This window comes from Micromonospora sp. HUAS YX12 (assembly GCF_040215685.1).
Taxonomy (GTDB): domain Bacteria; phylum Actinomycetota; class Actinomycetes; order Mycobacteriales; family Micromonosporaceae; genus Micromonospora; species Micromonospora tulbaghiae.
Genome location: NZ_CP157974.1, coordinates 3,436,937 through 3,550,718, shown reverse-complemented (window position 1 = coordinate 3,550,718; position 113,782 = coordinate 3,436,937). Strand labels below are relative to the sequence as shown.

Genomic DNA, 113,782 nt, shown 5'->3' with positions numbered 1-113,782 from the left:
CGTCCACGTCGGGCACCTTCGCCACGGTGAGCAGCGCCAGCCGCTTCGCGACCGGTTCGCCGGAGTCCGGGGCGTACCGGATGAGGCCGCTGACCCCCGGGTAGCCGCCGGCGGCGTTCTGCCGCAGCACCTCGGCGTGCACCCCGACCGGATTGACCGAACGGGGCTCCCAGCGGCGGCCGGTGTCGGCGTGGCGCAGCCGGGCGGCGAGGCTCTCCAGCGCGCGTACCGTCATCATGGTGGCGTCGTAGGCCAGGCTGACCCGCTCGCCGACCGGCGGGCCGGCCCCGGCACGGCAGCGGGGCGGGTCGAGCAGGCCGTCCGCGCCGATCCAGGTGAGGAAACTGCCGCGGGCGTCGTCGCGCCCGGCCTGCGCGGCCCGCAGCGACGCGCAGGTGGCCAGCGCGGCCTTCGACACGTACGTGACCGGCAGGTTGCCCGGCGCGCTGGCGCGCAACCCCGGGTTGGCCATGTAGCGGTTCACCGAGTCGTCGGCGACCAGGTGCCGGGGCGGGTTCGCGCCGCACTCCTTGAGCGCGCGCATGAACCCGTCGAACTCGGACCAGCGGCCGGCGAAGAAGAGCATCCCCGGGTAGCCGCACTCCTGAGTGAGCCGCCGCCCGCTGCGCCACTCGTCGAGCCGGGTGATCCGGTCCCCGAAGCGCTCCCGCAGGCCGTCGACGAGGGTGGCGACGTACAGGTCGTCGGCGAGCGAGCTGCCCTCGCCGGTGGTCCAGTAGACGTGCGCCTCCCCCACCCGCAGCACCTGCCGGGCGTACGCCTCGACCATCCGGGCCTGATCCCGGTTCGGCGCCGACATGGCCAGGTAGAGGCTGGAGTTGTCGTCCATCCGGTCGGCCGACAGCGTGGGGGCGAGTACCGGCAGGCCGACCCGGTTGAGTTCGCGCAGTGCGGCCGCCGTGCTGGTGCGGCTGTCCACCAGCCCGACCACGCCGAGCAGGGTCGGGTCGTCGCGGGCCAGCCCCTCCAGCATCCGCACCGCGTCGTCGGCGTGCCGCATCTGCCGCCCGGCGTTCGCCACCACGATGTGCAGCAGCGCCGCGTCGTCCGCCGCCGCCGACTCCTGCAGCAGGGCGTACTGGGCGGTGGCCATGCCCTCCAGCTCCTCCCGCTCGGAGACGTAGGACTCCTCGTCCGCCCGGGTCCGGTTGCCGGTGAGGCTGCCCAGGTAGACCAGCGTCAGGTAGGGGCGGCGGTGCTCGCTGCGCCGCCACACCTCCTCGGCGGCCCGGTTCTGGGCGAAGATGCGCCGCTGCACGGCGCGCAGCCGGTCCTGCCCGGGTTCGCTGTTGAAGACCTGCCCGGCGGTGTCGCTGTAGCCGACGCACTCCCCGCCGACGAGCCGGACGGCGACCCGGTCGGTGGGCCAGGGGCGGCAGTCCGGCGCCCACCGCCCGTGCGCCCACAGGCCCAGCCCGGCGACGAGCGCCAGGGCCACCGCGGCGGGCAGGAACCGCCGTGCCCACCAGGGCGGGTCGGGCGCGGCAAGGGCCGGCGGCACGCCTCCCACCGGGACGTCGACGTCCCGGTCGTCCGCCTCCAGCAGCATCAACCAGGCGCCGGGGCGGCGCAGCCGGCGGTTCTCCGGCAGCGCCTCGGCCCACTCCTCGTACGCCTCCTCGGCCTGGGCCAGCGGCCGGGAAGCGGCCGGTTCCGGCGGCGGGTCGGCGGCGACCGCGACGACGAGCAGCGGGTCGTTGCGGCCGGTCTCGTTGCGCACCTCGTCGACGAGCCGGACCAGCGTGTGCCCGACGTTGTCCGGCCGCGCGCCGTCGAGCACCAGCACCGGATAGGCGGTGCGGCGCCAGTCCCCGGGCCGCCAGAACCGCCGCCGGTACGCCAGGCGCAGGTCCTCCAGGAACGCGTGCAGCAGCAGCTTCTCCACCTGGGCCGGGTGTTCGCCGTCGCGCCAGCCGGCGGTGAGCCGCTCGGCGAAGCCGAGGAACGTCACCGACTGCCGGGGCGCCAGGTACTGCTGGCGCATGAACCAGCTGTACTGCCGTCCCACGAGCGGCACCCGGCCGGAGACGGCGATCCGGAACACGACGCTGGGCACGGCCCGCCACAGCAGCCAGAGCAGCAGGTGCAGCGCGGTGCCGAGGCCGGAGTCCCCGCCGACCTGGGGGTCGTCACCGGCCCGCCGTCCCCGCCAGTCCCGCAGCCGGCGCACCAGCGCGGCCCGGCCGCTGTCGGCGGCGTCCAGGTCCACGGCGAGCGTCTGGTGCATCAGCCAGTCCGCCAGCGGGTAGTGCCGGAACCGCAGCCGGGGCGCGCCGAACGCCTCCACGGAGAGCTGCCGGTGCAGCTCGCGCAGCACGGCCGCGACGTCGTCGCCGGCGGGCCGGCCGGTCAGGTCCAGCACCACGTGCGGCACCCGGCGCCCGGCCCGGCGCGCCGCGAAACGCCGCAGCAGGGCCGCGACCGCGCCGTCCCCGGCCGGCCGGACCAGCCAGAGCAGCGGGAGCCGGCGGTCGCCGCGCCGGGGGCGCCGCAGCAGCCGGGCCAGCAGGGTGAGCAGTTCCGGGCCGCCGGCCGGGAGCTGCTCCCGGAGCGGCCGTGACCGGATCACCGGTTCGCGCATGGTCACCTCCGGGTCACGCGGGGCGTCGCACCATTGTCGACGTTCGATGCAACCCGGCAGGGCGGGGCCCCGCTCGACGGACGGATGCCGGGCGGGGCCCCTCCTCGCGTGCGGATCAGCCGATGGCTGCGGTCAGCGCGGCCAGGTAGCCGTAGCGGTAGCCGCTGGCGTTCGGGTGGTACGCCTCGATGACGCCGCTGACGTCACGGATCCACGGTTCGGCGGCGCACACCCCGTGCCCGGCGAAGTACGGCCGCGCGTCGACGAAGGTGCCACCGGCCGCGGCGGCCCGGCCGGCGATGACGCCGTTGAGCGTGTCGGCGGCCTGGTTGAGGATGGTGCGCTTGTAGCTGCTCATGGCGAGCAGTCCGCAGTAACCGGTCTCGAACAGCCGCGGGTAGCCGAGCACCACCAGCCGGGCGTTCGGGGCCCGGTTGCGGATCGCGGTGTACGTGGCGTCGAGCCGGCCCGGCAGCGTCGCGGTGGCGAACGCCTTCGCCTCGTTGACCGCGCTCTCGCAGGTGGACGTGCTGCCGAAACGGCAACTGGTCATCACGTCGGCGAAACCGGCGTCGTTGCCGCCGATGGTGATGGTGACGAGCGTGGTGCTGCTGCCCAGCTGGCCGACCTGGTTGTTCAGCACGTCGGCGGTGACCGCGCCGCCGCAGGCCGGGAACTTGAAGCTGGTGACCGAATGGGCCGCGGCCCAGAGCGGGGCGTACGACTTCTGGCTGCGCAGGCAGGTGGACAGGTCGTACGGGCCGGCGCCGACCCCGGAGGAGTAGGAGTCGCCGAGGGCGACGTAGTTGACGGTGGCCGCCCGGGCGGCGCCGGGCAGGAGCACGGCGCCGAGGACGGCCGCCAGTACGGCGGCGAGCGCGGTACGGACGCGACGGGACATGACAGAGCCTCCACGGGACAGGGTGGTGGAGCCCGTTGACCGCGCGCGTGGCCGAGGGATCGGTGCTGTTACTGGTCGGTAATGCTATCGAAACATTTGCCGAAATAGAACAGCCGAGCTCGGCGAGCAGGGGAAGATTCGTTCACATGCGTCGATCCGGTTGCCGGTGACGCCGCAGCGCGACCCGCCGCGCGACGCGCCCGCCGCGCGGCGGGCGCGGCGCGACCGCCGCGCGGACGGCGATGTTAAGAAGGGCCCCCTCCTCTACCCGAGGCGTTAAGAGGGGGCCCTTCCTTTCAGCGGGCGGCGAGCGGCTGGCGGGCCGGGTCGACCGGGGCGGGCAGCTCGCCCACCCCGCCCAGGTACGCGTGGATCGCCGCCGCGGCGGCGCGTCCCTCGGCGATCGCCCAGACGATGAGCGACGCGCCCCGGTGCATGTCACCGGCGACGAAGACGCCGTCGGCGGCCTGCCAGTCCGGGCGGGCGTCGACCGCGCCGCGGGCGTTGCGGGTCACCCCGAACTGGGCCAGCAAGGGCTGCTGCTCGGTGCCCTCGAAGCCGATGGCGAGCAGCACCAGATCGGCCGGGATCTCCCGCTCGGAGCCGGGCAGCGGGGTGACGATGCGGCGGCCGTCCACCTTCTCCACTGTCACCTCGGCGATCCGGACGGCGCGGACCTGGCCGGTGCCGTCGTCCACGAACTCCTGCACCGCGACGGCGAACACGCGCTCGCCGCCCTCCTCGTGCGCCGGGTAGTTGCGCAGCAGCCACGGCCAGGTCGGCCACGGGTCGCGGGCGGCGTCGCGCTCGGTGGGCGGCTGCGGGTAGAGGTCGAGCTGGTGTACGCCGGCCGCGCCCTGCCGGTGCGCCACACCGAGGCAGTCCGCCGCGGTGTCGCCACCACCGATGATCACCACGTGCTTGCCGGCGGCGTCGATCGGTGTGCCGTCGGGCAGCGTCGCCAGCGCGGGCCGCCCGTCCCCGGCGGCGGCCACGACCCGGTTCGCGGCCACCAGGTGCGCCATCGCCTGGTGCACGCCACGCAGCGCCCGGCCCGGTGTCTCGGGGGTGTCCCGGCCCTGCAACGCGCCGCAGGCCAGCAGCACCGCGTCGTGCTCGGCGCGCAACTGCTCGGCGGTCACGTCGACGCCGACGTCGACGCCGGTCCGGAACCGCACACCCTCGGCGGTGAGCTGGGCCAGCCGCTTGTCGATGTGCTGCTTCTCCAGCTTGAAGTCGGGGATGCCGTAGCGGAGCAGACCGCCGATCGCGTCGTCGCGCTCGTACACGGTGACCGTGTGACCGGCGCGGGCGAGCTGCTGCGCGGCGGCCAGCCCGGCCGGGCCGGAGCCGACCACGGCGACCGACCGGCCGGTCGGGGCGGAGGCGGGCCGGGGCCGCAGGCCGTCGCGGGCCACCGCCGCGTCGGCGATCTCCACCTCGACCTGCTTGATGGTGACCGGCTGCTGGCCGCCGAGGCCGAGCACACAGGCCGCCTCGCACGGCGCCGGGCAGAGCCGGCCGGTGAACTCGGGGAAGTTGTTCGTGGCGTGCAGCGACTCCACCGCGGCGTCCCAGTTGCCGGTGCGGACCAGGTCGTTCCAGTCCGGGATGCGGTTGCCCAGCGGGCAGCCGTCGTGGCAGAACGGGATGCCGCAGTCCATGCACCGGGTGGCCTGCTCGCGGATCAGCTCCTCGCCGGCCGGCGGGTACACCTCGCGCCAGTCGGAGATGCGCACCGGCACCGGACGGCGGGCCGGCAGCCGCCGGTCGTAGCGCAGGAAACCGTTCGGGTCAGGCACGAGCCACCTCCTGGGCGACCGCCCGGGGCGCGGGCGGTACCGGCGCGGCCGACGGCACGCTGAGCGCGCTCATCACCGCGTCGTCGACGTCTCGGCCGGCGGCTTCGGCGGCCCGCATGATCTCCATGACCCGGCGGTAGTCCCGGGGCACCACGGCGGTGAACTCCTCCACCGCCTGCGGCCAGCGCTTGAGCAGATCCTCGGCGACCGCCGAGTCCGTCTCGGCGAAGTGCCGCTGGACCAGCTCGTGCAGCCGGTCGCGCTCCTCGTCGCGCAGCGGCGACAGGTCGACCAGCTCGGCGTTGACCAGCCGCTGGTCGAGCCGGTGCACGAACGCGGTGCCGCCGGACATGCCGGCGGCGAAGTTGCGCCCGGTCGGCCCGAGCACCACGACGGTGCCGCCGGTCATGTACTCGCAACCGTGGTCGCCGAGGCCCTCGACCACCGCCACCGCGCCGGAGTTGCGGACGGCGAACCGCTCCCCCACCCGGCCGCGCAGGAACACCTCGCCGCCGGTGGCGCCGTACAGGATGGTGTTGCCGGCGATGATCTGGTCCTCGGCGCGGCGGCCCGGCGCGGCGTCCACGCCGACGAACGGCGCGTCGGCGTCCGGCCGGACCACGATCCGCCCGCCGGACAGTCCCTTGCCGACGTAGTCGTTGGCGTCGCCGTACAGGCGCAGCGTGACCCCGCGTGGCAGGAACGCGCCGAACGACTGACCGGCGGTGCCGCGCAGCCGGAACTCGATCGTGTCGTCGGGCAGGCCGGTGCCGCCGAAGCGGCGGGTCACCTCGCCGCCGAGCATCGCGCCGACGCTGCGGTGCTCGTTGCGGACCTCGACCTCGACCCGGACCGGGGTACGGTCGCGCAACGCCGGCCCGGCCAGCTCGATGAGCCGGTTGTCCAGCGCCGCGTCGAGGCCGTGGTCCTGGGCGCGTACGCCCCGGCGGGCCGCGCCCTCGGGCAGCTCGGGCAGGTGCAGCACGCGGCTCAGGTCGAGCCCGTGGCCCTTCCAGTGGTCGATCGCGCCGGCCACGTCGAGCAGCTCGGTGTGGCCGATCGCCTCGTCGATGCTGCGGAAGCCCAGCTCGGCCAGGTAGCCCCGGACCTCCTCGGCGAGGAAGAGGAAGAAGTTCTCCACGAACTCGGGACGGCCGGTGAAGCGCTCACGCAGCACCGGGTTCTGGGTGGCGATGCCGACCGGACAGGTGTCCAGGTGGCACACCCGCATCATCACGCAGCCCTCGACGATCAGCGGCGCGGTGGCGAACCCGAACTCCTCGGCGCCGAGCAGCGCCGCGATCAGCACGTCCCGGCCGGTCTTGAGCTGGCCGTCGACCTGCACGGTGACCCGGTCGCGCAGCTTGTTGAGCAGCAGCGTCTGCTGCGCCTCGGCCAGGCCCAGCTCCCACGGGGTGCCGGCGTGCTTGAGCGAGTTGAGCGGGGACGCGCCGGTGCCGCCGTCGTGCCCGGAGATCAGGATGACGTCGGCCTTGAGCTTGGCCACGCCCGCCGCGACGGTGCCCACGCCCACCTCGCTGACCAGCTTGACGTGCACCCGGGCGGCCGGGTTGACGCACTTGAGGTCGTGGACGAGCTGGGCCAGGTCCTCGATGGAGTAGATGTCGTGGTGCGGCGGCGGGGAGATCAGGCCGACGCCCGGGGTGGCGTGCCGCGTCCGGGCGATCCACGGCCAGACCTTGTTGCCGGGCAGCTGCCCGCCCTCGCCGGGCTTCGCGCCCTGCGCCATCTTGATCTGGAGGTCGTCGGCGTTGACGAGGTATTCGCTGGTCACGCCGAACCGGCCGCTGGCGATCTGCTTGACCGCGGAGCGGCGCGCCGGGTCGTGCAGCCGCTCGACGTCTTCGCCGCCCTCGCCGGTGTTGGACTTGCCGCCGAGCCGGTTCATCGCGATGGCGAGCGTCTCGTGCGCCTCCGCCGAGATGGACCCGTACGACATGGCGCCGGTGGCGAAGCGCTTGACGATCTCGCCGGCCGGCTCGACCTCGTCCAGCGGCACCGCCGGGCGTACGCCGGTGCGCAGCGTGAACAGCCCGCGCAGCGAACCCGCCTGCGCGGCCAGCTCGTCGACCTTGGCGGTGTACTGCCGGAACACGTCGTACTGGCGGCTGCGGGTGGCGTGCTGGAGCAGGAAGACGGTCTCCGGGTTGAACAGGTGCAACTCACCCTCGCGGCGCCACTGGTACTCGCCGCCGACCTCCAGCCGGTCGTCGCCCTGCGCGCCCGGCGCCGGCCAGGCCCGCCCGTGCCGGGCCGCCACCTCGGCGTGGATCTCGGCCAGCCCGATGCCGCCGATGGTGCTCGGGGTGCCGCGGAAGTACCTGTCGACCAGGCGGGTGTCCAGGCCGACCGCCTCGAAGACCTGTGCCCCGCAGTACGAGGACACGGTCGAGATGCCCATCTTGGACATGATCTTCAGAACGCCCTTGCCGAGCGCCTTGACGTAGTTGCGGACGGCCTTCACCCGATCCATTCCGGCCAGCGCGCCGGTGGAGATCATGTCCTCCACCGACTCGAAGGCCAGGTACGGGTTGACCGCCGCCGCGCCGTACCCGATCAGCACCGCCGCGTGGTGCACCTCGCGGCAGTCGCCGGACTCGACGACCAGCGCCACCTGGGTGCGGGTCTGCTCGCGGACCAGGTGCTGGTGCACCGCGGCGGTGAGCAGCAGCGACGGGATCGGGGCCAGGTCGGCGTTGGAGTCCCGGTCGGAGAGCACCAGGATGCGCACGCCGTCCTCGATCGCCTCGGAGACGTGCCGGCAGATCTCGGTCAGCCGGGCCTTGATGCCCGCGCCGCCGTCGCGCAGGCGGTAGAGCCCGGAGACCCGGACCGCCTTGAAGCCGGGCAGGTCGCCGTCCTCGTCGATGGACAGGATCTTGGCCAGCTCGTCGTTGTCGATCACCGGGTACGGCAGCACGATCTGCCGGCAGCTCGCCGGGCCCGGGTCGAGCAGGTTGCCCTCCGGCCCGATGGTGGACGCCAGGCTGGTCACCAGCTCCTCCCGGATGGCGTCCAGCGGCGGGTTGGTGACCTGGGCGAAGAGCTGATGGAAGTAGTCGTAGAGCAGCCGCGGCCGGGTGGACAGCGGGGCGATCGGGGTGTCGGTGCCCATCGAGCCGATCGGCTCGGCGCCGCTGCTGGCCATCGGGCCGAGCAGGATCTTCAGCTCCTCCTCGGTGTAGCCGAACGTCTGCTGGCGGCGGCGTACCGAGTCGTGCGTGTAGACGGTGTGCTCGCGCGGCGGCAGGTCGTCCAGCTCGATCAGGCCGGCGTGCAGCCACTCCTGGTACGGCTGCTCGGCGGCCAGCTCGGTCTTGATCTCGTCGTCGGAGACGATCCGGCCGTTGACGGTGTCGACCAGGAACATCTTGCCCGGCTGGAGCCGGCCCTTGGCGACCACCGTGGCCGGGTCCAGGTCGAGCACGCCCGCCTCGCTGCCGAGCACCACCAGGCCGTCGGCGGTGTGCCACCAGCGGCCCGGGCGCAGGCCGTTGCGGTCCAGCACCGCGCCGACGATCTCGCCGTCGGTGAACGCGACCGACGCCGGGCCGTCCCACGGCTCCATCAGGCTGGCGTGGAAGCGGTAGAACGCGCGCTTGTCGGCGCGCATGTCCGGGTCGTTCTCCCACGCCTCGGGGATCATCATGAGCACCGCGTGCGGCAGGCTCCGCCCGGCCAGGTGCAGCAGTTCGAGCACCTCGTCGAAGTTGGCCGAGTCGGACGCCGCCGGGGTGCAGACCGGGAAGACCCGGCGGATGTTGCCGGGGATGCTCGGGCTCCGGAGCAGCGCCTCCCGGGCCTGCATCCAGTTGCGGTTGCCCCGGATCGTGTTGATCTCACCGTTGTGCGCGATGAACCGGTACGGGTGCGCCAGCGGCCAGGACGGGAACGTGTTCGTGGAGAAGCGCGAGTGCACCAGCGCGATGGCGCTCACCACCCGCTCGTCGGTCAGCTCCGGGTAGAACGCGGGGAGCTGGTCCGGGGTGAGCATGCCCTTCCACACCATGGTGCGGCCGGACAGCGACGGGAAGTACGCCGGCACGCCCCGCTCGGCGGTCTCCCGCTCGACCTGCTTGCGCAGGCAGAACGCCACCCGGTCCAGGTCGATCCCGGTCAGCGGGGAGCCGGCCGGGCCGTCCGGCGAGCCGGTCAGCCGGTGCGCGGCCACGAACAGCTGCCGGACCCGGGGCATCGCCGCGAGCGCGGTCTCACCCAGGCCGGACGGGTCGGTCGGCACCTCCCGCCAGCCGAGCACGTCGGCGCCCTCGACCAGCGCGTACTTGTCGACCACCTGGCGGGCGCGGGCCTCGGCCGCGTCGTCGTCGGGCAGGAACACCAGGCCGGTGGCGTACTGGCCGGCCGGGGGCAGCGGGAAGTCGGCGGTGGCGCGCAGGAACGCGTCCGGCACCTGGATCATGATGCCGGCGCCGTCCCCGGTGTTGTGCTCCGCGCCCCGGGCGCCCCGGTGGTCCAGCCGGCACAGCGCCCCGAGACCGTTCGCGACGACCTGGTGCGAGCGCCGCCCGTGCAGGTCGGCCACGAAGGCCACGCCGCAGGCGTCGTGCTCGTACGCGGGGTCGTAGAGCCCGGTCGTGGGTGGGGCCGACTGCGGGCTGTGAGGGTACGGAAAGGCCACCGGGCCTCCTGTCGTCACTCAGGATGGATCATGATGGGGACGACGTCGGCCCTCTGCGGTTTATTGAGTCTACGTTAGGGCTTCCGGCGCAAGGCCAGTTCAGATTGATCACACTTCCAGATGCTGGGACGTGTAGTCTCGCGCGGTGGATGTCGCACGCGCTGACGTACTCGACCGGTTGGAGCGGTTCTACGACGCGGTGCCCCGCGACGGGGCCCGGACCGAGGAGTACGGCGCCCTGGTGCTGTTCGTCCGGGACGGCGCCGGATGGCCGTTCTACGCCCGGCCCCGGCTCGACGCCGACGAGCCGCCCACGCTCGCCGACGTCACCGCCGTCCGCGCCCGGCAGCGGGAACTGGGCCTGCCGGAGGCGTTCGAGTGGGTGCACGAGCACCAGCCGGACCTGCTCGCGGTGGCCCGCTCGGCCGGGCTCAGCGTGCTGGAGGCGCCGCTGATGCTGCTGGAACCGGAGCGGCTGCCCGACCCGGCGACGTTCAGCGACGTACCGGTGCGGGTGCTGGACCCCGCCGACCCCGGCTTCGCGGCGGACATCGCGCTGCGACGGGCCGTCGCGGCGGTCGGCTTCGCCAACGGCGGCACCGCGCGCGGCGACGCCGGGCCGGCCGAGCGGGACGCCGCCCTCGCCCGGCTGGACGTGGCCGCGCTGGAGGAGGAGGCGACCCGGGTCGCCGACGGGCGGCGCGTCTCGGTGCTCGCCGGGACGCCCGACGAGGGCGCGCTCGCCAGCGGGATGGCGATGCGGGTGGACGACGTGGCGGAGATCGCCGGCGTGGCCACGCTGCCGTCCGCCCGGCAGCGCGGGCTGGGCGCGGCGGTGACCGCCACCCTCGCGCGGGAGCTGCTCGCCGCCGGCACAGACCTGATCTTCCTGAGCGCCGGCAGCGAGGACATCGCCCGCGTCTACCTTCGGGTCGGGTTCCGCCGGGTGGGTACCGCCTGCATCGCCGAGCCCGCCGCCGTCATCTGAGGCCGCACGCCCCGGCGCAGGTCAGGACGGCGGCTGCCAGGCGGCGGCCGCCGCGGCGGCGGTGTTGCGCAGTCGCGGGCTGATCGTGCCCAGGGCCGCGTCCCGGGCGCGCAGCGCCAGCCGGCCCCGGGCCTGAAGGACCGCCGACATCCGCCGGGTCTGCCGGACCATCGTGGCCGCGCGGGGGCGGCGCAACCTGTCGTACGCGGTCACCGCGTCCGGCAGCCGCGACTCCCGCAGCAGCCCGGCCAGCGTCGCCGCGTCCTCGAACGCCAGGCAGGCGCCCTGCCCGAGGTGCGGCGGCATGGCGTGCGCGGCGTCGCCGAGCAGCACCACGCCGCCCGGGCCGGCCGGGAAGCCGTACGCCTTGGGCAGCGGGCGCAGCTCGCGGATCTCCTGCTGGACGACGTCCTCCGGGTCGGTCGCCTCCAGCAGCGTCCCGATCGGCGCGGGCCAGCCCGCGAACCAGCGTTTGAGCAGCGCGAGCTGGATCTCCGGCGGCTCCGGCCGGGGCGCGCCCGCGGCGGTGGCGACCCAGTAGACGCCGCCCCGGCGGGACGCGCCCGCGGTGCCCCGATCGCCGAGCGAGGCGGCCAGGAAGCGGTACCCGGCGCCGAGCGTCTCGCCGTGCACCGGCTGGTCGTCCGGCAACTGCGGGGCCCGGTACCAGGGGATGACCGCCCGCCAGGCCGCGCACCCGGAACTGACCACCGCGGTCTCCGGTGCGAGGTGCCGGCGGATCTCGCTGTCGGTGCCGTCGGCGGCCACCACCAGGTCCGCCTCGTAGGTGTGCCGGCCGTCGCCCACCGCCGGACGCTCGCCCGGCGCCGCGCGCACGGTCCGCACGGTCACGCCGGTACGCAGCTCGACCCGGTCGCCCAGGCCGGCGATCAGCGCGTCGTGCAGGTCCTCCCGGTGCACCACCACCGGCATCCGCTCGGCCGGCGTGGACCGGGCCTGCACCAGCCAGTGGCCGTCCGGCCGGCGCACGCCGCCGTCGGGCAGCGGGGTGGCGATCGCGTCCAGCCCGTCGCCCAGCCCGAGGGCGCGCAGCGCGCGTACCCCGTTGGGCCAGAGCACCACGGCGGTCGCCTCCGGGCGGACCCGGTCGGCGCGTTCCAGCAGCGTGACCTGCCAGCCCGACCGGGCCAGCACACCGGCCGCCGCCATCCCGCCGAGGCCGGCGCCGACCACCACCGCGCTGCGCATGACTCCCCCGCTCAGCTGTCCCGGTCCGCCGGGCGCCCGCCGCTGTCGGCCCGGCCGGCGTTCGTGCGCTCGGCGTCCGCCCGCTCCGGTTCCGTGTCGTCGCCGTCCGCGCCCTCGGCGGCGGAGTCGGTGCTCGCGCGTCCGGCCTCGTCCGCGTCGTCCGCGTCGTCCGTGGCGGCGTCGGCCCCGACGGCGGCTTCCGGCCGTTCGTCGTCGGCCGGGGGCAGCACACCGGTCTTCCGGTACGCGTCGAACTGCTCCTCGGTCACCACCCGGTAGCCCTCGGGCGCGACCGGCCGTGCGGCGGCCTCCCGGGCGGACAGGTCGACCTGGGACACGTCGCCGGCCGGGCCGGCCGCGGGGGCCGGCTCGCCCACCGGTACCAGGTATTCGCGGGGACCGCGGACCCGGATGAAGTAGGCCAGCGCGCCGAGGAAGACCAGCGCGGCGGTCCAGACGTTGAGGCGTACGCCGAGGATGAGGTTCGCCTCGTCGGTGCGCATCAGCTCGATCCAGAACCGGCCCGCCGTGTAGCCCATCACGTAGAGCGCGAACGCCCGGCCGCGACCGAGCCGCAGCTTGCGGTCGAGGAACAGCACCAGCGCGGCGACGCCGACGTTCCAGAGCGCCTCGTAGAGGAACGCCGGGTGGTAGAGCCCCGGCTGGAGCACCGGGTTGCCGGCGTCGTCGCGCAGCGCGTGACCCGGGTTGTCCGGGTCCATCACGTGCACTTCGAGGCCCCAGGGCAGCGTGGTCCGCCCGCCGTACAGCTCGTTGTTGAACCAGTTGCCCAGGCGGCCGACGGCCTGCGCCAGGGGCAGCCCGGGCGCCAGCGCGTCGGCGATGACGGTGAACGGGATGCCGAGCTGCCGGGCGGCCAGCCACGCGCCGACCGCGCCGCCGGCCACCGCGCCCCAGATGCCGAGACCGCCCTCCCAGATGTAGAGCGCCTTGATCGGCTCACCACCGGCGCCGAAGTATTTCTCCGGGGAGGTGATCACGTGGTAGATCCGCGCGCCGATGATGCCCGCGGGCACGGCCCACACGGCGATGTCGAGCACCGCGCCCGGCGCCACACCGCGGCGGCGTAGCCGGTACTCGGTGACCACGCAGGCCACCACGATGCCGAGGATGATGCAGAGCGCGTACGCCCGGATCGGAACCGGACCGAGCTGCCAGACGGCGGTGCTGGGGCTGGGCATGGCCGCCAGTGGGGTCATCGGGGCGAGGGTCACGGGTGCACACGGTACCGGTGCGGACCGTGTATGCGGCACCCCGGGCCGCCTGCCGCGCGGGTCGGATGACTTCTCGTTTGCACGGTCGTAGGCTCTTTGTCCATGAGCCCGCTCACCTGGGCGGTCGCCGCGGTCGTCACCGACGGGTCCGGCCGGCTGCTGCTCTGCCGCCGGTCCGAGGGGGCCCGCCGCTGGGGGTTGCCGGGCGGGCGGCTGCGTCACGACGAGAGCCCGGCGGACGCCGCCGTCCGGGCGGTCCGCGCGGAGACCGGCTGGGCGGTGGAGCTGACCGACCTGGTCGGCCTCTACCGGGTCACCGGCCCCGACGCCTCCCCGCCGGCGGCCGGGCGGTGCGGCGGGCGGCCGGACGTGCTGGTGCACGTGTTCCGCGCCGGGCCGGCCGGCGTCGAGCCGCCGGGCGAGCCGGCGGCCGGGTGCCTGGTGGAGTGGTGTCCCTCGGCGGCGCTGCCCGGCGCGCTGACCCCCACCACCCGCGCGGCGATCGCGGACGCGCTCGCCGGCCGCTCCGGCGTGCTCCGCCGCACCGCTGTCGCCGACGATTCGGCGGCGGAACCCGCCGACGGCCCGCTCACGCCACCCGGCCAGCGCGCGTCCGGGGCGGTCGACAGCGGCAGGCGCGGATCCCCTCCGGGCCTCACTCAGCGCCCAGGTTGAGCGGGCACAAGCCTCAACGGTCGCTCGAGATCTTGGTACGAAGTGGCCCTTATAGGGGCCGTTTCGTACCAAGATCTCGGGAGGACGGGAGCCTGGCGGGCGGAGGGTCCCGTCAGCGGGCGGGGTTGCGGACTCCGTCGGCGAGTTCGGCGCTGAGCTTGCGCAGCGCGGTCAGGCCGGCGGCCTGGTCCGGGGCGTCCAGCACGCAGCGGACCAGCGCGCTGCCCACGATCACCGCGTCGGCGTACCCGGCGACGGTGGCGGCCTGCGCGCCGGTGCCCACGCCCAGCCCGACCCCGACCGGCAGGTCGGTGACCTCGCGCAGCCGGGAGACCAGGACCGGGGCCGCCTCGGAGGTCTGCGCGCGGGCGCCGGTGACACCCATGATCGCGGTGGCGTAGACGAACCCGCGGCAGTGCTCGGCGGTCATCCGCAGCCGGGCGTCGGTCGAGGACGGGGACACCAGGAACGTGCGGTCCAGGCCGTGCGCGTCGGAGGCGGCCAGCCACTCGGCGGCCTCGTCCGGGATCAGGTCCGGCGTGATCAGGCCGGTGCCACCGGCGGCGGCCATGTCGCGGGCGAACGCGTCCACGCCGTACTGCTCGATGGGGTTCCAGTAGGTCATGGTGACCACGCTGGCCCCGGTCGCGGCGACCGCCTCGACGACGCGCAGCGCGTCCGCGACACGGACCCCGCCGGCCAGTGCGATGTCGCTCGCCTTCTGGATGACCGGGCCGTCCATCACCGGGTCGGAGTACGGGATCTCCACCTCGATGACGTCCACGCCCGCCTCGACCATGGCCTTCATGGCGGCAATGCTGCCCTCGACGGTCGGGAAGCCCGCCGGCATGCAGCCGACCAGCACCGCCCGCCCGTCCGCCCGCGCCTTGTCGAAGGCGACCCCGATGCGGCTCACGCTGTCACTCCTTGTCGAGGATGCCGAAGTACGCGCCGGCGGTGTGCACGTCCTTGTCGCCCCGGCCGGACAGGTTGACCACGATCACCGGCTCCCGGCCCAGCTCCTCGGCGAGCCGGGGGGCGATCGCGCGGGCACCGGCGAGCGCGTGCGCGCTCTCGATCGCCGGGATCACGCCCTCGGTGCGGCAGAGCAGCTCGAACGCGGCCATCGCGTCGGCGTCGTCGACCGGCAGGTAGGTGGCCCGGCCGGTGTCGTGCAGCCAGGCGTGCTCCGGCCCGACGCCCGGATAGTCCAAGCCGGCCGAGATCGAGTGCGACTCGACGGTCTGCCCGTCGGCGTCCTGGAGGACGTACGTGCGGGTGCCGTGCAGCACGCCGGACGAGCCGCCGGTGATGCTGGCGGCGTGCCGGCCGGTCCCGACGCCCTCGCCGCCGGCCTCGAAGCCGTAGAGCCGGACGCCGGTGTCGGGCACGAACGCGTGGAAGATGCCGAGCGCGTTGGAGCCGCCGCCGACGCAGGCCGCGACCGCGTCCGGCAGCGCGCCGGTCAGGTCCAGGCACTGCCGGCGGGCCTCCTCGCCGATGCCGCGCACGAAGTCCCGGACCATCTCCGGGAACGGGTGCGGGCCGGCGGCGGTGCCGATCAGGTAGTGGGTGTCCTCGACGTTGGCGACCCAGTCCCGCATCGCCTCGTTCATCGCGTCCTTGAGCGTGCGCGAGCCGGTGGTCACTGGCACGACCGTGGCGCCGAGCATCCGCATCCGCGCCACGTTCAGCGCCTGCCGCTCGGTGTCCACCTGGCCCATGTAGACGACGCATTCCAGGTCGAACAGCGCGGCGGCGGTGGCGGTGGCGACGCCGTGCTGGCCGGCGCCGGTCTCCGCGATGACCCGCCGCTTGCCCATCCGCTTGGTGAGCAGCGCCTGGCCCAGCACGTTGCGGACCTTGTGGGCGCCGGTGTGGTTGAGGTCCTCGCGCTTGAGCAGGACCCGCGCGCCGACCTGCGCGGAGAACCGCCGGGCCTCGTAGAGCAGCGAGGGCGTGCCGGCGTAGTCGCGCAGCAGCGCGTCGAACTCGGCGAGGAAGTCCTCGTCGCCCATCGCCTTCCGGTACGCCGCGTCCAGCTCGTCCAGCGCGGCGACCAGCGCCTCGGGGACGAACCGGCCGCCGAACCGGCCGAAGTGACCGGCGGCGTCGGGAACCTGGCCGGCTGCGGGTGCGGCGCTCATCGCGGGCGTCCTCTCGGATCGGGTGCCCGGCGGCTCAGCGCACCGGGCGGGGCGTCGCCGGGTGGTTACCGGCGTTGACCAGCTCGGCGACCGCTTCGCGCGGGCTCTTCTGGGTGACCAGGCCCTCGCCCACCAGCACGGCGTCGGCGCCGGCGGAGGCGTACCGGATCAGGTCGTGCGGACCGCGCACTCCGGATTCGGCGATCTTGACGACGCTGCTCGGCAGGCCGGGCGCGATCCGCTCGAACACCGAGCGGTCGACCTCCAGGGTACGCAGGTCGCGGGCGTTCACGCCGATCACCTGCGCGCCGGCCTCCAGCGCCCGGTCCGCCTCCTCCTCGGTGTGCACCTCGACCAACGCGGTCATGCCGAGCGACTCGATCCGCTCCAGCAGCCCGACCAGCGCGTTCTGCTCCAGCGCGGCGACGATCAGCAGCACCAGGTCGGCGCCGTGCGCGCGGGCCTCGTGCACCTGGTAGCTGGAGACGACGAAGTCCTTGCGCAGCACCGGCACGTTCACCGCGGCCCGCACCGCCGCCAGGTCGTCGAGCGACCCGCCGAACCAGCGGCCCTCGGTCAGCACGCTGATCGCCCGCGCGCCACCGGCCGCGTAGTCCCCGGCCAGGTCGGCCGGGTCGGCGATCTCGGCCAGCCGCCCCTTGGACGGCGACGAGCGCTTCACCTCGGCGATCACGGCCACGCCGGGGCGGCGCAGGGCCGCGTACGCGTCGAGCGGCGGCGGCGCGGCGGCGGCCAGTTCCCGGATCCGCTCCAGCGGAACCTGCTCCTGGCGCCGGGCCACGTCCTCGCGTACGCCGGCCAGGATCTCGTCGAGCACCCCTGCGGACGGCGCCGCTGCGGCGTCGTCCCCCTCCGCGTGTGCATGCTCAGCAGTCACCAACGGACTCCCCTCTCCGGGCGTCATGGGCCGATGCTAGGGGGCGCCACCTGGCGACGAGTGCCGGGGGGTATGGCGCACCTCACGACATGGGCTGTGGCATGATGGCCGACTTCCGGTGAACGCCATGTCACACAGCGCCACCGCTGACATCGACCGTCACCCATCCCCTATCTCACCACGATCGTTCCGGTCCCGCAGGACGGGTTACGGCGACCGCTGTGACCAAGCTCAAGGACCTCCGGCCCTGCCCAGGTCGCCCCCGGTGCGGCAGCGTTGACCTGTGCTTCACGGCGGCGAAACGTCCGCCCGGAAGCATCGTCGTCGGGCACACTCGACGCCGGCGGCTGCCGACCGTCGCCAACGATCTCGTGTGGGGTGACCATGAGCGCCAACGGGCCGACCCAGACCATCGGCTTGACCACCATCTCCCGTACCGTCGCCTCGCTCGCCGTCGGCGTGGTGCACACGCTCGAGCGCGCGGTGGCCGGTGACGGCCGGATGCGTACCGCCCGGGGCAACGCCTGGGAGGCGGTCTGCGCCGACCGGGCCCGCGCCGCCCAGCGCCGCGAGCTGGAGCGGCTGGTGGCCGAGCTGGCCGCCGCGCGGGCCGCGGCCCGGCAGCGGCGCGACGCCCGCGAGGCGCAGCCGGTCAGCTGACCGTCGGGTCCTCGCCCCGGTCCAGCGCGTCCCACGCGTCCCGGGTGCCACGCTCGACCGCCGGCCGGCCGGGCTCGTCCGCCGGGGCGGACCGCCGCTCGTAGCGGGCGCCCATCGCCGGCCAGCCGTCGCCGCGCAGCGCGGTGAGCGCGCCGCCGGCCGCCAGGGCCAGGCCGCCCGCCAGCACCAGCGCCGGCCACTGCCGGCTCACCCCGGACTCGGCCAGGCCGACCCCGCCGCCGACCGCCACGGCCACCCCGACAGCGGCCAGCAGCACACCCAGCAGCCGGCGCAGCCGACCCCGGGTGGCGAGCACCGCGCCACCGCCGGCGAGTCCCACGTACGTCAGCGCCAGCACCCAGGGCAGCAGCTCCGTACCGGTGCGTTCGGCCCGCCCGGACGGCAGCGACCCCCGGGCGGTCACCTCGACCGACCAGGTCCGGGTCACCGCCCAGCAGGCCAGGCCCGCGCCGGCCAGGCAGAGCAGCACCGCGTACGCGAGTTCGCGCCGGCCACGGGCCGCCGGCGCGGTGGTGCCGGGCGCGCTCACCGGGCGGCCCGCAGCGTCTCGGCGGCCGCGATGGCGGCGAGGACGGCGGCGGCCTTGCTCCGCGTCTCCTGGTCCTCGGCGGCGGGGTCGGAATCGGCCACGATCCCGGCGCCGGCCTGCACGTAGGCGCGGCCGTCGCGGATCAGCGCGGTACGGATCGCGATGGCCATGTCCAGGTCGCCGCCGAAGGCGAAGTAGCCGACGGTGCCGCCGTAGACGCCGCGCCGCACCGGCTCCAGCTCCTCGATGATCTCCATGGCGCGCACCTTGGGCGCGCCGCTGAGCGTCCCGGCCGGGAACGTCGCGGCCAGCGCGTCGAACGCGGTGCGGTCGTCGCGCAGCTCCCCGACGACCGTGGAGACGATGTGCATGACGTGGCTGTAGCGCTCGATGGTGGCGAACTCGGGCACCTCGACGGTGCCCGGCCGGCACACCCGCCCCAGGTCGTTGCGGCCCAGGTCGACGAGCATCACGTGCTCGGCGCGTTCCTTGGGGTCGGCGAGCAGCTCGGCGGCGAGCTTGGCGTCGCCGTCCGGGGAGCCGCCGCGCGGCCGGGTGCCGGCGATCGGGTGCAGCAGCGCCCGCCGCCGCCCGTCCGGCCCGGCGCTGACCTTGAGGTGCGCCTCCGGCGACGAGCCCACGATGTCGAAGCCGTCGAAGCGCAGCAGGTACATGTACGGGCTGGGGTTCGTGGTGCGCAGCACCCGGTAGACGTCGAGCGGGTCGGCGTCGGTGCGGCGCTCGAAGCGCTGGCTGAGCACGATCTGGAAGCACTCGCCGGCCCGGATCGCCTCCTTGGCCGCCTCCACCGCCTCCGGGTAGCCGCCCTCGGGGGTACGGCTGACCACCTCGCCGACGCCGGGCCGGCCCACCGTCGAGACCATGGGCGGAATCGGCCGGGACAACGCGGTGGTCATCGCGTCGAGGCGGCCGACGGCGTGGTGGTACGCGGCCTCGACCCGCCCCGCCCGGTCGGGGTCGTCCAGCGGCGGCAGCACCGCGTTGGCGACCAGGATCGCGGAGCCCTCGTAGTGGTCGAGGACCACCAGGTCGGTCGCGAGCATCATGCCCAGCTCGGGCACGTCCAGCTCGTCCTCGGTCAGCTCGGGCAGGCGCTCGAAGCGGCGGACCAGGTCGTACCCGAGGTAGCCGACCAGGCCGCCGGTCAGCGGCGGCATGTCACCGGCCGGATCCCAGCCCGGCCCGGCGAGCGCGGCGACCGTCTCGCGCAGCACGGTGACCGGGTCGCCGCCGGTGGGCACGCCCGCCGGTGGCGTGCCGGTCCAGCTCGCCGCGCCGTCGCGCTCGGTGAGCGTGGCGCTGCTGCGGACGCCGATGAACGAGTAGCGCGACCAGGCCGTGCCGGCCGAGCCGACGCCCTGTTCGGCGGACTCCAGCAGGAAGGTGCCGGGACCGCCGGCCAGCTTGCGGTAGACCCCGACCGGCGTCTCCGCGTCGGCCAGCAGCCGCCGGGTCACCGGCACGACCCGCCAGCGGGCGGCCAGGTCGGCGAAGGCGGACCGGTCCGGGCTGACCGTGCCGTCGGTCACGGGGTCGCCTCCGGGGAGCTGACCGGCAGTTCGGTGAAGAAGCAGGTGCGCTGCCCGGTGTGGCAGGCCGCGCCGACCTGCTCCACGCTGACCAGCAGCGCGTCGCCGTCGCAGTCGAGCGCCACCGAGCGCACGTACTGGTGGTTGCCCGAGGTGGCGCCCTTGACCCAGTACTCGCCGCGGCTGCGCGACCAGTAGGTGGCCCGCCCGGTGGTGAGCGTGCGGTGCAGCGCCTCGTCGTCCATCCAGGCGACCATCAGCACCTCGCCCGAGTCGTGGGCGCGGACCACGGCGGCGACCAGGCCGTCCGGGGTGCGGCGGAGCTTGGCCGCGATGGCCGGGTCGAGCCGGGACGGACGGGCCGGTCCGGGAGCGGGGGCGCCGGTCAGCGGCGCGTCAGGGGCGGGCACGGTTGACCATTCTCCCGCACGCGGCCCGGGCACCGCCGACGTGTCCCGGGAGGCGGGCGTCACCGTCCCCAGCGCCCGGCCCAGCCGGCCGAGGTAGCGGTCCACCCGGCCGTCGACCAGCGCCTCGGCCAGGTCCGCGCCGTGGGTGGCGGCGATCTCGTCGGCGTACGGGCGGATCAGCGGGAGGATGCCGGTGACCAGCCGTCCGGCGGCGGCGCCGACCTCGGCCGGGTCACCGGCGCGCAACCCGAGGCAGAGCAGCATGTCGTGGCGGTAGCCGGGCGGGGCGACCGGCAGGTCCAGCGCGGCGGTCAGGGCGGCCCGGCGGGACACCACGCGTACCGACGGGTTGGCCGGCCGCAGCACCGAGGGGCAGAGCCGGGCCAGGTCGGCCGCGGCGAGCCGGACCCCGACCGGGTCGTCGGCCACGCGGGCCGCGGCGACCTTGCCCAGCGTCGCGATCAGCTCCTCCAGGCGCGGCTCGCCGGCGGGCTGGCAGAGCACCGGCAGGTCGATCCGGCGGCGCCACTCCGGTACGGCCCACAGCAGCCGGGCGGGCGCGGTGACCGGGAGCCCGAACGCCCAGTCGGCGGGCTGGCCCAGGCGGCGCACCCAGGAGCGGACGTCGCGGGCGGCCACGGAGACGTGCACGAGGCGACCGCCGAACTCGGTCAGGTACGCCCGCCGGGCCGCGTACGGCGTGCCGCGGCGGGACGTGGCCTGCCGGGCCCCCGCGCCGGCGGCCCGTCCGTCGTCGGCGGCCACGAGCACGTCCACGTCCACGTCGCTGTGCTCGGTGGCGGCCCGGCGGGCATGACTGCCGCGCAGCATGATCCCGACGACCGGCCGGTCGGCGGCCTGCCGCAGGCGGGCGGCCCAGTCGTCGAGGAATGCGGTGTCGGGCAACTGCGCTGGACCCACGGCGTCATGGTGCCGAAATCCGATCTTCACCGCAATGACCGTTGCCGGACCCGCTGTCCGCCGCTGGGGTTTTCAGCCGGATTCCTCCTCCGCACGGCGGTACGCGTCGATCTTGTGTTCGAGGACCTTCAGGTCCTCCTCCAGCTCGGCCATCCGGGCCAGTACGCGGGCCCGGTGCGCCTCGAACAGCGCCCGTCGCGCGCCGAGCGTGCTGTCCCCGTGCCGGGCCAGTTCCGCGTAGCGGCGCATGTCGCGCACCGGCATCCCGGTGCGGCGCAGCCGGGTGAGCAGGAACAGCCAGTTGACGTCGGACTCGGTGTAGCGCCGGCGGCCCGACGAGTCCCGCCCGACGCGGCCCACCAGGCCCTCCTGCTCGTACCAGCGCAGCGTGTAGGTGGTCAGGCCGACTCGTTCCGCCGCCTCACCCACGGTGAGGCTCATCTCCCGCGTGCTGATGTCCACGTCCTCCAGGCTTCCAGTTCGAGCGCACTCGAAGTCAAGTCCCTCATTGCCCCGGGAGCGGAATTCACCTACCGTTGAGTTCAACGGGTGATGAATTGACGGAGGCAAGCATGGACGACGCGGTGTCGGTCCGCGAGCTGGTGGTCGACCGGGGCGGGCGGCGGGTGCTGCACGGCATCACCTGCGCGGTGCCCCGGGGCACCGTGACCGGGCTGCTCGGGCCCAGTGGCAGCGGCAAGACCACGCTGATGCGCGCGGTGGTCGGCGTGCAGACGGTCGGCTCCGGCACCGTCGACGTGCTCGGCCGCCCCGCCGGCTCGGCCGACCTGCGCCGCCGGGTGGGTTACCTGACCCAGGCGCCGAGCGTCTACGCCGACCTGACGGTGCGGGAGAACGCCCGCTACTTCGCGGTGCTCCAGGGCCGGGGCCGCGCCGAGGCCGACCGCGCGGTGGCCGACGTCGGCCTGGCGACCGCGGCCGACCAGCTCGTCGGCACGCTCTCCGGCGGCCAGCGCAGCCGCGCCTCGCTCGCCTGCGCGCTCGTCGGCGAACCGGAGCTGGTCGTCCTCGACGAACCCACAGTCGGCCAGGATCCGGTGCTGCGGGCCGACCTGTGGGCCCGGTTCCACGCCATGGCCGCGAACGGCACCACGCTGCTGGTCTCCAGCCACGTGATGGACGAGGCGGCCCGCTGCGACCGGCTGCTGCTGATCCGCGAGGGCCGGCTGGTCGCCGACGACACCCCGGCCGCGGTCCGCGCCGCCACCGGGACCGACGACCTGGAGGAGGCGTTCCTGCGCCTGATCCGCGACGCCGAGGGAGAGGCCCGATGAACGGACGGATCCTGGCCGCCACCACCGGGCGCATCCTGCGCCAGCTCCGGCACGACCGGCGGACCGTGGCGCTGCTCGTGGTGGTGCCGTCGGTGCTGCTCACGCTCGTCTACTTCATGTACGTCGACCAGCCCGCCCCGCCCGGCGCGCCCAGCACGTTCGACCGGGTGGCCCTGATCATGCTGGGCTTCTTCCCGTTCATCATCATGTTCCTGGTGACCAGCATCGCCATGCTCCGCGAGCGCACCACGGGCACGCTGGAGCGCCTGCTCACCACGCCGCTGGGCAAGCTCGACCTGCTGTTCGGGTACGGCATCGCGTTCGGCCTGGCCGGGGTGCTCCAGTCCACTGTCGCCTCGGTCGTCGCGTACCGGGTGTTCGGGCTGGAGACGGCGGGCAGCGCGTGGCTGGTCGTGCTGATCGCCGGTGTGAACGCGGTGCTCGCGGTGGCGCTCGGGCTGTTCTGCTCGGCGTTCGCCCGCACCGAGTTCCAGGCGGTCCAGTTCATGCCGGTGGTGGTGGCCCCGCAACTGCTGCTGTGCGGCCTGTTCGTGCCGCGCGACCAGATGGCCGGCTGGCTCCAGGCGATCAGCGACGCGCTGCCGCTGTCGTACGCGGTCGAGGCGCTTCAGGAGGTCGGCGCGCACGCCGAACCGACCGGGACGATGTGGCGGGACGTCGCGATCGTGGCCGGGGCGGCGGTGGCGGCGCTGGTGCTGGCCGCCGCGACGCTGCGCCGGCGCAGCGGGTGAACGCGCGGCGCTCCGGGCGGCGGCCCGGCAGCCCGGACACCCGCGAGGCCATCCTCGCCGCGGCACGGGAGGCGTTCGCCGAACGCGGCTTCGACGCCGCGTCGATCCGGGCCATCGCCGCCGCGGCCGGCGTGGACCCGGCGCTCGTGCACCACTACTTCGGCGGCAAGGAGGAGCTGTTCCGGGCCGCGACGGCGTTCCCGGCCGACCCGGGGCGGCTGCTGCCGGCGGTGCTCGCCGGCGGCCCGGACGCGCTCGGCGAGCGGATGGTCCGGGTGTTCCTGGAGGTCTGGGACTCCCCCACCGGCACTGCCGCGGTGGCGCTGCTGCGCTCGGCCGTCAGCAACGACTGGACCGCGCGCCTGCTGCGCGAGTTCCTGGTCACGCAGGTGCTGCGCCGGGTACTCGACCAGCTCGACGTCGACCCGGGGCAGCGCGCGCTGCGCGGCGGGCTGGTCGCCACCCAGCTCGCCGGGCTGGCCATGACGCGGTACGTGCTGCGCCTCGACGCGGTCGCCACCGCCGAACCGGCGACGCTGGTGGCCGCCATCGGCCCGACGGTCCAGCGTTACCTCACCGGCGACATCGCCTGAGCCCTGGCGGGCCTGCCACGCAACTCACGCGGCGGCCCGGGGGCAGAGCATCGGGTGCAGCAGGCGGGACAGCTCCGCCACGTCGGCGACGGGCCGGGGGAAGGCGAGCCGGGCCCGCCGGGTCGCGCCGGGCCGCCCGTGCGCGACCAGCAGCCCGTACCTGTCGATCCGGACCACCCGGGGAACCTGGTCGCCGGGCAGGTCCAGCCGCCGCCGCAGGTAGTCGCCGACCTGCTCGGCGTGGTGGTCGGCCAGGTCCGCCAGCAGGTCGGCCTCGACCGGGTGCAGCGGATCCGGCTCGGCCTCCGCGTACGCCTCCGGGTCTACCCGGCGCACGCGCCCGGCGCGCTCCCAGCGGGCCTCGGCCACCTCGAACCGGTGCAGGTGGAAGCGGCTGCCCACGTCGAGCAGGTCGCCGGCCGGGTCGCTGGCGGCGAAGTCGACCGCCGCGTCGCGCGCCTCGTCCCCGTCCAGCCGGGCGGACCAGCCGGACACCCAGGCCCGGCCGAGCGAGGGCGCCCCGGCGGCCGGTGGCAGGTCGAGCACGTCGAGCACGGTGGCCACGTCGGTGTCGCCCGCCGGCGGCACGAGCGCCGCGGCGAGGTCACTGACCACGGGTACGAGCAGCAGCACCCGCCCGTCGGGGTCGACGGCGTGCCGGACCTGGTGCGGGCCGGGGTGCCGGGCCAGGTGGACGAGGGCGGGCAACCGGCCCGCGACCAGGGTTCGCACGATCTCCGCCGGGCTGGGCCGCATGATCCCGACCTCCTCAACATAGGTTAGGCTTACCTAAGCAACAGGCTAGACGATCGGAGACCTCGACGTGAACCACCCCCGGCCCAAGGCCCGGCTCTCCCGCGCCCTCGGCATCCCGCTGACCCGCAAGTGCGTGCGGTACTTCGAGCGGCGCCCCTACCCACCGGGTGTGCACGGCCGGTCCCGCCGCACCACCAGCGACTACCAGGTGCGGCTGCTGGAGAAGCAGCGGCTGCGCCACCAGTACAACGTCAGCGAGGCCCAGCTGCGCCGGCTGTTCGACGAGGCCGCCCGGGGCGCCGGCAAGACCGGCGAGACGCTCGTCGCGCTGCTGGAGCGGCGCCTCGACGCGGTGGTGCTGCGGGCCGGGCTGGCGCGCAGCATCTACCAGGCCCGCCAGCTCGTCGCACACGGCCACATCACCGTCGACGGGCGCAAGGTCGACCGGCCGTCGTACCGGCTGCGCCCCGGCCAGGTGGTCGGCGTACGCGAGCGCAGCCGCTCGCTGCCGCCGTTCCAGCTCGCCGCCGCTGGCGCGCACGCCGACGCGCAGCCCCGGCCGTACCTGTCGGCGCAGCCGGGCGAGCTGCGCGCCACGCTGGTGCGCGAACCGGCCCGGCACGAGGTGCCGGTGGTCTGCGACGAGCAGCTGGTGGTGGAGTTCTACTCCCGCTGACCGCCGCTTGTCGGGCAGACCCGCCAGGATCAGCGGGTCTGTTCCAGCCAGGAGGCGTACAGCAGGGCGTACACCGAGTCGGTGTCGCGGACCAGTTCCTCGTGCGGGCCGCGCTGCACGATCCGGCCCCGGTCCACCACGATCACCTCGTCCGCCGCCTGCGCGGTGGACAGCCGGTGCGCGATGGCGAGCGTGGTCCGGCCCCGGGTCACCGCGTCGAGCGTCCGTTGCAGGCGGACCTCGGTGGCCGGGTCGACCGCGCTCGTCGCCTCGTCCAGCACCAGCAGGTCCGGGTCCGCGACGTACGCCCGGGCCAGCGCCACCAGCTGCCGCTCGCCGACGCTCAGCGCCTCCCCGCGCTCACCGACCGGCGTGTCCAGCCCGGCCGGCAGCCCGTCCAGCCAGTCGGAGAGGCCCAGCTCGGCGAAGGCGGCGGTGAGCCGCTCGTCGGTCAGGTCGGGGCGGGCGAAGCGGACGTTCTCCCCGACCGTGGCGTCGAACAGGAAGCCGTCCTGCGGCACCATCACCACCCGGGAGCGCAGCGAGTCGAAGCGCACCTGCCGCAGGTCGACCCCGGAGAGCAGCACCTGCCCCTCGGTCGGGTCCATCAGGCGGGTGAGCAGCTTGGCGAACGTCGTCTTGCCGCTTCCGGTCTCGCCCACCACCGCCACCCGGCTCTTGGCCGGAATGTCCAGCGTCACGTCGTGCAGCACCGGCGGCCCGCCCGGATAGGCGAACGTCACGCCGGCGAACCGGGCGTCCAGCGGCCCCGGCGGCAGCTCCCGCCCCTGCTCGCCGGGGTCGGCCACGTCCGGGGAGACGTCCAGCACGTCCAGCACCCGCCGCCAGCCGGCGATCGCGTTCTGCGCCTCGTTGAGCACCTCGGTGGCGATCTGCACGGGCTGGATGAACAGCGTGACCAGGAACAGGAACGCGGTGAGCTGGCCGACCGTCAGCGTGCCGTCGACGCCCAGGCTGACCCCCACCACCACGACGCCGGCCAGCGCCAGCCCGGCCGCCAGCTCCCCCACCGAGCTGCCCATGATGCTGATCCGGATCGCCCGCTGCTGGGCGACCCGCTGCCCGTCGATGGCCGTGTCCAGCCGCCGCGCGGTGCGCCCGGCGATGCCGTACGCCCGGATCACCGGCGCGCCCACCACGCTCTCGCCGATCGCGCCGAGCAGCGTGCCGGTGCGCTGCCGCACCAGCCCGTACGCCCCGGCGAGGCGGCGCTGCAACCGCCGGATCACCAGCACCGCGGGCGCGAACGCGACGAGCACCACGAGCGTCAACTGCCAGGAGTACGCGAGCATCACGGCGGTGGTCACCAGCAGCTGACCCAGGTTGACGATCAGGATCACGCCGCCCCACTGGAGGAACTGGGTGATCTGGTCGACGTCGCTGGTGACCCGGGAGACGAGCGACCCGCGCCGCTCGGACTGCTGGTGCAGCATGGACAGGTCGTGCACGTGCCGGAACGCCCGGGTGCGCACCCCGGCCAGCGCGGTCTCGCTCACCGTGAACAGCCGGCGCATCATCAGGTAGCCGCAGGCGGTGGTGACCACCAGCACCCCGGCGGTGATCGCCACGGTGAGCGAGATGACGTTCAGGTCGAGCCCGCCGACGATGCCGTGGTCGATGCCGCGCTGCACCGCCACCGGCACGGCCACCCGGCCGACCATGTAGATCAGCGCAAGCGCCAGCGTGCCGGCGAGGCCGGTGCGCAGCTCCGGGGAGAGCGCCAGCCCTCGCCGCAGCGTCCGCCAGGTCGACTCGGTGGTCTCGGGGCTCCGCTCCGCTGCACTCCTCGCGCTCACCGGTCCACCTCGATCTCCAGGCCCGAGGGCAACGGCGTGACCTCGTCGTACGTCCGATTCTGCTCGCGTTCCTGCTCGGCCTGCTCGTACGCGGTGACCAGGTCGGCGTAGCCGGGCACGGTGGCCAGCAGCTCGGTGTGTGTGCCGCGGGCGACCACCCGGCCCTGCTCCACGTAGATCACCTCGTCGGCGAGCGCGATGGTGGCCCGGCGGTACGCCACCACCAGGATCGACGCCGGGGCGCCGCCGTCGGCGGGCGCGCGCAGCCCGGCCAGGATGGCCGCCTCGACCCGCGGGTCGACAGCGCTGGTGGCGTCGTCGAGCACCAGCAGCCGGGGTCGCCCGGCGAGTGCCCGGGCGAGCGTCAGCCGCTGGCGCTGCCCGCCGGACAGCGACGTGCCCCGCTCGCCGACCATGGTGTCCAGCCCGTCCGGCAGCGCGGCCACGAAGCCGTCCGCCTCGGCCAGCCGCAGCGCCGCCCACACCTCGTCGTCGCCGATGCCGGCGCGGTCGAGCGCGATGTTGGCCCGGACCGTGTCGTCGAAGACGAACGGCACCTGCGCCACGAGCGCCACCGTGCCGGCGAGCGAGGCGGCGGTCAGCTCCCGCACGTCCACGCCGTCCAGCGTGACCCGCCCGGCGCCCGGGTCGACCAGGCGCACGGCCAGTGACGCGATCGTCGACTTGCCCGCGCCGGTGGGGCCGACCAGGGCGACCGTCTTCCCGGCCGGGACGGTGAACGTCACCTCGCCGAGCACCTGGGCGCCGGGCAGGTGCGCCTCGGCCGGCTCGTACGCGAAGTGCACGTCGTCGAAGGTGAGCGTCGCCGGCTCACGGGTGGCCGGGTCGAGCGTCGTGGTGCCGTACGGCATCTCGCCGGTGGCGTCCAGCACCCGGCGGACCCGGTCCCATCCGGCGACGCTGCGCGGCAGTTCGGCCAGCACCCAGCCGATGGCGCGTACCGGGAAGGCCAGCACGGTGAACAGGAACGCGACGCTGACCAGCTCGGTCACGCTGATCGCGCCCTGGCGCAGCCGGATCGCGCCGACCACCAGCACGGCGAGCGTGCCGAGGCTGGGCAGCGTCTCCAGCATCGGGTCGAACACGCCGCGCAGCCGGCCGACCGAGATCAGCGCGTCGCGCAGCTCGCCGGCGCGGGCGGCGAAGCGGGCCGTCTCCTGGGCCTCGCGGCCCATCGTCTTGACCACCAGCGCGCCGTCGAAGCTCTCGTGCGCGATGCCGCTGACCTCGGCCCGCAGCCGCTGCGCCCGGGCCTGCCGGGGCGCCATCCGGCGGGAGTAGACCACGTTGAGCGCGAACAGCGCGGGGAACACGGCGAGGCCGACCAGGGCCAGCGCCCAGTCGGTGAAGAACAGCGAGGCCACCGCGCCGACGAGCATCACCAGCGTGCCGACCGCGAACGGCAGCGGCGCGATCGGGTACCAGGCCGCCTCCACGTCGGAGTTGGCGTTGGACAGCAGCGTGCCGGTGGAGTTGCGGTGGTGCCAGGCCAGCGGCAGTTCCAGGTAGCGGCGGGTGACCCGGCGGCGGTAGGCGGCCTGGAGCCGGTACTGCATGTATCCGGCGCCGAGCCGGCGGCCGAAGATGCCGACGACCCGCAGCACGCTGATGCCGAACAGCGCCGTCGCGGCCAGCGCCAGCGCCCCGCGGACCACCTCGCCGCGCTCCACGGCCGGCACGACCACGTGGCCGACCACCGCGCCGACCACGTACGCGCTGGCGATCACCAGGAGGCCGAACAGCACGCTGCCGCTGACCGCGACCGCGAAGATCCGTGGCTCTTCCCGGATGGCCCGGCCGAGCACCCGTAGCCCCCTGCCGAGCACGTCCCGACTTGTCCCGCTCGCCACGCTCTCCCCCGCCGTAAGCCGCAGTTTTCTCCCCCATCCTTACCGCTCGCCGCCGGTCCCGCCGACCCGGCCGGGATATGTCCGCCGTCACGTTCGGTCCGGACCCGGGGCGAGGGCGGCCGGAAGCGGTCCGGGGGGCGCGATCGCGCGGGGCGTGGCGCGCCGCCCGAGCGGAACGGGCCTACGATCGGGCCATGCCGCGGTACGCCCGAGCGGAGCGCGAGGCGCTCGCCGACCTGATGCTGGAACTGGGACCGGACGCACCGACTGTGAACGAGGGGTGGACCACCCGAGACCTGGCGGCGCACCTGCTGGTGCGGGAGCGCCGGCCGGACGCGGCGGGCGGGATCGTGCTGCCGCCGCTGCGCGGCTACGGCGAGTCGGTCCGCCGGCGGATCGCCGCCGGGCCGTACGCCGACCTGATCGCCCGGGTACGCCGTCCCCCGCTGTGGAGCCCGGTGAGCAACCCGCTCACCGACGAGGTGGCCAACGGGATGGAGTTCTTCGTCCACCACGAGGACGTGCGGCGCGCCCGGCCGGGCTGGCACCCGCGCGACCTGCCGGCCGGGCAGCAGGCGGTGCTGTGGAAGCGGGTCGTGCTGCTGGCCCGGATGGCGCTGCGGCAGTTCCCGGCCGAGGTGCTGGTGCAGGCACCGGGGTACGGCGAGCTGCGGGCCGGCCGTGGCGGCGAACGGCTGCGGGTGGTGGGCGCGCCGGGCGAGCTGGTGCTGTTCCTCACCGGACGGCAGCGGGTGGCCCGGGTCCAGGTGGACGGTCCGGCCGACCGCGCCGAGCGTCTGCGCACCGCCGAACTGGGCCTGTGACCGAGGACGGGTAGCCGGCCGCTGACTGTCCGTAGAAGGTGGACAGCCAGACTTCGATAACGGTTGTGCACTCCCGTACGCTCCTGCCCGGCGGCCCCAGCGGGCGGGGCGGCGGACAGGGGACGACGATGCGCGACTTCGCCCTCTCGGCACTGCACGAGCCGCCCTTTCCCTCCCGGCGTCACCCCGCCGCCGACCTGGCGGCCGCGGAGAGCGCCGCCTGGGTACGCGACCTCGGCCTGGTGGGGGACCCGGCCGGGCGCCGGCGGCTGGCCGGGGCGCACGCGGCGGAGCTGGCCGCTCGCGCCTGCCCAGAGGCGTCGCCGCCGGGCCTGCGCCTGCTCACCGACCTGATCAACTGGCTCTTCGTGGTGGACGACGCCTGCGACGACGACGGGCTCGGCGCGGCGCCCACGCTGCTGGCACCCACGATCGCCGCGCTGCTGGCGGTGCTCGACCAGCAGGGCGACCCGGAGGCGCCCGCACCGGCCGGCGGCGGGCCGATCGCCGTGGCACTGCACGACCTCTGCCGGCGGGCCCGCGACCGGGGCCGGCCGGCCCACCTGCTGCGCCTGGTCAGCCAGTTGCGGGAGTACCTGCTGGCGCTGCTGTGGGAGGCCGCCAACCGGGAGCGCGGGCGGGTGCCGGGGGTGGCCGAGTACACGCAGATGCGCCGCCACACCGGCGGGGTTCGCCCCAGCTTCACGGTGACCGACCTGGCCCGCCCATCCACGCTCCGCGCCGACCAGCGGGTCGCGCCGGCGCTCACCGCCCTGGACACCCTCGCCACCGACCTGGTGTGCTGGTGCAACGACCTGTTCTCCTACGGCAAGGAGCGCGGCGCCGCCCCGGAGGCGCACAACCTGGTTACCACGATCGCGGGTGAGACCGGGCAGGACGAGTCGGCGGCGCTGTACGCGGCGGCGGACCGGTTCAACCAGGCCCTCGCCACGTACGCGGAGCGGGACGCGGCGCTGGGCGCCGCGGCCGACGAGGGGATGCGGGTCTTCCTCGACACCCGCCGGGACTGGATCAGGGCCACCTACGACTGGTCCCGCGGGGCCAGCCGGTACGCCTGAACGGTCCAGCAGGCGGGACCGGCGGCGACTCGGCCGATCGGGGCTAGCCGCTGGCCGGGTGCAGGCAATACCCTTCGGTAACCGCAGATCGGCGTGACCCCCGTCACGTCCCTCCACCTCTGAAGGCGGCTACAGCGATGGCTCTCGATGTACCGTACCGTTCCGTACCGGACATGTTCCTCAAGCGCGTGGCGGATTCCCCCGACCGGCACGCCTTCGCCCACCCCGCACCCGACGACTCGGGCCCGGTCTGGCTGACGTGGGAGCAGGTCGGGCAGCGCGCCAAGGCGATCGCCGCCGGGCTGCACGGGCTCGGTGTCGGCCTGGAGAATCCGGTCGCGATCCTGGCCAACACGCGCCTGGACTGGGTGCTCGCCGACTTCGGCATCATGTGCGCCGGTGGGGCCACCACCACCGTCTACCCCACCACCGAACCCGACGACGCGGTCTACATCATCGCCGACTCCGGCTCGAAGGTGCTGTTCGCGGAGAACCCGGCCCAGGCGGCGAAGATCGCCGGGGCGGACCTGCCCGCGCTGACCCACGTGGTGCTCTTCGACGGCACGCCCGACCCGGCGGCGGCCGTCCCGCAGCTCACCCTGGCCGAGCTGGAGGAGCGCGGCGCCGCCGCGCTGAGCGCCGAGCCGGACCTGATCGACATGCTCGTCGCCGGCATCGGCCCGGACCACCTGGCCACGCTGATCTACACCTCGGGCACCACCGGCCGCCCGAAGGGCGTGGAGCTGCTGCACGGCGGCTGGTGCTGGGAGGGCGTGGCCCAAGCCGAGCTGGGCCTGCTGCGCGTCGACGACCTGCAGTACCTGTGGCTGCCGCTGTCGCACTCGTTCGGCAAGACGCTGCTCTGCGGCGCGACCCACGTCGGCCTGCCCACGTACGTCGACGGCCGGGTGGACAAGCTCGTCGACCTGCTGGGCGTGGTGCGGCCGACGCTCATGTGCGGCGCGCCCCGGGTCTTCGAGAAGGTCTACAACAAGGCGGTCACCACCGCGCAGGGCGCGGGCGGCGCCAAGGCCAAGATCTTCGCCTGGGGCGTCGGGGTCGGCAAGGAGAAGGTCGCGCTGGAGCAGGCCGGCAAGCCGGTCCCGGCCGGCCTGCGGATGAAGTACGCGGTCGCCGAGAAGCTCGTGTTCAGCAAGCTCCAGGCGCGGCTCGGCGGCCGGATGCGGGTGCTGGTCTCCGGCGCGGCGCCGCTGAGCAAGGAGATCGCCACCTTCTTCGCCGCCGCCAACCTGCCCATCTCGGAGGGCTACGGTCTGACCGAGACCAGCGCGGGCGCGTTCGTGAACCCGCCCGACGGGCTGAAGATCGGCAGCGTGGGCCGGGCCATGGGCGACCTGGAGTGCCGGCTCGACACCGACGGCGAGATCCTGATGCGCGGCAAGCCGGTCATGCGCGGCTACCACAATCTGCCCGAGGAGACCGCCGCCGCGTTCACCGAGGACGGCTTCTTCCGCACCGGCGACATCGGCACGCTCGACGAAGACGGCTACCTGCGCATCACCGACCGGAAGAAGGATCTGGTCAAGACGTCCGGCGGCAAGTACGTCGCACCGTCGCACATCGAGGGCATGTTCAAGGCGGTGTGCCCGTACACCTCGCAGGCCGTGGTGATCGGGCAGGCGCGCAACTACTGCACCATGCTCGTCACGCTGGACCCGGACGCGATCAAGGGCTGGGCCGCCGGCACCCCGCTGGAGGGCAGCGACTACACCACTATCGTCACCTCCCCGCAGGCGCGGGAGATGGTCGAGGGGTACGTGGCCGAGCTGAACGCCAAGCTCAACCGCTGGGAGACGATCAAGAAGGTGACGATCCTCCCCCGTGACCTCACCATCGAGGACGGCGAGGTCACGCCGTCGCTGAAGATCAGGCGCCGCAGCGTGGAGACGAACTTCGCCTCCGAGATCGACAAGATGTACGAGGGCACGCTCGCCGAGCTGTAGCCCGCACCGCCACACGGTCGCGCCGGCCGTGCCCCACCGTCCCGGGGCACGGCCGCGCGCCGTTCACAGGTGCCGCTGCCGCCAGTGGCTCTGCTCGGCCTCGGCGGCGATCTGCTCCTCCAGCGCGAGCCGGCGTACCCGGCGCCGGAGGCCGTCCTCGCGGCGCGTCTCCCAGGCGACACCGGCACCGGTGATCACCGCGAGGACGCCGAGCGCGATCAGCTCCGGGATACGGAAGACGAACGGACCTGCCACGGCCAGCGCCACCACCGTGAGCAACAGCGGCCGGTGCACCTCGCGCAGCGCGAGCCACCAGCACCCGGCGAGGCTGAGCAGGTACAACGCCACCCCGCCGAACAGGATCGCGCCCCAGAAATCGCCCAGCGGCAGCCCCCAGGTGGGCGTGGTCGGGTCGGCGGCCTCGGCCAGCAGGTCCTTGAGGCCGAGCGCGTAGAGGATGATCCCGGCGACCATCGGGAAGTGCATGAACGTGTACACGTCCCGGCTCATCCGGAGCCGGGCGGCCTCGTCCCGGGCGTGGTGCAGCGCCTGCTCCAGCGCGAAGGCGAGCGTGTCGAAGTACGCCCACCACAGCGCCGCGACGACCACGATGCCGAGCAGCGCCGACACCGCCACCGGGGCGGTCAGCGGCAGCCCTTGCTTCGGGCCGAGTCCGAGCGCGATGATCGACTCACCGAGCGCGACGAGCACGATCAGCGCGTGCCGTTCGGCCCAGTGCCCGGCCGAGACCACCACCCACCACTGGCGGGCGAGCGTCACCCCGCCGACGTACTCGACGAGCAGCGCCAGCGTCCAGAGCGCCAGTTGCAGCGGGATCGCGAACCGCTCCTGCGGCAACCGCGACGGCACGGTTCCGGCGATGACCAGCAGCACGGTGGCGGCGGCCGGGAACGCGGCGCGCAGCAGAAGCCGGCGGCGCCGGACCGGGTCGGCGCGGTCCACCCAGCCGAAGACCGTGAGCTGGGCCATCCGGATCACGAAGTAGCAGCCGGCGAAGACCAGCGGGCCGGGCAGCCCGCCGGGGAGGTCCTCGAACGCGCTGGGCTCGCTGAGCACCAGCAGGAACGTCGCCGCCACGGTGACGAAGCCGACCAGCGGCAGGGCGCCCTGGTCGGCGCGGAAGAAGTTGCCCATCCGGGCGAAGCCGGTCCACGACCACCAGAGCAGCGCCAGCACCAGCAGGAAGCGGTAGAGGTTGGCCGGCGTGAGCTCCGAGGCGGTGAGCGTGGTGACGCTCAGGAACGCGAAGACGAAGACCAGGTCGTAGAAGAGCTCAAGCCGGGTGGTCCGGGAACCCGGTGCGGCGGACCGTGCGGTCCACGACCGCCGGACACCACTCCCGTTCCCCATCCCGGCAGTGTGCGGGCACCGCCCGTCCCACAGCCGCCGTTCGGGCATCCACCACCGGAACGGACGGGCCGGGTCAGGCGATGACGCTCGGCTCGCGCCACTGCGGGCGGCTGGTCCGGTCCAGGTCGTAGCGGACCGCCGCGAGGCGGCCGACCGCCTCCACCAGCTCGTCGGCGGGCAGGGTGAAGGGCAGCCGCAGGAAGCGCTCCAGCGTCCCGTCCAGGCCGAACCGGGGTCCGGGCGCCAGCCGTACGCCGACCTCCTCGGCCGCGCGGGCCAGCGCGCTGGAGATCGGGCCGTCCAGCTCGGCCCAGAGCGTGACGCCGCCGCTCGGCACCCGTACCCGCCAGTCGGGCAACCGGTCGGTGAGCGCCGCGACCAGGGCGTCCCGCTGGGCGACGAGCTGGGCCCGGCGGGCGGCCACGATGGCCGGCGCCTCGGTGAGCAGGTGCACGGCGACGAGCTGGTCGAGCACCGGGCTGGCCATGTCCACCCCGACCCGGGCCGCGGCCAGCCGCTGCACCTGGGGCGCGGAGGCGCGGACCCAGCCGATCCGCAGCCCGCCCCAGTAGGGCTTGCTCATGCCGCCGATGCTGATCACCCGGGAGTGCCGGTCGAAGACGGCCACCGGCGGCGGCAGCGTGGTGTCGTCCAGTGGCAGGTCGACGAAGGACTCGTCGACCACCAGGTCCGTGCCGGCCGCGTGGGCCGTGCCGACCAGCCGCTCGCGCAGGTCGGCGGCCATCAGGTGGCCGGTCGGGTTCTGGAACTCGGGGATCACGTACGCGAGCTTCGGCCGGGTCTGCCGGAGGCTGCCGAGCAGCAGTTCGGCGTCCCAGCCCTCGTCGGACAGGCCGTGCGTGGCGATGCGGGCCCGCCGGGCGGACAGCGCGGCCAGCGCGTTGGGGTAGGTGGGCGACTCGACGAGCACCCCGCCGCCGGGTGACAGGGCCAGCCGCAGCACCAGGTCCAGGGCGTGCTGGGTGCCGCTGGTGACCATGATCTGCTCCGGACTGGTGGGCAGACCGCGCTCGGTGTACCCGCGTGCCACCGCCTCGCGCAGCTCGATGATGCCGGTCGGGTGGTAGCCGGCGCCGCCGAGGTAGCGGGGCAGGTCCTCGGCCGCGGCCCGCGCGGCCGGGACGAGCTGCGGGGGCGCGGACAGCGCGGCCACGCCGAGGTCGATCATGTCGCGGTCGTCCAGCGGCGTCCACAGCCCGGTGCTGGCCACCCGGTGCCCGCCGGGCAGCATGGTCCAGCTCCCCGCACCCCGGCGGCTGGCCAGGTGGCCGCTCTCCCGCAGTTCCCGGTACGCGGCGGTGACGGTGGTCCGGCTGATCCGCAGCGCCTCGGCCAGCTCCCGCTCGGCCGGCAGGCGTACCCCGAGGGGCAGCCGCCCGTCGGCGAGCAACCCGCGGACGGCGGCGGCGAGCGCGGCGTAGTCGGGGCTGCGCCGGCGGCCCGGCAGGGCGTGCCACTGGCCGAGGAGTCGCGCCAATTGGACGCCGCGCACCTGGCTGGTCATGGCCACACCTCCGAAATTGGCACCCTTGATGACCGCGATTGGCCCCTAGGGTGGCATGCATGGCACAGCTTGGCAATCTCCGGCACCGGCCGGCGCGGCGACTCACCCAGCTCTACGCAGGGCTCGTCCTGTACGGCGTGAGCATGGCGCTGATGATCCGGTCGGAGCTGGGACTGGACCCGTGGGACGTGTTCCACCAGGGGCTCGCCCGGCAGACCGGCCTGTCCTTCGGCACCGTCACCATCGCCGTCGGCGCCCTCGTGCTGCTGCTCTGGATCCCGCTGCGGCAGCGGCCCGGCCTCGGCACGGTCAGCAACGTCGTGGTGATCGGACTGGTCGTCGACGCCACCCTGGCCGTGCTGCCGCCCGGGGAGGGTATGCCGGCGCGCGTCGCGCTGCTCGTCGCCGGGATCGTCGCCAACGGCGCCGCCACCGGCCTCTACCTCGGCGCCGGGCTCGGCCCCGGCCCGCGCGACGGGCTGATGACCGGCTTCGTCGCCCGCCACCCCCGGTTCTCGGTCCGGCTGGTCCGCACCGTCATCGAGATCACCGTGCTGGCGTTCGGCTGGCTGCTCGGCGGCACCGTCGGCCTCGGCACGGTGGCCTACGCGCTGACCATCGGCCCGCTGGCCCAGTTCTTCATCCCGGTCTTCGCGCTGCCCGCACGACCGGCGGCCGGCGCCTACGCTACGTGACCGCGGCCGGGCCGACCGCCACGGCCCGGCCCGAGCCGCAACGCGCTGAGCTGCGACGACGCAGAACCGGTAAACCAGGTGTTTCCTCCGCCGTCGCCGCCGGGCATCATTCCTGCATGGGGGAGAACGGATGGCGTTGGAGCGACGCCTGGATCTTCGTCGCGTTGGTCATCGCCAGTGGCGCCGGCCGGCACCGGCGGGCCGCCGCGACACGCCGCCCCGAAGGCGTACGGCTGGCCGACGTCCTCTCCACCGCCGACCACCTCAACCAGGCCCTCCCGGAACGACACGAGGTGGAGGGAGCGGTCCGGCGGCTCGTCGGCGCGGGCCTGGTCAGCGTCGCCGACGGCTGGTTCCGGGTCACCCCGGACGGTGAGCGGCTCTGGCGCACCCGGCCCAGCGCCGGGCTCGGCACCACAGTCGACACGGTGCAGGGCGTGCTGACCCGGCGGCACCCGCCCGCCGAGTCCGAGTGGCAGCTCGCCGAGGACGACCACGCCGCCGCCGTGCAGGAGTACGTGGTCCGGTCGATCCCGATGCCGCGCCGCTCCCCCGAGGGGCACTCCGGCCGGCAGTGACCGGCGCGTCAGCGCACCGGGTGCCCGGCCCCGCGCAGCGCGTCCTTGACCTCGCCGACTGTCAGTTCGCCGAAGTGGAAGACGCTGGCCGCGAGCACCGCGTCCGCCCCGGCGCCGACGGCCGGCGGGAAGTGGGCCACCTCGCCCGCGCCGCCGCTGGCGATCACCGGCACGTCGACCACCTCGCGGACCGCCTGGATCAGCGCCAGGTCGAACCCGGCCTTGGTGCCGTCGGCGTCCATCGAGTTGAGCAGGATCTCGCCCGCGCCCAGCTCGGCGCCGCGCGCCGCCCACTCGACCGCGTCCAGCCCGGTGCCCCGGCGGCCGCCGTGCGTGGTCACCTCGAAGCCGCTCGGCGTCGTGCCGGCCGGTGCGCGGCGCACGTCCAGCGAGAGCACCAGGACCTGGCGGCCGAACCGGTCGGCGATCTCGGCGATCAGCTCCGGCCGGGCGATGGCGGCGGTGTTCACGCCGACCTTGTCCGCACCGGCGCGCAGCAGCGTGTCGACGTCGGCGACCCGGCGTACGCCGCCGCCCACGGTGAGCGGGATGAAGACCGACTCGGCGGTGCGCCGCACCACGTCGAGCATGGTGCCCCGGTCGCTGGACGAGGCGGTGACGTCGAGGAAGGTCAGCTCGTCTGCGCCGGCCCGGTCGTACGCCGCCGCCAGCTCCACCGGGTCGCCGGCGTCGCGCAGGTCGAGGAAGTTGACCCCCTTGACCACGCGCCCGGCGTCCACGTCCAGACACGGGATGACCCGTACCGCCACCGTCATGCCCCGAGCCTAACGAACGCGCGGGCGGTGGTGACCCGCCGGTGAGGCCGGTCACCACCGCCCGCGGTGGAGTGCGTTCGCGCCGGTCAGAGACGGACCAGCATCTTGCCGAGGTTCTCGCCGCGCAGCAGGCCGAGGAACGCCTCGGGGGCGCGCTCGATGCCGTCGACGATCGTCTCGTCGTACGACAGCCGGCCCTCGCGCAGCCAGCCCGCCACCTCCTGCACGAACTGCTCCCGCAGGTGACCGTGGTCACCGACGAGGAAGCCGCGCAGCGTCAGCCGCTTGCCGATCACCAGCGCCAGGTTGCGCGGCGCGGCGGGCGGCTCGGTGGCGTTGTACTGCGCGATCATGCCGCAGATGGCGGCCCGGCCGTGCAGGTTCATCGCCCCGATCGCGGCCTCCAGGTGGTCCCCGCCGACGTTGTCGAAGTACACGTCGACGCCGTCCGGGGCGGCGGCCTTGAGCTGCTTGTACACCGGGCCGTCGTGGTAGTCGAACGCGGCGTCGAAGCCGAGCGCGGTGAGGCGCTCCACCTTCGCCGGGGAACCGGCGCTGCCGATCACCCGGCCGGCGCCGCGCAGCTTCGCGATCTGGCCGACCATGCTGCCCACCGCGCCGGCCGCGCCGGAGACGAACACGGTCTCCCCCGGCTTCATCGCGGCCACGTCGAGCAGCCCGGCGTACGCGGTCAGCCCGGTCATGCCGAGCACGCCCAGGTACGCGGTGACCGGCGCCAGGCCGGGATCGACCTTGCGGACGCCCTTGGCGTCCACCAGCGCGTACTCGCGCCAGCCGAGCCCGTGCAGCACCGTGTCGCCGGGCTTGACGCCGCCGGCCTCGCCGGCCACCACCTCACCGATCGCGCCGCCGTCCAGCGGGGCGTCGAGCGCGAACGGCGGCACGTACGACTTGACGTCGTTCATCCGCCCGCGCATGTACGGGTCGACGGACATGAACCGGTTGCGGACCACGACCTGTCCCGGGCCCGGCGTCGGCACCTCGGTGGTGACCAGCCGGAAGTTCTCCGGCGTCGGCCAGCCGTCCGGCCGGGACGCCAGGTGGATCTCCCGGTTGACGCTCGTCTCGCTCACCAGACCTCCTCGGTTCGCACTGCGGGGCTCCGCTGCGCTGCACTCCTCGTGCTCACAGGACCTCCTCGGTTCGCACTGCGGGGCTCCGCTGCGCTGCACTCCTCGTGCTCACAGGACCTCGCGGACCGTGCGGGTCACCTCGACGTTGCCCCGGGTCGCGTTGGAGTAGGGGCAGACCTGGTCGGCCGCGTCGACGAGCTGCTCGGCGGCCGCGCGCTCGACCGCGGGCAGGTCCACCACGAGCGTCACGGCCAGGCCGTAGCCGCCGCTGCCGCTCGGGCCGATACCCACCTCGGCCTCGACGACGGAGCCGGAGACGTCCGCCTTGGCCCGGCGGGCCACCACGCGCAGCGCGGAGTGGAAGCAGGCCGCGTAGCCGGCCGCGAAGAGTTGCTCCGGGTTGGCCGCGCCGCCGGCGCCGCCCATCTCCTTCGGTACGGCGAGGTCCAGCTCGACCGTGCCGTCGGAGGTCCGGACGTGACCGTCGCGGCCGTCGCCTGTGGCGCGGGCGGAGGCGGTGTAGAGCACCTGCATGTCACTGCTCCTTCTGTCGGTGGATCGTCTCGGTGACCCGGGTGAGGATGCCGTGGAGGAAGACCAGTTCGGCCTCGGTGAGCCCGGTGGCCGTGGTCACCCGGCGCGGCACGTCACCCATCCGCTCCCGCAGCGCGCGGCCCCGGTCGGTGAGGCCCACCTCGACCCGGCGCTCATCCGCCGCCGAGCGGGTACGCACCACCAGACCGGCCGCCTCCAGCCGCTTGAGCAGCGGGGAGAGCGTGCCGGAGTCGAGCCGGAGCGCAGCCCCGAGTTCGGAGACCGTGGGGGCGTCGTCGTCGCGCTCCCAGAGCACCAGCAGCACCAGGTACTGCGGGTAGGTCAGGCCGTGCTCGTCGAGGATGGGCCGGTAGACGTCGGTCAGGGCGCGCGACGCCGTGTAGAGCGCGAAGCACACCTGCCGGCGAAGTACCAGATCATCGGTCACGCCCTGAACCGTAGCGCGCAATCAAGTTGTGCACAACTTGTCGGGCCGAGAAGCGGCGTCGACCACGCCGGGCGCCGCTCAGCGGTCCGGCAGGTACGCCTCCAGCTCGACCTCGACCAGGAGATCCGGGTCGATCAGCCCGGCCACCACCACCATCGTGGCGACCGGGCGCACCGGGCCGAACACCGCGTTGTGCGCCCGGCCCACCTCGTCGGCGTAGATCCGGTCCGTCACGTACATCCGCGTCCGCACCACGTCACCCGGCCCGGCGCCGACCTCGGCAAGCGCGTCCAGGCCGATCCGCATCGCCTGCGCGGTCTGCGCCGCCGCGTCACCGGCGTGCGCCACCCGGCCGTCCACGGTGGACGTGCAGCCGGCGGTGATCGCCAGCGAGCCGGCCCGGACCACCCGCGAGTAGCCGTACAGCGCCTCCCACGGGCCGCCCGAGCCGAGCCGGGTCACCACCCCGGCGTCCACAGGCGGCTCGGCCGTCACGCGCCGGCCCGCAGCGTCGCCAGCGCCTCGGCGACGGTGAACGCGCCCGCGTAGAGCGCCTTGCCGGCGATCACACCCTCCACACCCACCGGCTCCAGCGTGGCCAGCGCCCGCAGGTCGTCCAGCGTGGACACGCCGCCGGAGGCGATCACCGGGGCGTCGGTGCGGGCGCACACCTCGCGCAGCAGGTCCAGGTTGGGCCCGCGCATCGTGCCGTCCTTGGTGATGTCGGTGACCACGTACCGCGCCGCGCCGGCGGCGTCGAGCCGGGCCAGCACCTCGTAGAGGTCACCGCCGTCGCGGGTCCAGCCGCGCGCCGAGAGGGTACGGCCGCGCACGTCCAGCCCGATCGCCACCCGGTCGCCGTACTCGCCGCAGATCCGGTCGCACCACTGCGGATCCTCCAGCGCGGCGGTGCCGATGTTGACCCGGGCCGCCCCGGTGCCGAGCGCCGCCCGCAGCGACTCGTCGTCGCGGATGCCGCCGGACAACTCCACCTTCACGTCCAGCTTGCCGACCACCTCGGCGAGCAGCGCGGCGTTGGAGCCCCGCCCGAACGCGGCGTCCAGGTCGACCAGGTGGATCCACTCCGCGCCGTCGGACTGCCAGGCCAGAGCCGCGTCCAGCGGGTCGCCGTACGCGGTCTCGCTACCGGCGGCGCCCTGCACGAGCCGGACGGCCTGGCCGTCGGCGACGTCCACGGCGGGCAACAGGGTGAGGCTCAACGCTTCTCTCCTCGGATCCTCAACGACGGTCCAGCGCGATCACCACGATCGCGGGCAGGACCAGCAACAACAACACGACCAGCACCAGCCGCAGCGCGAGGTCGTCCACCAGATTCCAGATGGCGACCACCGCCACCACGGTGAGCACCAGGATCGTCGCCCGCTCCCGGCGGGTGTGCCGGCGCAGCCGGCCGGTACGCCCGCGCCGCAGCGACGGCGTCAGCCGGCGTACCAGGGAACGACGCCGTTCCCGGCGCGCCACCCGGCGGGCGCGGGCGGCGCGCGCCCGCTCCTGCTCGGCCTCGCGCTCCGCGCGGCGGCGGGCCCGCTCCTTGCTCACGCGCACACCCGTGCGCCCGCCAGCGGGCCGGTCACAGCGTGCCGAGCCAGTTGCGCAGCAGCGCGGCGCCGGCGTCGGCCGACTTCTCCGGGTGGAACTGCGCGGCCGAGAGCGGCCCCCGCTCCACCGCCGCGACGAAGTCCGCGCCGTGGTGCGCGGTGGTCACCGTCGCGCCCGCCTCGGCCAGCGCCGCCGGGTCGGTCACCCCGTAGGAGTGGACGAAGTAGAACCGGGTGCCGGCCGGCAGCCCGGCGAACAGCGTCGAGCCGGCCGGCGGCTGCACGGTGTTCCAGCCCATGTGCGGCAGCCGCCGCGCCGGCAGCCGGGTCACGCCGCCGGGCAGCAGCCCGAGCCCCTTGGTGACCACGCCGTGCTCCTCGCCGTGCCCGAACAGGATCTGCATGCCGACGCAGATGCCCAGCACCGGCCGCCCGGCGGCGACCCGGTCGGCGATGACCGGCCCGGCGCCCAGCGCCTCGATCCCGGCCATGCACGCGGCGAACGCGCCCACGCCCGGCACCACCAAGCCGTCGGCCGACGCGGCGGCGTCCAGGTCGTCGGTGACAGTCACCTCGGCGCCGGCGCGCTCCAGCGCGCGCTCGGCCGAGCGCAGGTTGCCCGATCCGTAGTCGAGCACCACCACCCGTGCCATCAGCTCTCCCCCGGCAGCAGCCAGAGCACCCCGGCGACGGTGGCCAGCACCGCCAGCAGGCCGGTGACCACCACGGCGGCGCGGGGCGCGCCCTGCTTGAGCAGCGACCACGTCCCGCCGACCAGCAGGCCGGCCAGGATCAACAGAAGTGTGGGCAGCACCTTCATCAGAGCCTGCCTTCATTCGCGACTGCGGGACTCCGCTGCGCTGCGTTCCTCGCGCTCATCAGAGCCTGCCTCCATTCGCGACTGCGGGACTCCGCTGCGCTGCGTTCCTCGCGCTCATCAGAGCCTGCCTCCATTCGCGACTGCGGGACTCCGCTGCGCTGCGTTCCTCGCGCTCATCAGAGAGCGCCCTTCGTGGACGGCACCACGCCCGCGTTACGCGGATCGATCGCGGTGGCCTCGCGCAGCGCGCGGGAGACGGCCTTGAACTGCGCCTCGACCACGTGGTGGGCGTCCGGGTGGCCGCCGGGACGAGCCGCACGCAGCACGTCCACGTGCAGCGTGATCCGGGCCGACTGACCGAACGACTCCCAGATGTGCCGGGTCATGCTCGTCGGGTAGACCGGCCCGATGTACGGGGCCAGCGCCGGCTCGTCGTGCACCACGTACGGGCGGCCGGACAGGTCGACGGCGGCCCGGACCAGCACCTCGTCCATCGGGACGGTGGCCGAGCCGTACCGCCGGATGCCGGCCTTGTCACCCAGCGCCCGGTCGAACGCGGCGCCCAGCGCGAGCGCGGTGTCCTCCATCGTGTGGTGCGCGTCGATCTCCAGGTCGCCGACGGTGTGCACGGTCAGGTCGAAGCCGCCGTGCCGGGCGATCTGGTTGAGCATGTGGTCGTAGAAGCCGACGCCGGTGGAGATGTCGGCCTTGCCGGTGCCGTCGAGGTCGATCTCGACGAGCACCTTCGTCTCGTTGGTGACCCGCTCGATCCGGGCGATCCGGCTCATGAAACTGTCTCCATCGCGGTGAGGAAGGCGTCGGTCTCGGTCGGGGTGCCCGCGGTGACGCGCAGCCAGCCGGGCAGGCCGACGTCGCGCACCAGCACGCCGGCATCGAGCAGGGTACGCCAGGCCACCGCCTGGTCCCCCTCGACGGCGAACAGCACGAAGTTGGCGTCGCTGTCGGCCACCCGGTGGCCCCGGGCGCGCAGCTCGGCGACGATCCGGTCCCGCTGCTGCATGATCGCGGCCACGGTGCCGAGCAGGGCGTCGCGGTGCGCCAGCGCCGCGCGGGCGGCGGCCTGGGTGAGCGCGGACAGGTGGTACGGCAGCCGGACCAGCTGCACCGCGTCCACCACCGCCGGGTCGGCGGCCAGGTAACCGAGCCGCCCGCCGGCGAACCCGAACGCCTTGCTCATGGTGCGGGTCACCACCAGCCGCGGGTGGCCGGGCAGCACCGCGAGCGCGCTCACCGTCCCGGGCCGGGCGAACTCGGCGTACGCCTCGTCCACGATCACCATGCCGGGTGCCTCGTCCAGCACGGCGGCGACCACTGCCGGATCGAGCGCGGTGCCCGTCGGGTTGTTCGGCGAGCAGAGGAACACCACGTCCGGCCGGTACTCGCGGACCTGGGCCACCGCCTCGCCGGCGGTGAGCCCGAAGTCCTCGCCGCGCCGGGCGGGCACCCACCGGGTGCCGGTGCCGAGCGCCAGCAGCGGGTGCATCGAGTACGCCGGGATGAAGCCGAGCGCGGTGCGCCCGGGACCGCCGAACGCCTGGAGCAGTTGCTGCTGGATCTCGTTGGAGCCGTTCGCGGCCCACACGTGGTCGGCGGTGAGCCCGTGACCGAGGTAGGCGGCCAGGTCGGCGCGCAGCGCCACCGCGTCCCGGTCCGGGTAGCGGTTGAGGTCGCGCAGCTCGGCGGCGACCGCCTTGCCGATCGCCTCCACCACCGGCTCGGGCACCGGGTAGGAGTTCTCGTTGGTGTTCAGCCGCACCGGCACGTCGAGCTGCGGCGCCCCGTACGGCGTCCGCCCGCGCAGGTCGTCACGGATCGGCAGATCGTCGAGCGTGGTCACGACGCGCCGCCCTCGGGGAACCGGACGCTGACCGCCTGGCCGTGCGCGGGCAGATCCTCCACCGTTGCCAGCGTGACCACGTGCGGCGCCACCTCGCGCAACGCGTCCTGCGTGTATTCGACCAGGTGGACGCCGCGCAGGAAGGACTGCACGGACAGCCCGGAGGAGTGCCGGGCGCAGCCGCCGGTGGGCAGCACGTGGTTGGAGCCCGCGCAGTAGTCGCCGAGCGACACCGGCGACCAGGCGCCGACGAACACCGCTCCGGCGTTGCGGACCCGCAGCGCCCACTCGCGGGCGTTCTCGGTCTGGATCTCCAGGTGCTCGGCCGCGTACGCGTCGACCACCCGCAGCCCGGCCTCCAGGTCGTCGACCAGGACCACGCCGCTCTGCTCGCCGCGCAGCGCGGTGCCGATCCGCTCGGCGTGCTTGGCCGCCGGCGCCTGCCGGGCCAGCTCCGCGTCGACCGCGTCGGCCAGCGCGGTGGACGGGGTGACGAGCACGCTCGCGGCGAGCGGGTCGTGCTCGGCCTGGCTGATCAGGTCGGCGGCGACGTGCGCCGGGTCGGCGGTGTCGTCGGCCAGGATCGCGATCTCGGTCGGGCCGGCCTCGGCGTCGATGCCGACCACGCCGCGCAGCAGCCGCTTCGCGGCGGTGACCCAGATGTTGCCCGGACCGGTGATCATGTCGACCGGCTCGCAGCGCCCGTCGCCGGCCGGGTCGGCGCTCGCGCCGTAGGCGAGCATGGCGACCGCCTGGGCGCCGCCGACCGCGTACACCTCGTCCACGCCGAGCAGCGCGCAGGCGGCGAGAACCCGCCGGTCCGGCAGCCCGTCGTTGTCCTTCTGCGGCGGGCTCACCACCACCAGCGAACGCACCCCGGCCGCCTGGGCCGGGACCACGTTCATCACCACGGTCGACGGGTACATGGCCAGGCCGCCGGGGACGTAGAGACCGACCCGGTCGACCGGCACCCACCGCTCGGTCACCGTGCCGCCCGGCACCACAGTCGTGGTGTGGTCGGTGCGGCGCTGGTCGGCGTGGACCCTGCGAGCCCGGGTGATCGACTCCAGCAGCGCGGCGCGTACCTGCGGGTCCAGCTCGCTCTCGGCGGCGCGGATCGTCTCGACCGGCACCCGCAGCCGCTCGGGGGAGACGCCGTCGAACCGTTCGCTCGCCTCCCGGATCGCCGGGTACCCATGGTCCCGGACCGCCTCCACGAGCGGGCGGATCCGCTCGACCGCCACGGAGACGTCGAGCTGGGCACGGGGCAGCAGGCGGCGCGGGTCACGGGCCCCGCCGCGCAGGTCGATCCGATTCAGCACGCCTGCGAGTCTAGGCCGCCGCCGGGGTCACCGGCCGGGCCCGCCCGCACGCCGGGACGGTGAGCCGGGACACGCGCGGGCGGGCGGGTTGGCGATACGCTCGATCACGTGAGCGCACGGCTGCCGGTGTTCCCGCTCGGGACCGTCCTCTTCCCCGGGCTGGTCCTTCCGCTGCACATCTTCGAGGAGCGCTACAAGGCGCTGGTGCGCCACCTCGTGGGGCTGCCCGAGGGCGCGCCGCGCGAGTTCGGCGTGGTGGCGATCCAGGCCGGCTGGGAGGTCGCGCCGGCCGGGCCGCCGGGGCGTTCCGGGCCGGCCGGCGGCGAGGTCACGCTGCACGAGGTGGGCTGCACCGCCGAGCTGCGGCAGGTCACCGAGCTGGCGGACGGCGGCTTCGACATCGTCACCGTCGGGCGGCGGCGGTTCCGGGTCGCCGAGGTGGACGACTCCGCCGAGCCGTACCTCACCGCCGAGGTGGAGTGGCTGCCGGAACCGGACGGCCCGGACGAGGTCTCCGACCTGCTGGCGGCCCGGGTGATCTCGGTGTTCCGGCAATATCTGGGCCTGATCCGGCCGGACCAGCAGGAGATCACCGAGCAGTTGCCGGAGGATCCGACGGTCCTGTCGCACCTGGTCGCCGCGACCGCCGCGCTGACCGTCGCCGACCGGCAGCGGCTGCTCGCCGTCGACGACACCGCCGGCCGGCTGCGCGCCGAGCTTCGCCTGCTCAACCGGGAGACGGCGTTGCTGCGGCAGGTGCGCGCGGTGCCGGTGCCGCTCAGCGAGCTGGCTGGTCCCCCGGCGCCGAACTGAACCCGGGCGGGGGCGGCCAGGCCGCGCCGGGCTCCGGCTCCGGCTCCGGCCGCAGCGACGGCCACCGCGACCAGCCCGCCAGCAGCGTGTACGTGACTGCCGCGCCGAACGCGGCGAGCAGCAGGTTCCCGTGTGGCAGCGGCAGCGGGCCGTACCAGTCGACGCCGCCGGCGCGCAGGTCGACGGGCTTGGTGAACGCGGCGCCCGGCGGCGCGGTCTCCACCAGCCGCTGGAACGTCGACAACCCGATCCGGCGGCCGACCTGCCAGGCCACCACCGCCGCGCCGAGACCGCCGAGCGTCACCGCGAGCAGGCCGGCCGGGCCGCGCCGACGGCGCAGCAGCACCCACAGGGCGACTGCGGCGAGCACGCCGAAGCCGAGCGTCAGGAGGCTGAACCAGCCGTCCGCGGCGATCGGCTGCTCCGGCTGCGTGGTCGCGTAGACCGTGCCGGCCGGGGTCTGCCGCACCGGGGTGGCGGGCGCCGCCCACGCCCACAGCAGCCCCAGCGGCGCGCCGAGCGCGGTGAGCAGCGCGACCACGCCGAGCGCGGTGACCAGCGGGCGGCCGGACCGGGAGGCGCCGGGCAGCTCCGCCACCACGCCGGGGTGCCCGGCGAGCGGGTCGGCGCCGGGCGCGGTGACCGGCGTGCCGGCGGGTACCGGCAGGCCACCGGGCCAGCCGGGCGGCTGCTCGCGCTCGGGCCACGCGCCGCCGGGCCGCGGGGCCTCGCCGGGCCGCGGGGCGGTGCCGTCGGTGCGCTCACGCGCCCGCTCGGGCTCAGGGGTGTCCGGACTCACCCGTTGATCCTCTCAGGCCCGGGCACGGCGCGGGGCGGTGGTCGGCGCTCAGCGCGCGAACGGTTCCAGCATCACCGCTGCCGCCTTGAGCCAGGCGTTGCGGGTCTCGGCCTGGAGCTGGTGGTACTCGATCGAGGAGCCGGTCTCCAGCGCCGGGTCGTAGGGCACCACGGCGACCGCGCGGGTACGGGTGGCGAAGTGCCGTTCCAGGTCGTCCTGCAGCGAGGTACGCCCCGGCGTGGGGCAGGAGATCAGCGTGACCGCGTTGTCGGCCAGCTCGCCCATGCCCACCTCGTGCAGCAGGTCGAGCATCCAGTCCGCGCTGAACGCCGCGTCCTCGCGCGGCACCGTGGTCACCACGAGCTGGTCGGCGGCCTGCATGACGGTGCGCCAGTTCGGGCTCTCCACGTTGTTGCCGGTGTCCACGCAGACCACCTCGTGGGTGCGGCGCAGCAGCTCCAGCACCCGCTTGACGGTGAACTGGTCGAGCCGCTGGGCGAAGCGCGGGCTCTCCTCGCCGGCCAGCACGTCGTACGAGCCGTCGGAGGCGTGCCGCAGGTAGTCGTCGAGGTGCGACAGCAGCGTGTTGCCCTCGAGGATCTCGATCTGCGCCAGGTCGTGGATCAGGTGGCGGATGGTACGGGCGTGCCGGGCGCTGCCGGCCCGCAGACCGAGCGTCCCGCGCAGCTCGTTGTCGTCCCAGGCGAGCACGCCGCGCCCGCGTACGCTGCCCACCGTCGCGGCGGCGAGCACTGTCGCGGTGGTCTTGTGCACCCCGCCCTTGGGGTTGGCGAAGGCGAGCACCCTCGGGGTGCCCAGCTCGCGGCGCAGCAGGGCGGTCGCCCGTTCCAGCTCCGGGTCCGGCTCCGGGGCGCGCCACTGCACCTGGGCCGCGTCGACCCGGCCGGAGCGGCCCTCCAGCGGACGGCGCGGCGCGGGCACCACCGGCTCCGGGACGGGCGGCGTGTCCGGCCGGTAGCGGCCCCGGTCGAGCAGCGCGTAGCGGGACTCGGCCGGCGGCGGCGCGGGCTGGTAGCCGCCGTCGAGAAGGGAGTACCGGGACTCGGCCGGCGCCTCGGCCCGGCCGCGCGGCTCCGGACGGGCCGGCTCGGGCCGCCAGGACGGTTCCGGGCGCGGCTCGGCGGTGAAGGGCTGCTGGGGCGCGAACGACGGGTCGGGCGCGAACGACGGGTCGGCGCGCCAGGACGGGTCGGGCGGGTAGGGCTGCCCGGCGCGCCAGGACGGCTCGGGGTCGCTGCGGTACGCCGGTTCGGCCCGGTAGGCCGGCTCGCCGTCGTGCCGGGGATCGGCGCGGAAGGCCGGGTCGACCCGGAACGTGGCCTCGGCCCGGTAACCGGGCTCGGCACCGTACGACCCGTCGGGGGCGCGGCCGACGGCGGTGGCGCGGCCGGTCCACCCGGTGCCCGCGCCACGACGGGGCAGCGGGGCGGGCGGCGGCGGTTGCTCCTCGACGTGCCGGTCGGCGTCGGCGTGCTCCGCGCCGCGACCGCCGAGCCGGGCCCGGTCGAGCAGCGCCCGCCACCGCGGTGCCGGCTCGCCCTGCCGACCCCAGCCGGTCTCGCTGCCGTCCAAGGATTCGCCCTCCCCCAGCCCATCGATCTCCGCCTGACAGGCTACGAACGAAACCCTATTCGGACCACTCCCCGCGCCGCACATCGCCCGGCGGCCCGCCGCACCATGGGATCGGCCCGGTCGCCGCGTGCCCCGATGTCTCAGGAGGTGGGAGCGGGATTGGGTGTCCCGGAGCCGGCGACGGACGCGGGGGCGGTGGGTGAAGGTCCGCTCACCGTCCGTGCGGCTTCCGACGAATCGCCCATTCCGCCTGCCTCGGCCGGCCCGGTGTCGGCCGGCGGCCGGACCACGTCACGCTGCTCGGGCAGCGGCGGGGTGAACACGGTCCGGTCCAGACGGGTCACCTCCGGCGCCGGGTCCACCACCCGCACGCCCGGACGACCGGCCAGCGCGCGCAGGGCGTCCGGCGCGGCACCGACCACCGCGGCGTAGACGCAGGCGCAGCCCGTCCGGTACGCCTCCGCCTCGCGGGCGGCGACCTCGGCGCCGCTGTCGTACACCCGGCGCAGCTCCGGATCGGCGGTGGTGGCGGCAGCGCGGGACCGGTAGTCCGCGGCCTCCCGGTCCTTGCGCGTCGCGACGCCGGCCATCCCGGCCACCACGTCCTGCGGCAGGCGCAGCGCCGCGATGCGGACGATCTCGGTCTGCCGGCCGGGCAGCGGTACCCGCGCCACCACCGCCGAGACCCGCGTGCCGTCCAGCGCGGCGGCCGCCCGCGCCGGGGTCAGGTAGTCGGCGAACGACACCAGCGCATATCCGTCGGGCACGTCGAGGCGGGCCAGCTCGTCCCCGGCGGCGCGCAGGTACGCCGGGATGCTCGCGCCGTCGGTCACGCCGACCCGGGTCACCTCGCCGACCGTGCGGTCGTTCACCGGGCGGTCCCGCCGCTGCGCCACCGCCGCCACCAGCACCACGAGCGCACAGGCCAGCGCGAGCCAGGTCAGCGCGGCGGACCGGGACCGGCGCGGCGGCGCGGGATCGTCGCTCACGTCAGTCGCGCAGGATCTCCAGCGCCCGGGCCAGGTCGTCCGGGTACTCGCTGACGAACGTCACCTCGTCACCGGTGCCCGGGTGCGCGAAGCTCAGCGAGCGGGCGTGCAGCCACTGCCGGGACAGCCCCAGCCGGGCCGACAGCGTCGGGTCCGCGCCGTAGGTCAGGTCGCCCACGCAGGGATGCCGCATGCTGGAGAAGTGCACCCGGATCTGGTGCGTACGCCCGGTCTCCAGCCGCACGTCGAGCAGGCTGGCGGCGGGGAACGCCTCGAGCGTGTCGTAGTGCGTGATGCTCGGCTTGCCGCCGGAGACCACCGCCCAGCGGTAGTCGTGGTGCGGGTGCCTGTCGATCGGCGCGTCGATGGTGCCGCGCAGCGGGTCCGGGTGGCCCTGCACCACGGCGTGGTAGCGCTTCTCCACCTCGCGGTACTTGAACGCCCGCTTCAGCGCGGTGTACGCGCGCTCGCTCTTGGCCACCGCCATGATCCCGGTGGTGCCCACGTCGAGCCGGTGCACCACGCCCTGCCGCTCGGCGGCGCCGCTGGTGGAGATCCGGTGGCCGATGCCGGCCAGCCCGCCGATCACCGTGGGGCCGGTCCAGCCCGGGCTCGGGTGCGCCGCCACCCCGACCGGCTTGTCCACCACCACGATGTCGTCGTCGGCGTACACCACCGTCAGGCCGGGCACGGCCTGCGGCACCACGGCGGGCGGCGCGGCCGGCGCGGGCAGCGCGACCTCCAGCCACGAGCCCGCCTTGACCTTGTGCGAGTTGGGCCGGGCCACGCCGTCGACGAGCGCGTCCCCGGCGTCGATCAGGCCGGCGGCGGCGGTACGGGAGAGGCCGAACAGGCGGGACACGGCCTGGTCCAGGCGCATGCCGTCGAGGCCGTCCGGTACGGGCAGGGAACGGGTGTCGCCGCCGGCGGCGAAGGCGGAGGTCACGCGGTCTCCCGCTGCTCGGCCGGGGCGGCGTCGTCGCGCTTCTCGTCGCGCAGCCGGGAGCCGTCGCGCTGCCGGCCGGTCAGCTCCAGGAAGACCGCCAGCACCACGCCGCACACCAGCGAGCTGTCGGCCAGGTTGAACACCGGCCAGACCTGGCCGTACGGGTCGAAGAGGCTGATCATGTCGACCACGTGGCCGACGAAGTGCCCGGGCGCGCGGAAGATCCGGTCGACCAGGTTGCCGAGCGCGCCGCCCAGCACCAGGCCCAGCGACACCGCCCACGGCAGCGAACGCAGCCGCAGCGCCATCCAGGTGATCCACCCGATCACCACGAACGTGATGATCGGGAAGACCCAGGTGTGGTCGGAGCCGATGCTCCAGGCCGCGCCGCTGTTGCGGGTGAGGCTGAGGTAGACCGCGCCGCCGAGCAGCGACACCGGCTCCCGGCCGGTCAGCTCGGCGAGCGCGAGCTGCTTGGTGCCGAGGTCCGCCAGCAGCGAGAACAGGGACACGCCGAGCAGCAGGCCGACGGCCTTACGGCGGGGCGCGCCGGCGCCCGACTCGGTGGTGCCGGCCCCGGCGGGCGGTGCTGCGGTCATCTGCTCCCCATCGACGTTCGCGACGGTGTGGTCACCGTCTGCCGTACGGCCGCCGGGGAGCGGTGATCAGCGCCGCTCCTCCAGCTGCTTGCACGTCACGCAGAGGGTGGCCGACGGGAACGCGGCGAGCCGCTCCACCGGGATCGGGTTGCCGCACCGCTCGCACCAGCCGTAGCCACCCTCGTCGAGGCGCTCGAGAGCGCGCTCGACCTGCGTGATCCGTTCCTTGATGCTGTTGGCGAGAGAGATCTCCTGCTCCCGCTCGAACGTCTTGGTGCCGGTGTCGGCCTGGTCGTCCCCGGCCGAGTCGGTCAGCCGGTCGCGCTGCAGCTCGGTGATCTCGCTCAGCGTCTGATCGTACTCGGCGTTGAGCTCGTCCCGCCGTGCCGCCAGGGCGGCCCGGATCTTCTCGGTCTCCGCCGCGCTGCGGGTGGCCTTCGCCACCGGCTTGCGACCGGCGGTCCTGGTGTCGGCTGGCTTCGCCATCGTCAGCTCCCTCAGCCGCGTGGCGCGGCGGTCAGCGGTGCGTGGGCGGAGACGCCGCCGTCGGCGTCGTCCGCGTACGGAAGGGTGCACGGCGAGCGGGCCCGCCGTGCACTCCGGAGGTTGGCAAGAATACGGAACGTACAGGCGTCCGACAACGTGCCGCACCGTCGTCCCACGTATCCGCCCCGGACTGCCATCAATCGGGGCAAAAGGAACGGTAGCAGATCAGCGGGCCGGCTCCTCGCCGTACTCCCCGAACCACCTCGCCAGCCGGCCCCGGCGGCTCACCGCCCGCAGCCGCCGCTCGGTGGCGTCCCGTACGCCGGCGGTGGCGACGATGAGCAGGCTGTCCCCGACCTTGAGCCGGGTGTCCGCGCCCGGCACGAAACCGACGCCGTCGCGCAGCACGAGCGTCACCGCGGCGCCGACCGGCAGCCGCAGCTCGTCCACGTGCACCCCGGCCAGCCGCGACCCGGCCGGCACCTCCAACTGGAGCAGGTCCGCGCGCATCCGTTCCAGCGGGGCGGTCTCCAGCAGGATCTCGCTCGCCTCGGCCGGCGCGGTCACGCCCAGCCGGCGGGCCGCCGGCGCCAGCGTCCCGGCCTGGAGCAACGTGAAGATCACCACCAGGACGAAGACGGCGTCGAACAGGCGGTCCGCACCCGGCACGTGCAGCGACAGCGGGATGGTCGCCAGCACGACCGGCACCGCACCGCGCAGCCCGGCCCAGGACAGGAAGAGCTGCTCGCGCAGGTTCACCCGGAACGGCAGCGCGGAGACCGCCACCGACAACGGCCGGGCGAGCAGCAGCAGCGCCAGCCCGGTGACCACGGCCGGCAGCACCGCGTCGTCCAGCCGGCTCGGCGAGACCAGCAGGCCGAGCAGCACGAACAGGCCGATCTGGGCCAGCCAGGCCAGCCCGTCGGCGAAGCCGAGGATGGCCTGGCGGTGCGGCAGCCGCGAGTTGCCGAGCAGTACGCCGGCGACGTACACGGCGAGGAAGCCCGAGGCGTGCAGCACCGAGCCGGCCGCGTACGCCAGCACGGTGAAGCCGACCACCGCGATCGGGTACAGGCCGGCCGACGGCAGCGCGGCCCGGCGCAGCGCGTACCGGCCGGCCAGGCCGGCGCCCACCCCGACCGCCGCGCCGGCGCTCAGCTCGTAGCCGAGCAGCAGCACCTCGTACCACCAGGGGTGGGCGGCCCCGGCCCCGGCGCGGGACAGCAGCAGCACCAGCAGCACGGCCGGGGCGTCGTTCACGCCGGACTCGGCCTCCAGCGCGGCCACCAGCCGGGGCGGCAGGCGCAACCGGCGCAGCGTGGCGAACACCGCCGCCGCGTCGGTGGAGGAGAGCACCGCGCCGTAGAGCAGCGCCAGCCGCCAGTCCAGGCCCAGCAGCAGGTGCACCACCACGCCGACGACCACGATGCTGACCACGACACCGACAGTGGACAGCGCCGCGGCCAGGCCGAGCACCGGCCGCAACGTGCTCCACCGCGCGGTCAGGCCGCCCTCCGCGATGATCACGATGAGCGCGCAGAAGCCGAGCACCCGGGTCAGCTCGACGTTGTCGAACCGGATGCCCAGGCCGGCCTCGCCGAGCAGCACGCCGAGCGCCAGGTAGACCAGCAGACTCGGTACGCCGAGCCGGGTGGAGAACCGCACCGCGCCCACCGCGACCAGCAGCACGGCGGCGCCCACGAGCAGCGCGACGTCGAGCCCAGGGGTCATCGCCGGCCGGCCCGACCGGACCTCACGCCGTGCTGCCGTCGCGCAGCCGGCGCAGCACCTCGGGCAGCCCGTCGTGCGGGCGCTCGACCAGGAACAGCTTGTCCCGGCTGGCCGCGCCGGACCGCAGCGACACGGTCGCCGGCCGGACGCCGAGCGCGTCGGCGAGCGCGCGCCGGGCCGCCTCGGTGGCGCGGCCGTCCACCGCGGGCGCGTGCACCGCGACGACGAGCGCGGGACCGTACGGCCCGTCGAACCGCCCGCCCACCCCGGCGCGGGCCGCACCGGGCTTCACCCGCACCGCGACGGTGAGTGTGTCGTCCGCGATCGTCATGGTCAGCGCGGCCGGGCCTCGGCGAGCAGGGTGGTGGCGGCGGCGCAGTGCGCGCACGGGGTGAAGCCCAGCGCGACCGCCTCGGCGACGGGCAGCGGTTCGTCCTCCCGGCCCACCAGGTGCGGGCAGCCGGGCAGGTGGAAGCGGGGATGGCCGTCGACCACCAGGACCTCGGCGGGCAGCCGGACCAGCCGGGCGACCTCACCGGTGGAGAGGGACTCGGCCGGCGGGTCGCCGTCGAACGCCTCGCCCGGTGCGGGCGAGGTGGGCCGCGTGGTATCCGGCATTCGCGGGCCCGGCGGCGAGTAGGGCGCCGCGTCCGCGACCGGATCCGGCGGCGAGTACGCGGCCGGCGGCGGGGCGTCGTCCGGCTCGGTCACCGGCGACCCGGGCGGTTGCCGCCACCCGGATCCACCAGCGCCGACCGTGGACGTGTGGTGCGGGACCGGGCTCACCGGTTCGTCCGGGGACGGGACGGTGTGCGCGGTCCGCGTTCGCGGCCCGGCCTCCCGGCCGGCCGTGGCCCGTGTCGCGGCGGCCTGGCGGGCGAACGCGACGAAGGCGACGGCGGACAGCAGGCTGGCCGCGATCGAGACGATGAGCAGGAGGCTGGATCCGCCGGCGAGGCCGGCGATCAGCAGCACGACCGCGACGAGGATGAGCAGGATGCTGGCGGCTACCACGGCTCACCCCCGGCCGCGTCGTGTCGGTCTGGGCGGTCGGTGGCCGTCACGGGGACGGCCACCGACGCGGGATCAGCGGCCGGACTCCAGCGAGCCAGCGCGGCCACCGCCGTAGGAGCCGGCGAGGCCGGCCGCGGCGAGACCGTTGCTGCCGGCGGCACGGTTGCCCTCGGCGCGGTTCATCTCCACCTCGAGACCCTGGCCGCGACCGTCGAGGTCACGCAGCTGGCTCTCCAGGTACGCCTTGAGGCGGGTGCGGTACTCGCGCTCGAACTGCTTGAGCTCCTCGATGTGCTTCTGCAGCGCGGTGCGCTTGGCGTCCAGACCGCCCATGGCCTCCTGGTGCCGCTGGCGAGCGTCCCGCTCCAGGGCGTCGGCCTTGGCGCGCGCCTCGCGGGTGACCTCCTCGGCCTTCGAACGGGCCTCGGAGAGCAGCTGGTCGGCCTCGCGACGGGCGTCGGAGACGTGGTCGTCGGCGGTGCGCTGGGCCATCATGAGCACCCGCAGCGCCTGCTGCTCGCCGTCACCGGTCACGCCGGCCGGGCCGCCCTGCGTGCGGACCTGCTCCAGCTCGGCCTGCATCGCGCGGGCCGCCTGCTCGGCGGCCGCCTTGTCGCGCTGCACGCGGTCGAGCTGGGCCTTGACGTCGTTGAGCTCCGCCGCGAGGCGGGCGTCACCGCCGGGACCGGCTGGAGCGCCACCCCGGCCGCCGCGCTCCACCTGGGCACGCAGCTCGTTGTTCTCCTCGATCAGACGGGCCAGCTCACGCTCGACCTCGTCCAGGAAGGCGTCGACCTCCTCCTCGTCATACCCCCGCTTGCCGATCGGCGGCTTTTTGAAGGCGACGTTGTGGACGTCGGCCGGGGTCAGCGGCATCGAAACTCCTCGGGTCAGTTGCGGCCGCGAAAGCGCTCTGGTCAGGCAAACGCGAAGATCAGGCGCCTAAACACGAACTCCATCAGCACGAACAGGATAACCAGGAGCACAAGGGAGGCCAGGTCGATGCTCACGGTACCAATTCGCAGTGGTGGGATCACACGCCTCAACGCTCGCAGGGGCGGATCAGTGACGCTCCACACGACTTCCATTCCCGCCGACGCTCCCCGTCCCGGTTGCCAGCGGCGACCATAGGCCAGCACCGCCCCAAGAACAAATCGCGCCAAAAGGATAATTAGGAAGATGTACAGCAGCAGGTAGAGCACCTGGAACAGGATCGACAACACGGCAGGCGACGTCCCTCGGTCGTGCGGCTCAGCTCAGGCTGAAGAAGCCGCCCTCAGCGATCTTGGCCTTGTCCTCCGCGGTGACCTGGACGTTGGCCGGTGAGAGCAGGAACACCCGGTTGGTCACGCGCTCGATCGTACCGCGCAGACCGAACGCGAGCCCGGCGGCGAAGTCGACGAGCCGGCGGGCGTCCGCCTCGTCCATCTCGGTGAGATTGATGATCACCGGCACCCCGTCGCGAAAGTGCTCGCCGATGGTCCGCGCCTCGCGGTACGTGGTCGGGTGCAGCGTGGTGATCTGGTAGCGCTGCTCGTCCTCCGGCACCACGCGCTCCCGCTCGCGCGGCTGGGCCTGCGGCGCCAGCGCGAGGTTGTCGCGGGTGTGGTAGGTCAGGGCGCCTGAGGCGTCACCGGCGGAGGACCGGGTGATCGACCGCACACTGGACCGCTCGGCCCGCTCCGGGCGCTCGGACTCGGCCCGGTCGGCGTCGACCGCGCGGCTGGAGGCGCGCTCGGACAGCCGGCCCCGGTCGCCGAGCCGGCTCCGCGTCGTCGGCGGCTCCTCGGTCTCGTCGTCGTCCTCGTCGGCGAACTCCTCGGCGTACCGGCTCGACCGGTAGCGCGACGAGTCCCGGTAGCCACCCTTGTCGTAGCCACCGTCCTCGTACGCCCGCTCGTCGTCCTCCTCGACGAGACCGAGCCAGACCCCCGCCTTGCGCAGTGCACCCATCCCCGCGCCCTTCCGTCCGCCGTGCGGCACGCGCCCCCGTGCCGTGTCGCTTGATCACGAGTGGACGATCATGCCCACCGGACCGGATCGGCAATCCCCTGACGCGCGGTTCGCGGTCCGCGCGTCACGGCCCCCGGCTATGGGAACGCCGTCCTGAACAACACTGATGTAATTTGCTTCCGTCGTGGTGAGGCTACCGCAGCGCAGGGCGCATTCCGAGCAACGCGCTGCCGACACGGACATGTGTCGCGCCGTGACCGATCGCGCTCTCCAGGTCTCCGCTCATGCCCGCGGACAGCACCGTCGCGCCTGGATGGTCGGCCCGCAGTGCCGCCGCCACCTCGGCCAGCCGGGCGAACGCCCGGTCCGGCTCCCAGCCCAGCGGCGCCACCGCCATCAGGCCCGCCAGCCGCAGACCGTCGGCGCCGGCCACCGCCGCGGCCACCGGGTCGAGCCCCCGCTGCGGATCGGCCGCGCCGGGCAGCGCCCCGCCCCGGGCCGGGTCGCCGTCGATGCTCACCTGGACCAGCACGTCCAGCGGCCGGTCCCGGACCGCGCCGGCGGCGGCGGCGTCCAGCGCCGCGGCCAGCCGGACGGTGTCCACCGACTGGACCACGTCGGCGTACCGGACCACCGAGCGGGCCTTGTTGCGCTGCAACTGGCCGATGAAGTGCCAGCGCGGCGCGGCCCCGGCGTCGGCGACCGCCTCCGCCTTCGGTGCCGCCTCCTGGTCGCGGTTCTCCCCGACGTCGCTCACGCCGAGCCCGGCCAGCGCGACCACGTCCGCCGCCGGGTACGTCTTGGTCACCGCGACCAGGGTGACCTCGTCGCGCTGCCGCCCGGCCGCCGCGCAGGCGTCGGCGATGCGGGCCCGGACCCGGGCCAGGCCGGCCGCGAGTTCGGCGCGCCGTTCGGGCCGCACCGCCGTTTGTGACTCCGTCATCGGCGCGGCTCAGGACCCGTTCTTGAGGAAATCGGGCACGTCGACGTCGTCGAAGAGCACCCGGCGCGACGGCTGCTGCGGCGCCGGCATGGTGGCCGGCGGGCTCACCGGCGCGTTCGGCTGGGCCGGCGGGTTCTGGTTGCTCTTGCGCGGCGGCTCCACCGCCTTGTACGCCGGCGCGCCCCCGTCGAAGCCCGCCGCGATCACGGTGACCCGCACCTCGTCGCCGAGCGCGTCGTCGATCACCGCGCCGAAGATGATGTTCGCGTCCGGGTGGGCCGCGTCGGTGACCAGCTGCGCCGCGTCGTTGATCTCGAACAGGCCGAGGTCCGATCCGCCGGCGATGGACAGCAGCACGCCGCGCGCGCCGTCCATGCTCTGCTCCAGCAGCGGGCTGGAGATGGCCGCCTCGGCCGCCTCGACGGCGCGGTTCTCGCCCCGGGCGCTGCCGATGCCCATGAGCGCGCTGCCGGCGCCGCTCATCACGCTCTTCACGTCGGCGAAGTCCAGGTTGATCAGACCCGGCGTGGTGATCAGGTCGGTGATGCCCTGGACACCGGAGAGGAGCACCTGGTCCGCGGTGCGGAACGCGTCCATCATGGAGATGTTGCGGTCGCCGAGCGCGAGCAGCCGGTCGTTCGGGATCACGATGAGCGTGTCGCACTGGTTGCGCAGCTCCTCGATGCCCGCCTCGGCCTGGACCTGCCGGCGCTTGCCCTCGAACGAGAACGGCCGGGTGACCACGCCGATGGTGAGCGCGCCGAGCTTGCGGGCGATGTTCGCCACGACCGGCGCGCCGCCGGTGCCGGTGCCACCACCCTCGCCGCAGGTGACGAACACCATGTCGGCGCCCTTGAGGACCTCCTCGATCTCGTCGCGGTGGTCCTCGGCGGCGTTCTTGCCGACGTCCGGGTTGGCGCCCGCGCCCAGTCCCCGGGTCAGCTCCCGGCCCACGTCGAGCTTGACGTCGGCGTCGCTCATCAGCAACGCCTGCGCGTCGGTGTTGATCGCGATGAACTCGACGCCCTTGAGCCCAACCTCGATCATCCGGTTGACGGCGTTGACGCCGCCGCCCCCGATGCCGACGACCTTGATGACCGCCAGGTAGTTGTGCGGAGGTGTCATCTCCGGTCCTTTCCCTTCGAGATTGGCATGGGCCGACCCCACACGGCTTGGCCGGATCAGCGGCCGGACACTCCCCCGTGGCCCCCGACGGATGAACCTTCACCCTCTACTAGAGGCTTAGAGTTATGTCAACCACTGATCTCTTCGGGGCAACGTATGCGCCGCCGCGCCAGGAGCCAAGGACCCGTTCCGGCGTGTCGCCGACCGAGCGACCGGGGACACATCGCCCGGTCGCTGAGCCGCGGGTCACTCGAACGTGACCACGTCCGGCGCGCTGACGTCGATCCGGTCCGCCTTGCGGCTCAGCAACGCGGTGGCCACGGTGGACTTGTCGGTGCCGCGGGAGGCGTCGCCCCAGAAGACCTGACGCTCGCCGCGCAGCAGCAGCGTGATCCGGGCCAGGCCGGCCACGTCCACCGCGACCAGCTCCGCGCGCAGCTTCTCCCCCAGCGCGGCGAGCACCGCCAGCCCGGCCCGCGTACCCGGGTCGTCGGGGCCGGGCCGGGCCACCTTGACCAGCGGCAACCCGTCCGGCGCCCGGTCCAGGCGCTGGAAGACCACGCCCGAGCCGTCGACCACCACGAAGCCCTCACCCTGCGGCACCGCCGCCACCGGGGTGCGCTCCTGCACCCGGATCACGAGCGCGTCCGGCCACTGGCGCTCCACTGTGGCGCGGGCCACCGGCGGCAGCGTGCCGACCTTGCGCGCGGTCGCGTCCAGGTCCACCCGGGCCAGCGGCGCGTTGTCCGGCACCGCGGCGGCGTCGCGGATCTGCACCGGGGTGACCAGCCGCGCGCCGACCACCCGTACCTCGCGCACCCCGAACAGGCCGGTGCCCAGCACCGTCCACGCCACCAGGCCCGCGACGGCGAGCACCGCGGCGGCGACCGCCCAGGGCAGCGCGGCCCGCATCCGCCGCTGCCGGGCCCGGGCCATGAACCGGCGGGTCGACGGCGGCACGGCGTCCGCGTTCGCCCGTACCAGTTGCCAGCGCCGGGCCGGACTGCGCCGGGCCGCCCCGCCGTCCGGTCCGGGGGTACGGCCGCGGGCCGGACCGGGACTCATCCGGCGGGGGTCGCCGCGCCGTCCGGGTCGACGCCGGCGCCGAGTCCCGTGCCCCGGGCGGAGCGGGCGAGCAGGGCGTCGAGCAACTGGTCACCCATCAGCGAGATCGGCGGCGCGCCCATGGTCACCACCACGTCGCCGGTCCGCGCCCGCCGGGCCACCTCGGCCGGCACGTCGTCCCACGACTCGACGAACACCTTCCGCTCGGCCGGCAGCGGCACCTCCTGGATCAGCGCGGCCGAGCCCTCGCCGGGGCGGCGCGTCTCGCCGGGGCCGAAGACCTCCAGCAGCACCACCTCGTCGGCGATGCCGAGCGCGGCGGCGATCTCCGCCTGGTTGTCGCGGGTGCGGTAGAGCCGGTACGGCTGGAACACCACGATCAGCCGGCCGTCGCCGGCCACGTCGCGCAGCGTCTGCAACGCCAGCGTCATCGAGGTGGGGTGGTAGGCGTACTCGTCGTAGACCAGCACGCCGTCCGCCGCGCCCTTGCGCTCGAAGCGGCGCCGCACGCCCGGGAAGACGCCGAGCGCGGCCTCCGCCGCGGTCACCGGCAGTTCCAGCAGGTACGCGGCGAGCACCGCGGCGGCGCTGTTGAGCGCCATGTGCCGGCCCGGTACGGGCAGCCGGATCTCACCGAGCGGCCGGCCCTCGACCTCGGCCTGGTAGCGCACCCCGTGCGCGGACGACACGACCTCGCTCATCCGCAGGTCCGCGTCGGCGGACTCGCCGTACGTCCAGACCCGGCGGCCCTCGGCGCGCAGCGTCTCGGCCAGCCGGCGACCGCCCGCGTCGTCGGCGCAGGTGATCACGAAGCCGGCCGGGTCGGTGAGCCGGGCGAACTCGGCGAACGCCGCCTCCAGGGTGGCCAGGTCGCCGTAGGTGTTGAGGTGGTCCGCCTCGATGTTCGTGATGATCGACACGAACGGCCGGTAGATGAGGAAGGAGCGGTCGCTCTCGTCCGCCTCGACCACGAAGTGCTCGCCGGTGCCGTGGTGCGCGCCGGAACCCACCTCGGAGATCTCGCCGCCGATCACGAACGACGGGTCGGTGCCGGCCTGCTGGAGCACCATGGTGACCATCGAGGTGGTGGACGTCTTGCCGTGGGTGCCGGCCACCGCCACCGTGCGGCGGCCGGTCATCGCGGCGGCGAGCGCCTCGGAGCGGTGCAGCACCCGCAGGCCCCGCCGGCGCGCCTCGACCATCTCCAGGTGGTCCTGCGGGATGGCGGAGGAGTAGACCACCGTGTCCACCCCGTCGAGGTTGGACGCCTCGTGGCTGGAGTGGATGGTGCCGCCGAGTGCCCGCAGGCCGGCCAGCGACGGCCACTCCCGCAGCTCGCTGCCGGAGACCGGCAGGCCCCGGGTCAGGAAGAGCCGGGCCAGCCCGGCCATCCCGACGCCACCCACCCCGATCAGGTGGATCCGGCCCAGGTCCTCCGCCGTCATGGTGCCGGCGGGCGTGAACTGCGCGGTGTTCATCAGACGTACCTTCCCGTCGCGGTGTCCCACATCAGCGGGAGACCGCCTCGTAGACGAAGTTCAGCAGCGCCACGTCGCCGTCCCGGCGGCCGTACGCGGCCGCTGCGGCGCCCATCGCGTAGAGCCGCTGCGGATCCCGAATCAGCGGGATCACCGTCCGCTCCAGCCACGCCGGGGTCATCTCGGCGTCGTCGACCAGCAGACCGCCGCCCGCCTCCACCACCGGCAGCGCGTTGCGCTTCTGCTCCTGGTTGCTGTGCGGGTAGGGCACGTAGATGGTCGGCAGGCCGATCGCGGCCACCTCGGCGCAGGTCATCGCGCCGCCCCGGGCCAGCATCAGGTCGGCCGCGGCGTAACCCAGCTCCATCTCGGACAGGTACGGCAGCGTGACGTACGGCACCGGCAGGTCGGTGGGCACGGAGACCGGCTCGTTGCGGGCGCCGATGACGTGCAGCACCTGCACACCGTTGCGGGCCAGTTCCTTCGCCGCGCCGGAGACGGCCAGGTTGATCGAGCGGGCGCCCTGCGAGCCACCGGCGACGAACAGCACCGGCAGGTCGGGACGGAGCCCGAAGTGGGCGCGGGCGGCGTCACGCAGCGCGGCCCGGTCCAGCCCGGCGATGCCCCGGCGCAGCGGCACCCCCACCACGCGGGCGTCGCGCAGCGCCTCGGACTGGGCCGGCTGGTGCGGGAAACCCACCGCGACGTTCTTGGTGAACTTCATCCCGAGCCGGTTCGCCACGCCCGGCGGCACGTTCACCTCGTGGATGACGATGGGCAGCTCCCGCCGCCACGCGGCCAGGTAACCGGGCACCGAGACGTACCCGCCGAAGCCGACCACGGCGTCGGCCTGGACCTCGTCGATCACCTTGCCCGCGGCGCGCGCCGCCTTCCACATCCGGTCCGGGGTCCGCACCAGGCTCATGTTGACCGACCGGGGAAGCTGGTAGGCCGGGATCTGCCGCAGGTCGTAACCGGCCGGCGGGATCAGCTCGTTCTCCAGCCCCTTCGGTGTGCCCAGACAGGTGATCCGGACGCTCGGGTCGTGTCGGCGCAGGCAGTCGGCGAAGGCGAGCAGCGGGTAGATGTGCCCGCCCGTACCCCCTCCGCAGAGCACCACCGAACGCAGCGGACCCATCAGCGTCTCCTCTCGCTCGCCGCGCCGGCGCGCGCCCGGTCGGACCGGGCGCCGCGCGGCGCGGCCTGGTCGTCCTGCCGCCGCTGCCGGGACCGGGGCACGGACCCTCGGTCGGCCGGGGGCGGCGCCGGCTTACGGCGCCGGCCGGGAAGCGGCGGCAACGGGGCCCACACTAGTCGGACCCATCGGGCGGGCGGACGGGCATGCAGCGCTCGCGCCGCGTCCGGCTCCGCGCGGGCGAACGAGGCGAGCATGCCGATCGCGGCGAGCGTCACCACCAGGGCGCTGCCGCCGTCGGAGATGAACGGCAGCGGTACGCCGGTCAGCGGCAGCAGGCCGGTCACGCCACCGATGTTGATGACGGCCTGGCCGACCAGCCAGGCGGTCACGCCGGCGGCGGCGAGCCGGCGGAACGGATCCTCGACCCGGCGGGCGATCCGCATCCCGGTGTACGCGAGCACGGCGAACAGCGTCAGGACCACTGTGCAGCCGACCACGCCCAGTTCCTCGGCGACGATGGCGAAGATGAAGTCGTTGTGCGCCTCGGGCAGGTAGTTCCACTTCAGCGAGCTCTGGCCCAGCCCGACGCCGAACCAGCCGCCGTTGCCGATCGCGTAGCGGGCCTGCACGAGCTGGTAGCAGTAGTCCAGTTCCTGCTCGAAGCAGGTCTTCGGATCCGGCGGGTCGAGCCACATGGTGAGGCGGCCGAGCCGGTAGTTGTCGGCGTCCCGGGAGCCGGAGCCGGCGCCGAGCGAGGCGGCGGCCACCAGCAGGCCGATGCCGGCCAGGCCGATCGCGGAGAGCGCGGCGAAGACCCGGCCCCGCACGCCGGCCGCCCAGAGCAGGCCGACCACGAGCGCCAGCAGGCAGAGCATGCTGCCCAGGTCGTTGAAGCCGACCAGCACGAACAGCAGGCCCACCACCGGGAACAGCGGCGTGGCCAGTTCCTTCCACCAGCCCAGCGCGGCGCCCTTGCGGGCCAGCACGTGCGCGCCCCACAGCACCAGCGCGAACTTCGCCACCTCGACCGGTTGCAGCGAGATCGGCCCGAGGGAGAGCGAGAGGAGTTCGGCCCGCAGCGGCCCGATCGACGTCACCCCGAACAGCGAGTTCAGCGCGACGAACAGGTTGAGCGTGAGCAGCAGCGCCACCGCCACGCCGAGCGCCGGGCGGCTCACCGCCCGGAACGTGCGCGCGGGCAGCCGCTGGCAGGCCCAGAACGCGCCGATGCCGATCACCGCGAACACGGCCTGCTTGGTGAGCGACGCGGACGCGTCGCCGCCCTCGGCGAAGTCCTTCACGCTGGTGGCGGAGAAGACCATGGTGAGGCCGATCAGCAGCAGCAGGCCGGCGCTGGACAGCAGCAGATAGTAGGAGGCCAGCGGCCGGGCCAGCAGGCCGCGCAGCGCGGCCAGGCCACCGGCCGGATCCCAGCGCACCGGGGGCGGGTCGGCCGGAGGCGTGGCCGCCGGAGCACGGCGGGCCGGCGGGTCGCTGGTCACCTGGATGTCTCGTCCCTCCCCCACAGGCCCATCATGGCCGCTCGACCCGCCCGCCCGTGGCGCAACCGCCCGGTCGGCGTGTCGGATCTGAAGGAAGGGCCCCTTATTAACAGACGTCTGTTAATAAGGGGCCCTTCCTTACACCTAGCTCACCGCGGCGAGGAACTCGCTGTAGAACAGGCCCAGCGCGATGGCCACGCCGATACCGGCGATGATCCAGAACCGGACCACGATGTTGACCTCGCTCCAGCCGGCCAGCTCGAAGTGGTGCTGCAGCGGCGACATCCGGAACACGCGCTTGCCGGTGGTGCGGAAGGAGATGATCTGGATGACCACGGACATCGTGATGATCACGAACAGGCCGCCCAGGATCGGCAGCAGCAGGATGGTCCGGGTGGACATCGCCATGCCGGCGATCAGGCCGCCCAGCCCGAGCGCGCCGGTGTCGCCCATGAAGATCCGCGCCGGGGACGTGTTCCACCACAGGAAGCCCACGCAGGCACCGGCCGCCGCGCCGGCGATCAGCGCGATCTCCAGCGGGTCGCGCACCGTGTAGCAGTACGACTCGGTGTAGTTCGGGTCGGCGCACCAGTGCCGGTACTGCCAGAACGCGATCAGCGCGTACGCCGCGAGCACCATCACCGAGGCGCCGGTGGCCAGGCCGTCCAGGCCGTCGGTGAGGTTGACGCCGTTGGTGGCCGCCATGACCACCATGATGATGACGATCACCGCGCCGATCTTGCCGATCTCCAGCGCCGGGATGTCCCGGATGAAGCTCAGCGTGGTGCTGCCCACCGTCTCGGTGTTCGTGGCGTTGCCGCCGGCGTCGGTCATGCTCGACGGGAAGTAGACGGCCACCGCGCCGAACACGGCGCCGACCAGGATCTGCCCGGCCAGCTTGCCCCGCTTGTTGAGGCCGCCACTGTGCCGCTTGCGCACCTTCAGGAAGTCGTCGATGAAGCCGACCGCGCCGGAGAACACCATCAGCCCCAGCAGCACCAGCGCCGTGATGGTCGGCTCGACCTGGGCGATCTGCGCGTCCGGCAGCGTGGTCAGGGCCAGGTGCCCGGCGACGTACGCGATGACCGTGGCCAGGATGAAGACCACGCCGCCCATCGTCGGCGTGCCCTTCTTGCCCTCGTTGCTGGCGAGCCCGAGATTCGATCGGATCGGTTGGCCGGCCTTCAGCCGGGCGAACACCTTGATCGCGATCGGGGTGCAGAACAGCGAGATCAGGAACGCGACCCCGATGGCGACGATGACCGCCCTCATGCGGCGCCGCCCTCCGTCGCACCCTTCCGGGCGTCCGCGCGCAGCGCGTCGGCCACCTCCCAGGTCCGGTACCGGGAGCCCTTCACCAGCACCACGTCTCCCGGACGCAGCTCGCTCCGCAGCACCTCGACGGCCGCCGCCTGATCGGTGAGCAGCACCGACTCTCCTCCCCAGTTACCTACCGCTGTCGCGCCCTCGTGGATCGGCGCCGCCGGCTCGCCCACCACGAGCAGCCGGTCCACTCCCAGTTCGGCCGCGAGCCGGCCGACCTGCTGATGCCCCTCCCGTTCGAAGTCACCCAGCTCGGCCATGTAGCCGAGCACCGCGACGGTACGCCCGTCGCCGCGCATGCTGGCCAACGCCCGCAGCGCCACGCCGGTGGAGGCCGGGTTGGCGTTGTACGAGTCGTCGATCACGGTCACCCCGTCGGGGCGCTCGAAGACGTCCATCCGCCGGGTGGAGACCAGGCCCAGCTCGTTCAGCGCCGCCGCCAGGCCGGGCAGCGGCAGGCCCAGCTCCCGGCCGACCGCCGCGGCGGCGAGCGAGTTGGAGACCTGGTGCCGGCCGGTCAGCCCGAGCCGCACCGGCGCGCTGCCCTCCGGGGTGACCAGGGTGTACGAGGGCCGTCCCCGGCCGTCGAGCGTCACGTCCACGGCGCGCACGTCGGCGCGCTCCGACTCGCCGTAGCGCACCACCCGGGCGCGGGTACGCGACGCCATCGCGTCGACCCGCGGGTCGTCGGCGTTGAGCACCGCCAGCCCGTCTTCGGGCAGCGCCTCGACCAGCTCACCCTTGGCGAGCGCGATGGTCTCCACCGAGCCGAACTCGCCCAGGTGCGCCACGCCCACGTTGAGCACCACGGAGATCCGCGGCGGCACCACGTCGCACAGGTAGCGGACGTGCCCGACCCCGCGGGCGCCCTTCTCCATCACCAGGTAGCGGGTCTCCGGCGTGGCCTGCAACGCGGTGTACGGGTGGCCCAGCTCGTTGTTGAACGAGCCGGGCGGCGCCACCGTCGGGCCGAGCCGCACCGCGAGCTGGGCGATCAGGTCCTTGGTGGTGGTCTTGCCGGACGAGCCGGTCAGCCCGATCACCGTCAGCGCGGGCAGCCGGTCCACCACCGCGCGGGCCAGCCGGCCCATCGCGTCGAGCGCGTCGCCGACGAGCACCATCGGCACGCCCGGCACCTCCCGGGTGCCGAGCACCGCCACCGCGCCGGACTCCACCGCGCCGGCGGCGTAGTCGTGGCCGTCCACCCGCTCGCCGGGGAAGGCGACGAACAGCCCGCCCGGGCCCACCTTGCGGGAGTCGAACTCGACGGTGCCGGTGACCCGGGCGTCCGGGTCGGCGCCGGCCAGCCGGCCGTCGACAGCGGCGGCCACCTCGGCCAGCGTCAGCGGGATCACCGCCGACCCACCAGGTCACCGAAGCGGGCGCGCAGCGCCGCCGCCAGCTCCACCCGGTCGTCGAACGGCAGCACCTCGCCGCCGATCTCCTGGCCGCGTTCCTGGCCCTTGCCCAGCACCGCCACCACGTCACCCGGTTCGGCCACCCGGACCGCCTCCTCGATCGCCGCCCGCCGCCCGGGCACCTCGATGACGCGGGCCGGGGTCGCGGCGGCGTACGCGCCGGCCAGCACCTCGGCCCGGATCGCGGCCGGGTCCTCGGTCCGCGGGTTGTCGTCGGTCACCAGCACCACGTCGGCGCCGCGCGCGGCCACGCCGCCCATCACCGGCCGCTTGCCCCGGTCCCGGTCGCCGCCGGCGCCCAGCACGCAGATCAGCCGGCCTTCGGTCAGGCCGCGCAGCGCGGTGAGCACCGCCTCGATCGCGTTGGCCTTGTGCGCGTAGTCCACCACCCCGCGTACCGGTGCGTCGCCGCTGACCAGCTCCAGCCGGCCGGGCACGCCGCCGCAGGCGGCCACGCCGCGCGCCGCCGTCTCCGGGTCCACCCCGGCGGCGACCAGCAGGGCGACCGCCAGCAGCGCGTTCGCGACGTTGTGCCGGCCGGGCAGCGCCACACCGGTGGGCAGCGTCAGACCGTCCGGCCCGTGCAGCGTGAAGCGCTGCGCGTAGCCCTCACCGTCGATGCCGTCGGCCCACCAGGTCGCCTCCGGGTCGCCGGCCGCCGAGTAGGTGACGGTGCCCGGCTTGTACAGCGGGCGCAGCGCCGGGTCGTCGTGGTTGAGCACCTCGACCCGGCAGCGGCCGTCGAACAGCTTGGCCTTGGCCGCGAAGTAGTCCGCCTCGTCGGCGTGGAAGTCCAGGTGGTCGGAGCCGAAGTTGGTGTAGCCGCCGACGTCGAACCGGACGCCGCCGACCCGGCCCATGGCGAGGGCGTGGCTGGACACCTCCATGACCACGGTGTCCACCCCGTGCTCGCGGGCCACCGCGAGCATGGCGTGCAGGTCGGTGGCCTCCGGGGTGGTCCGGACGCTGTCGATCACCAGGTCGCCGAGGCGGGTCTCCACGGTGCCGATCAGCCCGGTGACGTGCCCGGCGGCGCGCAGCCCGGACTCGACCAGGTAGCTGGTGGAGGTCTTGCCGGCGGTGCCGGTCACCCCGATCACGGTGAGGCCGGCGGTCGGGTCGCCGTAGACGGTCGCGGCCACCTCGCCGAGCGCGTCGCGCGGGTCGTCGACGACGAGCACGGGCAGGCCGGTGCCGGCGGCGAGCGCCGCGCCGGCCGGGTCGGTCAGCAGGGCCACCGCGCCCGCCTGGGCGGCGGCGGCGGCGAACTCCGCGCCGTGGCGCCGGGCGCCGGGCAGGGCGGCGTACAGGTCGCCGGGGCGTACCTCCTGGCTGGCGTGGGTCACGCCGGTGACGGCCAGTTCGGCGGCCTCCTCCGGCGGGGTCGCCGCCACTGCGGCGGCGAGGTCGCCGAGCCGTACGGGACGCACGCTTGTGGGACGTGGATTGCCGGGCACGGCGTCAGACCCTACCCGGTCGTCCGGTTCCGACCGCACAGCCGCCCCGGTGGTTCGTCGCCACTCACCGATGATGTCCCGCCGTCCCCGCTCAGCGCGGAAAGACCTCGAACTTCGGGGACTTGTTGGTGAGCGACGGCGGCACCCGGTAGTGGCGGAGAGTGAAGCCCATCATCTCCCGGAACGCCGGTGCGGCGACCGCGCCGCCCCCGCCGCCGGGGCTCCACACGAACACCGCGACGACGTACCGGGGGTTCTCCGCCGGGGCCATGCCGATGAACGAGCCGACCTCGCCGGGCTGCTGCTTGCCGCCGTCGTAGCGCAGCCCGGTGCCGGTCTTGCCGGCCACCCGGTAGCCGGGCACGGCGGCGGCCAGCCCGGTCGCCTGGCCGTCCGGGCCGTCGACGGTGGTGACCGCCTCCATCATCCGGCGCAGCGCCGCCGCGTTGGCCGGGCTGAGCACCGAGCGGGTGGTGGGCGCCGCGGCGGGGCTGCGTTCGCCGTCCGCGCCGATGGTCTCCTTGACCAGGTGCGGCTGCACGTACGTGCCGTTGTTGGCGATGGTGGCGTACGCGGCGGCCATCTGCAGCGGCGTGGCGTCCACGCTGTGCCCGATCGGCACCGACCCGTACGCCGAGCCGCTCCACTGGTCGGGCGGGAGCAGCCGGCCCGCGGCCTCGCCCGGCATGCCCTCGCCCGTCACCTGGCCCAGCCCGAACCGCTTCTGGTAGTCGAACAACCGGTCCTTGCCCAGCTTCTCGGCGATCTCGATGGTGCCGACGTTGGACGAGAAGGCGAGCATGCCGGGGATGCTCATGGTGCGGCCGTCGGCCGGATGGGTGTCGCGGAACGTGACACCGCCGCGGACGATCGTATTGGCGACCGGGAACGTGGTGTCCGGCGTGATCACGCCCTCCTGGAGCGCCGCGCCGTAGGTGATCGCCTTGTGGATCGAGCCCGGGTCGACCACGAACGTGGTGGCCGCGTCGTCCCGGTCCGCCGGGGAGCCGACCTTGGTGGGGTTCGCCGCGTCGTACGTCGGCTGGCTGGCCTGCGCCAGCACCTCACCGCTCGGCACCTCGATGATCACCGCGGCGCCGACGCTGCCCTTCACCTTCGCCGTCTGCTTCGCCAGGATGCGCTGCGTCATGAACTGGAGGTCCCGGTCGACGGTGAGCTTCAGCGAGCTGCCCGGCTGCGGCTGGGTGGTGCGGCTGTAGCCGCCCGGGATGGGCGCGGCCAGGTCGCCGAGGCCCACCTCGTAGGTCCGTTTGCCGGCCTGCCCGCGCAGCACGTCGTCGTACTTGGCCTCCAGCCCCTCCAGGCCGTTCATGTCCTGGCTGACGAAGCCGATCAGGTTGGCGGCCAGGTCGCCGCCGGGCACCTCGCGCCGCTCGTCCCGGTGCACGTTGATGCCGGCCAGGTCGAGCGCCATGATCCGCTTGGCGGTCGCGATCTCCACGCCGCGGGCCAGGTAGACGAACTGCAACGGGGTGTCGGTGCCGGGCAGGGTGCGCTTGCGCATCTTCTCGGCCAGGTCGGACACGGGCACGCCGAGCAGCGGGGAGAGCAGGCGCGCGGTGGCGAACCGGTCCTTGACCCGGGTCGGGTCGGCGAACACGTACCGGGCCTCGACGCTGTGCGCCAGCGGCTCGCCGCTGCGGTCGAGGATCGCCCCGCGCGGGGCCGGCAGCTCGACCACGGCGAGCCGGTTGGGCAGGCCGCCGTCGGCGTACGCCGGGGTGTCCACGGCCTGGAGGTAGACCAGACGCACGCCGATGCTGGCGAACAGCGCCAGCGCCAGCACGGTGCCGAGCCGCAGGCGCCGGCGCGGGTCGCCGAGTCGCGGCGGCCGGCGCGGCTTGCGTACCGGCCGGCGGGGCTGGGCGGCGGCCGGTCGGCGCGGCTGGGACCGGCGGCGCGGCGGCGGCGCGTCCTCGTCGTCGTCGAACGGTTCCCGCACCGGCCGGGACGAGACGGTCCGCACCACGCCGGCCCGGCCGCCCGCGGCGGTGGACCGGCGGCCGGAACGGGCGCCGTCGGTCGCGGGCTCGCGCGTGCCGGCCCGCCCGGCCCGGCCGCCGTCGAGCACCTGCAACGCGGGCCGGAACGGGTCGCCGGACCGGTTGCTGCGGGGGGTACGCCGTTGCTCGGCGCCGCCGCCCTCGCGCACGGTCCGCCCGCGCGGGGTGTACGCGCGGGCGTCGGAGATCCCGCCGAGGCCCGGCTCGCGCGGCTCCGACCCCCGCGACGAGCCGCGCCGGGAGCCCGTGGCGTCCCGGCGCGGATCATCCGATCTCGGCGGCATGACTCAGCCTCCGTTGCCCTGCTGGCTGGTGACCGACGGGGCGCCCTGCGCGGGGTGCGGCACCCCGATGGTCTGCCCGTCCGGCAGCCGGATGTAGGCCGGGTCCTCGGACTCGACCAGGCCCAGCTTGCGGGCGTTGGCGGTCAGGTTGCCGGGCGCCTTCTGCTTCGCGATCTCCTTCTTCAGCTCCTGCTCGTCCACGTCCAGCTTGGCCTGCTGCTGCTGGAGCTTCTCCAGCTTGAACGCGTTCTCGTTGATCTTGGTGTTGACCGCCAGGATGCCCAGCACCCCACCGACCACCAGCACCAGGATCAGCGCGACGAACGGAGCCCGGGGCACCCGGATCGGCGCCGGCGGGGCGACCCGCAGGCGCGGCGCCGGCGCACCGGTGACCCGGGTACGCTCGGCCGGCCGCAGAGCGGCGCTGCCCTGCGTCGGGAACTCGCGCGCCCCCCGGGCACGAGTCGCCTCCCGGCGGTCGGTCGCCGTCGTGTCCCGCGTGGTGCGCTGCGCCGCGGTCCGGCCCCCCGACCGCGGTGCGCGCTGCCCGACGGCTCCCCGGCCGTCGCGCTTCTCGACGTTCATGTCCCCTCCCCCTCCTCGTCCGTCCCGTTCGCGTCCCCCGGGGCCGACCGCGGGTCCTTGCCGGACCCCGGTGACCCCGTCCCCGGTTGGTGCATCGCCTTCACCCGGCGGCGGTACCGTTCGCGGTCGGTACTCCCCTGCCGGGCCGCCTCCGGGTCGAGCCGTTCCGCTGCCCGCAGCCGCACCGAGGCGGCACGCGGGTTCGCGGCCACCTCCGCCTCCCCGGGCAGCTCGGCGCCCCGGCTCAACAGCCGGAACGTCGGGCCCGACCCGGGCAGTTCGACCGGGAGGTCGACCGGGCCCTTACTGCGGACCCGGTCGGCGAGCGCGTGTTTGGTGAGCCGGTCCTCCAGCGAGTGGTAGGACAGGACCACCATGCGGCCGCCCACTGTGAGCTTGTCCAGAGCGGCCGGCAGCGCCGTCTCCAGCGCTGCCAGTTCTCTGTTTACCTCGATCCTCAAAGCCTGAAACGTTCTCTTTGCCGGGTGTCCACCGGTTCGTCGGGCCGGTGCCGGAATGGCGTCCCGGACCAGCTCGGCCAGCCGGGCCGAGGACGTGATCCGGGCGCGCTCCCGTTCCCGGATGATCGCCGAGGCGATCTTCCCGGCGAACTTCTCCTCGCCGTACACCCGCAGCAGGCGGGCCAGGTCCGGGTGGGAGTAGGTGTTGACCACCTCCTCGGCGGTCACCCCCCGGGTCTGGTCCATCCGCATGTCCAGCGGCGCGTCCTGCGCGTACGCGAACCCGCGGTCGGGCGCGTCCAGTTGCAGGGACGAGACGCCGAGGTCGAACAGCACCCCGTCGATCGCCGGGTAACCGAGCCGGTCGAGCACCTCGGGCAGCTCGTCGTAGACGGCGTGCTCCAGGTGGATCCGGTCGGCGAACCGGGCCAGGCGGACCCGCGCGTGGGCGAGCGCCTCGGTGTCCCGGTCCAGGCCGATCAGCACCGTGTCCGGATGCGCCGTGAGCACCGCCTCGGCGTGCCCGGCCAGGCCGAGCGTGGCGTCGACGTGCACGGTGCGACCGGGCCGGCCCAGTGCGGGGGCCAGCAGCTCGAGACACCGCTCGAGCAGCACCGGCACGTGCGTGCCGCGTAGCTCCCCCATTTCGACCCCCACCCCGTTCGCCAACCGTTCCGTCACGTGTCCGTCGTCGCCACGACGCCTCGCCATACCGCCAGATCCCCATCCGCTCCCGCCCGCCGGAGGCCGCGGCCCTCCGTGTCGGATCGTGCGCCTGGCACCGGGGAAGGGGTGCCAGGAACTCGAAAGCGGCTGGAGATCTCGCAGTACGTCGGGCGCCGTCACGCCCTACAGACCGCCGGGCAGCACCCCCTCCTCGATGTCGGCGAAGTCGTCTTCGCTCTCCGCGAGGTAGGCCTCCCAGGCCGCCTTGTCCCAGATCTCCACCCGGGTGCTCGCTCCGATCACGACCAGATCCCGGTCCAGTGCCGCGTACGACCGCAGGTGGCCGGGTATCGTGACCCGCCCCTGCTTGTCCGGCACCTCGTCGTGCGCGCTGGCGAAGAAGACCCGGCTGTAGGCCCGGGCCGCCTTGCTCGTCATCGGCTGCGCGCGCAACTGGTCGGCGATCCGCTGGAACTCGGGCATCGGGAAGACGTAGAGGCAGCGCTCCTGCCCTTTGGTGATCACGACACCCCCCGCCAGTTCGTCCCGGAACTTCGCCGGCAGGATCAACCGGCCTTTGTCGTCCAGGCGCGGAGTGTGGGTGCCGAGGAACATCGGCCCAACCCCCTCGCCCTGAGCGGCGTTCGCGGCGCCGCTGACCCCCCGGGCCGGTGTGGCCCTCCCGGCCTCACCATCGCGCCCCACTCTACTCCACTTCCCTCCACCTGCAACCAGAATCGCCCGCGCGGCGTGGCGTTTCCGCGCGCAAAACCGCACGTCAACGCGGGTGGGGCGGAGTGGAGGGGGTGGGGCGCGCCCCACACCGTCCGCTACCCGACATCGACCGCCGCCGTCCGGCCCCGCGCGCTCCGCCCGTCCGCCGGGCCGTCCCCGGCCGAACGGTTCGCCGTCGGCGGCGATCTGGCGGAGGTGGCGGTCCGGTAACCTCGCTCGCGTGACGGACGCGAAGATGCCCTTGCGGGCAAAGGTGGCCAGCTCCGTGTCGCGCACCGCCGCGGCGCTGTCGCGGGCCGCGGGCCGTGGCGACGGCTCGGTGATCGGCGGCTGGATCGGCCTCAAGATCGACCCGGACCTGCTCGCCCACCTCTCGGCCGGGCGCGCCATCGCCCTGGTGTCCGGCACCAACGGCAAGACCACCACCACCCGGCTCACCACCGCCGCGGTCGGCGTGCTGGGCCGGGTCGCCACCAACTCCTTCGGCGCGAACATGCCCACCGGCCACACCTCGGCGCTGGCCAAGGCCGGCAGCACGCCGTACGCGGTGCTGGAGGTGGACGAGCACTACCTCGCCCAGGTGCTGGAGGCGACCGAGCCGCACGTGGTGGCGCTGCTCAACCTCTCCCGCGACCAGCTCGACCGCGCCAAGGAGGTCGCCATGATGGCGCAGCTCTGGCGCGCCGCCCTGGTCCGGCACCCGCGGATCCGGGTGGTCGCCAACGCCGACGACCCGATGGTGGTGTGGGCCGCCTGCCCGCCGGCCGACCCGGCCCAGGGTCACGTGCCGCCGCACGTCACCTGGTTCAGCGCCGGGCAGCGCTGGCACGACGACTCCTGGGTCTGCCCCGAGTGCGGCTCCACCATCCAGCGCTCCGGCGAGCAGTGGTGGTGCACCGGCTGCCCGCTGCGCCGCCCCGAGCCGGACTGGACGGTCGAGGACGACGGCGTGCTCGACCCCACCGGCGCCTGGCACAAGATCCAGCTCCAGCTCCCCGGCAAGGTCAACCTCGGCAACGCGGCCACCGCCCTGGCCGTCGCCGCCGAGTTCGGCGTACGCCCGGTGGACGCGGTGTCCCGGCTCGGCACCGTCACCTCGGTGGCCGGCCGCTACGCCCAGGTGGACCGCGACGGGCGCAACATCCGCCTGCTGCTGGCGAAGAACCCGGCGAGCTGGCTGGAGGCGTTCGACATGGCCGACGTCGCGCCGACACTGCTGTCCATCAACGCCCGCGACCCCGACGGGCTGGACACCTCCTGGCTGTTCGACGTGGACTTCTCCCCGCTGACCGGCCGGCAGGTGCTGATCACCGGCGACCGGGCGTACGACCTGGCGGTGCGGCTGGAGGTCAACGGCGTGCCGTTCCGGCACGTCCGCAGCTTCGACGAGGCCGTCCGCGCCGTGCCGCCGGGCCGGCTGGAGGTCATCGCCAACTACACCGCCTTCCAGGACATCCGAGCGGAGCTGGACCGTGTCAACTGAGAGCCTGCGCATCGTCTGGATCTATCCCGACCTGCTGTCCACCTACGGCGACCGGGGCAACGCGCTGATCCTGGCCCGCCGGGCCCAGCTGCGCGGCATGCCGGTCGAGGTGCTCGAGGTCCGCTCCGACCAGCGGCTGCCCGCCACCGCCGACATCTACCTGATCGGCGGCGGCGAGGACGGCCCGCAGGCGCTCGGCGCCCAGCGCCTGATCGCCGACGGCGGCCTGCACCGGGCGGTGGCCCGGGGTTCGGTGGTGTTCGGCGTCTGCGCCGGCTACCAGTTGCTCGGCACCTCCTTCTTCGCCAAGGGCACCCGCTGCGCCGGCCTGGAGCTGCTCGACCTCTCCTCCGACCGCGGTCCCACCCGGGCGGTGGGCGAGCTGGCCGGCGAGGTCGACCCGCGGCTGGGCATCCCCCACCTGTCCGGGTTCGAGAACCACGGCGGCCGCACCCACCTCGGCCCGGGCGTGTCCCCGCTGGCCCGGGTCACCACCGGGGTCGGCAACGACGGGGCCACCGAGGGCGCGTGGCGGGGCAAGCTGCTCGGCACCTACTCGCACGGCCCGGCGCTGGCCCGCAACCCCGACCTGGCCGACCTGCTGCTGCGCTGGGCGACCGGCATCCACCAGCTCCCCCCGCTCGACGACACCTGGGCCGACCGCCTCCGCTCCGAGCGCCGCGCCGCGGTGGCCGCCGCCCCGAGGCCGTGACCGACGCCGCCCGGCCGGGGCGGCGACCGGTGGCCCGCCGGCTCGCCGGGTTGCTGCGGCAGCCCTCGGCACGCCGGTTCGGGCTGCTCCTGCTGCTGCTCGCCGGGTTCGGCGTGACGCTGCTGCTGGTGCCCCGGCCGGACCCGGCCGACCTGCCCCGGCTCGCCGACTCGCTCGGCGGCTACGGTCCGCCCGCGGCCGTGATCGGCGGCGCGCTGCTGCTGGTGGCGCTGGTGCCGCGGACGTTCGTCACGCTGGCCGCGGGCGCGATCTTCGGCCCGGTGCAGGGCGCCGCGTACGCGCTCGGCGCGGCACTGCTCGCGGCGGCGATCGGCTTCACGGTGGGCCGGGTGCTCGGCCGCGACTTCGTCGCCGAGCGGGTACGCGGCCGGCTGGCCCGCCTCGACGGCTGGTTCGCCCGGCAGAGCGTGTTCGGGGTGATCACCGTACGGCTGCTGCCGATCGCCGGGTTCGGGCTGGTCAGCTACGGCTACGGCACCACCGCCGCCCGGGTGCTGCCGTTCCTGGCCGGCAGCGTGATCGCCTCCGCCCCCACCGCCATCGGCTACGCGGCGATCGGCGCGGCCGTGACCACGCCCGGTTCGATCAACTGGTACGCGGCGGCGCCGGCCAGCCTCGGCCTGATCGCCAGCGTGCTGATCATCCACCGCTGGTGGCGGGCCGAACGACGGCGCCGGTCCGAGCCGGCATGACCGGCGGTGGGCGTGTCCCCGATGTGGACACGCCCACCGGCCGGGTCAGGCGACGACCGAGACCATCCGGCCCTTCACCACGATCACCTTGCGCGGCTCCTTGCCGGCCAGCGCGCCGGCCACCGCCTCCAGCGCCGCCGCGCGGACGGTCTCCTCGGTCGCGTCGGCCGGCACCTCGACCCGGCCCCGGACCTTGCCGTTGACCTGCACCGGGTACGTGACCGACTCGGCCACCAGCAGCGCCGGATCGGCGACCGGGAAGTCCGCGTACGCCAGCGAGGTCTCGTGGCCCAGCTTGCGCCACAGCTCCTCGGCCATGTGCGGGGCGAACGGGGCCACCATCAGCACCAGCGGCTCGGCCACCTCGCGCGGCGTACGCGCCAGCCGGGTCAGGCCGTTGGTCAGCTCGATCAGCTTGGCGATGGCGGTGTTGAACCGGATCCCGTCCATGTCGGCGCGGACCCCGTCGATCACCTTGTGCAGCAGCCGCCGGGTCGCCTCGTCGGCCGGCTCGTCGGTGACCCGCAGCTCACCGGTCTGCTCGTCGACGACGGTGCGCCAGACCCGCTGCAGGAACCGGTACGCGCCGACCACGGCCCGGGTCTCCCACGGGCGGGACACCTCCAGCGGGCCCATCGACATCTCGTACACGCGGAACGTGTCCGCGCCGTACGCCGCGCACATGTCGTCCGGGGTGACCACGTTCTTCAGCGACTTGCCCATCTTGCCGTACTCGCGCCGGACCTCGGTCTCGCCGTGGAACCAGCGGCCGTCGACCTCGACGACCTCCTCGGCGGGCACGTACGCGCCGCGCGGGTCGACGAACGCGTACGCCTGGATCATGCCCTGGTTGAACAGGCGGCGGAACGGCTCGAACGACGAGACGTGGCCCAGGTCGTACAGCACCTTGTGCCAGAAGCGCGCGTACAGCAGGTGCAGCACGGCGTGCTCGGCGCCGCCGACGTACAGGTCGGTGCCACCGCAGTCGCCCGCGCCGCGCGGGCCCATCCAGTACGCCTCGTTCACCGGGTCGGCGAAGCGCTGCGAGTTCGTCGGGTCCAGGTAGCGCAGCTCGTACCAGCAGGAGCCGGCCCACTGCGGCATCACGTTCGTCTCGCGGGTGTAGCGCTTGGGCCCGTCGCCCAGGTCCAGCTCCACCTCCACCCAGTCGCGCCGCCGCGACAGCGGGGTCTCCGGGTTGCTGCCGGCGTCCTCCGGGTCGAACGTCTTCGGCGAGAAGTCCTCCACCTCGGGCAGCTCGACCGGCAGCATCGACTCGGGCAGCGCGATCGGCGCGCCGGAGGAGTCGTAGACGATCGGGAACGGCTCGCCCCAGTAGCGCTGCCGGGAGAACAGCCAGTCGCGCAGCCGCCACGTGACCGCGCCGGCGCCGTACCCGTTGGCCTCCAGCCACTCGATGATCCGCGCCTTGGCCTCGGCCACGCCCAGGCCGTTCAGGTCGATGCCGCGCTCCGGCGCGGCGCTGTTGATCGCCGGGCCGTCACCGGTGTACGCCTTGCCGTCGAAGCCCTCCGGCGGCTGCACGGTCCGCACGATCGGCAGCTCGAAGACCTCGGCGAAGTCCCAGTCCCGCTCGTCCTGGGCCGGCACCGCCATGATCGCGCCGGTGCCGTACCCGGCCAGCACGTAGTCGGCGATGAAGATCGGGATCTGCCCGCCGGTCACCGGGTTGGTGGCATAGGCGCCGACGAAGACGCCGGTCTTCTCCTTGCTGTCCGCCTGCCGCTCCACGTCCGTCTTGGCCGCGGCGGCCTTCCGGTACGCCTCGACGGCCTCGCGCGGGCCGGCGTGCCCGCCGGTCCAGGCGTCCCGGGTGCCCTCCGGCCAGGTGGCCGGCGTCAGCACGTCGACCAGCTCGTGCTCGGGCGCCAGCACCATGTAGGTGGCGCCGAAGACGGTGTCCGGCCGCGTCGTGAACACGCGTACCGGCGCCGCGTCGGTCGGGAAGTCGATGTGCGCGCCGGTCGACCGGCCGATCCAGTTGCGCTGCTGCAGCTTGATCGGCTCCGGCCAGTCCAGCGTGTCCAGATCCTCCAGCAGCCGGTCCCCGTACGCGGTGATCCGCATCATCCACTGCTTCAGGTTGCGCTTGAAGACCGGGAAGTTGCCGCGCTCGGAACGGCCGTCGGCGGTGACCTCCTCGTTGGCCAGCACGGTGCCCAGGCCCGGGCACCAGTTCACCGGCGCCTCCGAGACGTACGCCAGGCGGTGGTCGTCGACGATCCGCCGCCGCTCCCCCACGGACAGCTCGGCCCACGGACGCCCGTCCGGGGTGGCGCGGGTGCCGCCCTCGAACTCGGCGATCAGCTCGGCGATCGGCCGGGCCCTCCTGGCGTCCGCGTCGTACCAGGAGTTGAAGATCTGCAGGAAGATCCACTGCGTCCAGCGGTAGAAGTCGGTGTCGATGGTCGCCACCGAACGCCGCTCGTCGTGGCCCAGCCCCAGCCGGCGCAGCTGCGCCCGGTACCGCTCGATGTTGGCCTCGGTGGTGGTCCGGGGGTGGGTGCCGGTCTGCACCGCGTACTGCTCGGCGGGCAGGCCGAACGCGTCGAAGCCCATCGCGTGCAGCACGTTGCGCCCGGCCATCCGCTGGTAGCGGGCGTAGCAGTCGGTGCCGATGTAGCCCAGCGGGTGGCCGACGTGCAGGCCGGCGCCGGACGGGTACGGGAACATGTCCAGCACGTACAGCTTCTCGGCGCCCGCGCGCGGGTGGCCCGGGTCGGCCAGCGGACCGGCCGGGTTCGGCGCGTGGAAGGTGCCCTCCCGCTCCCAGGTGTCCTGCCAGCGGTGCTCGATCTCGTCGGCCAGGGCGGCGGTGTACCGGAACGGGGGGATGTCGGTCGCCGGTGCGGCTGCCTCACTCATGGCGTCTCCTCGGCGCGGATCGATTCGAAAATTGTGGGCGGTCTGCTGCGGGCACAAAAAAGCCCCTCGCGCAGGAGGGGCGGCCGTGCTGTCGCGCGTTCAGCGCATCAACACGGCTCGGTAAGGAGCAGGAAGAACCCGGCCATGCACGCAGTGTACCTCGCGCCCCTCGGCGTCGGCGCGCCCGTTCCGGCCGGGTCGGCCGGTCCCCCGGTCCGGCGAATATTCCGGGCGTAACCGACCGACCACCTGCGGGAGTCGGCAGTAACGACAAACATGGTTAGCCTGAGAGGCCAGTGAGATTATTGCGGCAGACGAGGCTCGGCGTCGCGAACCCAACGGCGGGTCCAGGTGCTCTATAGAGAGCTGCCGTCCAGGCGACGAGGAGGAGGCCCGTGACACAACAGACCTGGGACGAGGTGGGCGGTCTGCTGCCGCACGACGAGTTCCGCGCCGCCAGCGAGGCCATCGTGGCCAACATCGAGCAGGTCATCGAGGGCAAGACCGCCACCGTCCGGCTCGCCCTGGCGGTGCTGCTGGCCGAGGGTCACCTGCTGATCGAGGACGTGCCCGGCGTCGGCAAGACCAAGCTCGCCAAGGCGATGGCACGGTCCATCGACTGCTCGGTCCGGCGGATCCAGTTCACCCCCGACCTGCTTCCCAGCGACGTCACCGGCGTCAGCGTCTACAACCAGGAGACGCACGACTTCGAGTTCCGCCCCGGCGCGGTCTTCGCCAACCTGGTGGTCGGCGACGAGATCAACCGGGCCTCGCCGAAGACCCAGTCGGCGCTGCTGGAGTGCATGGAGGAGCGGCAGGTCACTGTCGACGGGGTCACCTACCAGTTGCAGACGCCGTTCATGGTGATCGCGACGCAGAACCCGATCGAGATGGAGGGCACCTACCCGCTGCCCGAGGCGCAGCGGGACCGGTTCACCGCCCGCATCGCCATGGGCTACCCGGACCCGCGGGCGGAGCTGGCCATGCTCGACGGGCACGGCGCCACCGACCCGCTGCCGGGGCTGCGGCCGGTCTCCGACGCGGCCACCGTCCGCCGGCTGATCGGCCACGTCCGGCAGGTGCACGTCGCCGACGCCGTCAAGCAGTACGCGATCGACCTGGTCACCGCCACCCGGGAGGCCCCCGACCTGCGGCTCGGCGCGTCCCCGCGGGCCACGCTCCAGCTGCTGCGCACCGCCCGCGCGGTGGCCGCCCTGGAGGGCCGCGACTACGTCCTGCCGGACGACCTCCAGGTGCTCGCGGTGCCGGTGCTGGCGCACCGGATCATCCCGACCGCGGACGCCCAGCTGGCCCGGCGTACCACCGACGCGATCGTCTCCGAGCTGGTGCACCGCCTGCCGCTCCCGCACGACCGGCAGCGGTCGCCGTACGACACCCGGCCCGGCGGTGGCACCAACGGCCGCGGGCCGTACGAGCCGCGGAGGCCGTGACGTGCGTGACGGCCTGCGTGGGCTGACCACCCGCGGCCGCTCCTTCCTGGCGGCCGCGGTGGCCGCGGCGATCTCCGCCGGCATCCTGGGCGAGAAGGACCTGCTCCGGGTGGCGGTCCTGCTCGCCGTGCTGCCGCTGCTGGCCGCCGCGTACGTCGGGCGCAGCCGGTACAAGCTGGCCTGCAACCGGTCGCTGGAGCCGCACCGGGTGCCGGTCGGCGCCAGCTCCCGGGTGGTGCTGCGGCTGCAGAACCTGTCCCGGCTGCCCACCGGCACGCTGCTGCTGGAGGATCGCCTGCCGTACGCGCTGGGCAGCCGGCCCCGGGTGGTGCTGGAGCGGCTCGGCGCGCACCAGGCCAGCTCCGTGGCGTACACGGTCCGCGCGGATGTGCGCGGCCGCTACGAGGTGGGGCCGCTGGTGATCCGGCTGACCGACCCGTTCGGCCTGTGCGAGCTGACCCGGTCGTTCCCCAGCACCGACCACCTCACGGTGATCCCGCAGGTCACCCCGCTGCCGTCGGTGCGGCTGCCGGGTGAGTACGCCGGCAGCGGCGACAGCCGGGCCCGCTCGGTGGCGGTGCACGGCGAGGACGACGCCGCCACCCGGGAATACCGGATGGGCGACGACCTGCGCCGGGTGCACTGGAAGTCCACCGCCCGCACCGGTGAGCTGATGGTGCGCCGCGAGGAGCAGCCGTGGGAGAGCCGGGCGACGGTGGTGCTCGACACCCGCGCCGCCGGGCACCGGGGCGAGGGCCCGACGGCCAGCTTCGAGTGGGCGGTCTCGGCCGCCGCCAGCATCGCCGTGCACCTGCGCGAGGCCGGCTACAAGCTGCGGCTGGTCACCGGCAACGGCGCCGACGTCGGGGCCGCCGAGACCGGCGGCGAGGGACTGTTGCTCGACCACCTCGCCGACGTGCACCTGGACCGGCGTGGCGAGATCACCACGCTGGTGCAGCAGGTCCGTCAGCGCGCCGACGGCGGTCTGATCATCGCGCTGCTCGGCACGCTCGGCACCGCCGAGGCGGAGTTGCTGGCCGGGCTGCGCGGCAACGGCGCCACCTGCGTGGCGTTCCTGCTCGACAGCAACACCTGGCTCAACCTCCCGCCGAACGCCCGGACCGAGGCGGAGCGGGCGCACGGCGCCGCCGCGCTCGCGCTGCTGCAGAGCGGCTGGCGGGTCATCGGGGTGGAGCACGGCACCCGGCTGCCGATGCTGTGGCCGCAGGCCGGGCGGGGCTCGCAGGGCTTCGCGTTGCGGGCGGCCATGGCCGAGACGGTGGCCGGCGGACGGCGATGACCGGAAGGATGGTCCTGTGACCCCGCACCGCAACATCGGGTTCGTCGCCGCGGCGGCGACGCTGCTGGCGGCGGCCCCGCTGTCGGCGATCTTCGAACGCTGGACCTGGCTGATCCAGGCCGCCGTCGTGGTCTCCGTGGTGTCCGGCTCGGCCGCGTTGAGCCGCCTGGGCCGGATGCCGCTGTGGGGGCAGGTGCTGGCCATGCTGGCCGGGCTGACCCTGGGCCTGACGTGGGTCTTCCCCGGCGGCACCGAACTGCTCGCGTTCGTGCCGACCCCGGCCACGTTCGCCCACTTCGGCGACCTGCTCCAGACGTCGTTGCAGGACATGCGCTCGTACGGCGTGAAGGTGCCGGACGTCGACTCGCTGCTGTTCCTCGCGGTGCTCGGCATCGGCGCGGTCGCTGTGGTGGTGGACGTGCTCGCGGTCGGGTTGCGCCGGCCGGCGCTGGCCGGCCTGCCGATGCTCGCCATCTACTCGGTGCCGGTCGCGGTGTACGTGGACAGCGTCCCGGCCACCCCGTTCGTGGTGGGCGCCGCCGGTTACCTCTGGCTGCTGGTCACCGACAACGTCGACCGGGTACGCCGGTTCGGCCGCCGGTTCACCGGCGAGGGGCGCGACGTGGACGTCTGGGAGGCGTCCCCGCTGGCCGCGGCCGGACGGCGGCTCGCAGTGGTCGGCGTGATCGTGGCGGTGGCGCTGCCGCTGGCCGTGCCCGGGATGACCGGCGGGCTGCTGAACAACGTCGGCACCGGGCCCGGCGACGGCAACGGGCGGCCGGGCCAGGGCGGCAGCTCCGGGCGGGTCGACCTGTTCGCGGCGCTCAGCGGCCAGCTCAACCAGAGCGAGGAAGTCGATCTGGTCAGGGTCAGCACCAACGAGACGGCCCCCTTCTACCTGCGTCTGGGCGTGGTCGACGACCTGCGGCCCAGCGGCTTCCAGGCGCGCGTGCCGACCGGGCGGCCGGTCACCCGCCCGCTGCCCGATCCCGGGGAACGCGCCCCGCGCGGCGTCGACCAGCAGCGCTACCGCGCCACCGTCGAGGTGACGAAGAACCTGAACATGCCGTTGATGCCGGTCTACGCCGAGCCGGTCAAGACCGACGACCTCAACGGCAACTGGCTGTACGACCCGAACCAGCAGGTCGTCTTCTCCAACCGGGACAACGCCCGCGGCAAGAGCTACTCGTTCGACTACGTCCGGTCCACCTTCAGCCCGGCGGCGCTGCGCGCGGCCCCGTCGCTGCCCTCGGACAGCCCGGTCATGCGGCAGCAGACCGAACGGCCGTCCGTCCCGGCCGTCGAGGAACTGGTCGCGCAGCTGGTCAGGGGCAAGTCGAACGACTACGACAAGGTCCGGGCGATCTACGACTACTTCTCGGTGGAGAACGGCTTCACCTACGCGCTGTCCACCCGCAACGGCAGCAGCGGGGAGGACATCACCGACTTCCTCGCCACCAAGGTCGGCTACTGCCAGCAGTATGCCGCGGCCATGGCCTGGCTGGTCCGGGCCGCCGGCATCCCGGCCCGGGTCGCCGTCGGGTTCACCAACGGCAGCAAGGCCGACGGCGACGCGTACGTGCTGACCAACCGCAACCTGCACGCCTGGACCGAGGTCAACTTCGGCCCCGCGATCGGCTGGGTGCCGTTCGACGCCACCCCGGCGGCGGCCGTGTCGGGCTCGGTCCGCTCGGCCTGGGCGCCGGACATCGACGCCCCCGAGGAGGTCACCCCCTCGGCCGGCAGCACCAGCGCTCCCGACGCGGCCGGCCCGTCGGCCGGGCCGAACGAGGCGGACCGGCTCGACAAGGACACCGACCAGGGCCTGACGCTGGACCAGGGCGGCCCCGCCGAGGAGAGCCCGGTCTGGCCGTGGTGGCTGGCCGGTGCGCTGGCGCTGCTGGCGCTGCTCGCCGTACCGGCCCTGCGCCGCTCCGCCCTGCGCCGCCGCCGGCGCGTCCGGGCGGTCACGCCCGCGGCCACCGCGCTGCCGGTGCCGGGCCAGCGCGGCGAGACACGGCAGGTCGTGGTCGGCGTGGACGCCGAGGCGGCCCGCGCCGACGCGCACGCCGCCTGGGACGAGCTGCTCGACACGCTCGTCGACTTCCACGTCCGGGTGGACCGCACGGAGACCCCACGGGCCACCGCCGAGCGGCTGGCCCGGGAGGCGCTCGCCGAGAGGGGCGACGCCGCAACCGGGGTACGCCTGCTCGGCCGCGCCGAGGAACGAGCCCGCTACGCCCGTGACCCGCTGGCCGACGCGGAGTTGCAGCCGGCGCTGCGCACGGTCCGGGGCGCGCTGGCGGCGGGCGCGGACCGCCGTACCCGGCTGCTGGCCGCGCTGCTGCCCCCGTCGGTGCTGCAGCGCTGGCGCACCGCTCTGGCCGAGCGGTCGGCACGGGTGGTGACCACGAGCGGTCAGGTCAGGCAGCGGATGACGCGCTGGAGCCCTCGCCGCCTCCTGGCCGGCCGCCCCGCCCGCTGACCCCCCGCCCGCCCCTCCCGCCCTCCCTCTCAGCGTTGATCAAGGAGTTTGTGTCCGAATCCAGCCCTGCTGAAGACACAAACTCCTTGATCAACGCTCCTGGGCCGGATGCGCCCGAGATCTTGGTACGGAATGGCCCCCATAGGGGCGCTTTCCTTCCAAGATCTACGGCGGCTCCCGGGATACGGGCGGCGGATCCCGCCTGCCGGGCGACGCATGGCTGATGGGACGGACGGGCCGGGCAGCCCGCGCCCGCGATCTTGCAGTCTGTGCCCGGGTGAACGGGACATTCGGGGCACAGCTCGGGCCGAAAGTGCAAGATCGCGAGGGAGGAGCGGCGTGAGCCGTGCGGGCGGGAACCGGGGCTCGCGTCATGTGCTGACGGAGGCACGGCGGTGCGCACGGGAGGCGAGCTGCGGAGGTCGCGCCGCCGCGGTGGGACGGTGAACTCGATCGCGGGCGCGACTGAGCGCGGGCCCTCGCCCGCGCTACCCGGCGACCGGCGGCAAGACGCCCCGGCGGCGCTTGCCGGCCTGTCACGGAGGCGCCGCCGGTTTCCCGCCCCCGGCTCAGGGGCGGGGCGCGGTCAGCGGTGGCCCTCCGGGCGCTGCCGCCAGCGGTCCTCCATCCGGTCGAGGAAGGAGCCCCGGCGGCCACCACCACTGCGGCCACGGGGACGACGCCGGCTCGTTGTGCCGCCGACCACGTGCAGGTCGGGCGACTGGGATCGGCGGTGCGACTGCACCGCGTAGCCCAACGAGGCCAGCATGACGACGAAACCCGCCACGGCCACCGCGGGAATCTTGATCACGGCACCGTAGATCAACAGGGCCAGACCAGCGACGACCACGCCGGCAGCGACGAGCACGCGACGCCGCGCGTGGAAACGCGGGTCGCTGGCGCGCACGGCCGAGGCGAACTTGGGGTCCTCGGCAAGCGACCGCTCGATCTGCTCGAACAGCCGCTGCTCGTGCTCCGAGAGCGGCACGGCACTCCTCCCCGGTCACGTTGGTCGGCCCGGGCGGGCCGACAGACCGTGGCAGCCAACCGGCTGCTTACCCGCAAGTCTACGAGGGCCCCCGCGCGTCGGAAAGCGGGACGACCTACGGCCCGGCCGGTTTTTCGACTTGTCGTGTATCACGACGGCCGAGAAGACTGGCCGGACCTATGACGGACCGCCCGAATCGGGCAGCCGCCGCGTCGGCCACTGCCTCCGCCTCGCGCCAGCCGCGCTCGGGCGCCCCCAGGGTGAGCTGCTGCGGGGTCTCCCCCGCGGGGGCGAGACCTTCCATCCGGACACCGACCAGCCGAACCGGCTCGCCCGGGGCCAGCGCGCCCCACAGCGCCCAGGCCGTGTCGAACATCTCCCGGGCGGTGTCGGTGGGCACGGCGAGCGTACGGGAGCGGCTGATCGTCCGGAAGTCGGCGAAGCGGACCTTGAGCGACACGGTACGGCCCACCTGTCCGGCCGCCCGCAGCCGAGCGCCGGCCTTGTCGGCGAGGGCGAGCAGGGACCGCCGGATCTCGTCCGGGTCGCTCACGTCGGTGTCGAACGTGACCTCCGCGCCGATCGACTTCTCCACCTGCTCGGGCGTGACCCCGCGCGGGTCACGCCCCCACGCCAGCTCGTGCAGCTGGGTGGCGGACGCCTCGCCCACTGCCCGGCGCAGCAGGCCGGCCGGTGCCTCGGCGAGGTCGCGTACGGTGCGCAGGCCGAGGCGGCGCAGCGCGTCCGCGGAACGCTCCCCCACGCCCCACAGGGCGGACACCGGCAGCGGGTGCAGGAAGTCCAGCACCCGGGCGGCCGGGACCACGAGCAGGCCGTCGGGTTTGGCCCGGGTGGAGCCGAGCTTGGCCACGAACTTGCTCGCTCCCACCCCGACCGAACAGGTCAGTCGCTGTTCCTCGGCCACCCGGCGGCGGATCAGCGCGGCGATGTCGGCGGGCCGGCCGAACAGCCGACGGGCTCCTGCCACGTCGAGGAACGCCTCGTCCAGCGAGAGCGGCTCGACCAGCGGGGTGACGTCCCGGAAGATCCGCATGACCGCCCGCGACGCCTCGGTGTAGGCGGCGAAGTCGGGCGGGAGGTAGACCGCGCCGGGGCACAGCGCCCGGGCGCGGGCGGTGGGCATCGCGCTGCGGACGCCGTACCGCCGGGCCTCGTAGCTGGCGGAGCTGACCACGCCGCGCGGCCCGACGCCGCCCACCACCACCGGCCGGCCGCGCAGCTCGGGGCGGCGGCGCACCTCCACCGAGGCGTAGAACGCGTCCATGTCGACGTGCAGGATGGTGCAGCCGGTGTCGTCGGCGTCCGGCCCGAAGCGCGGGTCACCGCCCCGGGGCAACGACTGGCTACGGCCCATGTCAGCAGGCTAGCCCGCCGGTCCGACAACCCCACCGCCCAGGCCGCGGCCACCGGCGCAGCGGCGCGGACGAACCGGGGTCAGCCCCGGACCACCAGCAGCGGGACCGTCATCTCGACGGCGGTGTCCGCGCCGTGGTACGCCACCAGCCGCGACGCCGTCGGCGGCTCGGAACGGGTGGCGACCACCGCGTACGTGTCCCGGCAGACCACCACCACGTCGCCGATCCGGGCCAGGTGTGCCTCGGGCACCGGGCCGAACCAGCCGGTCGCCACCGCCTCGGCCCGGGTCAGCACCTGCGCGGCCGGGCCCAGCACCTCGGTCCAGGCGGCCACCACGTCGGTTTCGGCACCCGGCTCGACGTGCAGGTAGCGGACCCGGGGCTCACCGGCGACCACCCGTACCCCGGCCCGCAGTCGGGGGTCGGCGTCCAGGTCGATCCGGTGCCCGGCGGGCACGTCGAGCTGGCCGTGGTCGGCGGTGACCAGCAGCGCGGCGTCCGGCGGCAGCCCGTCGACGAGCCGGGCCAGCAGCGCGTCCACAGCGGCGGCGGCGGTCCGCCAGGGTGCGGAGTCCACGCCGCTGAGGTGCCCGTGCCGGTCCAGGTCGGGGTGGTAGCCGGAGACGAGTGCGGGCCCGTCCCCGGCGGCGAGCGCCGCCAGCATCCGGGCGGCGAGCGCGTCGACACCGGCCGCGCCCCGATAGTCGCCGCCCCGGTTGGCGGCGAGCGTCAGGCCGCTGCCGGCGAACTCGGGACGGCTGACCACCGTCACCGCGACCCCGGCGGCGCGCGCCCGCTGGTACCAGGTGGGCACCGGCTGCCAGCTCGCCGGGTCCGGGTCGCTGGCCCAGTCGACGTGGTTGAGCACCCGGTCGGTGCCGGGCACCCGGACCGTGAAGCCGAGCACGCCGTGCGCGCCGGATCCGGTGCCGGTGCCGAGGCTGACCAGGCTGGTCGGGGTGGTCGACGGGAAGCCGGTGGTGAGCGGCCGGCCGACGGTGGCGGCCAGGCCGGCGAGCGTCGGGGCGTACGGGGCGGCGGTGGGGATCTGGTACCAGCCGAGGCCGTCGACGAGCAGCACCGCGATCCGGCGTACCCCGGTCAGGTGCGGGACCAGGCCGAGCCGGTCGGCCGCGCCCGGTACGTCGAGCAGCGCCAGCGCGCTGGGCAGCACGTCGGTCAGGCAGCCGCCGTCGTAGCGCGGCGCCACCGGGTCGAGCGGACCGGGCGTCGGACCGGGCGTCGGATCGGGAGCCGGGCCGGTCATGCCGGGCGGCGGGCGAACAGGTGCAGCTGGGCGGCGAGATCGCGGTACGGGGACCGGGCGGCGAGGGCGCGCTCCAGCTCCACCAGGGCGGCCTGCTGTCCGTCGGCCACCGCGGCCGGGAGCAGGTCGGCGAGCACCCGTACCCCGTGGATCTCCTCCACGACGAGGCCGGCGGCGGTGAGCAGCGCGCTCGCGTCGGCGGCGTCGTAGCGGCGGCGCAGCGTGTCCCGGCCGCCGGTGGTGCCGTGCGGGTCGGCGGCGAGCGCGGCGGCGGCGTCCAGCTGCCCGTTCATCGCCCGGCCGAACACGGCGGCGGCCCGCCCGGCGACGAGCACGCTCGCCGCGCCACCCGGGCGCAACGCGGTGACCAGCGCGGACATGACCGGTTCCGGGTCGTCGACCACTTCGAGGACGGAGTGGCAGAGCACCAGGTCCACGGTGGCCGGTTCGACGAGTCCGGTGAGCGCGTCGGCGTCGCCCTGCGTCGCGCGTACCCGATCGGCGACCCCGGCCTCGGCGGCCCGGCGGGTCAGCGCGGCGAGCGCGTCGGGGCTGGCGTCGACCACGGTGACCCGGTGACCGGCCTCGGCGAGCGGGACGGCGAAGCCGCCGGTCCCGCCTCCGACGTCGAGCACGGAGAGTCGTTCGCCGGCCCGCCGGTCCAGCTCGGCCCGGACCACCGACCAGATGACGGCGGTGCGGGGGGTGAGGGTTCGGATCTGCTCCACGCGCCGAGCCTAGTCACCCCCCGGCCCGGGTTCAGGACTCGCCGCCGCCGGCGGGGTCGTCCTCGGCGCGGGAGCGCTGGTTGTTGGCCACCGGGCCGTCGGTCACCTGGTACTCCCGCGGCTCGGCCTCGTGGGTGGGCGCCCAGTCGGCGCCGAGGCGGGTCCGCCGGGCGTTCGCCACGCCACCGGCGTACGTGCGGTGAAAGGTCATCTGTTCATCCCCCATACCCCGGGTGGGCCACTCTGCCCACCCGCGTCGGGAGTCTCCCGCCTCCGGCTCGCGGAAACCGTAATGTGGATCACTCCATCAACGGAAATCCCTGGATGCCGGTGTGACGGGCGGCTCGATCGCGTCCAGCCGGTCCGCGGTGAGGTTCGTGACGCCCTCGTGCCGCTGCAGCCGGCCCCGCACCACCAGTGCTCCGCTGGTGCGGGCGATTCGACGGTATCTCTGCCACAACCCCGGGGAGCAAGTGACATTGAGCATCCCGGTCTCGTCCTCCAGGTTGAGGAACGTGACGCCGCCGGCGGTCGCCGGGCGCTGCCGGTGGGTGACGATCCCGCCGACCCGGATCCGCTGCCCGGGCGGCACCTGGCCGAGGCGGGCGATCGGCACCGCGCCCAGTTCGTCGAGCCGGTCCCGGATGAACCGGGCCGGGTGGCTCTCCGGGGACAGGCCGGTGGCCCAGACGTCGGCGACCAGGCGGTCCACCGCGGCCATGCCGGGCAGGGTGGGCGGGTCCGCGCCGGTCACCGTGCCGGGCAGCCGGCCGGGCCGGTCCTGGGCCGCCGCGCCGGCGGCCCAGAGGGCCTGCCGCCGGGTCAGCCCGAAACAGGCGAAGGCGTCGGCGGTGGCCAGCGCCTCCAGCTGCGCAGCGGTGAGACCGACGCGGCGGGCCAGGTCCGGCATGTCCCGGTACGCCCCGTGCGCGGTCCGTTCCGCCTCGATCCGCTCGGCCACGTCCTCGCCGAGGGTACGGACGCTGCCCAGCCCGAGCCGCACCGCCGGACCGCCCAGCCCCCAGGCGTGCGGCGGCTCGCCCGGCACGCTGCCCCACCGGGTCTGCGGCGTGGACTCCAGCACCGCCTTGGCGCCGCTGGCGTTGATGTCCGGCCGGCGTACCTCCACGCCGTGGCGGCGGGCGTCGTCGGCGAGCGTCTGCGGCGAGTAGAAGCCCATCGGCTGGGCGTTGAGCAGCGCGGCCAGGAACGGGCCCGGGTGGTAGCGCTTGAGCCACGAGCTGGCGTACACCAGGTAGGCGAAGCTCATCGCGTGGCTCTCCGGGAAGCCGTAGCTGGCGAACGCGGTGAGCTTGCGGTAGACGTCGTCGGCCAGCTCGCCGGTGATGCCCCGCTCGGCCATCCCGGCGTAGAGCCGGTCGGCGATCTGCGCCATCCGCTCCACCGACCGTTTCGCCCCCATGGCCCGGCGCAGCTGGTCGGCGCCGGCCGCGTCGAACCCGGCCAGGTCGATGGCGAGCTGCATGAGCTGCTCCTGGAACAGCGGCACGCCGAGCGTCTTCTCCAGCGCGTTGCGCATCAGCGGGTGCGCGTACGTGACCGGTTCCTGGCCGTTCTTGCGCCGGATGTACGGGTGCACCGAACCGCCCTGGATCGGGCCGGGACGGATCAGCGCCACCTCCACCACCAGGTCGTAGAACTCGCGCGGCTTGAGCCGGGGCAGCGTGGCCATCTGGGCGCGGCTCTCCACCTGGAACACGCCCACCGAGTCGGCCCGGCAGAGCATGTCGTAGACCTCGGGGTCGTCCAGGTCCATGTCGCCCAGGTCGAGGCTGGACCCGATCAGGTCGTAGCCGTAGTGCAGCGCCGAGAGCATGCCGAGGCCGAGCAGGTCGAACTTGACCAGGCCGACGGCGGCGCAGTCGTCCTTGTCCCACTGGAGCACGCTGCGGCCGGGCATCCGGCCCCACTCCACCGGGCACACCTCGATCACCGGCCGGTCGCAGATCACCATGCCGCCGGAGTGGATGCCCAGGTGCCGGGGGAACGTCTGCAGCTCGTTGGCGTACGCGACCACCTGCTCGGGGATGTCCGCCACGTCGACCGCGGCGACCGAACCCCACCTGTCGATCTGCTTGCTCCAGGCGTCCTGCTGGCCGGGCGAGAAGCCGAACGCCTTCGCCACGTCCCGCACCGCCGACCGGGGCCGGTACGAGATGACGTTGGCGACCTGGGCGGTGTGCTCCCGGCCGTAGCGGGCGTAGACGTGCTGGATCACCTCCTCCCGGCGGTCGGACTCGATGTCCACGTCGATGTCGGGCGGGCCGTCGCGTTCCGGGGCGAGGAACCGTTCGAACAGCAGCCGGTGCCGGACCGCGTCCACGTTGGTGATGCGCAGCGCGTAGCAGACCGCCGAGTTCGCCGCCGACCCCCGGCCCTGGCAGTAGATGTCCTGCGCGCGGCAGAACGCGACGATGTCGTAGACCACCAGGAAGTAGCCGGGGAACCCGAGGTCTTCGATCATCCGCAGCTCGTGTTCCAGCTGCGCGTACGCCTCCGGGTGCGCCTCGGGCGGGCCGTAGCGCTCGCGGGCGCCGTCCATGGTCAGCCGGCGCAGCCAGCTCATCTCGGTGTGCCCGGGCGGCACCGGGTACGCCGGCAGCTTCGGCGCCACGAGCTGGAGGTCGAATGCGAGTTCCGCGCCGTATTCCGCGGCCCGCGCCACAGCGCCCGGGTACGCGGCGAACCGCGCCGCCATCTCCGCGCCGCTGCGCAGGTGGGCGGTGGCCGCGGCGGGCAGCCAGCCGTCGATCTCGTCGAGGCTGCGCCGGGCCCGCACCGCCGCGACTGTGGTGGCCAGCCGCCGCCGGCCCGGGGTGGCGTAGTGCACGTTGCCGGTGGCCACCGTGGGCAGTCCGGCCGTGGCGGCCAGCTCGGCGAGCGCGTCGTTGCGGTCGGCGTCGACCGGGTGGCCGTGGTCGGTCAGCTCCACCGCCACCGTCTCCGCGCCGAACAGCGCGGTGAGCCGGTCCAGTTCCCGGGCCGCCGCGTCGACGCCCTCGGTGAGCAGCGCCGCCGGCACGTGCCCCTTGCGGCAGCCGGTGAGCACCAGCACGTGGTCGCGCAGCTCGTCGGCGATCTCCTCCAGCTCGCCGTAGACCGGTCGGCCCTTCTCCCCGCCGCGCAACTGGGCGCGGGAGATGGTGGCGGCCAGGCGCGCGTACCCCTCGTGGCCGTGCGCGAGCACCAGCAGGTGCCGGCCGAGCGGGTCGGGTTCGCCGTTCTGCGGGCCGGGCAGCCCGAGGGACAGTTCCGCGCCGAAGATCGTCGGCAGCCGCAGCGCGCGGGCCGCCTCGGCGAAGCGCACCACGCCGTAGAAGCCGTCGTGGTCGGTGACGGCGAGCGCGGTCAGCCCGAGCCGGGCCGCCTCCTCGGCCAGTTCCTCCGGGTGGCTGGCCCCGTCGAGGAAGCTGAAGTTGGAGTGCGCGTGCAGCTCCGCGTACGGCACCACGCCGTCCGGGCGGGCCAGCTCCGGCGGCCGGTATTCCTGGCGCTTGCGGCTCCAGGCCGGTGAGTCGCCGCCGTCGGCGTCGACCGCGAGCGGGTCGACCACGTGCAGGTGCCGCTCGCCCCCGGCCCGGCCGGAGAGCACCTGCTCCAGCTTCGACCACGGCATCTTCGGATTGTGGAAGCTCACCGGTGCCTCCTCCGGCGCTCAGTCATAGATCGCCTCCACCAGCCACTGCCCGCCCTCGACCGCGAGCAGCAGGGCGGCGCCGTCGGCCAGGCACACCTGGAACCGGGCCCGGCGGCGCGCCTCGGCCGGCGCCCACCAGCGCTCGTCCACCGGCCACGGTCCGGCCCAGCCGGTGATCTCGGCCGGGCGCCCGTCGCCGACGGTGAGCCGGGCCGGCGCCGCGCTGACCGCCAGCCGGGCGCTCACCACGACCGGCTCCCCCGCCGCGTCCCGCACGTCGGCCGGCAGCGGAGCGGGCAGCACCACGGCCGGCGACGGTGGCGGAATCCGCCCCGGCCACGGCGGCTCGGGCGTCACCCGGCCCCGCCCGGCCCGCCGCCCCGCACCACCCCCAGCGGGTACGACGACGGGGGCGGACGCGGCACCCGGAGCGGGCGCGGCGGGTGGCAGGGGTGGCGGGCCGGGGCGGGCGGGCACCCGCTCGTCGCCCCACGGCACCAGGCGCACCTGGTCGGCCGGGGACCGCCCGCCACCGAGCACCGCGGTGACCACCGCCTCGGGGCCGAGGATGCCCTGTACCCGGCTCAGCGCCCGGTGCGCCCGCTCCCGCTCCTCACCGGTCTCCCCCCACAGCCCGGGTTGCAGGCCCGCCTGGGCGAGCACCCCGTCGGGCACCAGTCGCAGCCGGACGATCCCGGCGGTGGGCCGGGCCGGACGCGTCCCGCCCCGGCCGTTGCTGCCGGAGAGCCAGCCGTCGAGCTGCCAGCGGACCCGGTCGGCGATGGCCCCGGCGGTGAGCAGGCCGTCGTGCCGCCAGACCCGGTGCAGTTCCTGTCCGTGCGCGGTGACCGCCTCGATGCCGAGCCGGGTGCAGGCCAGCCCGTACCCGGCCAGCCGCTCGTGCAGCCGCTCGGCGAGCGTGCGGGCGGCGAACGCGGCGGCGTCGACCCGGTCGACCGGCTCGTCGTAGTCGGCGGTGACGGTGAGGTCGGCGGGTGGCTGCCGGACCGCCAGCGGGCGGTCGTCCCGGCCGCCGGCGAGCCGGTGCGCCAGCGCACCGTCGAAGCCGAACCGGGCCAGCACGTCCCCGGCCGGCAGCGCCGCGAACTCGCCGAGGGTACGGACGCCGAGCCGGCGCAGCAGGTCGGCCAGGGCGGGCCGGCCGAGCGCCTCGACCGGCCGGGCGGCCAGGAACTCTCGGGTGCCGCCGGGGGCCACGATCCGCCCCTCCCGGGCGGCCAGCCCGGCCGCGAACACCCCGTCGGCGATGCCGACCTGGCTCTCCACCGCGCAGCTCTGCGCGACGTGCTCCACGATCCGCTCGGCCGCCGCCTCCTCGCCGCCGAGGTAGCGGCTCGGCCCCCGGGCCGCCGTGGCGCAGGCGCCGGGCCGGATCACCTCGACGCCGGCGACCACCTCCTCCACGGCGGCCACCACCGGTTCGAACGCGCGCACGTCCCGGCCGGGGTCGTGGTCGACCACCGTCAGGTGCGGGCAGCGCCCCTGCGCCTCGCGGCGGCGCAGCCCGCGCCGGATCCCCTCGGCGCGGGCCCGCTCGGAGCAGGCGATCACCCGGTTGGCGTGCAGCACCACGACCGGGTCGGTGGCGGGCACCCCGTCGACGATCTCGGCGGCGAGGACCGGCCAGTCCGGGCACCAGAGCAGCAGCGTCCGCTGCGGTACGCCGCTCACGCCGGACCGGCCGCGGCGAGCGTACGGGCGGGTGGGGCGACCACGCGCAGCCGGCGCGACGGCGCGGCGGACAGGGCGCCGAGCCCGGCCGAGCGGGGGATGATCCGGGTCAGCTCGTCACCGGGCAGCCACACCTTGATCTCCTTGGGACGGGCGGCGGCGCCCCGGCCCCGGGCCGAGACGGTCACCTCGCGGCGGCGCAGCCGGCCGCGACCGGGGCCGAGCCCCTGCCAGACGCCCCGGACCACCTGGAGCGTGACGTCCGCGCCGTCCCACCTGCCGTACGGGACGAGCACGCTTCCACGCTGCCGGGCACGGGCCGCCAGCCGGGTGGCGACCGAGGCGGAGACGGTGGCCGGCACGGCGGTGACCACCACGTCGACCCCGTCGATGAGCGCGGCGACCACCGTGGGCCACTCCGGCCCGGGGTCGGGCACCAGGGCCAGCCGGTCCAGGGCGATGCCCGCTTCGGCCGCCGCGCCAGCCCCGAATGTGGGTACGCCGACCACGGCGCACCACGAGCCGGCCCGGGACGCCTCGGCGAGCAGCGCGAGGATCAGCGAGGTGGCGCCGCTGCGCCGGGGCTGGCCGGCGCCGACCGCGACGGTGCTGCCGCGCCGCAGGCCGCGGTTGGGCAGCAGCCCGGTCAGCTCGGCCCGCACGGGAAGCACCCGGTGGCCGCCGGCCGGGTCGGGCGCGCTCGCCGGCCGGACCAGATCGGCCAGGGCGGCGGAACCGGCCACCATGCGGCCCGCCATCGGACCAACCCCCCGTCGTGTTTCGCCACGGGCCTCGCCCGTGGATGGTGCTGTGGATCGTGTCGTGCGCGGCACGCTCGTGCCGTGGGTGCGGCGCCCGGCCACCCGGGGTCCCGCCGGTGGTGGCCGGGCGCCACGAATCAGGCGGCGGCTGCTCCGGGCCGGGGCGGGGAGCCGGAGGCGCCGAGCCGCAGCGGGCGGGGCAGGCCGTCCAGCGCCGGCTGGTGTGCCAGGCCGAGCGCGGTCTCCACCACTGTCACGAACTCCTCGGCGGCGCGCAGCAGGTCGTCGGCCTCCCGGGCGGTGACCACGCGGGGGATGCCGGCCTCGGCGGCGGCCCGCTTGCTCGCGCCGGCGGCGAAGTAGGCGGCCCACTCGTCCAGCTCGGGGGCGACGGTGGCGAGCAGCACCCAGACGCTGGTGATGCGGTGCCGGCGGGTGGGCGCGGGGCGGGCCCGGGCGGCGAGCACGGCGGCGGCGGCGCGCAGCGCCGCGAGGTGGGCGGCGGCGTACCGGAGGCCGTCGGGACGGGTGCGGGCGGCCTCGGCCAGCCCGTCGCGGGCCACCGCGAGCAACTGGGCGGGGGTGCGGTGCGGCAGCACGTGCGCGGGCACCGTGGGCGCCTGGGCCGGACTGGTCGGCATGGGTCTCTCCTCCGCGTGTGGCCGGGGCGGGCGGTCGCGCGACGGGGAACGTCGCCCGGTCGCCCGGAGCGGTCGGTGCGGAGGAAGACGCACCTTCAGGTGGCGGCCGGCCGGATGTGGACGCTTCCCCACACCCACACCCGGCCGGCGTGCCGGCGGGTCCGTCGCCCGCCGCCCGGGGGTCGTGGGCGGCGGGCGACGACCTGCCTGACGGGCCCGGACTCGCGACTGTCCGAGACCCGGTGCGGCCCGCGGTGCCGCACCTCCCGGAAGCCGGTGCCGCGAAACACCGCTTCCGGAGCGTTCGACGGGTGCGCGACCGGCTCGGATCAGGCCGGGCCAGCCGGGGAGCTGAGCCGCTTGCCGTTTGAGGCGAACCTGACATCGAGCCGGAATCGAACACTCGTTCTAACTACCCTGACAGTACACCTCCCCACCGACGAAAACGCAACGTGTGACGCGCCGGGGACGCACGGGAGGGCGACGACCCCCGGCGGGGCGGTACCGGGGTGGGGGAAGAATGGGTGCATGCAGCCACACCCGAACGTGCAGGCGGTGCAGCGCGCGCTCGACGACGCGGGCGCGCGGAACGGATCGGGCGAGGCCAGCCTCGTCCGACTGCTGCCCGAGGCGGTGCACACCGCGGCCGCGGCGGCCGAGGCGCTCGGCGTCGCCGTCGGCGCCATCGCCAACTCGCTGGTCTTCGACGCGGACGACGCGCCGCTGCTGGTGCTCACCTCCGGCGCGCACCGGGTGGACACCGCCGGGCTGGCCGCCACGCTGGGCGTGACCCACCTGCGCCGGGCCACCCCGGAGTTCGTCAAGCGGCACACCGGGCAGGTGATCGGCGGCGTCGCCCCGGTCGGCCACCCCGCGCCGCTGCGGACCGTCGTCGACACCGCGCTGGCCGGGTACGACGAGGTGTGGGCGGCCGGCGGCGTACCCCGGGCGGTGTTCCCCACCACGTACGCGGAACTGCTGCGGATCACCGCCGGCACCCCGGCCGAGGTGGCGTGAACCCCGGACTCGTCACGCTGCACGTGTGGCGTGTGCCCCGCCGGGCCGTACCCGGTGTGCCGGCCCGGATGGCCACCCACCCGGCACGGCTGCGCCGGCTACCAGGCGTGCGCTTCGCCAAGCTGCTCGGCACCGGGACCGGCACCGGCTTCGGCCCCGGCGACGCCGACCTGACCCGGTGGGCCGCGCTCGTGGTCTGGGACTCCCCCGCCGGCGCGGACGGCTTCGACGCCTCCCCGGTCGCCCGCTCCTGGTCCCGGATCGCCCGCGCCGCGGTACGGGTGGACCTGCGCCCGCTGACCAGCCGCGGCCGGTGGTCCGGCCGGGAGCCGTTCGGCACGCCGTCCGGCGGCCGGGTCACCGGGCCGGTGCTGGCGCTGACCCGGGCCCGGCTGCGGGCCCGCCGCGCGGCCACGTTCTGGCGCGCGATCCCGCCGGTCGCCGCCGAGCTGCACACCGCGCCCGGCCTGCTCGCCCGGTTCGGCGTCGGCGAGGCGCCGCTGGGCTGGCAGGGCACGGTGAGCGTGTGGCGCGACCCGGCGGACCTGGTCGCGTTCGCGTACCGTTCCCCGGAGCACCGCGCCGCGATCACCCGTACCCCCGCCGAGGGCTGGTACGCGGAGGAACTGTTCGCGCGGTTCGCGGTGGGCGACGTGGTCGGCGACCGTACGGTGCTCGGCTGGGCCGCCGCCGAAGGCGACCCGGAAACATCGAGAGGGCACGCATGAGGCTGGTGCGGTGGACACCGGACGACCTGGTCCGGCGGCTGGACGACGTGGTGGCCGTCTACGGCGAGGCGATGGGCTACCGGCCCGACCTGCTGGAGGCCCGCCGCGGTTACATCGCCACCCACGTCCGCCGTCCCGGCTTCCGCGCCGTCGCCAGTCTGACCAGCGAGGGGCACCTGGCCGGGTTCGGGTACGGCTACCGGGGCGCCACCGGGCAGTGGTGGCACGACCAGGTGCACCGGGCGCTGAACGCGCAGGACCGGCAGCGCTGGCTGACCCACCCGTTCGAGGTGGTCGAGCTGCACGTCCGCCCGCCCGCGCAGGGGCACGGCCTGGGCGCCCGCCAGTTGCGCGCGCTGCTCGCCGTGGCCGAGGGCGACACCACGCTGCTGTCCACGCCGGAGGCCGACGAGGAGAAGTCCCGGGCCTGGCGGCTGTACCGCCGGTTCGGCTTCGTCGACGTCCTGCGCCACTTCCACTTCCCCGGCGACGAGCGGCCGTTCGGCGTGCTCGGCCGGGATCTGCCGCTGCCCGCGGACCAGTCGTGAAGAGCGCGCGGCTGCCCTGGGCGCTGCTGGCCGTGCTGGTGCTCGCCCAGATCTGCTACCCCCTCACCGGCGGCGCGACCCGGGCCGGGCTGACAGTGGCCACCGTGGTGCTCGGGTGGCTGCTCTCGGTCGGCCACGCGCTGCTCACCCGCGGCGCCCGTACCGCCGGCGCGCTGGTCGCGGTCGTCACCGGCGGCGGGTTCGCGGTGGAGGCGATCGGCGTGGCCACCGGGTTCCCGTTCGGCAGCTACGACTACTCGGGTGAACTGGGCCCGAAGCTGGCCGGGGTGCCGCTGATCATCCCGCTCGCCTGGACCTGGATGGCCTGGCCGGCCTGGCTCACCGCGGTCCGGCTGGTCCGTTCCCGGGTCGCGCGGATCGCGCTCTCGGCGGTCGGGCTGGCCGCCTGGGACCTGTTCCTCGACCCGCAGATGGTGGCCGAGGGCTACTGGACCTGGCTCGACGCCACCCCGGCGCTGCCCGGGCTGCCCGGCATCCCGGTCAGCAACTACCTGGGCTGGCTGGGCTTCGCGGTGCTGCTCGCAGTCGCGCTGCGCCCGCTCGCCGGGCCGCCGGCAGACCGGGTCGACGGCCGGGACGCCCCGATGTTCGCGCTCTACCTCTGGACGTACGCCTCCAGCGTGCTGGCGCACGCGGTGTTCCTGCGGCTGCCCGCGTCGGCGCTGTGGGGCGCGGCCGGGATGGCGGTGGCGGCGGTGCCGCTGGCGGTGACGTTGTGGCGGGCCCGCCAGGACCGGGCCGGCACGCCCGAGCCGGCGCCGCGCGTCGACGCCCCGGCATGATCGCCGCCCTCGCGCCGGCCGTGGCGGTCGCCGTGCTCACCGGGCACACGCTGGTCAACGCGTACGCCTGGCTGCGCCGCCCCACCGCCGGCCCGGCCGAGGTGACCGAGCCGGTGGCGGTGCTGCTGCCGTTGCGCGACGAGGCCGAGCGGGTCACCCCGTGCCTGCGCGCGCTGCTGGCCCAGCGCGGCGTACCGGACCTGCGGATCGTGGTGCTCGACGACGGCTCGACCGACGGCACCGGCGACGTGGTCCGCGCGGTGGCCGGTGACGATCCCCGGGTCACGCTGCTCACCGGCGTCGCCCCGCCGCCCGGCTGGCTGGGCAAGCCGCACGCCTGCTGGCAGCTCGCCACCCGTACCGGCCCGGAACCGGCCGTGCTGGCCTTCGTCGACGCCGACGTGGTGCTCACCCCGTACGCGGTGGCGGCGGCGGTGACCGAGTTGCGCGCGGCGGACGCGGCGCTGCTGTCGCCGTACCCCCGGATCGTGGTGCGGACGGCGGCCGACCGGCTGGTGCAGCCGTTGTTGCAGTGGTTGTGGCTGACGTTCCTGCCGCTGCGCGCGATGGAACGCTCGCGGCGGCCCTCGCTGGCCGCGGCGGGCGGGCAGTTCCTGGTCGTGGACCGGGCCGGCTACCTGCGGGCCGGCGGGCACGCGGCGGTGGCCGACAAGGTGCTGGAGGACATCGAGCTGGCCCGGGCGGTGAAGCGGGCCGGCGGGCGGATCGCGCTGGCCGACGGATCCCGGCTGGCGTCCTGCCGGATGTACGACACCTGGCCGCAGCTGCGCGACGGCTACACCAAGTCGCTGTGGGCGACGTTCGGGCACCCGGCCGCCGCGGCGGCCGTGCTGACGCTGCTGTTCGCGCTCTACGTCGCGCCGCCGCTGCTGGCCGCCGGGGCGCTGCTCGCCGGCGCGCCGGCGGTGGCCGCTGTGGCGTTCCTGGCCTACCTGGCCGGCGTCGCCGGACGGGTGGTGAGCGCCCGCGCCACCGGCGGGCGGGCGTGGCCCGACGCGCTGGGCCACCCCGTGTCGGTCGTGGTCCTCGGTTGGCTGACCGTCCGGTCGTACCATCTGCGGAAGCGACACCGGCTCACCTGGCGGGGTCGCCCGGTCACCTAGGAGGGGCACGCCATGGCGCGCATCGTGGTCATCGGCGCCGGGGTGGGCGGGCTCGCCGCCGCCGCCCGGCTCGCGGTCACCGGGCACGAGGTCACCGTCCTCGAACGGGCCGGCACGGTCGGGGGCAAGCTCGGCCGGTACGCCCACCACACCCCGGAGGGGGTGTGGCACTTCGACACCGGTCCGAGCCTGTTCACGCTGCCGCAGGTCTTCCACGACCTGTTCGAGGCGACCGGGGCGAAGCTCGACGAGTACCTCGACCTGGTTCCGCTGGACCCGATCGTGCGGCACGTCTTCCCCGGCGGCGGGCCCACGCTCGACTCCTGCGCCGACCCGGACGAGTTCGCCGCCCGGATCGGCGCCGCGTTCGGCGACCGGTCCGCCGCCGACTGGCGGGGGCTGTGGCGGCGCGCCGGCCGGGTGTGGGCGGCCTCGCACCGGGACATCCTGCGCCGTACCGTCGACTCGCCCCGTGACCTGGCGGCGCTGGCCTGGCGGCTGGGCGACCTGGCCGCCATCGGCCCCGGCCGCAGTCTGCGCGGGCTGGGCCGCCGCCACCTGTCCGACCCGCGGCTGCGGATGCTGCTCGATCGGTACGCCACGTACACCGGCGCCGACCCGCGCCGCGCCCCGGCCGCGCTCGTCGCCGTGCCCTACGCCGAGCTGGCGTACGGCGGCTGGTACCTGCGCGGCGGGCTGGGCACGCTCGCCGACGCGCTGCTGTCGCGCTGCCTGGACCTGGGCGTGGTGGTACGCACCGGCGCCACCGTCACCCGGATCGACGCCGCGGGCGGACGGGTGCACGGGGTACGCGTGGCCGGGATGGCCGCGCCGGTGCCCGCCGACGTGGTGGTGGCGAACGTGGACGCGCTCACCGTCTACCGGGATCTGCTGCCCGACCCGCGCCGGCTGGCCGCGCTCACCGACCGCAGCCTGGCCGGGTTCGTGCTGCTGCTGGGCGTACGCGGCGACTCCGGGCCGGCCCACCACACCGTCTTCTTCCCCCGCGACTACGACGCCGAGTTCGACGCCGTGTTCGGTGACCCGGGTCGCGGGGTGCGGGCCCGCCCGGCGCCCGACCCGACCGTGTTCGTCACCGCGGCCGACGACCCGGCGGTCCGGCCGGACGGCCACGAGGCGTGGTTCGTGCTGGTCAACGCGCCCCGGCACGGCACCGCCGCGAGCGCCGTGGACTGGCGCCGGCCCGGCCTGGCCGAGGCGTACGCGGACCGGATCCTCGACGTGCTGGCCGAGCGTGGGGCCGACGTGCGGGACCGGCTGGTGTTCCGGGAGATCCGCACCCCGGCCGATCTGGACGCGGCCACCGGCGCGCCGGGCGGGGCGATCTACGGCACCGCGGGCGGGCTGCTGCGCCCGGCCAACCGGGGCCCGGCGGCCGGGCTCTGGCTGGTCGGCGGCTCCAGCCATCCGGGCGGCGGCCTGCCCATGGTCGCGCTGTCCGCGGAGATCGTCGCGGAGGCGGTCGGCCCGGCCTGGTAAGGAAGGGCCCCCTATTAACGCCTCCGGTAGAGGAAGGGCCCCTTATTAACACCCGCGGGGGCGGTCAGCCGGCGTCGACCAGGGCGCGGCGGACGGCGGAGAGCAACTGGCCGAGGCCGAATCCGGCGAGCAGCACCCAGACCGTGGTGGCCATGGTGATGGTGCCGGCGGTCAGGTCGGCGTCGATCAGCCCGGTGAGCCCGGCGACCAGCAGCCCGACCAGCGCGACGCAGACCCGGGTCGGCCGCTCCCCCACCGTCACCGCGCCGATCTCGCGCATCCCGGCCGACACCGCCCGCGCCCGCACGTACTCGTGCAGCCAGGACAGGCCACCGGCCGCGGCGACCAGCGCGCCCGGCGCGCCGAGCAGCCAGAACGCGACCAGCCAGGCCACCTCGCCGAGCCGGTCGGCGACCGAGTCGTACACGTAGCCCAGCCGGGTGGTGCGGCCGGTGGCCACCGCCACCGCGCCGTCGACGCTGTCTGCCACGGCAGCCAGCAGCACGAACAACGCGCCCAGGAACGGCCCGTTGCCGGGCCGCTCCACGAACAGGGGTACGCAGAAGCAGAGCAGCACGCCGAACACGGTCACCGGGGTCGGGCCGACGCGCAGCCGGCCCAGCACGTAGCCCACGTGGTAGGCGAAGCGCAGCCAGGCGCGCACCACCGGCGCGGCGGTACGCGGATCGAAGCCGCCGTGCAGCCGCGCCCACGCGGTCGCGTACTGGTCCCAGTTCAGCTGTGTGCCCACCACGGATCAACCGTAGAAGCACGGCGCGGGTGGCGTGTGGCGGGTGGTCACACCCGTGCGGCGGCGCGCAGCCGCTGCCACACCTCCCGGGTCGCGGTGGACCGGTTGAGCGTGATGAAGTGGATCCCCGGCACGCCCTCGTCGAGGAGCTTCTCGCACATCTCGCTGGCCTGCTCCACGCCGAGGCGGCGTACCGCCTCCGGGTCGTCGGCCACCCGCTCGAACCGCTGCGCCAGCGCCGGCGGGAACGGCGCGCCGGACAGCTGCACCGACCGTTCGATGGTGCCGATCTGGGTCACCGGCATCACCCCGGCCAGGATCGGCGTGTCGCAGCCGGCGGCGGCCACCCGGTCGCGCAGGCGCAGGTACTCGTCGGCGTCGAAGAACATCTGGGTGATCGCGAACTCCGCGCCGGCCCGGCACTTGCGGACGAAGTGCGCGGTGTCGCTGTCCACGTCCGGCGAGCGCGGGTGCTTGTACGGGAAGGCGGCCACGCCGACGCTGAAGTCGCCGCTGTCGCGGACCAGCCGGACCAGGTCCTCGGCGTACCGGACGCCCTCGGGGTGGGCGATCCACTCGCCGCCCGGGTCACCCGGCGGGTCACCCCGCACGGCCAGCACGTTGCGCACCCCGACCGAGGCCAGCCGGCCGATCACGTGCCGCAGCTCGGCCACCGAGTGGTTCACCGCGGTCAGGTGCGCCATCGGCAGCAGAGTCGTCTCGGTGGCGATCCGCTCGGTCACCGCCACGGTGGTGTCGCGGGTCGAGCCGCCCGCGCCGTAGGTGATCGACACGAACGAGGGACGCAGCGACTCCAGCTCGCGGATGGCCTGCCAGAGCAGCTTCTCCCCGGCCTGGGTCTTCGGCGGGAAGAACTCGAAGGAGAACGTGGGACGGCCGTCACGGATCAGCTCCCCGATGGCCGGCTGGGGATTGGGAAGGACCGAGGGAAGACCGAGCGCCACGGACCGACTGTAACCGGGACGGCACGCCGCACCGGGAATCTTCCCAGCCCGCGAACACCTGCCCCGGCGCGACGTCGTACCCCGGGGGTAGAAAGACGGCAGCGCGGTGGGGCGGCCGGCGGCCGGTCCCGGGGGCCCGCGCGGGGGTCGCCACGACGGCGACGCGCCGGCGCCACCACCTGGCCGGGCGTCGCCATCCGCGCCGTCGCCCCGGAGGTTCCGATGATCCCGTCCCCGCCGCCGGGCCCGCGCCTGCTCGGGCCGCTGCTGGCCGAGTTGCGGGCCGCCCGTGGCTGGAGCCAGCAGCGGATGGCCGCCGAGCTCTGCGCCGCCTCCGGCGTGCCCACGCTGACCCGGAACGAGGTGTCCCGCTGGGAACGCCAGCTGCGGCTTCCCGGCGACTTCTGGGCCGCCTGGCTGGCGACGGTCCTGGGGGTGCCGGGCGAGCTGCTGGCCGAGGCCGCCGCCCGCAGCCGCCGGCTGGGCGTGGCGCCGGCCGCGGTCGACCCGGCCGGATCCCGCGCCCGGCTGGCGCTGCTCACGCTCGCGTACCGCTGGGCGGCCGACCCGCGTGGCCGCACGCCGGCCGGCCCGTTCACCGCCGCACCGCCGCCGCTGCTGCCCGGCCGTCCCGGACGGGACGACGAGCACCGGCCCGGCCGCCACGGCCCGGTCGCGCCGGTCGCGGACGAGCCCGGGCCGCTCGGCGTCCACGTCCCGCGCGGTGCGGACGAGCCCGCCGTTGCCGGTTCCGGTCGAGGTCATCCGGCGGACGGGGTGACGCTCGCCACGCTGCGGCGCTGGGACGACCTGCTCGGCGGCGGCGACCTCGCCGGGCACGGCGCCCGCCGGCTGCGGCGGGCGGTCCGCGGCTACCGGCGCGCCGGGCCCGCCGCCCGGCGGGCGATGCTGCCCGCGCTCGCCGAGTCGGCGCAACTCGCCGGCTGGCTGGCCACCGACGCGGGCGACCACGGCGGAGGGCTGGTCGCGTACCGGCTGGCGCTGCGGGCGGCGGTGGCCGCCGGGCAGCCGCCGCTGGCCGGGTACGTGCTCGCGTCGGCCAGTCACCTGCTGGCCGACGCCGGCGACCCGACCGGCGCGCTGGTCCTGGCCCGCATCGGGTACGCCGCCGGCCGCGCCACCGCCTCACCCGGCCTGCGGGCGCTGCTGCTGCACCGGGTGGCGCTCGCCGCCGCACTCGCCGGGCGTCCCCGCACCGCCGGGCAGGCGCTGGCCGGGGCGGATCGGGCCGGCACGCCGGAGCCCGGCCGGGAGCCGCCCTGGCTCTACTGGCTCGACGCGGACGAACTGGCGGCGATGACCGGGCGCACGCTCGTCGCGCTGGGCCGTCCGGCCGCCGCCGTGCCGCTGCTGACGCCAGTGGTGAGCGCGCCGGGCCGCCCGCGCCGGTCGGCGGTGTACGGCGGCTGGCTGGCCCGCGGTCACCTGGGCCTGGGCGCGGTGCCCGAGGCGTGCGCGGTGGCCGGCGAGGCGCTGCTCGACGCGGTCCGGTCCGGCTCCCACCGGGCCGTCGGCCAGCTCACCGCGTTCCGCCGCGGCCTGGCGCACGCGCCGCCCGGTCCGGCCACCCGGGGATACGCGCGAGCGCTCACCGCGGCCCGCCCGTACCTGCCGCGCCACCTGCGCGACCGTCCGTCCCGGTGAGCCACGAGGCACGCCGGGACGCCGGGCACGACGAGAACGGATGTGACCCGCTAGCGTCGTGGCGTGACCCACGCTGCTCCCGTATCCCCCGTCGACCGCGCCGGCCTGCGCCAGCGGATCGACAAGGCGCTGACCGAGTTCCTCGCCGGCCAGCGCGGCTGGCTGACCGCCGTCGACGACGGCCTGCTGCCCGTCGCCGAGGCGATCGAGGCGTTCGTGCTGGGCGGCGGCAAGCGGCTGCGCCCGGCGTTCGGCTACTGGGGTTACCGGGGCGCCGGCGGGGTCGACTCCGACCAGGTCGTCGCCACCCTGGCCGCGCTTGAGTTCGTGCAGGCCAGCGCGCTGATCCACGACGACCTGATGGACCGGTCGGACACCCGGCGCGGCGAGCCGGCGATGCACCGGCGGTTCGCCGCCCGGCACCGCGCGGCCGGCTGGGGCGGCGACGCGGACTCCTTCGGCGACGCCGCGGCGATCCTGCTGGGCGACCTGTGCCTGGTCTGGTCCGACGAGCTGCTGCACGCCTCCGGCCTGCCGCCGGCCACCGTGGCCCGGGCCCGGCCGGTCTTCGACGAGATGCGTACCGAGGTGACCGTCGGGCAGTACCTGGACGTGCTGACCCAGGCCACCGGGGACACGTCGCTGGACCGGGCCGCGAAGGTGGCCCGGTACAAGTCGGCGAAGTACACGGTCGAGCGCCCGCTGCTGCTCGGCGCCGCGCTGGCCGGCGCGCCGCCCGAGGTGCACGCCGCGTACTCGGCGTACGGGCTGCCGCTGGGTGAGGCGTTCCAGCTCCGCGACGACGTGCTGGGGGTGTTCGGCGACCCGGAGCGCACCGGCAAGCCGGCCGGTGACGACCTGCGCGAGGGCAAGCGGACGTACCTGGTGGCGGCGGCCCTGGAGACGCTCGACCCGGCCGGCCGGGAGGCGCTGCTGGCCGGGCTCGGCGTACCGGACCTGGACGCGGCCGGGGTGGACCGGCTGCGTGAGCTGATCACCACCAGCGGCGCGCTGGAGCGGGCCGAGCGGCACATCACCGCGCTCACCGAGAGCGCCCTGGCCGCGCTCGCCGCTGTCGACCTGGACACCGAGGCCCGCCAGGCCCTGGTCGACCTGGCCATCGCCGCCACCCGCCGCCCCGCCTAACGGCCCCGGCCTTCAGGGCGTCGATCATGAAGTTGGCGGCGGAGTCGATCTCCGATCGTGCCGCCAACTTCATGATCGACGGGTTCCGGGGTGGGGTGGGCTAGAAGGCGTCGGCCTGGGCCCGGCGTTTGACCTCTCGGGCCAGGTCGCCGCCGAGGGCCACGGCGGGGGTCCCGGGAAGGGTGGGATCCTCCCGGTAGAGCCAGCGCAGCGCCTCCTCGTCGTCGTACCCGGCGTCGGCGAGCAGGTTGAGCACGCCGGGCAGGTGCTTGAGCACGGTGCGGTTGGCCACCAGGTCGGCCGGGATCCGGCGGACGCCGTCGCGGCGCACCGCGATCAGCTCACGGTCGCGGATCATCTGGTGCACCTTGCTGATCGACAGGTCCAGGCGCTCGGCCACGTCGGGCAGCGTCAGCCAGCCGGCCGGGTCGGCCGGTCCGGCCAGGTCGGGGCCGGTCTCGGCGGGTACGGAATCGGTCACCCGACCACCCTCCCACGTGCCCGCCGGACCCGGTGCACGGCACCCCGCACCGCCGCCGGGAGCGCAGCGGTCCCCCCTTGTCGCAACCCGGCGGTAGCATCCTGTTCTACCTTCATCCTTCCGACACATAGACTGCCTGCCGATGGACACACAGGTCGCCGACACGTTGCTGGGCTCGCTGATCGAGGGGCGCTACCGCATTCGCGGGCGCGTCGCCCGTGGCGGCATGGCGACCGTGTACACCGCCACCGACGAGCGCCTGGAGCGCACCGTGGCGGTCAAGATCATTCACCCGACCCAGGCGCCGCAGGCCCGGGCCCGGATGGCCGGCTTCGTCGAACGCTTCACCGACGAGGCGAAGACGATCGCCCGGCTCACCCACCCGAACGTGGTGGCGGTCTACGACCAGGGCATCCACGCCGGCCTGCCGTACCTGGTGATGGAGTACGTCCGCGGCCGCACGCTGCGCGACGTGCTCGCCGAGCGCCGCCGGCTGAACCCGGACGAGGCGCTCGCGATCACCGAGCAGATGCTCGCCGCGCTCGCCGCCGCGCACCGGGCCGGCCTGGTGCACCGCGACGTCAAGCCGGAGAACGTGCTCGTCGCCGAGGTGCCCACCGGCGGCAGCCGCAACCTGGTCGACAGCGTGGTCAAGGTGGCCGACTTCGGGCTGGCCCGGGCCGTCGAGGCCAGCGACGAGAACGGCAACCAGCTCATGGCGACGGTGGCGTACGTGGCGCCGGAGCTGGTCACCCAGGGCCACGCGGACCCGCGCACCGACGTCTACTCCGCCGGCATCGTGCTGTTCGAGATGCTCACCGGCCGGGTGCCCTACGACGGCGACCGTCCGGTGGAGGTCGCGTGGCAGCACGTCGACCGGGACGTACCGGCGCCGTCGACGCTGGTGCCGACGCTGCCGCCGGCCCTCGACGCGCTCGTCGCCCGGGCCACCCGGCGCGATCCGGCCGGCCGCCCGGCCGACGCCGCGGCGCTGCTGAGCGAGGTGCAGGCGGCCCGCGAGGAACTGGGCAACCCGCACGCGCACACCACTGTGCTGCGGCAGCTCAGCGACGACACCGCGGTCCTGAGCCAGCCGACCCAGATGGTGGCCGCGCTCCAGCCGGTCGAGCGCCCGGCGTGGGCCCGGCTGCCCGAGAGCGGCGCCCCGCAGCGCCCGCACCGGCGCCGCGCCGTCGAGGAGGACGGCCCGGGGACCGGGCTCGCCGCCCTGCGTACCCGGATCATGGGCTCGCCGCGCGGACGGCTGGCCGTGGCCGCGGCGGTCGTGGTGCTCGGCCTGGTCGCCGCGGTGGGTGGCTGGTGGTTCGGCGTGGGCCGCTACACGGTCGCGCCGCAGATGGTGAGCCTGACCAAGGCCGACGCGGAGGCGCAGGCCCAGCGCGGCGGTTTCACGCTGAAGTACGCCACCCCGCGCCACGACGAGCAGGTCCCCAAGGACACGGTGCTCGGGCAGTCTCCCGGCTCGGCCGCGCGGATCGTCAAGGGCGGCACGATCACGCTGACCCTGTCGCTCGGTCCGGAGCGGCTGCCGGTGCCGGACGTGGTGGGCAAGGACTACGCGCTGGCCCAGGCCGAGCTGGAGGGCGCCAACCTGGTCGTGGCCAAGGGCTCCTCCCGGTACGACGACACGCTGCCGGCGGGTGTGGTGCTGGCCACCGACCCGAAGGTGGGCAGCGTGGTCAAGCCCGGGGCGAAGGTGACGGTGATCCTCAGCAAGGGCCGCGCCCCGGTGACGGTGCCCGACCTGGTCGGCAAGAGCCTCGCCGAGGCGCGCACCATCCTCGCGCAGCTCGGGCTGAAGCCGGTGGAGAACGTCAAGGACTCCGACAAGCCGAAGGACGAGATCCTCGGCCAGAGCCCGGCCGACGGCACCGGTGTGGAGAAGGGCGCCCAGGTCAAGCTGGAGATCAGCAAGGGCCCGCCGCAGGTGGCCGTCCCCCGGGTGATCGACATGCCCTGCCAGCAGGCCAAGCAGACGCTGGAGAGCCAGGGCTTCCCGGTCAACGTCCAGCTCAACCCGAACGGCATCGCGCGGCTGCAGAACCCGGTCGAGAACACGCCGGTGCCGCCGGGTACGACAGTCACGGTGACGTGCCTGTGAGCGCATGTGACGGGCGCCGGCGGGTGGGGTCGCACACCCCCACCTCCGGCGGCCTGGCCCGGGCGGCCCTGCCGTACGCGGACGCGGCCGAGTCCGAGGTGGTGCAGGTCTACGTCTCGAACTCGCGCGGCTGGGCGCTGCCGGCCGGTGACCCGGCGCAGGACGCGTTGTTCCGCGACGGGTGCCGCGAGCGCGGTCTGCCCGTGTTCATCCACGCGTCGCTGCTGGTCAACCTCGGCTCCCCCACCCCGGCCACGGTGACCCGGTCGGCGGAGACGCTGGCCCACGCGCTGCGGCGGGGCCGGGCGATCGGCGCCGAGGGCGTGGTGTTCCACGCCGGCAGCGCTGTCGACGCCGGTCACGCCGACGCGGCCCTGCGGCAGGTCCGGGAGGCGCTGCTCCCGCTGCTCGACGAGATCGCGGCCACCGGCGGGCCGATGCTGCTGGTCGAGCCGAGCGCCGGGGGCGGGCGGTCACTGGCGTCCCGGGTCGAGCATCTCGGCCCCTACCTGGACGCGGTCGACCGGCACCCGATGCTCGGGGTCTGCTTCGACACCTGTCACGCCTGGGCGGCCGGTCACGACCTGGCCGCCGAAGGCGGCATGACCGCCACGCTCGACACGCTTGTCGCCACGGTGGGCGCGGACCGGCTGCGGCTGGTGCACGCGAACGACTCGAAGGACCTGTGCGGTTCCACCCGGGACCGGCACGAGAACATCGGCAAGGGCACCATCGGCGAGCCGGCGTTCGCCGAGCTGATGCGCCACCCGGCGACCGCCGGCGTGCCCGTGCTGGTGGAGACCCCCACGGAGAAGCACATCGGCCACGCCGCCGACATAGCCACCCTCAAGCGCCTCAACCCCTGACGGGTCCGCCCGCCGCTCCCCTCCCCTCCCTCCCGCCCTCCCCCGCCTGACTCCGGTGATCAAGGAGTTCGTGTACCGCCGCGGCGCGGATCCGGACACGAACTCCTTGATCACCGCCTAGATGGGCGGGAGCGAGGGCGGGGTCAGGCGCGCAGGGCGGTGTTCAGGATGGTGGCGGCGCGGTCGATCTGCGCGTCGGTGACGTCCAGGTGGGTGACCAGCCGGGCGGTACGCGGGCCGAGCACCGAGATCAGCAGCCCTTCCGCCCGCGCGGCCGCCGCCAGCGCGTGCGCGTCCAGCGGGTGCTTGGTCAGGTCCAGCGGCACGATGTTTGTGCGCACCGCCGCCGCGAGCACCCCGTGCGGGGCGACCGCCTCGGCCAGCCGGGCCGCCTTGACGTGGTCGTCGGCGAGCCGCTCGACGTGGTGCGCCAGCGCGTACCGGCCCGCGGCCGCGAGGATGCCGACCTGCCGCATGCCGCCGCCCATCCGCTTACGCAGGAACCGCGCCCGGGCGATCTTCTCCGCGCTACCCACGATCAGCGAGCCGACCGGCGCGCCGAGGCCCTTGGAGAGGCACACCGAGAGCGTGTCGAACAGCACGCCGTACCCGGCCAGCGGCACCCCGTCGGCGACATGCGCGTGCCAGATCCGCGCGCCGTCGCAGTGCAGGGCCACCCCGTGCTCGTCGGCGACCTCCCGCATCCGGCGCAGCGTCGGCAGCGGGATCACCCCGCCGCCGCCCCGGTTGTGGGTCTGCTCCACGGCGATCGCCCGCGTGGGCACCGCGAAGTAGCCGTCCGGCCGGATCATCCCGGCGACCACGTCGGGGTCCAGCTCCGCGCCCACCGCCGGCCAGGTCCGCGAGGAGATCCCGCCGTACGCGGCGGCGGCGCCGACCTCGTACGTGACCACGTGCGCGTCGGCGTCGCAGAGCAGCTCGTCGCCGGGCGGTACGTGCAACTGGAGCGCGATCTGGTTGGCCATCGAGCCGCTCGGGGCGAACAGCGCCGCCTCGTGACCGAACAGCGCGGCCACCTCGGCCTCCAGCGCGGTGACTGTGGGGTCCTCGCCGTAGACGTCGTCGCCCACCTCGGCGGCGGCCATCGCCGCCCGCATCCCCGGCGTCGGCCGGGTCACGGTGTCCGTCCGGAGATCGATGACCTCACTCCTCGCGTCAGCCACTGTGCCTCCCCCGGCCGCCGACTGCGGGGCTCGCAAGCTCACTCCTCGCGTCAGCCACTGTGCCTCCCCCGGCTGCCGACTGCGGGGCTCGCAAGCTCACTCCTCGCATCAGCCACGGAGCATCTCCGCCACCAGGAACGCCAACTCCAGCGACTGCTGGGTGTTCAGCCGGGGGTCGCAGGCGGTCTCGTACCGGTCGGGCAGGTCGAGGTCCTCGATGCCCTGGGCACCGCCGAGGCACTCGGTGACGTCCTCGCCGGTCAGCTCGACGTGCAGGCCGCCCGGGTGGGTGTCCAGGCCCCGGTGCACCTCGAAGTAGCCGAGCACCTCGTCGACGATCCGGTCGAAGTGCCGGGTCTTGTAGCCGTTGGAGGACTCGTGCGTGTTGCCGTGCATCGGGTCGCACTGCCAGACGACCTTCGCCCCGGCGGCGGTGACCTTGGCGACGATCGGCGGCAGCGCGTCCCGGACGCGGTGGTTGCCCATCCGGCTGATCAGCGTGAGCCGGCCGGGGATGTTGTCCGGGTTGAGCTTCTCGCAGAGCTCGATCGCCTCGTCCGGGGTGGTCGTCGGGCCGAGCTTGACCCCGATCGGGTTGGCGATGCGGGAGATGAAGTCGATGTGCGCGCCGTCGATCTGCCGGGTTCGCTCACCGATCCAGAGGAAGTGCCCGGACAGGCCGTACGCCTTGCCGTTGGAGATCCGGGTCAGCGCCCGGTCGTACTCCAGCGCCAGCGCCTCGTGGGAGCAGTGCAGCGTGACGGTGCGCAGCGCCTCGTCGTCGGTCATCCCGCAGGCCCGGATGAAGGCCAGCGCCCGGTCGATCTCGCGGGCGATCGCGTCGTAGCGCTCGCCGGCCGGGGACCGCCGGACGAAGTCCTTGTTCCAGTCGTGCACGGCGTGCAGGTCGGCCAGCCCGCCGGCCAGGTACGCCCGGAGCATGTTCATCGCGGCGGCCGAGTTGGCGTACGCCCGGATCATGCGCTGCGGGTCGGCGACCCGCGCCTCCGGCGTGGCCTCCAGGGAATTGATCATGTCGCCGCGGTAGGCGGGCAGGCCCCGGGCGTCGGTCGGCAGGGACCGGGGCTTGGTGTACTGGCCGGCGACCCGGGCGACCTTGACCACCGGCAGCGACGCGCCGTAGGTGAGCACGATGGCCATCTGGAGCAGCGTGCGGGCGTTGGCGAGCAGATGGCTCTCGGTGTTGTCGGCGAAGGTCTCGGCGCAGTCACCGCCCTGGAGCAGGAACGCCTTGCCCTCGCAGACCAGCGCGAGCCGCTGCCGCAACTGGTCGACCTCGTAGGGCGCGACCACGGAGGGCACCGTGTCCAGCACCCGGCAGACCTCGGCGACCTGGGCCGGGTCGTCCCAGGGCGGGGTCTGCGCGCGCGGCAGCTCCCGCCAGCGGTCGAGGCCGAGGGCAGCGTCCTCGGCGGAGTCGGCGGTCGGGCGGCTGGTCTGCAGACCAGGGCTGCCCACGGCGGGGTGACTCAGCTGATGCCACTCATGGCGCATGAAGGAAAGCGTACGGCGACCGTCGCGGCCACTCGCCGCCGAGGGGGACGGTTCCGGTGATTGGGAGATCGACGCCACACCCGGTGCGGCCGTCAGGGGCTGACGACCGGCTCGGGGGTGTTGCCGCCGGGCACCTCGCCGGAGATGCACCAGTCCGCGCCGTTACGGGTGACTGTGAACAGCAACGACCGGGCGGCCTTGCGCGAGCCGGCGGCAACCGTGATCGAGGCGCTGACCTCCTGGCCGTTCGGGCCGGAGCGGACGTCGGTGATCGTCGCCTCGGGCACCGTGAAGTGGTCGGCGAAGTCGCCGTTCGGGCCGGTGGCGGCGGAGTCGAAGGCGGCGTGCATGGGCGCGCAGAGCTGACTGCGGCCGGCGGCGGCGTCGCGGGCGGTCAGCGCGTCCAGGTACGCCTGCACACGTTCCCGGCTCTTCGCCGCCGCCTCCTCGGCCGGCGCCTTCCCGCTGGGCGGGGTGTCGCCGCCCTGGCCGTCCGAGCCGCAGGCGGCCAGGGCCGCCGGCAGGAGCGCGAGGAGGGCGAGCCCGGCGAACCGGCCCCGGTGACTGCGACCCATCTGTCCTCCCGTCGCGTGGACTCGTCGAGCGGCGAGTGTGCCACACCCGGTCCGCGTGGCCGGGTGACTCCCCATCCTGACCCGGATCGGCGCGCTCGGCCAGGACGGCACGCGGGCGGGGAGGGGCCGGTGCGGCCCCTCCCCGCCGGGTGGGTGGTGCGTCGGCCCTCGGCTCAGCCGAGACCGCCCTTGATGGCGCCGATCAGCTCACCGTTGCTGGTGTCACCGGAGAGCTCCCAGAAGAACGCGCCACCGAGGCCCTGGCTGTTGGCGTAGCTCATCTTCCCGCCGATGGTCGACGGGGTGTCGTAGCTCCACCAGTTGCTGCCGCACTTGGCGTACGCCGTGCCGCCGACGGTGCCGGTGGCCGGGCAGCTGTTCTTGAGCACCTTGTAGTCCTCGATGCCGGCCTCGTAGGTGCCCGGGGCCGCGCCGGTGGCGCTGCCGCCGGGTGCGGCCTGGGTCACGCCGGTCCAGCCGCGTCCGTAGAACCCGACACCGAGCAGCAGCTTGCTGGACGGAATGCCCTTGGACTTGAGCTTCTGGATCGCCGCGTCCGACCAGAAGCCCTGCTGCGGGATGCCCGCGTAGGAGTAGAGCGGCGAGTGCGGCGCGGTCGGTCCCTGGGCGTTGAAGGCGCCGAAGTAGTCGTACGTCATCGGCATCAGCCAGTTGAGGTTGTTCGCGGCGCCGGCGTAGTCGGTGGCGTCGATCTTGCCGCCGTTGCTGCCGTCGGCGGTGATCGCCGCGGTGACCAGGAAGCTGGAGCCGAACTTGCTCCGCAGCGCCGAGATCACGTTCTTGAACGCGTTCGGGCCGCTGCTGTCGCACTGGAGGCCGCAGGCGTTCGGGTACTCCCAGTCGATGTCGATGCCGTCGAAGACGTCCGCCCAGCGCGGGTCCTTGACCAGGGAGTAGCAGGAGTCGGCGAACGCGGCCGGGTTCTGCGCGGCCTGGGTGAAGCCGCCGGACCAGGTCCAGCCGCCGAAGGACCAGAGCACCTTCAGGTTCGGGTACATCTTCTTCAGCTTGCGCAGCTGGTTGAAGCTGCCGCGCAGCGGCTGGTCCCAGGTGTCGGCGACGCCGTCGACGCTGTCCGCCGCGGTGTACGCCTTCTCGTAGTCGGCGTAGCTGTCCCCGATGCTGCACCGGCCGCCGGTGGTGTTGCCGAAGGCGTACAGGATGTGGGTCAGCTTCGCGGCCGAGCCGCTGGTGTGGATGTTCTTGACGTGGTAGTTGCGGCCGTAGACGCCCCACTCGGCGAAGTAGCCGACGATCTTCTTGCCACCGGGCGGCGGCGTGGTGGGCGGCTGCGTGGTCGGTGGCGTGGTGGTCGGCGGCGTGGTGGTCGGTGGCGTGGTGGTGGGCGGCGTCGTGGTCGGCGCGGTGGTCGTCGGCGTGCCGCCGCCGGTGCAGGAGCCGCCGTTGATCGTGCAGCTCACCGGCGCCTTGTACGCGCCGGTGCCGTTGTAGCCCCAGCTGAAGCTGGCACCAGGGGCGAGCGTCGCGGCCCAGCTCTTGTTGACCGCCACGTAGCGGTCACCGCTGCGGGTGATGTCGGCGTCCCAGGAGCTGCTGATCGAGGTGCCGGAGGGCAGCGTGAACTCGATGCGCCAGCCGTTGACGGTGGAGCTGGTGCCGTTGGTGACGGTCACCCGCCCCTCGTGGCCGGTCCCCCAGTCCTGCACCTTGGCGAACGTGGCGGTGACGCTGCCCGCGGCCGACGCGGTGGTCATGGGCACCGCGGCGACCGCGAGCGCGACCACGGCGCCGGTGGCCCACAGGGCCCGGCGGAGCGATCTCTTCATACGGCGTCCCTCCAATAGTTAGGAAACTTTCCAAATTGATTGCTGAGACGCTACTAACGCCGTCACCACTTCGTCAAGATGTAGATGCATCGATTTCACGGGTGACGCGGGACGGTGGACGCGGGGGCCCGTAGCCTCGTCCCATGACCGTTTTCGACGTCGAGATCGACGCCCTCACCGGCGGCCCGGCCGACCTCGGCCGCTACCGCGGCCGCGCCCTGCTCGTGGTCAACGTGGCCTCCCGCTGCGGCCTCACCCCGCAGTACGCGGGCCTTCAGGAACTCGCCGACACGTACGCCGG

At 74.6% G+C, this 113,782-nt stretch carries 102 protein-coding genes and 1 pseudogene (2 of these 103 cut by a window edge); 30 read left to right on the top strand and 73 right to left on the bottom strand.

What is annotated here, in order from left to right:
* The 4 genes from ABIH81_RS17265 to gltB form a co-directional block, all read right to left on the bottom strand.
* Positions 1–2,602 carry the 5' portion of a hypothetical protein gene (locus tag ABIH81_RS17265; protein WP_349875951.1) on the bottom strand. Its footprint begins 77 nt before the window's first position, so only the first 2,602 of its 2,679 coding nucleotides appear in the window; its start codon is at positions 2,600–2,602; its stop codon lies beyond the left edge, outside the window.
* A gap of 115 nt (positions 2,603–2,717) precedes the next feature.
* Positions 2,718–3,503, bottom strand: coding sequence for an SGNH/GDSL hydrolase family protein (locus tag ABIH81_RS17260; RefSeq protein ID WP_349875950.1), 786 nt, complete (start codon positions 3,501–3,503; stop codon positions 2,718–2,720).
* 296 nt (positions 3,504–3,799) lie between these two features.
* On the bottom strand, positions 3,800–5,305 hold the full coding sequence (locus tag ABIH81_RS17255; protein WP_349875949.1) for a glutamate synthase subunit beta: 1,506 nt from the start codon (positions 5,303–5,305) through the stop codon (positions 3,800–3,802).
* Positions 5,298–9,965 (bottom strand): glutamate synthase large subunit, encoded by a 4,668-nt coding sequence (gene gltB, locus ABIH81_RS17250; RefSeq protein WP_349875948.1) that lies wholly within the window; start codon positions 9,963–9,965, stop codon positions 5,298–5,300. Before gltB ends, ABIH81_RS17255 begins: the two co-directional genes overlap by 8 nt.
* A 145-nt stretch (positions 9,966–10,110) precedes the next feature.
* Here gltB and ABIH81_RS17245 point away from each other — a divergent pair, with 145 nt between their 5' ends.
* A complete protein-coding gene (locus tag ABIH81_RS17245; RefSeq protein ID WP_349875947.1) occupies positions 10,111–10,953 on the top strand; it encodes a GNAT family N-acetyltransferase in 843 nt (280 codons plus the stop codon).
* A gap of 21 nt (positions 10,954–10,974) precedes the next feature.
* On the opposite strand, the gene ABIH81_RS17240 is transcribed toward ABIH81_RS17245, so the two are convergent.
* Together ABIH81_RS17240 and lgt are read right to left on the bottom strand one after the other, a co-directional pair.
* Positions 10,975–12,162: an NAD(P)/FAD-dependent oxidoreductase gene (locus tag ABIH81_RS17240; protein ID WP_349875946.1), complete on the bottom strand. Its 1,188-nt coding sequence runs from the start codon at positions 12,160–12,162 to the stop codon at positions 10,975–10,977.
* Between the two features lie 11 nt (positions 12,163–12,173).
* The gene (gene lgt, locus ABIH81_RS17235) at positions 12,174–13,397 is read right to left on the bottom strand and encodes a prolipoprotein diacylglyceryl transferase (protein WP_349875945.1); all 1,224 of its coding nucleotides are present in this window, start codon (positions 13,395–13,397) and stop codon (positions 12,174–12,176) included.
* A 102-nt stretch (positions 13,398–13,499) separates the two neighbouring features.
* Between lgt and ABIH81_RS17230 the strand changes: the two genes are divergently transcribed.
* Positions 13,500–14,072, top strand: a complete 573-nt coding sequence (locus ABIH81_RS17230; protein WP_349875944.1) for an NUDIX hydrolase — start codon at positions 13,500–13,502, stop codon at positions 14,070–14,072.
* Positions 14,073–14,184: 112 nt separating this feature from the next.
* Here ABIH81_RS17230 and trpA read toward each other — a convergent pair whose 3' ends face one another.
* The 3 genes from trpA to trpC are packed head-to-tail and all read right to left on the bottom strand — an operon-like array spanning position 14,185 to position 17,057.
* Entirely contained in the window at positions 14,185–14,988 is an 804-nt protein-coding gene (gene trpA / locus ABIH81_RS17225; RefSeq protein ID WP_349875943.1) for a tryptophan synthase subunit alpha, read from the bottom strand.
* Between the two features lie 4 nt (positions 14,989–14,992).
* The gene (gene trpB / locus ABIH81_RS17220) at positions 14,993–16,219 is read right to left on the bottom strand and encodes a tryptophan synthase subunit beta (RefSeq protein ID WP_349875942.1); all 1,227 of its coding nucleotides are present in this window, start codon (positions 16,217–16,219) and stop codon (positions 14,993–14,995) included.
* 34 nt (positions 16,220–16,253) lie between these two features.
* On the bottom strand, positions 16,254–17,057 hold the full coding sequence (trpC, locus tag ABIH81_RS17215) for an indole-3-glycerol phosphate synthase TrpC (RefSeq protein ID WP_194801305.1): 804 nt from the start codon (positions 17,055–17,057) through the stop codon (positions 16,254–16,256).
* Positions 17,058–17,501: 444 nt separating this feature from the next.
* Between trpC and ABIH81_RS17210 the strand changes: the two genes are divergently transcribed.
* Entirely contained in the window at positions 17,502–17,777 is a 276-nt protein-coding gene (locus tag ABIH81_RS17210) for a hypothetical protein (RefSeq protein ID WP_302907751.1), read from the top strand.
* Here ABIH81_RS17210 and ABIH81_RS17205 read toward each other — a convergent pair.
* From ABIH81_RS17205 to ABIH81_RS17185, 5 genes and pseudogenes are all read right to left on the bottom strand, one after another.
* The gene (locus ABIH81_RS17205) at positions 17,770–18,327 is read right to left on the bottom strand and encodes a Trp biosynthesis-associated membrane protein (RefSeq protein ID WP_349875941.1); all 558 of its coding nucleotides are present in this window, start codon (positions 18,325–18,327) and stop codon (positions 17,770–17,772) included. The two genes, ABIH81_RS17210 and ABIH81_RS17205, sit on opposite strands and share 8 nt — an antisense overlap.
* Positions 18,324–19,877: an anthranilate synthase component I gene (locus tag ABIH81_RS17200; RefSeq protein ID WP_349875940.1), complete on the bottom strand. Its 1,554-nt coding sequence runs from the start codon at positions 19,875–19,877 to the stop codon at positions 18,324–18,326. Before ABIH81_RS17200 ends, ABIH81_RS17205 begins: the two co-directional genes overlap by 4 nt.
* Positions 19,874–20,287 (bottom strand): phosphoribosyl-AMP cyclohydrolase, encoded by a 414-nt coding sequence (gene hisI, locus ABIH81_RS17195; RefSeq protein WP_252449375.1) that lies wholly within the window; start codon positions 20,285–20,287, stop codon positions 19,874–19,876. The genes ABIH81_RS17200 and hisI overlap by 4 nt, the downstream gene beginning before the upstream one ends.
* 228 nt (positions 20,288–20,515) lie before the next feature.
* Positions 20,516–21,118 (bottom strand): annotated as a pseudogene (locus ABIH81_RS17190) (phosphoribosyl-AMP cyclohydrolase); the annotation flags it as partial.
* Positions 21,119–21,280: 162 nt separating this feature from the next.
* Positions 21,281–21,670: a MerR family transcriptional regulator gene (locus tag ABIH81_RS17185; RefSeq protein ID WP_013287558.1), complete on the bottom strand. Its 390-nt coding sequence runs from the start codon at positions 21,668–21,670 to the stop codon at positions 21,281–21,283.
* A gap of 110 nt (positions 21,671–21,780) precedes the next feature.
* Here ABIH81_RS17185 and ABIH81_RS17180 point away from each other — a divergent pair, with 110 nt between their 5' ends.
* The 3 genes from ABIH81_RS17180 to ABIH81_RS17170 are packed head-to-tail and all read left to right on the top strand — an operon-like array spanning position 21,781 to position 23,848.
* Positions 21,781–22,503 (top strand): ABC transporter ATP-binding protein, encoded by a 723-nt coding sequence (locus ABIH81_RS17180; RefSeq protein WP_349875939.1) that lies wholly within the window; start codon positions 21,781–21,783, stop codon positions 22,501–22,503.
* Positions 22,500–23,255: an ABC transporter permease gene (locus tag ABIH81_RS17175; protein WP_349875938.1), complete on the top strand. Its 756-nt coding sequence runs from the start codon at positions 22,500–22,502 to the stop codon at positions 23,253–23,255. The genes ABIH81_RS17180 and ABIH81_RS17175 overlap by 4 nt, the downstream gene beginning before the upstream one ends.
* The gene (locus ABIH81_RS17170) at positions 23,252–23,848 is read left to right on the top strand and encodes a TetR family transcriptional regulator (RefSeq protein WP_349875937.1); all 597 of its coding nucleotides are present in this window, start codon (positions 23,252–23,254) and stop codon (positions 23,846–23,848) included. The genes ABIH81_RS17175 and ABIH81_RS17170 overlap by 4 nt, the downstream gene beginning before the upstream one ends.
* Before the next feature lie 24 nt (positions 23,849–23,872).
* Here ABIH81_RS17170 and ABIH81_RS17165 read toward each other — a convergent pair whose 3' ends face one another.
* A complete protein-coding gene (locus ABIH81_RS17165) occupies positions 23,873–24,604 on the bottom strand; it encodes a DUF2470 domain-containing protein (protein ID WP_349875936.1) in 732 nt (243 codons plus the stop codon).
* 67 nt (positions 24,605–24,671) lie between these two features.
* Here ABIH81_RS17165 and rpsD point away from each other — a divergent pair, with 67 nt between their 5' ends.
* On the top strand, positions 24,672–25,280 hold the full coding sequence (rpsD, locus tag ABIH81_RS17160; RefSeq protein ID WP_349875935.1) for a 30S ribosomal protein S4: 609 nt from the start codon (positions 24,672–24,674) through the stop codon (positions 25,278–25,280).
* Positions 25,281–25,309: 29 nt separating this feature from the next.
* Here the strand turns inward: rpsD and ABIH81_RS17155 are convergent, their stop codons facing one another.
* Together ABIH81_RS17155 and ABIH81_RS17150 are read right to left on the bottom strand one after the other, a co-directional pair.
* Positions 25,310–27,097: an ABC transporter ATP-binding protein gene (locus tag ABIH81_RS17155; protein ID WP_349875934.1), complete on the bottom strand. Its 1,788-nt coding sequence runs from the start codon at positions 27,095–27,097 to the stop codon at positions 25,310–25,312.
* Positions 27,094–28,968 (bottom strand): ABC transporter ATP-binding protein, encoded by a 1,875-nt coding sequence (locus ABIH81_RS17150; RefSeq protein ID WP_349875933.1) that lies wholly within the window; start codon positions 28,966–28,968, stop codon positions 27,094–27,096. The genes ABIH81_RS17155 and ABIH81_RS17150 overlap by 4 nt, the downstream gene beginning before the upstream one ends.
* Before the next feature lie 194 nt (positions 28,969–29,162).
* Here ABIH81_RS17150 and ABIH81_RS17145 point away from each other — a divergent pair, with 194 nt between their 5' ends.
* The 3 genes from ABIH81_RS17145 (at position 29,163) to ABIH81_RS17135 (ending at position 32,835) form a co-directional block, all read left to right on the top strand.
* On the top strand, positions 29,163–29,792 hold the full coding sequence (locus ABIH81_RS17145) for a TIGR03085 family metal-binding protein (protein WP_349875932.1): 630 nt from the start codon (positions 29,163–29,165) through the stop codon (positions 29,790–29,792).
* 128 nt (positions 29,793–29,920) lie between these two features.
* The gene (locus tag ABIH81_RS17140) at positions 29,921–30,871 is read left to right on the top strand and encodes a terpene synthase (RefSeq protein ID WP_349875931.1); all 951 of its coding nucleotides are present in this window, start codon (positions 29,921–29,923) and stop codon (positions 30,869–30,871) included.
* 137 nt (positions 30,872–31,008) lie between these two features.
* Positions 31,009–32,835, top strand: coding sequence for a long-chain fatty acid--CoA ligase (locus ABIH81_RS17135; RefSeq protein WP_349875930.1), 1,827 nt, complete (start codon positions 31,009–31,011; stop codon positions 32,833–32,835).
* A gap of 63 nt (positions 32,836–32,898) precedes the next feature.
* On the opposite strand, the gene ABIH81_RS17130 is transcribed toward ABIH81_RS17135, so the two are convergent.
* Both ABIH81_RS17130 and ABIH81_RS17125 read right to left on the bottom strand, forming a co-directional pair.
* Positions 32,899–34,206: a low temperature requirement protein A gene (locus tag ABIH81_RS17130; RefSeq protein ID WP_349875929.1), complete on the bottom strand. Its 1,308-nt coding sequence runs from the start codon at positions 34,204–34,206 to the stop codon at positions 32,899–32,901.
* 73 nt (positions 34,207–34,279) lie between these two features.
* On the bottom strand, positions 34,280–35,731 hold the full coding sequence (locus tag ABIH81_RS17125) for a PLP-dependent aminotransferase family protein (RefSeq protein WP_349875928.1): 1,452 nt from the start codon (positions 35,729–35,731) through the stop codon (positions 34,280–34,282).
* 59 nt (positions 35,732–35,790) lie between these two features.
* Between ABIH81_RS17125 and ABIH81_RS17120 the strand changes: the two genes are divergently transcribed.
* Together ABIH81_RS17120 and ABIH81_RS17115 are read left to right on the top strand one after the other, a co-directional pair.
* Positions 35,791–36,426 carry a hypothetical protein gene (locus tag ABIH81_RS17120; RefSeq protein WP_349875927.1) on the top strand — a complete coding sequence of 212 codons (636 nt, stop codon included), beginning with the start codon at positions 35,791–35,793 and terminating at the stop codon, positions 36,424–36,426.
* A gap of 116 nt (positions 36,427–36,542) precedes the next feature.
* Positions 36,543–37,004 (top strand): hypothetical protein, encoded by a 462-nt coding sequence (locus ABIH81_RS17115; protein ID WP_349875926.1) that lies wholly within the window; start codon positions 36,543–36,545, stop codon positions 37,002–37,004.
* Between the two features lie 8 nt (positions 37,005–37,012).
* Here ABIH81_RS17115 and hisF read toward each other — a convergent pair whose 3' ends face one another.
* From hisF to hisD, 12 genes are all read right to left on the bottom strand, one after another.
* Entirely contained in the window at positions 37,013–37,780 is a 768-nt protein-coding gene (hisF, locus tag ABIH81_RS17110; RefSeq protein WP_128137456.1) for an imidazole glycerol phosphate synthase subunit HisF, read from the bottom strand.
* A gap of 86 nt (positions 37,781–37,866) precedes the next feature.
* Complete coding sequence (locus ABIH81_RS17105) at positions 37,867–38,874, bottom strand: NADP-dependent oxidoreductase (protein WP_349875925.1); 1,008 nt, start codon at positions 38,872–38,874, stop codon at positions 37,867–37,869.
* Between the two features lie 108 nt (positions 38,875–38,982).
* A complete protein-coding gene (locus ABIH81_RS17100; protein ID WP_349875924.1) occupies positions 38,983–39,408 on the bottom strand; it encodes an organic hydroperoxide resistance protein in 426 nt (141 codons plus the stop codon).
* A 1-nt stretch (position 39,409) separates the two neighbouring features.
* Complete coding sequence (locus ABIH81_RS17095) at positions 39,410–39,856, bottom strand: MarR family transcriptional regulator (protein ID WP_349875923.1); 447 nt, start codon at positions 39,854–39,856, stop codon at positions 39,410–39,412.
* A 78-nt stretch (positions 39,857–39,934) separates the two neighbouring features.
* Positions 39,935–40,351: a RidA family protein gene (locus ABIH81_RS17090; RefSeq protein WP_349875922.1), complete on the bottom strand. Its 417-nt coding sequence runs from the start codon at positions 40,349–40,351 to the stop codon at positions 39,935–39,937.
* On the bottom strand, positions 40,348–41,076 hold the full coding sequence (gene priA, locus ABIH81_RS17085) for a bifunctional 1-(5-phosphoribosyl)-5-((5-phosphoribosylamino)methylideneamino)imidazole-4-carboxamide isomerase/phosphoribosylanthranilate isomerase PriA (RefSeq protein ID WP_018785235.1): 729 nt from the start codon (positions 41,074–41,076) through the stop codon (positions 40,348–40,350). Before priA ends, ABIH81_RS17090 begins: the two co-directional genes overlap by 4 nt.
* 19 nt (positions 41,077–41,095) lie before the next feature.
* Positions 41,096–41,416, bottom strand: coding sequence for a hypothetical protein (locus ABIH81_RS17080; RefSeq protein ID WP_334463581.1), 321 nt, complete (start codon positions 41,414–41,416; stop codon positions 41,096–41,098).
* 31 nt (positions 41,417–41,447) lie between these two features.
* Positions 41,448–42,068, bottom strand: coding sequence for an imidazole glycerol phosphate synthase subunit HisH (gene hisH / locus ABIH81_RS17075; protein WP_349875921.1), 621 nt, complete (start codon positions 42,066–42,068; stop codon positions 41,448–41,450).
* The gene (locus ABIH81_RS17070) at positions 42,068–42,235 is read right to left on the bottom strand and encodes a hypothetical protein (protein WP_349875920.1); all 168 of its coding nucleotides are present in this window, start codon (positions 42,233–42,235) and stop codon (positions 42,068–42,070) included. Before ABIH81_RS17070 ends, hisH begins: the two co-directional genes overlap by 1 nt.
* A 176-nt stretch (positions 42,236–42,411) precedes the next feature.
* Positions 42,412–43,023: an imidazoleglycerol-phosphate dehydratase HisB gene (gene hisB / locus ABIH81_RS17065; protein ID WP_349875919.1), complete on the bottom strand. Its 612-nt coding sequence runs from the start codon at positions 43,021–43,023 to the stop codon at positions 42,412–42,414.
* On the bottom strand, positions 43,020–44,093 hold the full coding sequence (locus tag ABIH81_RS17060; RefSeq protein ID WP_349875918.1) for a histidinol-phosphate transaminase: 1,074 nt from the start codon (positions 44,091–44,093) through the stop codon (positions 43,020–43,022). The genes hisB and ABIH81_RS17060 overlap by 4 nt, the downstream gene beginning before the upstream one ends.
* On the bottom strand, positions 44,090–45,415 hold the full coding sequence (hisD, locus tag ABIH81_RS17055; RefSeq protein WP_349875917.1) for a histidinol dehydrogenase: 1,326 nt from the start codon (positions 45,413–45,415) through the stop codon (positions 44,090–44,092). Before hisD ends, ABIH81_RS17060 begins: the two co-directional genes overlap by 4 nt.
* A 108-nt stretch (positions 45,416–45,523) precedes the next feature.
* Between hisD and ABIH81_RS17050 the strand changes: the two genes are divergently transcribed.
* On the top strand, positions 45,524–46,228 hold the full coding sequence (locus ABIH81_RS17050; RefSeq protein WP_120568837.1) for an LON peptidase substrate-binding domain-containing protein: 705 nt from the start codon (positions 45,524–45,526) through the stop codon (positions 46,226–46,228).
* On the opposite strand, the gene ABIH81_RS17045 is transcribed toward ABIH81_RS17050, so the two are convergent.
* The 25 genes from ABIH81_RS17045 to mraZ form a co-directional block, all read right to left on the bottom strand.
* The gene (locus tag ABIH81_RS17045) at positions 46,194–47,027 is read right to left on the bottom strand and encodes a DUF2567 domain-containing protein (RefSeq protein WP_349875916.1); all 834 of its coding nucleotides are present in this window, start codon (positions 47,025–47,027) and stop codon (positions 46,194–46,196) included. The genes ABIH81_RS17050 and ABIH81_RS17045 overlap by 35 nt on opposite strands.
* Before the next feature lie 48 nt (positions 47,028–47,075).
* The gene (locus tag ABIH81_RS17040; protein ID WP_349875915.1) at positions 47,076–48,620 is read right to left on the bottom strand and encodes an ATPase; all 1,545 of its coding nucleotides are present in this window, start codon (positions 48,618–48,620) and stop codon (positions 47,076–47,078) included.
* A 140-nt stretch (positions 48,621–48,760) separates the two neighbouring features.
* The gene (locus ABIH81_RS17035) at positions 48,761–49,609 is read right to left on the bottom strand and encodes a hypothetical protein (RefSeq protein ID WP_349875914.1); all 849 of its coding nucleotides are present in this window, start codon (positions 49,607–49,609) and stop codon (positions 48,761–48,763) included.
* Between the two features lies 1 nt (position 49,610).
* Positions 49,611–50,555 carry an RluA family pseudouridine synthase gene (locus ABIH81_RS17030; RefSeq protein ID WP_349875913.1) on the bottom strand — a complete coding sequence of 315 codons (945 nt, stop codon included), beginning with the start codon at positions 50,553–50,555 and terminating at the stop codon, positions 49,611–49,613.
* Positions 50,552–51,154 (bottom strand): signal peptidase II, encoded by a 603-nt coding sequence (gene lspA / locus ABIH81_RS17025; RefSeq protein ID WP_128138469.1) that lies wholly within the window; start codon positions 51,152–51,154, stop codon positions 50,552–50,554. Before lspA ends, ABIH81_RS17030 begins: the two co-directional genes overlap by 4 nt.
* Positions 51,155–51,220: 66 nt before the next feature.
* On the bottom strand, positions 51,221–51,640 hold the full coding sequence (locus ABIH81_RS17020; protein ID WP_018785248.1) for a TraR/DksA C4-type zinc finger protein: 420 nt from the start codon (positions 51,638–51,640) through the stop codon (positions 51,221–51,223).
* 225 nt (positions 51,641–51,865) lie between these two features.
* On the bottom strand, positions 51,866–53,371 hold the full coding sequence (locus ABIH81_RS17015) for a potassium/proton antiporter (RefSeq protein WP_349875912.1): 1,506 nt from the start codon (positions 53,369–53,371) through the stop codon (positions 51,866–51,868).
* Between the two features lie 22 nt (positions 53,372–53,393).
* Positions 53,394–53,702 carry a DUF167 domain-containing protein gene (locus ABIH81_RS17010; RefSeq protein WP_349875911.1) on the bottom strand — a complete coding sequence of 103 codons (309 nt, stop codon included), beginning with the start codon at positions 53,700–53,702 and terminating at the stop codon, positions 53,394–53,396.
* Positions 53,703–53,704: 2 nt separating this feature from the next.
* Positions 53,705–54,385 (bottom strand): hypothetical protein, encoded by a 681-nt coding sequence (locus ABIH81_RS17005; protein WP_349875910.1) that lies wholly within the window; start codon positions 54,383–54,385, stop codon positions 53,705–53,707.
* Positions 54,386–54,457: 72 nt separating this feature from the next.
* Positions 54,458–55,261: a DivIVA domain-containing protein gene (locus ABIH81_RS17000; protein WP_349875909.1), complete on the bottom strand. Its 804-nt coding sequence runs from the start codon at positions 55,259–55,261 to the stop codon at positions 54,458–54,460.
* Positions 55,262–55,302: 41 nt separating this feature from the next.
* Positions 55,303–55,608 (bottom strand): YggT family protein, encoded by a 306-nt coding sequence (locus tag ABIH81_RS16995; RefSeq protein WP_349875908.1) that lies wholly within the window; start codon positions 55,606–55,608, stop codon positions 55,303–55,305.
* Positions 55,609–55,636: 28 nt separating this feature from the next.
* Positions 55,637–56,338, bottom strand: a complete 702-nt coding sequence (sepF, locus tag ABIH81_RS16990; protein ID WP_349875907.1) for a cell division protein SepF — start codon at positions 56,336–56,338, stop codon at positions 55,637–55,639.
* Between the two features lie 193 nt (positions 56,339–56,531).
* A complete protein-coding gene (locus tag ABIH81_RS16985; RefSeq protein ID WP_349875906.1) occupies positions 56,532–57,281 on the bottom strand; it encodes a YggS family pyridoxal phosphate-dependent enzyme in 750 nt (249 codons plus the stop codon).
* 9 nt (positions 57,282–57,290) lie between these two features.
* Positions 57,291–58,406 carry a cell division protein FtsZ gene (gene ftsZ, locus ABIH81_RS16980; RefSeq protein WP_030500246.1) on the bottom strand — a complete coding sequence of 372 codons (1,116 nt, stop codon included), beginning with the start codon at positions 58,404–58,406 and terminating at the stop codon, positions 57,291–57,293.
* A gap of 246 nt (positions 58,407–58,652) precedes the next feature.
* Complete coding sequence (locus ABIH81_RS16975) at positions 58,653–59,471, bottom strand: FtsQ-type POTRA domain-containing protein (protein ID WP_349875905.1); 819 nt, start codon at positions 59,469–59,471, stop codon at positions 58,653–58,655.
* Complete coding sequence (gene murC, locus ABIH81_RS16970) at positions 59,468–60,949, bottom strand: UDP-N-acetylmuramate--L-alanine ligase (protein WP_349875904.1); 1,482 nt, start codon at positions 60,947–60,949, stop codon at positions 59,468–59,470. Before murC ends, ABIH81_RS16975 begins: the two co-directional genes overlap by 4 nt.
* 31 nt (positions 60,950–60,980) lie before the next feature.
* Positions 60,981–62,087, bottom strand: a complete 1,107-nt coding sequence (gene murG / locus ABIH81_RS16965) for an undecaprenyldiphospho-muramoylpentapeptide beta-N-acetylglucosaminyltransferase (protein WP_349875903.1) — start codon at positions 62,085–62,087, stop codon at positions 60,981–60,983.
* Positions 62,087–63,502 carry a putative peptidoglycan glycosyltransferase FtsW gene (locus ABIH81_RS16960; RefSeq protein ID WP_349881132.1) on the bottom strand — a complete coding sequence of 472 codons (1,416 nt, stop codon included), beginning with the start codon at positions 63,500–63,502 and terminating at the stop codon, positions 62,087–62,089. Before ABIH81_RS16960 ends, murG begins: the two co-directional genes overlap by 1 nt.
* 231 nt (positions 63,503–63,733) lie before the next feature.
* Positions 63,734–64,861 (bottom strand): phospho-N-acetylmuramoyl-pentapeptide-transferase, encoded by a 1,128-nt coding sequence (gene mraY / locus ABIH81_RS16955; protein WP_091331122.1) that lies wholly within the window; start codon positions 64,859–64,861, stop codon positions 63,734–63,736.
* The gene (gene murF, locus ABIH81_RS16950; protein WP_349875902.1) at positions 64,858–66,267 is read right to left on the bottom strand and encodes a UDP-N-acetylmuramoyl-tripeptide--D-alanyl-D-alanine ligase; all 1,410 of its coding nucleotides are present in this window, start codon (positions 66,265–66,267) and stop codon (positions 64,858–64,860) included. The genes mraY and murF overlap by 4 nt, the downstream gene beginning before the upstream one ends.
* Positions 66,264–67,826 carry a UDP-N-acetylmuramoyl-L-alanyl-D-glutamate--2,6-diaminopimelate ligase gene (locus tag ABIH81_RS16945; protein ID WP_349875901.1) on the bottom strand — a complete coding sequence of 521 codons (1,563 nt, stop codon included), beginning with the start codon at positions 67,824–67,826 and terminating at the stop codon, positions 66,264–66,266. Before ABIH81_RS16945 ends, murF begins: the two co-directional genes overlap by 4 nt.
* A gap of 52 nt (positions 67,827–67,878) precedes the next feature.
* Entirely contained in the window at positions 67,879–70,095 is a 2,217-nt protein-coding gene (locus ABIH81_RS16940) for a penicillin-binding protein 2 (protein WP_349875900.1), read from the bottom strand.
* Positions 70,096–70,098: 3 nt separating this feature from the next.
* Positions 70,099–70,680, bottom strand: coding sequence for a hypothetical protein (locus ABIH81_RS16935; protein ID WP_349875899.1), 582 nt, complete (start codon positions 70,678–70,680; stop codon positions 70,099–70,101).
* Complete coding sequence (gene rsmH / locus ABIH81_RS16930) at positions 70,677–71,786, bottom strand: 16S rRNA (cytosine(1402)-N(4))-methyltransferase RsmH (protein WP_349875898.1); 1,110 nt, start codon at positions 71,784–71,786, stop codon at positions 70,677–70,679. The genes ABIH81_RS16935 and rsmH overlap by 4 nt, the downstream gene beginning before the upstream one ends.
* Before the next feature lie 204 nt (positions 71,787–71,990).
* Positions 71,991–72,422: a division/cell wall cluster transcriptional repressor MraZ gene (gene mraZ / locus ABIH81_RS16925; RefSeq protein WP_013287610.1), complete on the bottom strand. Its 432-nt coding sequence runs from the start codon at positions 72,420–72,422 to the stop codon at positions 71,991–71,993.
* A 355-nt stretch (positions 72,423–72,777) separates the two neighbouring features.
* Between mraZ and ABIH81_RS16920 the strand changes: the two genes are divergently transcribed.
* The 3 genes from ABIH81_RS16920 to ABIH81_RS16910 are packed head-to-tail and all read left to right on the top strand — an operon-like array spanning position 72,778 to position 75,450.
* Complete coding sequence (locus ABIH81_RS16920) at positions 72,778–74,025, top strand: MurT ligase domain-containing protein (protein ID WP_349881131.1); 1,248 nt, start codon at positions 72,778–72,780, stop codon at positions 74,023–74,025.
* Complete coding sequence (locus ABIH81_RS16915; protein ID WP_349875897.1) at positions 74,015–74,737, top strand: glutamine amidotransferase; 723 nt, start codon at positions 74,015–74,017, stop codon at positions 74,735–74,737. The genes ABIH81_RS16920 and ABIH81_RS16915 overlap by 11 nt, the downstream gene beginning before the upstream one ends.
* Positions 74,734–75,450 (top strand): VTT domain-containing protein, encoded by a 717-nt coding sequence (locus ABIH81_RS16910; protein ID WP_349875896.1) that lies wholly within the window; start codon positions 74,734–74,736, stop codon positions 75,448–75,450. Before ABIH81_RS16915 ends, ABIH81_RS16910 begins: the two co-directional genes overlap by 4 nt.
* Positions 75,451–75,495: 45 nt before the next feature.
* Here the strand turns inward: ABIH81_RS16910 and leuS are convergent, their stop codons facing one another.
* The gene (gene leuS / locus ABIH81_RS16905; RefSeq protein ID WP_349875895.1) at positions 75,496–78,336 is read right to left on the bottom strand and encodes a leucine--tRNA ligase; all 2,841 of its coding nucleotides are present in this window, start codon (positions 78,334–78,336) and stop codon (positions 75,496–75,498) included.
* Positions 78,337–78,731: 395 nt separating this feature from the next.
* Between leuS and ABIH81_RS16900 the strand changes: the two genes are divergently transcribed.
* Genes ABIH81_RS16900 through ABIH81_RS16890 form a run of 3 tightly spaced genes read left to right on the top strand, consistent with a single transcriptional unit; the run spans position 78,732 to position 83,572 of the window.
* Entirely contained in the window at positions 78,732–79,787 is a 1,056-nt protein-coding gene (locus ABIH81_RS16900) for a MoxR family ATPase (protein WP_349875894.1), read from the top strand.
* 1 nt (position 79,788) lies between these two features.
* Positions 79,789–81,087, top strand: coding sequence for a DUF58 domain-containing protein (locus tag ABIH81_RS16895; RefSeq protein ID WP_349875893.1), 1,299 nt, complete (start codon positions 79,789–79,791; stop codon positions 81,085–81,087).
* A 16-nt stretch (positions 81,088–81,103) separates the two neighbouring features.
* A complete protein-coding gene (locus ABIH81_RS16890; RefSeq protein WP_349875892.1) occupies positions 81,104–83,572 on the top strand; it encodes a DUF3488 and transglutaminase-like domain-containing protein in 2,469 nt (822 codons plus the stop codon).
* 586 nt (positions 83,573–84,158) lie between these two features.
* On the opposite strand, the gene ABIH81_RS16885 is transcribed toward ABIH81_RS16890, so the two are convergent.
* The 9 genes from ABIH81_RS16885 to ABIH81_RS16845 all read right to left on the bottom strand — a co-directional run bounded on the left by ABIH81_RS16885 (position 84,159) and on the right by ABIH81_RS16845 (position 94,683).
* Positions 84,159–84,560 (bottom strand): DUF3040 domain-containing protein, encoded by a 402-nt coding sequence (locus ABIH81_RS16885; protein WP_128139017.1) that lies wholly within the window; start codon positions 84,558–84,560, stop codon positions 84,159–84,161.
* 115 nt (positions 84,561–84,675) lie between these two features.
* A complete protein-coding gene (locus ABIH81_RS16880) occupies positions 84,676–85,935 on the bottom strand; it encodes a DNA polymerase IV (protein WP_349875891.1) in 1,260 nt (419 codons plus the stop codon).
* An 80-nt stretch (positions 85,936–86,015) separates the two neighbouring features.
* The gene (locus ABIH81_RS16875) at positions 86,016–87,203 is read right to left on the bottom strand and encodes an alkaline phosphatase family protein (RefSeq protein ID WP_349875890.1); all 1,188 of its coding nucleotides are present in this window, start codon (positions 87,201–87,203) and stop codon (positions 86,016–86,018) included.
* The gene (locus tag ABIH81_RS16870) at positions 87,200–87,931 is read right to left on the bottom strand and encodes a methyltransferase domain-containing protein (RefSeq protein ID WP_334463510.1); all 732 of its coding nucleotides are present in this window, start codon (positions 87,929–87,931) and stop codon (positions 87,200–87,202) included. Before ABIH81_RS16870 ends, ABIH81_RS16875 begins: the two co-directional genes overlap by 4 nt.
* 31 nt (positions 87,932–87,962) lie before the next feature.
* Positions 87,963–88,142 (bottom strand): hypothetical protein, encoded by a 180-nt coding sequence (locus ABIH81_RS16865; RefSeq protein ID WP_091420839.1) that lies wholly within the window; start codon positions 88,140–88,142, stop codon positions 87,963–87,965.
* Between the two features lie 96 nt (positions 88,143–88,238).
* The gene (locus ABIH81_RS16860) at positions 88,239–91,589 is read right to left on the bottom strand and encodes an error-prone DNA polymerase (RefSeq protein WP_349875889.1); all 3,351 of its coding nucleotides are present in this window, start codon (positions 91,587–91,589) and stop codon (positions 88,239–88,241) included.
* 18 nt (positions 91,590–91,607) lie between these two features.
* Positions 91,608–93,281 carry a DNA polymerase Y family protein gene (locus tag ABIH81_RS16855; protein WP_349875888.1) on the bottom strand — a complete coding sequence of 558 codons (1,674 nt, stop codon included), beginning with the start codon at positions 93,279–93,281 and terminating at the stop codon, positions 91,608–91,610.
* On the bottom strand, positions 93,278–94,039 hold the full coding sequence (locus ABIH81_RS16850) for a hypothetical protein (RefSeq protein WP_349875887.1): 762 nt from the start codon (positions 94,037–94,039) through the stop codon (positions 93,278–93,280). The genes ABIH81_RS16855 and ABIH81_RS16850 overlap by 4 nt, the downstream gene beginning before the upstream one ends.
* Positions 94,040–94,179: 140 nt before the next feature.
* Positions 94,180–94,683, bottom strand: a complete 504-nt coding sequence (locus ABIH81_RS16845; RefSeq protein ID WP_349875886.1) for an SAV_6107 family HEPN domain-containing protein — start codon at positions 94,681–94,683, stop codon at positions 94,180–94,182.
* Between the two features lie 528 nt (positions 94,684–95,211).
* On the opposite strand from ABIH81_RS16845, the gene ABIH81_RS16840 reads away from it, so the two are divergent.
* From ABIH81_RS16840 to crtI, 6 genes are read left to right on the top strand one after another with little or no spacing between them, the layout of a single operon-like run.
* Positions 95,212–95,700: a YbaK/EbsC family protein gene (locus ABIH81_RS16840; RefSeq protein WP_349875885.1), complete on the top strand. Its 489-nt coding sequence runs from the start codon at positions 95,212–95,214 to the stop codon at positions 95,698–95,700.
* Complete coding sequence (locus ABIH81_RS16835; RefSeq protein WP_349875884.1) at positions 95,697–96,428, top strand: monooxygenase; 732 nt, start codon at positions 95,697–95,699, stop codon at positions 96,426–96,428. Before ABIH81_RS16840 ends, ABIH81_RS16835 begins: the two co-directional genes overlap by 4 nt.
* A complete protein-coding gene (locus ABIH81_RS16830) occupies positions 96,425–96,976 on the top strand; it encodes a GNAT family N-acetyltransferase (RefSeq protein WP_349875883.1) in 552 nt (183 codons plus the stop codon). The genes ABIH81_RS16835 and ABIH81_RS16830 overlap by 4 nt, the downstream gene beginning before the upstream one ends.
* Entirely contained in the window at positions 96,973–97,779 is an 807-nt protein-coding gene (locus ABIH81_RS16825) for a carotenoid biosynthesis protein (RefSeq protein ID WP_349875882.1), read from the top strand. Before ABIH81_RS16830 ends, ABIH81_RS16825 begins: the two co-directional genes overlap by 4 nt.
* Positions 97,776–98,903: a glycosyltransferase family A protein gene (locus ABIH81_RS16820; RefSeq protein WP_349875881.1), complete on the top strand. Its 1,128-nt coding sequence runs from the start codon at positions 97,776–97,778 to the stop codon at positions 98,901–98,903. The genes ABIH81_RS16825 and ABIH81_RS16820 overlap by 4 nt, the downstream gene beginning before the upstream one ends.
* A 12-nt stretch (positions 98,904–98,915) precedes the next feature.
* Positions 98,916–100,403, top strand: a complete 1,488-nt coding sequence (crtI, locus tag ABIH81_RS16815) for a phytoene desaturase family protein (RefSeq protein WP_349875880.1) — start codon at positions 98,916–98,918, stop codon at positions 100,401–100,403.
* Positions 100,404–100,467: 64 nt separating this feature from the next.
* Here the strand turns inward: crtI and ABIH81_RS16810 are convergent, their stop codons facing one another.
* Positions 100,468–101,157 (bottom strand): CDP-alcohol phosphatidyltransferase family protein, encoded by a 690-nt coding sequence (locus tag ABIH81_RS16810; RefSeq protein WP_013287633.1) that lies wholly within the window; start codon positions 101,155–101,157, stop codon positions 100,468–100,470.
* Between the two features lie 44 nt (positions 101,158–101,201).
* Entirely contained in the window at positions 101,202–102,119 is a 918-nt protein-coding gene (gene metF / locus ABIH81_RS16805) for a methylenetetrahydrofolate reductase [NAD(P)H] (RefSeq protein ID WP_091420872.1), read from the bottom strand.
* 222 nt (positions 102,120–102,341) lie between these two features.
* Here metF and ABIH81_RS16800 point away from each other — a divergent pair, with 222 nt between their 5' ends.
* Positions 102,342–103,784, top strand: coding sequence for a helix-turn-helix transcriptional regulator (locus ABIH81_RS16800; protein WP_349875879.1), 1,443 nt, complete (start codon positions 102,342–102,344; stop codon positions 103,782–103,784).
* Between the two features lie 63 nt (positions 103,785–103,847).
* Positions 103,848–104,930, top strand: a complete 1,083-nt coding sequence (locus ABIH81_RS16795; protein WP_349875878.1) for a polyprenyl synthetase family protein — start codon at positions 103,848–103,850, stop codon at positions 104,928–104,930.
* A 100-nt stretch (positions 104,931–105,030) separates the two neighbouring features.
* Here ABIH81_RS16795 and ABIH81_RS16790 read toward each other — a convergent pair whose 3' ends face one another.
* On the bottom strand, positions 105,031–105,411 hold the full coding sequence (locus ABIH81_RS16790; protein ID WP_349875877.1) for an Rv2175c family DNA-binding protein: 381 nt from the start codon (positions 105,409–105,411) through the stop codon (positions 105,031–105,033).
* Positions 105,412–105,553: 142 nt separating this feature from the next.
* Here ABIH81_RS16790 and ABIH81_RS16785 point away from each other — a divergent pair, with 142 nt between their 5' ends.
* A complete protein-coding gene (locus ABIH81_RS16785; protein WP_349875876.1) occupies positions 105,554–107,533 on the top strand; it encodes a PASTA domain-containing protein in 1,980 nt (659 codons plus the stop codon).
* Positions 107,530–108,399: a deoxyribonuclease IV gene (locus ABIH81_RS16780; RefSeq protein WP_349875875.1), complete on the top strand. Its 870-nt coding sequence runs from the start codon at positions 107,530–107,532 to the stop codon at positions 108,397–108,399. Before ABIH81_RS16785 ends, ABIH81_RS16780 begins: the two co-directional genes overlap by 4 nt.
* 143 nt (positions 108,400–108,542) lie before the next feature.
* Here ABIH81_RS16780 and ABIH81_RS16775 read toward each other — a convergent pair whose 3' ends face one another.
* From ABIH81_RS16775 to ABIH81_RS16760, 4 genes are all read right to left on the bottom strand, one after another.
* Positions 108,543–109,517: a GntG family PLP-dependent aldolase gene (locus ABIH81_RS16775; RefSeq protein WP_349881130.1), complete on the bottom strand. Its 975-nt coding sequence runs from the start codon at positions 109,515–109,517 to the stop codon at positions 108,543–108,545.
* A gap of 174 nt (positions 109,518–109,691) precedes the next feature.
* Positions 109,692–111,098: a class II 3-deoxy-7-phosphoheptulonate synthase gene (locus tag ABIH81_RS16770; RefSeq protein ID WP_013475760.1), complete on the bottom strand. Its 1,407-nt coding sequence runs from the start codon at positions 111,096–111,098 to the stop codon at positions 109,692–109,694.
* A 92-nt stretch (positions 111,099–111,190) separates the two neighbouring features.
* Positions 111,191–111,673, bottom strand: a complete 483-nt coding sequence (locus ABIH81_RS16765) for a hypothetical protein (RefSeq protein ID WP_349875874.1) — start codon at positions 111,671–111,673, stop codon at positions 111,191–111,193.
* A 173-nt stretch (positions 111,674–111,846) separates the two neighbouring features.
* Complete coding sequence (locus ABIH81_RS16760) at positions 111,847–113,481, bottom strand: glycosyl hydrolase family 18 protein (protein WP_349875873.1); 1,635 nt, start codon at positions 113,479–113,481, stop codon at positions 111,847–111,849.
* A gap of 143 nt (positions 113,482–113,624) precedes the next feature.
* On the opposite strand from ABIH81_RS16760, the gene ABIH81_RS16755 reads away from it, so the two are divergent.
* Positions 113,625–113,782: the beginning of a glutathione peroxidase gene (locus tag ABIH81_RS16755; protein ID WP_349875872.1), read on the top strand. It continues 331 nt past the right edge of the window; 158 of the gene's 489 nt are visible here — the first part of the coding sequence; it begins with the start codon at positions 113,625–113,627; its stop codon lies beyond the right edge, outside the window.

Coding starts and splice junctions, on each gene's coding strand:
- ABIH81_RS17015 (WP_349875912.1), bottom strand. CDS start 53,371: ATGACCCCTGGGCTCGACGTCGCGCTGCTCGTGGGCGCCGCCGTGCTG.
- ABIH81_RS17140 (WP_349875931.1), top strand. CDS start 29,921: ATGCGCGACTTCGCCCTCTCGGCACTGCACGAGCCGCCCTTTCCCTCC.
- ABIH81_RS16850 (WP_349875887.1), bottom strand. CDS start 94,039: ATGGCGGGCCGCATGGTGGCCGGTTCCGCCGCCCTGGCCGATCTGGTC.
- ABIH81_RS16770 (WP_013475760.1), bottom strand. CDS start 111,098: ATGCGCCATGAGTGGCATCAGCTGAGTCACCCCGCCGTGGGCAGCCCT.
- ABIH81_RS17145 (WP_349875932.1), top strand. CDS start 29,163: ATGCCGCGGTACGCCCGAGCGGAGCGCGAGGCGCTCGCCGACCTGATG.
- ABIH81_RS17135 (WP_349875930.1), top strand. CDS start 31,009: ATGGCTCTCGATGTACCGTACCGTTCCGTACCGGACATGTTCCTCAAG.
- rsmH (WP_349875898.1), bottom strand. CDS start 71,786: ATGGGGGAGCTACGCGGCACGCACGTGCCGGTGCTGCTCGAGCGGTGT.
- hisB (WP_349875919.1), bottom strand. CDS start 43,023: ATGAGCCGGATCGCCCGGATCGAGCGGGTCACCAACGAGACGAAGGTG.
- ABIH81_RS17130 (WP_349875929.1), bottom strand. CDS start 34,206: ATGGGGAACGGGAGTGGTGTCCGGCGGTCGTGGACCGCACGGTCCGCC.
- ABIH81_RS17260 (WP_349875950.1), bottom strand. CDS start 3,503: ATGTCCCGTCGCGTCCGTACCGCGCTCGCCGCCGTACTGGCGGCCGTC.
- ABIH81_RS16830 (WP_349875883.1), top strand. CDS start 96,425: ATGAGGCTGGTGCGGTGGACACCGGACGACCTGGTCCGGCGGCTGGAC.
- ABIH81_RS16800 (WP_349875879.1), top strand. CDS start 102,342: ATGATCCCGTCCCCGCCGCCGGGCCCGCGCCTGCTCGGGCCGCTGCTG.
- hisF (WP_128137456.1), bottom strand. CDS start 37,780: ATGACGGTGGCGGTACGGGTCATCCCGTGTCTGGACGTGGACGCCGGG.
- ABIH81_RS17120 (WP_349875927.1), top strand. CDS start 35,791: ATGGCACAGCTTGGCAATCTCCGGCACCGGCCGGCGCGGCGACTCACC.
- ABIH81_RS16845 (WP_349875886.1), bottom strand. CDS start 94,683: ATGCCGACCAGTCCGGCCCAGGCGCCCACGGTGCCCGCGCACGTGCTG.
- ABIH81_RS16935 (WP_349875899.1), bottom strand. CDS start 70,680: ATGAACGTCGAGAAGCGCGACGGCCGGGGAGCCGTCGGGCAGCGCGCA.
- ABIH81_RS17010 (WP_349875911.1), bottom strand. CDS start 53,702: ATGACGATCGCGGACGACACACTCACCGTCGCGGTGCGGGTGAAGCCC.
- ABIH81_RS16880 (WP_349875891.1), bottom strand. CDS start 85,935: ATGGGCCGTAGCCAGTCGTTGCCCCGGGGCGGTGACCCGCGCTTCGGG.
- ABIH81_RS17180 (WP_349875939.1), top strand. CDS start 21,781: ATGGACGACGCGGTGTCGGTCCGCGAGCTGGTGGTCGACCGGGGCGGG.
- ABIH81_RS16785 (WP_349875876.1), top strand. CDS start 105,554: ATGGACACACAGGTCGCCGACACGTTGCTGGGCTCGCTGATCGAGGGG.
- ABIH81_RS16840 (WP_349875885.1), top strand. CDS start 95,212: ATGCAGCCACACCCGAACGTGCAGGCGGTGCAGCGCGCGCTCGACGAC.
- ABIH81_RS17165 (WP_349875936.1), bottom strand. CDS start 24,604: ATGCGGCCCAGCCCGGCGGAGATCGTGCGAACCCTGGTCGCGGGCCGG.
- murC (WP_349875904.1), bottom strand. CDS start 60,949: ATGAACACCGCGCAGTTCACGCCCGCCGGCACCATGACGGCGGAGGAC.
- ABIH81_RS16875 (WP_349875890.1), bottom strand. CDS start 87,203: ATGACCGGCCCGGCTCCCGATCCGACGCCCGGTCCGACGCCCGGTCCG.
- ABIH81_RS16765 (WP_349875874.1), bottom strand. CDS start 111,673: ATGGGTCGCAGTCACCGGGGCCGGTTCGCCGGGCTCGCCCTCCTCGCG.
- ABIH81_RS16940 (WP_349875900.1), bottom strand. CDS start 70,095: ATGCCGCCGAGATCGGATGATCCGCGCCGGGACGCCACGGGCTCCCGG.
- ABIH81_RS16760 (WP_349875873.1), bottom strand. CDS start 113,481: ATGAAGAGATCGCTCCGCCGGGCCCTGTGGGCCACCGGCGCCGTGGTC.
- ABIH81_RS16985 (WP_349875906.1), bottom strand. CDS start 57,281: ATGACGGAGTCACAAACGGCGGTGCGGCCCGAACGGCGCGCCGAACTC.
- ABIH81_RS17100 (WP_349875924.1), bottom strand. CDS start 39,408: ATGCAGGTGCTCTACACCGCCTCCGCCCGCGCCACAGGCGACGGCCGC.
- ABIH81_RS16865 (WP_091420839.1), bottom strand. CDS start 88,142: ATGACCTTTCACCGCACGTACGCCGGTGGCGTGGCGAACGCCCGGCGG.
- ABIH81_RS17000 (WP_349875909.1), bottom strand. CDS start 55,261: ATGCCGCTGACCCCGGCCGACGTCCACAACGTCGCCTTCAAAAAGCCG.
- ABIH81_RS17115 (WP_349875926.1), top strand. CDS start 36,543: ATGGGGGAGAACGGATGGCGTTGGAGCGACGCCTGGATCTTCGTCGCG.
- ABIH81_RS16820 (WP_349875881.1), top strand. CDS start 97,776: ATGATCGCCGCCCTCGCGCCGGCCGTGGCGGTCGCCGTGCTCACCGGG.
- ABIH81_RS17070 (WP_349875920.1), bottom strand. CDS start 42,235: ATGAAGGTGCTGCCCACACTTCTGTTGATCCTGGCCGGCCTGCTGGTC.
- ABIH81_RS17020 (WP_018785248.1), bottom strand. CDS start 51,640: ATGGCGAAGCCAGCCGACACCAGGACCGCCGGTCGCAAGCCGGTGGCG.
- mraZ (WP_013287610.1), bottom strand. CDS start 72,422: ATGTTCCTCGGCACCCACACTCCGCGCCTGGACGACAAAGGCCGGTTG.
- ABIH81_RS17240 (WP_349875946.1), bottom strand. CDS start 12,162: ATGCGCAGCGCGGTGGTGGTCGGCGCCGGCCTCGGCGGGATGGCGGCG.
- sepF (WP_349875907.1), bottom strand. CDS start 56,338: ATGGGTGCACTGCGCAAGGCGGGGGTCTGGCTCGGTCTCGTCGAGGAG.
- ABIH81_RS17210 (WP_302907751.1), top strand. CDS start 17,502: ATGAGCGCCAACGGGCCGACCCAGACCATCGGCTTGACCACCATCTCC.
- ABIH81_RS17125 (WP_349875928.1), bottom strand. CDS start 35,731: ATGACCAGCCAGGTGCGCGGCGTCCAATTGGCGCGACTCCTCGGCCAG.
- hisH (WP_349875921.1), bottom strand. CDS start 42,068: ATGGCACGGGTGGTGGTGCTCGACTACGGATCGGGCAACCTGCGCTCG.
- ABIH81_RS17230 (WP_349875944.1), top strand. CDS start 13,500: ATGAGCCCGCTCACCTGGGCGGTCGCCGCGGTCGTCACCGACGGGTCC.
- mraY (WP_091331122.1), bottom strand. CDS start 64,861: ATGAGGGCGGTCATCGTCGCCATCGGGGTCGCGTTCCTGATCTCGCTG.
- ftsZ (WP_030500246.1), bottom strand. CDS start 58,406: ATGACACCTCCGCACAACTACCTGGCGGTCATCAAGGTCGTCGGCATC.
- crtI (WP_349875880.1), top strand. CDS start 98,916: ATGGCGCGCATCGTGGTCATCGGCGCCGGGGTGGGCGGGCTCGCCGCC.
- ABIH81_RS16920 (WP_349881131.1), top strand. CDS start 72,778: ATGCCCTTGCGGGCAAAGGTGGCCAGCTCCGTGTCGCGCACCGCCGCG.
- ABIH81_RS16775 (WP_349881130.1), bottom strand. CDS start 109,517: ATGCGGGCGGCGATGGCCGCCGCCGAGGTGGGCGACGACGTCTACGGC.
- ABIH81_RS17175 (WP_349875938.1), top strand. CDS start 22,500: ATGAACGGACGGATCCTGGCCGCCACCACCGGGCGCATCCTGCGCCAG.
- trpB (WP_349875942.1), bottom strand. CDS start 16,219: ATGAGCGCCGCACCCGCAGCCGGCCAGGTTCCCGACGCCGCCGGTCAC.
- leuS (WP_349875895.1), bottom strand. CDS start 78,336: ATGAGTGAGGCAGCCGCACCGGCGACCGACATCCCCCCGTTCCGGTAC.
- ABIH81_RS16975 (WP_349875905.1), bottom strand. CDS start 59,471: ATGAGTCCCGGTCCGGCCCGCGGCCGTACCCCCGGACCGGACGGCGGG.
- murG (WP_349875903.1), bottom strand. CDS start 62,087: ATGGGTCCGCTGCGTTCGGTGGTGCTCTGCGGAGGGGGTACGGGCGGG.
- lspA (WP_128138469.1), bottom strand. CDS start 51,154: ATGACCGCAGCACCGCCCGCCGGGGCCGGCACCACCGAGTCGGGCGCC.